This window comes from Paraniabella aurantiaca, assembly GCF_050309965.1.
Classification (GTDB): Bacteria; Bacteroidota; Bacteroidia; order Chitinophagales; family Chitinophagaceae; genus Niabella.
This window is the reverse complement of the sequence record NZ_JBLOSY010000001.1, coordinates 3,286,051-3,399,570: the sequence shown is the minus strand read 5'-3', so window position 1 is coordinate 3,399,570 and position 113,520 is coordinate 3,286,051. Positions and strand designations below refer to the sequence as shown.

122 protein-coding genes and 3 tRNA genes (1 of these 125 only partly in view) are annotated in these 113,520 nt (G+C 40.4%); 24 read left to right on the top strand and 101 right to left on the bottom strand.

The annotated features are described in order from the left end of the window. Positions 1-418 precede the first annotated feature (418 nt). From ACLOAU_RS14900 to ribD, 4 genes are all read right to left on the bottom strand, one after another. Complete coding sequence (locus ACLOAU_RS14900; RefSeq protein WP_427862668.1) at positions 419-1,030, bottom strand: DsbA family protein; 612 nt, start codon at positions 1,028-1,030, stop codon at positions 419-421. A 209-nt stretch (positions 1,031-1,239) separates the two neighbouring features. Beyond that, entirely contained in the window at positions 1,240-3,855 is a 2,616-nt protein-coding gene (gene clpB, locus ACLOAU_RS14895; protein WP_427862667.1) for an ATP-dependent chaperone ClpB, read from the bottom strand. Positions 3,856-4,059: 204 nt separating this feature from the next. Then, entirely contained in the window at positions 4,060-4,671 is a 612-nt protein-coding gene (locus ACLOAU_RS14890) for an IMPACT family protein (protein ID WP_427862666.1), read from the bottom strand. After that, the gene (gene ribD, locus ACLOAU_RS14885) at positions 4,649-5,758 is read right to left on the bottom strand and encodes a bifunctional diaminohydroxyphosphoribosylaminopyrimidine deaminase/5-amino-6-(5-phosphoribosylamino)uracil reductase RibD (RefSeq protein WP_427862665.1); all 1,110 of its coding nucleotides are present in this window, start codon (positions 5,756-5,758) and stop codon (positions 4,649-4,651) included. The genes ACLOAU_RS14890 and ribD overlap by 23 nt, the downstream gene beginning before the upstream one ends. Before the next feature lie 68 nt (positions 5,759-5,826). On the opposite strand from ribD, the gene prmC reads away from it, so the two are divergent. Continuing rightward, on the top strand, positions 5,827-6,675 hold the full coding sequence (gene prmC / locus ACLOAU_RS14880) for a peptide chain release factor N(5)-glutamine methyltransferase (protein ID WP_427862664.1): 849 nt from the start codon (positions 5,827-5,829) through the stop codon (positions 6,673-6,675). 16 nt (positions 6,676-6,691) lie between these two features. Here prmC and ACLOAU_RS14875 read toward each other — a convergent pair whose 3' ends face one another. Next, positions 6,692-8,275 (bottom strand): hypothetical protein, encoded by a 1,584-nt coding sequence (locus ACLOAU_RS14875; protein WP_427862663.1) that lies wholly within the window; start codon positions 8,273-8,275, stop codon positions 6,692-6,694. A 230-nt stretch (positions 8,276-8,505) separates the two neighbouring features. On the opposite strand from ACLOAU_RS14875, the gene ACLOAU_RS14870 reads away from it, so the two are divergent. After that, the gene (locus tag ACLOAU_RS14870; RefSeq protein WP_427862662.1) at positions 8,506-9,879 is read left to right on the top strand and encodes a hypothetical protein; all 1,374 of its coding nucleotides are present in this window, start codon (positions 8,506-8,508) and stop codon (positions 9,877-9,879) included. Positions 9,880-9,900: 21 nt separating this feature from the next. On the opposite strand, the gene ACLOAU_RS14865 is transcribed toward ACLOAU_RS14870, so the two are convergent. Beyond that, positions 9,901-10,773: a beta-1,6-N-acetylglucosaminyltransferase gene (locus tag ACLOAU_RS14865; protein WP_427862661.1), complete on the bottom strand. Its 873-nt coding sequence runs from the start codon at positions 10,771-10,773 to the stop codon at positions 9,901-9,903. A gap of 210 nt (positions 10,774-10,983) precedes the next feature. On the opposite strand from ACLOAU_RS14865, the gene ACLOAU_RS14860 reads away from it, so the two are divergent. Beyond that, positions 10,984-12,333, top strand: a complete 1,350-nt coding sequence (locus tag ACLOAU_RS14860) for a flippase (protein WP_427862660.1) — start codon at positions 10,984-10,986, stop codon at positions 12,331-12,333. On the opposite strand, the gene ACLOAU_RS14855 is transcribed toward ACLOAU_RS14860, so the two are convergent. The 16 genes from ACLOAU_RS14855 to ACLOAU_RS14780 all read right to left on the bottom strand — a co-directional run bounded on the left by ACLOAU_RS14855 (position 12,330) and on the right by ACLOAU_RS14780 (position 40,591). Next, positions 12,330-13,994 (bottom strand): GMC oxidoreductase, encoded by a 1,665-nt coding sequence (locus ACLOAU_RS14855; protein WP_427862659.1) that lies wholly within the window; start codon positions 13,992-13,994, stop codon positions 12,330-12,332. The genes ACLOAU_RS14860 and ACLOAU_RS14855 overlap by 4 nt on opposite strands. 8 nt (positions 13,995-14,002) lie before the next feature. Further along, entirely contained in the window at positions 14,003-14,581 is a 579-nt protein-coding gene (locus tag ACLOAU_RS14850) for a gluconate 2-dehydrogenase subunit 3 family protein (protein WP_427862658.1), read from the bottom strand. Positions 14,582-14,621: 40 nt separating this feature from the next. Beyond that, positions 14,622-15,827 carry a glycosyltransferase gene (locus tag ACLOAU_RS14845; RefSeq protein WP_427862657.1) on the bottom strand — a complete coding sequence of 402 codons (1,206 nt, stop codon included), beginning with the start codon at positions 15,825-15,827 and terminating at the stop codon, positions 14,622-14,624. Positions 15,828-15,829: 2 nt separating this feature from the next. Next, a complete protein-coding gene (locus ACLOAU_RS14840) occupies positions 15,830-16,960 on the bottom strand; it encodes a glycosyltransferase family 4 protein (protein ID WP_427862656.1) in 1,131 nt (376 codons plus the stop codon). 59 nt (positions 16,961-17,019) lie between these two features. After that, positions 17,020-18,162 (bottom strand): glycosyltransferase, encoded by a 1,143-nt coding sequence (locus tag ACLOAU_RS14835; RefSeq protein WP_427862655.1) that lies wholly within the window; start codon positions 18,160-18,162, stop codon positions 17,020-17,022. Between the two features lie 56 nt (positions 18,163-18,218). After that, a complete protein-coding gene (locus tag ACLOAU_RS14830) occupies positions 18,219-18,839 on the bottom strand; it encodes an acyltransferase (RefSeq protein ID WP_427862654.1) in 621 nt (206 codons plus the stop codon). A gap of 81 nt (positions 18,840-18,920) precedes the next feature. Next, complete coding sequence (locus ACLOAU_RS14825; RefSeq protein ID WP_427862653.1) at positions 18,921-20,375, bottom strand: O-antigen ligase family protein; 1,455 nt, start codon at positions 20,373-20,375, stop codon at positions 18,921-18,923. Positions 20,376-20,396: 21 nt separating this feature from the next. Further along, a complete protein-coding gene (locus ACLOAU_RS14820) occupies positions 20,397-22,580 on the bottom strand; it encodes an exopolysaccharide transport family protein (protein ID WP_427862652.1) in 2,184 nt (727 codons plus the stop codon). Positions 22,581-22,602: 22 nt separating this feature from the next. Further along, positions 22,603-23,301: a TolC family protein gene (locus tag ACLOAU_RS14815; RefSeq protein ID WP_427862651.1), complete on the bottom strand. Its 699-nt coding sequence runs from the start codon at positions 23,299-23,301 to the stop codon at positions 22,603-22,605. A 10-nt stretch (positions 23,302-23,311) separates the two neighbouring features. Beyond that, positions 23,312-24,418 carry a sugar transferase gene (locus tag ACLOAU_RS14810; protein ID WP_427862650.1) on the bottom strand — a complete coding sequence of 369 codons (1,107 nt, stop codon included), beginning with the start codon at positions 24,416-24,418 and terminating at the stop codon, positions 23,312-23,314. Continuing rightward, positions 24,381-24,776, bottom strand: a complete 396-nt coding sequence (locus ACLOAU_RS14805; RefSeq protein ID WP_427862649.1) for a response regulator — start codon at positions 24,774-24,776, stop codon at positions 24,381-24,383. Before ACLOAU_RS14805 ends, ACLOAU_RS14810 begins: the two co-directional genes overlap by 38 nt. A gap of 144 nt (positions 24,777-24,920) precedes the next feature. After that, entirely contained in the window at positions 24,921-28,940 is a 4,020-nt protein-coding gene (locus ACLOAU_RS14800; protein WP_427862648.1) for a non-ribosomal peptide synthetase, read from the bottom strand. Continuing rightward, complete coding sequence (locus ACLOAU_RS14795; RefSeq protein WP_427862647.1) at positions 28,941-35,621, bottom strand: amino acid adenylation domain-containing protein; 6,681 nt, start codon at positions 35,619-35,621, stop codon at positions 28,941-28,943. A 523-nt stretch (positions 35,622-36,144) separates the two neighbouring features. Beyond that, the gene (locus ACLOAU_RS14790; protein WP_427862646.1) at positions 36,145-37,308 is read right to left on the bottom strand and encodes a glycosyltransferase family 61 protein; all 1,164 of its coding nucleotides are present in this window, start codon (positions 37,306-37,308) and stop codon (positions 36,145-36,147) included. 365 nt (positions 37,309-37,673) lie between these two features. Then, positions 37,674-39,332 (bottom strand): alpha-glucan family phosphorylase, encoded by a 1,659-nt coding sequence (gene glgP, locus ACLOAU_RS14785; RefSeq protein WP_427862645.1) that lies wholly within the window; start codon positions 39,330-39,332, stop codon positions 37,674-37,676. A gap of 104 nt (positions 39,333-39,436) precedes the next feature. Beyond that, positions 39,437-40,591 carry a Gfo/Idh/MocA family protein gene (locus ACLOAU_RS14780; RefSeq protein WP_427862644.1) on the bottom strand — a complete coding sequence of 385 codons (1,155 nt, stop codon included), beginning with the start codon at positions 40,589-40,591 and terminating at the stop codon, positions 39,437-39,439. Between the two features lie 193 nt (positions 40,592-40,784). On the opposite strand from ACLOAU_RS14780, the gene ACLOAU_RS14775 reads away from it, so the two are divergent. Then, the gene (locus ACLOAU_RS14775; RefSeq protein WP_427862643.1) at positions 40,785-41,702 is read left to right on the top strand and encodes a L,D-transpeptidase; all 918 of its coding nucleotides are present in this window, start codon (positions 40,785-40,787) and stop codon (positions 41,700-41,702) included. Positions 41,703-41,724: 22 nt separating this feature from the next. After that, complete coding sequence (locus tag ACLOAU_RS14770; protein ID WP_427862642.1) at positions 41,725-42,537, top strand: toxin-antitoxin system YwqK family antitoxin; 813 nt, start codon at positions 41,725-41,727, stop codon at positions 42,535-42,537. Between the two features lie 9 nt (positions 42,538-42,546). Here the strand turns inward: ACLOAU_RS14770 and ACLOAU_RS14765 are convergent, their stop codons facing one another. The 3 genes from ACLOAU_RS14765 to ACLOAU_RS14755 all read right to left on the bottom strand — a co-directional run bounded on the left by ACLOAU_RS14765 (position 42,547) and on the right by ACLOAU_RS14755 (position 47,992). Further along, positions 42,547-45,795, bottom strand: a complete 3,249-nt coding sequence (locus ACLOAU_RS14765) for an amidohydrolase family protein (protein ID WP_427862641.1) — start codon at positions 45,793-45,795, stop codon at positions 42,547-42,549. Between the two features lie 79 nt (positions 45,796-45,874). Further along, the gene (locus tag ACLOAU_RS14760) at positions 45,875-46,144 is read right to left on the bottom strand and encodes a SemiSWEET family sugar transporter (protein ID WP_427862640.1); all 270 of its coding nucleotides are present in this window, start codon (positions 46,142-46,144) and stop codon (positions 45,875-45,877) included. 156 nt (positions 46,145-46,300) lie between these two features. Then, a complete protein-coding gene (locus ACLOAU_RS14755) occupies positions 46,301-47,992 on the bottom strand; it encodes a putative phage tail protein (protein WP_427862639.1) in 1,692 nt (563 codons plus the stop codon). Positions 47,993-48,520: 528 nt separating this feature from the next. On the opposite strand from ACLOAU_RS14755, the gene ACLOAU_RS14750 reads away from it, so the two are divergent. Continuing rightward, positions 48,521-49,300 (top strand): DUF3050 domain-containing protein, encoded by a 780-nt coding sequence (locus tag ACLOAU_RS14750; protein WP_427862638.1) that lies wholly within the window; start codon positions 48,521-48,523, stop codon positions 49,298-49,300. 399 nt (positions 49,301-49,699) lie between these two features. Then, a complete protein-coding gene (locus ACLOAU_RS14745; protein WP_427862637.1) occupies positions 49,700-49,957 on the top strand; it encodes a hypothetical protein in 258 nt (85 codons plus the stop codon). Between the two features lie 4 nt (positions 49,958-49,961). Here the strand turns inward: ACLOAU_RS14745 and ACLOAU_RS14740 are convergent, their stop codons facing one another. Beyond that, on the bottom strand, positions 49,962-50,177 hold the full coding sequence (locus ACLOAU_RS14740; RefSeq protein ID WP_427862636.1) for a hypothetical protein: 216 nt from the start codon (positions 50,175-50,177) through the stop codon (positions 49,962-49,964). A gap of 81 nt (positions 50,178-50,258) precedes the next feature. Between ACLOAU_RS14740 and ACLOAU_RS14735 the strand changes: the two genes are divergently transcribed. Next, entirely contained in the window at positions 50,259-50,792 is a 534-nt protein-coding gene (locus ACLOAU_RS14735) for a hypothetical protein (protein WP_427862635.1), read from the top strand. Here the strand turns inward: ACLOAU_RS14735 and ACLOAU_RS14730 are convergent. From ACLOAU_RS14730 to ACLOAU_RS14525, 42 genes are all read right to left on the bottom strand, one after another. Beyond that, the gene (locus tag ACLOAU_RS14730; RefSeq protein ID WP_427862634.1) at positions 50,776-50,985 is read right to left on the bottom strand and encodes a hypothetical protein; all 210 of its coding nucleotides are present in this window, start codon (positions 50,983-50,985) and stop codon (positions 50,776-50,778) included. The two genes, ACLOAU_RS14735 and ACLOAU_RS14730, sit on opposite strands and share 17 nt — an antisense overlap. Next, positions 50,982-51,536 carry an N-acetylmuramoyl-L-alanine amidase gene (locus ACLOAU_RS14725; protein WP_427862633.1) on the bottom strand — a complete coding sequence of 185 codons (555 nt, stop codon included), beginning with the start codon at positions 51,534-51,536 and terminating at the stop codon, positions 50,982-50,984. The genes ACLOAU_RS14730 and ACLOAU_RS14725 overlap by 4 nt, the downstream gene beginning before the upstream one ends. Positions 51,537-51,540: 4 nt before the next feature. After that, positions 51,541-52,242: a hypothetical protein gene (locus tag ACLOAU_RS14720; RefSeq protein ID WP_427862632.1), complete on the bottom strand. Its 702-nt coding sequence runs from the start codon at positions 52,240-52,242 to the stop codon at positions 51,541-51,543. Continuing rightward, entirely contained in the window at positions 52,239-52,604 is a 366-nt protein-coding gene (locus ACLOAU_RS14715; RefSeq protein ID WP_427862631.1) for a hypothetical protein, read from the bottom strand. The genes ACLOAU_RS14720 and ACLOAU_RS14715 overlap by 4 nt, the downstream gene beginning before the upstream one ends. Beyond that, positions 52,604-55,051, bottom strand: coding sequence for a hypothetical protein (locus ACLOAU_RS14710; RefSeq protein ID WP_427862630.1), 2,448 nt, complete (start codon positions 55,049-55,051; stop codon positions 52,604-52,606). Before ACLOAU_RS14710 ends, ACLOAU_RS14715 begins: the two co-directional genes overlap by 1 nt. A gap of 6 nt (positions 55,052-55,057) precedes the next feature. Further along, entirely contained in the window at positions 55,058-55,399 is a 342-nt protein-coding gene (locus tag ACLOAU_RS14705) for a hypothetical protein (protein ID WP_427862629.1), read from the bottom strand. 3 nt (positions 55,400-55,402) lie between these two features. Beyond that, a complete protein-coding gene (locus tag ACLOAU_RS14700; RefSeq protein ID WP_427862628.1) occupies positions 55,403-55,660 on the bottom strand; it encodes a hypothetical protein in 258 nt (85 codons plus the stop codon). After that, the gene (locus ACLOAU_RS14695; protein WP_427862627.1) at positions 55,635-56,324 is read right to left on the bottom strand and encodes a hypothetical protein; all 690 of its coding nucleotides are present in this window, start codon (positions 56,322-56,324) and stop codon (positions 55,635-55,637) included. Before ACLOAU_RS14695 ends, ACLOAU_RS14700 begins: the two co-directional genes overlap by 26 nt. Next, the gene (locus ACLOAU_RS14690) at positions 56,308-57,687 is read right to left on the bottom strand and encodes a hypothetical protein (RefSeq protein WP_427862626.1); all 1,380 of its coding nucleotides are present in this window, start codon (positions 57,685-57,687) and stop codon (positions 56,308-56,310) included. Before ACLOAU_RS14690 ends, ACLOAU_RS14695 begins: the two co-directional genes overlap by 17 nt. A 1-nt stretch (position 57,688) precedes the next feature. Further along, positions 57,689-57,955 carry a hypothetical protein gene (locus ACLOAU_RS14685; protein WP_427862625.1) on the bottom strand — a complete coding sequence of 89 codons (267 nt, stop codon included), beginning with the start codon at positions 57,953-57,955 and terminating at the stop codon, positions 57,689-57,691. A 3-nt stretch (positions 57,956-57,958) separates the two neighbouring features. Then, positions 57,959-58,540, bottom strand: coding sequence for a hypothetical protein (locus ACLOAU_RS14680; protein WP_427862624.1), 582 nt, complete (start codon positions 58,538-58,540; stop codon positions 57,959-57,961). 32 nt (positions 58,541-58,572) lie between these two features. Further along, positions 58,573-59,592 carry a hypothetical protein gene (locus ACLOAU_RS14675; RefSeq protein ID WP_427862623.1) on the bottom strand — a complete coding sequence of 340 codons (1,020 nt, stop codon included), beginning with the start codon at positions 59,590-59,592 and terminating at the stop codon, positions 58,573-58,575. Positions 59,593-59,623: 31 nt separating this feature from the next. Then, positions 59,624-59,983, bottom strand: coding sequence for a hypothetical protein (locus ACLOAU_RS14670; protein WP_427862622.1), 360 nt, complete (start codon positions 59,981-59,983; stop codon positions 59,624-59,626). Positions 59,984-60,010: 27 nt separating this feature from the next. Continuing rightward, a complete protein-coding gene (locus ACLOAU_RS14665; protein WP_427862621.1) occupies positions 60,011-61,120 on the bottom strand; it encodes a head maturation protease, ClpP-related in 1,110 nt (369 codons plus the stop codon). A 270-nt stretch (positions 61,121-61,390) separates the two neighbouring features. Further along, on the bottom strand, positions 61,391-66,082 hold the full coding sequence (locus tag ACLOAU_RS14660) for a tape measure protein (RefSeq protein ID WP_427862620.1): 4,692 nt from the start codon (positions 66,080-66,082) through the stop codon (positions 61,391-61,393). After that, positions 66,075-68,405 (bottom strand): hypothetical protein, encoded by a 2,331-nt coding sequence (locus ACLOAU_RS14655; protein ID WP_427862619.1) that lies wholly within the window; start codon positions 68,403-68,405, stop codon positions 66,075-66,077. The genes ACLOAU_RS14660 and ACLOAU_RS14655 overlap by 8 nt, the downstream gene beginning before the upstream one ends. After that, positions 68,402-68,956 carry a hypothetical protein gene (locus ACLOAU_RS14650; protein WP_427862618.1) on the bottom strand — a complete coding sequence of 185 codons (555 nt, stop codon included), beginning with the start codon at positions 68,954-68,956 and terminating at the stop codon, positions 68,402-68,404. Before ACLOAU_RS14650 ends, ACLOAU_RS14655 begins: the two co-directional genes overlap by 4 nt. A 1-nt stretch (position 68,957) precedes the next feature. After that, positions 68,958-70,514: a hypothetical protein gene (locus ACLOAU_RS14645; protein WP_427862617.1), complete on the bottom strand. Its 1,557-nt coding sequence runs from the start codon at positions 70,512-70,514 to the stop codon at positions 68,958-68,960. After that, positions 70,514-71,020 carry a hypothetical protein gene (locus ACLOAU_RS14640; RefSeq protein WP_427862616.1) on the bottom strand — a complete coding sequence of 169 codons (507 nt, stop codon included), beginning with the start codon at positions 71,018-71,020 and terminating at the stop codon, positions 70,514-70,516. The genes ACLOAU_RS14645 and ACLOAU_RS14640 overlap by 1 nt, the downstream gene beginning before the upstream one ends. Beyond that, a complete protein-coding gene (locus tag ACLOAU_RS14635) occupies positions 71,017-71,280 on the bottom strand; it encodes a hypothetical protein (protein ID WP_427862615.1) in 264 nt (87 codons plus the stop codon). Before ACLOAU_RS14635 ends, ACLOAU_RS14640 begins: the two co-directional genes overlap by 4 nt. 192 nt (positions 71,281-71,472) lie before the next feature. After that, on the bottom strand, positions 71,473-72,090 hold the full coding sequence (locus tag ACLOAU_RS14630; protein WP_427862614.1) for a hypothetical protein: 618 nt from the start codon (positions 72,088-72,090) through the stop codon (positions 71,473-71,475). 13 nt (positions 72,091-72,103) lie between these two features. Then, positions 72,104-72,176, bottom strand: a tRNA-Cys gene (locus ACLOAU_RS14625). Then, entirely contained in the window at positions 72,175-72,633 is a 459-nt protein-coding gene (locus ACLOAU_RS14620; protein WP_427862613.1) for a hypothetical protein, read from the bottom strand. Before ACLOAU_RS14620 ends, ACLOAU_RS14625 begins: the two co-directional genes overlap by 2 nt. Then, the gene (locus ACLOAU_RS14615; protein ID WP_427862612.1) at positions 72,634-72,816 is read right to left on the bottom strand and encodes a hypothetical protein; all 183 of its coding nucleotides are present in this window, start codon (positions 72,814-72,816) and stop codon (positions 72,634-72,636) included. A 56-nt stretch (positions 72,817-72,872) separates the two neighbouring features. Beyond that, complete coding sequence (locus tag ACLOAU_RS14610) at positions 72,873-73,535, bottom strand: hypothetical protein (protein ID WP_427862611.1); 663 nt, start codon at positions 73,533-73,535, stop codon at positions 72,873-72,875. Next, entirely contained in the window at positions 73,536-74,225 is a 690-nt protein-coding gene (locus ACLOAU_RS14605; RefSeq protein ID WP_427862610.1) for a hypothetical protein, read from the bottom strand. A 121-nt stretch (positions 74,226-74,346) separates the two neighbouring features. After that, positions 74,347-75,528 carry a phage terminase large subunit gene (locus ACLOAU_RS14600; RefSeq protein ID WP_427862609.1) on the bottom strand — a complete coding sequence of 394 codons (1,182 nt, stop codon included), beginning with the start codon at positions 75,526-75,528 and terminating at the stop codon, positions 74,347-74,349. Further along, complete coding sequence (locus ACLOAU_RS14595) at positions 75,525-75,998, bottom strand: terminase small subunit (protein WP_427862608.1); 474 nt, start codon at positions 75,996-75,998, stop codon at positions 75,525-75,527. The genes ACLOAU_RS14600 and ACLOAU_RS14595 overlap by 4 nt, the downstream gene beginning before the upstream one ends. A gap of 95 nt (positions 75,999-76,093) precedes the next feature. Then, positions 76,094-76,387, bottom strand: coding sequence for a hypothetical protein (locus ACLOAU_RS14590; protein ID WP_427862607.1), 294 nt, complete (start codon positions 76,385-76,387; stop codon positions 76,094-76,096). A 187-nt stretch (positions 76,388-76,574) separates the two neighbouring features. Beyond that, positions 76,575-76,790, bottom strand: a complete 216-nt coding sequence (locus ACLOAU_RS14585) for a hypothetical protein (RefSeq protein WP_427862606.1) — start codon at positions 76,788-76,790, stop codon at positions 76,575-76,577. Further along, positions 76,787-77,083, bottom strand: a complete 297-nt coding sequence (locus ACLOAU_RS14580; RefSeq protein ID WP_427862605.1) for a hypothetical protein — start codon at positions 77,081-77,083, stop codon at positions 76,787-76,789. The genes ACLOAU_RS14585 and ACLOAU_RS14580 overlap by 4 nt, the downstream gene beginning before the upstream one ends. A gap of 247 nt (positions 77,084-77,330) precedes the next feature. After that, positions 77,331-78,236 (bottom strand): hypothetical protein, encoded by a 906-nt coding sequence (locus tag ACLOAU_RS14575; RefSeq protein ID WP_427862604.1) that lies wholly within the window; start codon positions 78,234-78,236, stop codon positions 77,331-77,333. Between the two features lie 4 nt (positions 78,237-78,240). Beyond that, positions 78,241-78,489 carry a hypothetical protein gene (locus tag ACLOAU_RS14570; RefSeq protein WP_427862603.1) on the bottom strand — a complete coding sequence of 83 codons (249 nt, stop codon included), beginning with the start codon at positions 78,487-78,489 and terminating at the stop codon, positions 78,241-78,243. 2 nt (positions 78,490-78,491) lie between these two features. Continuing rightward, entirely contained in the window at positions 78,492-78,887 is a 396-nt protein-coding gene (locus ACLOAU_RS14565; RefSeq protein ID WP_427862602.1) for a hypothetical protein, read from the bottom strand. After that, complete coding sequence (locus tag ACLOAU_RS14560; protein ID WP_427862601.1) at positions 78,880-79,125, bottom strand: hypothetical protein; 246 nt, start codon at positions 79,123-79,125, stop codon at positions 78,880-78,882. Before ACLOAU_RS14560 ends, ACLOAU_RS14565 begins: the two co-directional genes overlap by 8 nt. Position 79,126: 1 nt before the next feature. Then, complete coding sequence (locus tag ACLOAU_RS14555) at positions 79,127-79,573, bottom strand: hypothetical protein (protein WP_427862600.1); 447 nt, start codon at positions 79,571-79,573, stop codon at positions 79,127-79,129. Continuing rightward, entirely contained in the window at positions 79,570-80,205 is a 636-nt protein-coding gene (locus ACLOAU_RS14550; RefSeq protein WP_427862599.1) for a DNA cytosine methyltransferase, read from the bottom strand. Before ACLOAU_RS14550 ends, ACLOAU_RS14555 begins: the two co-directional genes overlap by 4 nt. Before the next feature lie 35 nt (positions 80,206-80,240). Next, positions 80,241-80,486, bottom strand: coding sequence for a hypothetical protein (locus tag ACLOAU_RS14545; RefSeq protein ID WP_427862598.1), 246 nt, complete (start codon positions 80,484-80,486; stop codon positions 80,241-80,243). Between the two features lie 44 nt (positions 80,487-80,530). Beyond that, positions 80,531-81,040, bottom strand: coding sequence for a hypothetical protein (locus ACLOAU_RS14540; RefSeq protein WP_427862597.1), 510 nt, complete (start codon positions 81,038-81,040; stop codon positions 80,531-80,533). A gap of 143 nt (positions 81,041-81,183) precedes the next feature. Next, positions 81,184-81,651, bottom strand: a complete 468-nt coding sequence (locus ACLOAU_RS14535; protein WP_427862596.1) for a hypothetical protein — start codon at positions 81,649-81,651, stop codon at positions 81,184-81,186. 5 nt (positions 81,652-81,656) lie between these two features. Continuing rightward, positions 81,657-81,920, bottom strand: coding sequence for a hypothetical protein (locus ACLOAU_RS14530; RefSeq protein WP_427862595.1), 264 nt, complete (start codon positions 81,918-81,920; stop codon positions 81,657-81,659). Positions 81,921-81,981: 61 nt separating this feature from the next. Continuing rightward, entirely contained in the window at positions 81,982-82,452 is a 471-nt protein-coding gene (locus ACLOAU_RS14525) for a hypothetical protein (protein ID WP_427862594.1), read from the bottom strand. Positions 82,453-82,532: 80 nt separating this feature from the next. Between ACLOAU_RS14525 and ACLOAU_RS14520 the strand changes: the two genes are divergently transcribed. After that, entirely contained in the window at positions 82,533-82,775 is a 243-nt protein-coding gene (locus tag ACLOAU_RS14520) for a helix-turn-helix domain-containing protein (RefSeq protein WP_427862593.1), read from the top strand. A 9-nt stretch (positions 82,776-82,784) separates the two neighbouring features. Here ACLOAU_RS14520 and ACLOAU_RS14515 read toward each other — a convergent pair whose 3' ends face one another. The 23 genes from ACLOAU_RS14515 to ACLOAU_RS14405 form a co-directional block, all read right to left on the bottom strand. Next, a complete protein-coding gene (locus ACLOAU_RS14515) occupies positions 82,785-82,982 on the bottom strand; it encodes a hypothetical protein (RefSeq protein WP_427862592.1) in 198 nt (65 codons plus the stop codon). Continuing rightward, complete coding sequence (locus ACLOAU_RS14510; protein WP_427862591.1) at positions 82,975-83,178, bottom strand: hypothetical protein; 204 nt, start codon at positions 83,176-83,178, stop codon at positions 82,975-82,977. The genes ACLOAU_RS14515 and ACLOAU_RS14510 overlap by 8 nt, the downstream gene beginning before the upstream one ends. Beyond that, on the bottom strand, positions 83,175-83,846 hold the full coding sequence (locus tag ACLOAU_RS14505; RefSeq protein WP_427862590.1) for a hypothetical protein: 672 nt from the start codon (positions 83,844-83,846) through the stop codon (positions 83,175-83,177). Before ACLOAU_RS14505 ends, ACLOAU_RS14510 begins: the two co-directional genes overlap by 4 nt. Next, positions 83,746-84,546 (bottom strand): phage replication initiator YdaU family protein, encoded by an 801-nt coding sequence (locus tag ACLOAU_RS14500; RefSeq protein ID WP_427862589.1) that lies wholly within the window; start codon positions 84,544-84,546, stop codon positions 83,746-83,748. The genes ACLOAU_RS14505 and ACLOAU_RS14500 overlap by 101 nt, the downstream gene beginning before the upstream one ends. Beyond that, positions 84,546-84,938 carry a hypothetical protein gene (locus tag ACLOAU_RS14495; RefSeq protein ID WP_427862588.1) on the bottom strand — a complete coding sequence of 131 codons (393 nt, stop codon included), beginning with the start codon at positions 84,936-84,938 and terminating at the stop codon, positions 84,546-84,548. Before ACLOAU_RS14495 ends, ACLOAU_RS14500 begins: the two co-directional genes overlap by 1 nt. Before the next feature lie 79 nt (positions 84,939-85,017). Continuing rightward, entirely contained in the window at positions 85,018-85,578 is a 561-nt protein-coding gene (locus tag ACLOAU_RS14490; RefSeq protein ID WP_427862587.1) for a hypothetical protein, read from the bottom strand. Positions 85,579-85,589: 11 nt separating this feature from the next. Beyond that, positions 85,590-85,889, bottom strand: a complete 300-nt coding sequence (locus ACLOAU_RS14485; protein WP_427862586.1) for a DUF8468 domain-containing protein — start codon at positions 85,887-85,889, stop codon at positions 85,590-85,592. Further along, on the bottom strand, positions 85,876-86,838 hold the full coding sequence (locus ACLOAU_RS14480) for a reverse transcriptase domain-containing protein (RefSeq protein ID WP_427862585.1): 963 nt from the start codon (positions 86,836-86,838) through the stop codon (positions 85,876-85,878). Before ACLOAU_RS14480 ends, ACLOAU_RS14485 begins: the two co-directional genes overlap by 14 nt. Before the next feature lie 220 nt (positions 86,839-87,058). Further along, positions 87,059-87,427 (bottom strand): hypothetical protein, encoded by a 369-nt coding sequence (locus tag ACLOAU_RS14475; RefSeq protein WP_427862584.1) that lies wholly within the window; start codon positions 87,425-87,427, stop codon positions 87,059-87,061. A 4-nt stretch (positions 87,428-87,431) separates the two neighbouring features. Next, positions 87,432-87,839, bottom strand: a complete 408-nt coding sequence (locus ACLOAU_RS14470) for a hypothetical protein (RefSeq protein ID WP_427862583.1) — start codon at positions 87,837-87,839, stop codon at positions 87,432-87,434. A gap of 2 nt (positions 87,840-87,841) precedes the next feature. Continuing rightward, on the bottom strand, positions 87,842-88,309 hold the full coding sequence (locus tag ACLOAU_RS14465; RefSeq protein ID WP_427862582.1) for a hypothetical protein: 468 nt from the start codon (positions 88,307-88,309) through the stop codon (positions 87,842-87,844). Between the two features lie 2 nt (positions 88,310-88,311). Next, entirely contained in the window at positions 88,312-88,701 is a 390-nt protein-coding gene (locus ACLOAU_RS14460) for a hypothetical protein (protein ID WP_427862581.1), read from the bottom strand. 2 nt (positions 88,702-88,703) lie between these two features. Next, positions 88,704-89,165: a hypothetical protein gene (locus ACLOAU_RS14455; protein WP_427862580.1), complete on the bottom strand. Its 462-nt coding sequence runs from the start codon at positions 89,163-89,165 to the stop codon at positions 88,704-88,706. A 12-nt stretch (positions 89,166-89,177) separates the two neighbouring features. After that, positions 89,178-89,597: a single-stranded DNA-binding protein gene (locus ACLOAU_RS14450; RefSeq protein WP_427862579.1), complete on the bottom strand. Its 420-nt coding sequence runs from the start codon at positions 89,595-89,597 to the stop codon at positions 89,178-89,180. Between the two features lie 7 nt (positions 89,598-89,604). Beyond that, entirely contained in the window at positions 89,605-89,997 is a 393-nt protein-coding gene (locus ACLOAU_RS14445; RefSeq protein WP_427862578.1) for a hypothetical protein, read from the bottom strand. Continuing rightward, the gene (locus tag ACLOAU_RS14440; RefSeq protein WP_427862577.1) at positions 89,994-90,569 is read right to left on the bottom strand and encodes a hypothetical protein; all 576 of its coding nucleotides are present in this window, start codon (positions 90,567-90,569) and stop codon (positions 89,994-89,996) included. The genes ACLOAU_RS14445 and ACLOAU_RS14440 overlap by 4 nt, the downstream gene beginning before the upstream one ends. Positions 90,570-90,622: 53 nt before the next feature. After that, positions 90,623-91,819 (bottom strand): hypothetical protein, encoded by a 1,197-nt coding sequence (locus ACLOAU_RS14435; RefSeq protein ID WP_427862576.1) that lies wholly within the window; start codon positions 91,817-91,819, stop codon positions 90,623-90,625. 34 nt (positions 91,820-91,853) lie between these two features. After that, positions 91,854-92,288 carry a hypothetical protein gene (locus tag ACLOAU_RS14430; protein WP_427862575.1) on the bottom strand — a complete coding sequence of 145 codons (435 nt, stop codon included), beginning with the start codon at positions 92,286-92,288 and terminating at the stop codon, positions 91,854-91,856. A 254-nt stretch (positions 92,289-92,542) separates the two neighbouring features. Then, positions 92,543-92,821, bottom strand: coding sequence for a hypothetical protein (locus ACLOAU_RS14425; RefSeq protein ID WP_427862574.1), 279 nt, complete (start codon positions 92,819-92,821; stop codon positions 92,543-92,545). Between the two features lie 383 nt (positions 92,822-93,204). Further along, positions 93,205-93,522 carry a hypothetical protein gene (locus ACLOAU_RS14420; protein WP_427862573.1) on the bottom strand — a complete coding sequence of 106 codons (318 nt, stop codon included), beginning with the start codon at positions 93,520-93,522 and terminating at the stop codon, positions 93,205-93,207. Between the two features lie 26 nt (positions 93,523-93,548). Next, on the bottom strand, positions 93,549-93,743 hold the full coding sequence (locus ACLOAU_RS14415) for a hypothetical protein (protein WP_427862688.1): 195 nt from the start codon (positions 93,741-93,743) through the stop codon (positions 93,549-93,551). Further along, on the bottom strand, positions 93,697-93,990 hold the full coding sequence (locus ACLOAU_RS14410; RefSeq protein WP_427862572.1) for a response regulator transcription factor: 294 nt from the start codon (positions 93,988-93,990) through the stop codon (positions 93,697-93,699). The genes ACLOAU_RS14415 and ACLOAU_RS14410 overlap by 47 nt, the downstream gene beginning before the upstream one ends. 21 nt (positions 93,991-94,011) lie before the next feature. Next, positions 94,012-94,269 carry a hypothetical protein gene (locus ACLOAU_RS14405; protein ID WP_427862571.1) on the bottom strand — a complete coding sequence of 86 codons (258 nt, stop codon included), beginning with the start codon at positions 94,267-94,269 and terminating at the stop codon, positions 94,012-94,014. A gap of 161 nt (positions 94,270-94,430) precedes the next feature. Here ACLOAU_RS14405 and ACLOAU_RS14400 point away from each other — a divergent pair, with 161 nt between their 5' ends. From ACLOAU_RS14400 to ACLOAU_RS14375, 6 genes are all read left to right on the top strand, one after another. After that, on the top strand, positions 94,431-95,177 hold the full coding sequence (locus ACLOAU_RS14400) for a S24 family peptidase (protein ID WP_427862570.1): 747 nt from the start codon (positions 94,431-94,433) through the stop codon (positions 95,175-95,177). Between the two features lie 23 nt (positions 95,178-95,200). Continuing rightward, a complete protein-coding gene (locus ACLOAU_RS14395; protein WP_427862569.1) occupies positions 95,201-95,476 on the top strand; it encodes a hypothetical protein in 276 nt (91 codons plus the stop codon). Positions 95,477-95,487: 11 nt separating this feature from the next. Next, positions 95,488-95,991: a DUF4468 domain-containing protein gene (locus ACLOAU_RS14390; RefSeq protein WP_427862568.1), complete on the top strand. Its 504-nt coding sequence runs from the start codon at positions 95,488-95,490 to the stop codon at positions 95,989-95,991. Positions 95,992-96,456: 465 nt separating this feature from the next. Beyond that, complete coding sequence (locus tag ACLOAU_RS14385; protein ID WP_427862567.1) at positions 96,457-96,819, top strand: hypothetical protein; 363 nt, start codon at positions 96,457-96,459, stop codon at positions 96,817-96,819. A gap of 5 nt (positions 96,820-96,824) precedes the next feature. Next, positions 96,825-97,172, top strand: a complete 348-nt coding sequence (locus ACLOAU_RS14380; protein WP_427862566.1) for a hypothetical protein — start codon at positions 96,825-96,827, stop codon at positions 97,170-97,172. Continuing rightward, positions 97,172-98,695: a recombinase family protein gene (locus ACLOAU_RS14375; protein ID WP_427862565.1), complete on the top strand. Its 1,524-nt coding sequence runs from the start codon at positions 97,172-97,174 to the stop codon at positions 98,693-98,695. The genes ACLOAU_RS14380 and ACLOAU_RS14375 overlap by 1 nt, the downstream gene beginning before the upstream one ends. Here the strand turns inward: ACLOAU_RS14375 and ACLOAU_RS14370 are convergent. From ACLOAU_RS14370 to ACLOAU_RS14350, 5 genes are all read right to left on the bottom strand, one after another. After that, a tRNA-Leu gene (locus ACLOAU_RS14370) sits at positions 98,677-98,762 on the bottom strand. The two genes, ACLOAU_RS14375 and ACLOAU_RS14370, sit on opposite strands and share 19 nt — an antisense overlap. Before the next feature lie 48 nt (positions 98,763-98,810). Beyond that, a tRNA-Gly gene (locus ACLOAU_RS14365) sits at positions 98,811-98,883 on the bottom strand. 94 nt (positions 98,884-98,977) lie between these two features. Then, complete coding sequence (locus ACLOAU_RS14360) at positions 98,978-99,217, bottom strand: hypothetical protein (protein ID WP_427862564.1); 240 nt, start codon at positions 99,215-99,217, stop codon at positions 98,978-98,980. 68 nt (positions 99,218-99,285) lie between these two features. Then, positions 99,286-100,323 carry a glycosyltransferase family 2 protein gene (locus ACLOAU_RS14355; protein WP_427862563.1) on the bottom strand — a complete coding sequence of 346 codons (1,038 nt, stop codon included), beginning with the start codon at positions 100,321-100,323 and terminating at the stop codon, positions 99,286-99,288. A gap of 33 nt (positions 100,324-100,356) precedes the next feature. Further along, positions 100,357-100,596: a uroporphyrinogen decarboxylase gene (locus ACLOAU_RS14350; RefSeq protein ID WP_427862562.1), complete on the bottom strand. Its 240-nt coding sequence runs from the start codon at positions 100,594-100,596 to the stop codon at positions 100,357-100,359. 107 nt (positions 100,597-100,703) lie between these two features. On the opposite strand from ACLOAU_RS14350, the gene ACLOAU_RS14345 reads away from it, so the two are divergent. The 3 genes from ACLOAU_RS14345 (at position 100,704) to ACLOAU_RS14335 (ending at position 103,395) form a co-directional block, all read left to right on the top strand. Further along, the gene (locus ACLOAU_RS14345) at positions 100,704-101,135 is read left to right on the top strand and encodes an SPOR domain-containing protein (protein ID WP_427862561.1); all 432 of its coding nucleotides are present in this window, start codon (positions 100,704-100,706) and stop codon (positions 101,133-101,135) included. A 124-nt stretch (positions 101,136-101,259) separates the two neighbouring features. Beyond that, on the top strand, positions 101,260-102,123 hold the full coding sequence (locus ACLOAU_RS14340) for a mechanosensitive ion channel family protein (RefSeq protein ID WP_427862560.1): 864 nt from the start codon (positions 101,260-101,262) through the stop codon (positions 102,121-102,123). A gap of 93 nt (positions 102,124-102,216) precedes the next feature. Next, positions 102,217-103,395 (top strand): M20 metallopeptidase family protein, encoded by a 1,179-nt coding sequence (locus ACLOAU_RS14335; protein ID WP_427862559.1) that lies wholly within the window; start codon positions 102,217-102,219, stop codon positions 103,393-103,395. A gap of 315 nt (positions 103,396-103,710) precedes the next feature. Here ACLOAU_RS14335 and ACLOAU_RS14330 read toward each other — a convergent pair whose 3' ends face one another. Beyond that, the gene (locus tag ACLOAU_RS14330; RefSeq protein WP_427862558.1) at positions 103,711-105,204 is read right to left on the bottom strand and encodes a S41 family peptidase; all 1,494 of its coding nucleotides are present in this window, start codon (positions 105,202-105,204) and stop codon (positions 103,711-103,713) included. A gap of 117 nt (positions 105,205-105,321) precedes the next feature. Between ACLOAU_RS14330 and rfaE1 the strand changes: the two genes are divergently transcribed. The 3 genes from rfaE1 (at position 105,322) to ACLOAU_RS14315 (ending at position 107,837) form a co-directional block, all read left to right on the top strand. Next, the gene (gene rfaE1 / locus ACLOAU_RS14325) at positions 105,322-106,308 is read left to right on the top strand and encodes a D-glycero-beta-D-manno-heptose-7-phosphate kinase (RefSeq protein WP_427862557.1); all 987 of its coding nucleotides are present in this window, start codon (positions 105,322-105,324) and stop codon (positions 106,306-106,308) included. Then, a complete protein-coding gene (gene rfaE2 / locus ACLOAU_RS14320) occupies positions 106,295-106,798 on the top strand; it encodes a D-glycero-beta-D-manno-heptose 1-phosphate adenylyltransferase (protein WP_427862556.1) in 504 nt (167 codons plus the stop codon). Before rfaE1 ends, rfaE2 begins: the two co-directional genes overlap by 14 nt. A gap of 61 nt (positions 106,799-106,859) precedes the next feature. Further along, positions 106,860-107,837 carry a glycosyltransferase family 9 protein gene (locus ACLOAU_RS14315; protein ID WP_427862555.1) on the top strand — a complete coding sequence of 326 codons (978 nt, stop codon included), beginning with the start codon at positions 106,860-106,862 and terminating at the stop codon, positions 107,835-107,837. Positions 107,838-107,915: 78 nt separating this feature from the next. Here the strand turns inward: ACLOAU_RS14315 and ACLOAU_RS14310 are convergent, their stop codons facing one another. The 3 genes from ACLOAU_RS14310 to ACLOAU_RS14300 all read right to left on the bottom strand — a co-directional run bounded on the left by ACLOAU_RS14310 (position 107,916) and on the right by ACLOAU_RS14300 (position 110,723). Continuing rightward, positions 107,916-109,151, bottom strand: a complete 1,236-nt coding sequence (locus ACLOAU_RS14310) for an MFS transporter (RefSeq protein ID WP_427862554.1) — start codon at positions 109,149-109,151, stop codon at positions 107,916-107,918. Between the two features lie 141 nt (positions 109,152-109,292). Further along, entirely contained in the window at positions 109,293-109,715 is a 423-nt protein-coding gene (aroQ, locus tag ACLOAU_RS14305; protein ID WP_427862553.1) for a type II 3-dehydroquinate dehydratase, read from the bottom strand. A gap of 87 nt (positions 109,716-109,802) precedes the next feature. Beyond that, positions 109,803-110,723, bottom strand: a complete 921-nt coding sequence (locus ACLOAU_RS14300; protein ID WP_427862552.1) for an AraC family transcriptional regulator — start codon at positions 110,721-110,723, stop codon at positions 109,803-109,805. A 166-nt stretch (positions 110,724-110,889) separates the two neighbouring features. Between ACLOAU_RS14300 and ACLOAU_RS14295 the strand changes: the two genes are divergently transcribed. Both ACLOAU_RS14295 and ACLOAU_RS14290 read left to right on the top strand, forming a co-directional pair. Next, a complete protein-coding gene (locus tag ACLOAU_RS14295; RefSeq protein WP_427862551.1) occupies positions 110,890-112,425 on the top strand; it encodes an aldehyde dehydrogenase family protein in 1,536 nt (511 codons plus the stop codon). 70 nt (positions 112,426-112,495) lie between these two features. After that, on the top strand, positions 112,496-112,867 hold the full coding sequence (locus tag ACLOAU_RS14290) for a DUF779 domain-containing protein (RefSeq protein WP_427862550.1): 372 nt from the start codon (positions 112,496-112,498) through the stop codon (positions 112,865-112,867). On the opposite strand, the gene ACLOAU_RS14285 is transcribed toward ACLOAU_RS14290, so the two are convergent. Next, complete coding sequence (locus tag ACLOAU_RS14285) at positions 112,864-113,298, bottom strand: hypothetical protein (protein ID WP_427862549.1); 435 nt, start codon at positions 113,296-113,298, stop codon at positions 112,864-112,866. The genes ACLOAU_RS14290 and ACLOAU_RS14285 overlap by 4 nt on opposite strands. Before the next feature lie 38 nt (positions 113,299-113,336). Between ACLOAU_RS14285 and recN the strand changes: the two genes are divergently transcribed. After that, on the top strand, positions 113,337-113,520 hold the beginning of the coding sequence (recN, locus tag ACLOAU_RS14280; protein WP_427862548.1) for a DNA repair protein RecN. The gene runs 1,472 nt beyond the window's last position; the window shows 184 of its 1,656 coding nt (coding positions 1-184); it begins with the start codon at positions 113,337-113,339; its stop codon lies beyond the right edge, outside the window.

Below are 113,520 nucleotides of genomic sequence, written 5' to 3'. Positions count from 1 at the left end.
TGAAACAGCGAATTTATTGGGGTGCTACAATTTAAAAAAATCATCAAAAAACATCATCAGACTCACAGCTCTATACAACAAAAAAATTTTAAGACGGACGGCGAATATCCACATTTATTCAACATAAAAAAAATAATCACAAACATTTTTTTACCTGCTGTACAAATTAAAATCCATACGCTTGGTACATTCGAAATTATTCAACAATTAAACAAAATAATTACAAAAAAGATGTTAGATAAAAATTGTTTTGTTTAATAATTTTATCTTATGCAGCTCAGTCTACAGAATGGGCTAAAACGGCTGAAACCCTTTACAGTAAAGGGTTTCAGAAAAAATACAGTAAATATGATGGTATATAACAACTACTTAAACAAACACTTATGGAATATACTATATAAGTAACAGTAAGACATGCTTACTTTTTAGGTTTTGTTGCGGCGGCAGCTGTTTTTTTAGGTGCTGCTTTCGATTTGGAAGCAGTAGCTTTTTTACCATTTTTTAACGCAGCATCAATAGCTGTGCTTAAAGACGCATAGGTAGGTTTACCCTTTATCATTTCATTGTTTACAAAGAAAGTAGGCACTTCCTTAACCCCTCTATCCAACCCTTCTTTAAGATCGTCCTGAACCTGCCAGCCATAAGTTCCGTTAACCAGCTCTTCCAGAAAATTTTTATTCTTTACACCTGCATCTTTAGAGTGCAATTTTAAACTGGTAGTACCCAGGTTTCTACGGTTTTGAAAAAGTGTATTGTGCATTTCCCAAAACTTATCTTCCTGCGCTGCCGCAATAGCTGCTTCAGCCGCCTTTAAGCTGCGTTGATGAATTCGTGTTTGGGGGAAGTGACGAAAATTAAACTTTACCTGGCCCTCATAATCGATTAGAATTTGCTTAACTATCTCGTTAGCCTTGGCACAATCCTCACTTTCGTACTCGCCAAATTCCATTAAGATTACGGGAGCATCTTTTTTACCCACAAAAATATCTTTAGGCTCTATTATTGGTTCATCGTCTTTCTTTAAGCTCATAAAATTAAAAATTTATTTTGGCCAGGTATCTTTCTTTTTTACTAAAAATTTACGCTATTTTAAAAAGCGGTTGAAGATAATTTTTTTTTTGAACTAACAAATTTTTTCTTCGAAATATCGCAAAAAAAGCCTATAAAATAATAAAAAGTTACAGAGTGGCTATAGTTGATAAAAACAGGAAGCCCCCTGAGAGGAGGCTTCCATATCAATTATACTGTTTTGCTTTCATGCGTTTCATTCCTGAATACTACTGTATTATCAAATACATCTACCAAAATAGGCGTGTTTCTATCTACATCACCCGACAGGATGCGTTTACTTAACTGGTTTACTATTTCCTTTTGGATCAGCCTTTTTAAGGGCCGGGCGCCAAATTGAGGATCAAATCCCTGCTCGGCTAAAAAGTCGAGCGCATAATCACTAAAATGCAACTGTAAGCCGCTATTTTGCAATACCTGTCTTCTTAAACCTTCTAATTGTATCTTAATAATACCTACGATATCTTTTTTCAGCAAAGGCTGGAACATAATGATCTCATCCACGCGGTTCAAAAACTCCGGCCTTACGGTTTCTCTCAGCAAACTCATTACCTGAACTTTTGCTTTTTCGGTAGCATCATCCAGCGTTTTCTCCGAAACCCCTTCAAATGCCTCCTGTATCAGGTGACTGCCGATGTTGCTGGTCATTATGATAATAGTATTCTTAAAATTAACTACACGGCCTTTATTATCAGTTAGTCTCCCATCATCCAATACCTGCAACAATACATTCCATACATCAGGATGCGCTTTTTCAATCTCATCTAACAACACTACACTGTAAGGCTTACGGCGCACAGCCTCTGTTAACTGCCCGCCTTCATCGTAACCCACATAACCGGGAGGCGCTCCTACCAGCCTGCTTACAGTATGCTTTTCCTGGTATTCGCTCATATCAATACGGGTCATCATACCCTCATCGTCAAAAAGATATTCAGCGAGGGCCTTTGCCAATTCTGTTTTACCAACGCCCGTAGTACCGAGGAAGATAAAAGAACCGATCGGTTTCTTAGGATCACTCAGTCCTGCCCGGCTACGCCGGATGGCATCAGCAACAGCCGTAATGGCTTCCTCCTGTCCTACCACTCTTTCATGCAAGTGCTCCTCCAGGTGCAAAAGCTTTTCCTTATCACTCTGCATCATCTTGCTTACGGGAATACCGGTTGATTTGGCTACACTTTCTGCAATATCCTCTGCATCTACTTCTTCTTTCAATAAACGCTTCTCGCTGTCTTCCTGCAACTCCTTTGTAAGTTTTGTAATGCGTTCTTCTTCTTCCTTAATCTTGCCATACCGTATCTCAGCAACTTTACCATAGTCTCCATTACGCTCGGCCTGCTCTGCTTCTACCTTTAAGCTCTCAATACCGGCTTTGGCACTCTGGATCTGCTCTACCAGTTCCTTCTCCTCCGACCACTTGGCTTTTAAAGTATCCCGCTCTACCGAAAGATTTGCTATCTCGGTATTTAACTGCTTCAGCTTCTCTTCGTCATTCTCCCTTTTAATGGCTTCCCGCTCAATTTCCAGCTGGCGAATCTGCCTGTCCAAACGATCCAACTCTTCAGGCATAGAATTCATTTCAAGCCTTAGTTTAGCCGCGCTCTCATCAATAAGATCAATGGCTTTGTCCGGCAAAAAACGATCGGTAATATACCTGCTGGATAACTCTACTGCGGCTATAATAGCATCGTCTTTTATACGTACATGGTGGTGGGTTTCATATTTATCCTTTAAGCCTCTTAGAATAGATATAGCATCTTCTACCGAAGGTTCATCTACCATTACCTTTTGGAAACGACGCTCCAGCGCTTTATCTTTTTCAAAGAATTTCTGATATTCGTTCAAAGTAGTAGCGCCTACTGCACGTAACTCGCCACGAGCCAGGGCCGGCTTCAATATATTAGCCGCATCCATAGCTCCGTCACCACCGCCGGCACCCACCAGGGTATGAATTTCATCTATAAATAATATAATTTCACCATCACTTCCACTCACCTCTTTCACCACACCTTTTAAGCGTTCTTCAAACTCTCCTTTATATTTAGCACCGGCTATCAATAATCCCATATCCAATGCGTAAATGATCTTCGACTTCAGGTTTTCGGGTACATCTCCATTCACGATGCGATGGGCAATACCTTCAGCTATCGCCGTTTTACCTACACCAGGCTCACCTACCAGTATGGGATTGTTCTTGGTTCTTCTGCTCAAAATATGAAGGGTACGGCGAATTTCTTCGTCTCTTCCAATCACCGGATCTAATTTACCTTGTCGCGCCAGTTCATTTAAATTCTTGGCGTACTTGTTTAATGCATTAAACTCCTGCGACTGTGTTTGAGAAGATACGGTTGACCCCTGCCTTAGTTCTTTAATAGCAGTAACCAATCCTTTTGCAGTAAGGCCTGCATCTTTCAATAATTTTCCTGTAGCATCATTACCCTCCACAATTGCCAACAATAAATGCTCGGGAGTGATAAACTCGTCGTTAAACTGCTTTAGAGCAGCACCCGCACGCAATACCACGTTGTTGGCGTCCCGGCTAATTTGCTGCGCCGGCTCTCCCGACGATTTTGGCAACTTTGATAGTAACTCATTGAGTTTGTTATCTACCAGGTTGATTGTTACGTTATTCTTTTTTAAAAGATAATCTACCGGAGAGTCTTCCTGCTCCAATAAAGCTTTTAAAATATGCTCCGCTTCTATATTAGGGTTCTGAGCATTAAATGCCAGTTGCTGAGCTTGTTGAAAAGCCTCAGCTGCTTTTATTGTAAAATTTCCCAGATTCATAATTAAAGTTTCTTAGTTAAAAGTTCATGCCTTGCTACACCACAGCAACAATCACGCTGAAGTTGAATGTATCAGAACACACTCTCATTATCAAATCAAATTCCAAGCCCATATTTAATGTAATGATGTCATATTCAGCTCCTTAAATATGACTAAAGTGCAGAAAAACAATAGTTGGTATGCTATTTTAGCAGATAGCGGTGCTTATTTTTGAATGGGTTGAATGGCAATATCACGGATGTCCCCCAGCTTCATTAAGGTTTCTGCAAGGCGGTATTGAGGTATAGCTATATCCATCACGCAAAATAACTGTAGCTCCTGTTTTATTACTTCGCACTCAAATTGCTTAATGGTGGTCATAATATCATTCATTTGGGTGTAATCGAACTGCAGGTGGTAAGAAACCAATACCGGTTTCCTGATCAACGGTGTAACCTGAAGCGCCATAGCTGCTGCTGATTTATAGGCGTTAATCAGGCCAGGCACCCCTAATAAGGTGCCTCCAAAATACCGGACTACCACAATCAATATATCAGTAACGCCGCGACTATCGATCTGCCCTAAAATAGGTCTACCCGCAGAGCCCGAAGGCTCTCCGTCATCGCTTACCCGGTACTGATTATTATCAAGCCCCAAACGATAGGCAAAACAATAATGACTCGCTTTGGGATATTCCTTTTTAACATCCAGCAGCTTTTGCTTGCAGTCGGCGATGGTCTTAACCGGGTAAGCCACTGCAATAAAACGACTTCCCTTGTCTTTAAATTCAGCAGTACCTGTTGTGTTGATCGTATTAAAGTAATGCGGTACCGGCATGAACAAATGAGTTGTTTTGGTTTTTAAAATATATAATTTCGTCGTTTTGCAATGCGGTGGCTTTTAGCTTTGCCTGGCCTGACAGTACAGGTGCTGCCACACCTTTATTTACCAGCAATTCCTTATTAGTAATCATACGGGCCTCATCCCACATACCCGCTTCTATAAAAGACTGATGCAGAAAAGCCCCCCCTTCCACTAGTACACTTTGTATGTTTAATTGGTGCAGCTGGCGCATGGCATCTGGTATCATACTATTTTTATCCATTTTTAAATAAATGATATTTCCCGAAACCGCATCTTTAATGGTATTCAAAATGATAACAACATCTGCTGTATTAAAAAGACGAAGGCTTACCGGCACCTTTAAATGAGGATCAAATACTATTTTCCTGGGACCGGGCCCCATCCAGTTACGGTTGTCGAGCAGCGGATCATCTGCTATTGCAGTATTGGCTCCCACCATAATAGCAGCATGCCCGCTTCGCCAGCTGTGCACCAGGCGATTGGTATAATCATTACTGATCATTAGCCTGGCTTTACCGTCCCCGGATATAAAACCGTTGGCTGTTTGAGCCCATTTTAAGGTGATATAAGGGCGGGTTAGCTGATGAAACGTAAAAAAGGCCTTGTTCAGGGCAATAGCTTCCTTTTCCCGAACGCCTGTTATTACTTCGATACCAGCAGCTTTGAGTTTAGCGATCCCTTTTCCGTCTACTTTTTCAAAACTATCCCGGCAGCCGATAACTACTTTAGGTATTTTATGCTGGACGATCAGATCGGCGCAGGGCGGCGTTTTGCCGAAATGAGCACAGGGCTCGAGTGAGACATATAAAGTAGAGTCAGTAATTTTATCAGGATGGTTTTGCAAGACGTCCTGTATACAATACACTTCTGCATGCGGACCACCATATTGTTGATGATATCCTTCAGCAATCACTTGCCCGTTATGCACCAGCACTGCGCCTACCATCGGGTTAGGCGCCACTTTCCCCACAGCTAATTTTGCCAACTGCAGACAACGCTGCATATAAACCTCATGTGCCTGTTCGTACATTTTTGCAAATGTAAATGAATTAGCAGCCATCTCATTCTAATTTGCAGGCAGTTTACCATAAATGCAAAGGCCTTGGGTAAATTTTATAAGTTTGTAATATGTCGCTACAAAAATTAAAAGCAGGTTTTATCGAAAATTTAAAAGGTATTTACCCGGCAGATGAGGCAGGGAACATATTTAACCTGGCTATCGAAAATCTGACAGGAATAGATCTCCGCAACAACAGTGCCGCTACCTTTACTCCTGACGGATGTTTTGTGAAAATGTGGAATGAGATTGAACAGCGACTGCAAAAAAACGAACCTATACAATATATTTTAAATGAAGCCTGGTTTTATGATATTCCTTTCTATGTAAATCAATCGGTATTAATTCCACGTCCCGAAACAGAAGAACTGGTGGATTGGATTATAAAGGACCATAAAGGAAAACAGGATCTTTCCATTTTAGATATTGGTACTGGAAGCGGCTGTATTCCCGTTATATTAAAAAGGAAAATACCTGAATCGGAAGTAAGCTCCTGCGAGATCAGTAGTGAAGCCCTGCTGGTGGCTCAAAAAAATGCACGTAAACATAAAACTGAAATCAACTTCATACAAAGCGATTTTTTGAATAAGGAGCGCTGGCCGTCGCTCCCAAAGTCGGACATTATAGTAAGCAACCCTCCCTATATTCCTCAACAGGAAAAAAAGCTGATGCATGAGAATGTTTTAGCCCACGAGCCTCACCTGGCACTTTTTGTAGAGGATACAAATCCGCTTATTTTTTACGAGGCTATTGCAGAAGCAGGTACAACCTTACTGAAAGATCAGGGAACAATTTATGTCGAAATATTTGAAGGACTTGGCCAGGAAACGCAATCATTGTTCGACAGTAAGGGTTTTAGCACCATTCTGAAAAAAGATATGCATGGTAAAGACCGCTTTATTAAAGCACTCCAACAATAACAATGTATTTCACCAGCTACTCCATACGATCGACCGTTACAAAAACAGGACGCTCGGATACATTAACCGATACCTGACCATTAGTGATATTTAATTTCGATTGCTGACCCGATGCAGCTCCGGTTGACACTGTTACAAGGTTTGCATTTGATACCGATGCCGGAATTTTGAGCTGGTAATTGTCCACTTTATAGCCATTACTGGTTTTAGCCCAGATGGCATACACGCCTTTGCTTCCCTTAACTTCTTTAAATTTATAGATCAGTACGTTTGCGTCGCCCGATGCCGTTTCACCTGTATAGCGCATATTCGTTAAGGTGTTTTTTAGTGTGGCTACATAATACCAGGACTTTTTACGCGTAAAGTCACCTTTAGGACCAACCAGGCCACTACTCGAAAACTGGGTTTTATCATTGGGATTTACATCGCGCAACATAAACATCTGCGCGCGGTCTACGCCAGCCGCCGCTAATGCCATATAAGCTCTCACCAGCCAGATCCCCTGTACTTCCTGCCGGTCCATACTACCAATTACGGGCACGCTTAATCTCGAATCGGGGTTTGTATCCCAGCCGAATTCAGACAACCATACTTCTTTGCCGGGTAAATACTCGTTTCTATATTTAACAACAGCAGCCATCTGTTCCTTTAATTTTCCTGCTTCAGGCGATAAAGCCGGTCCGCTATCACCATACTGCGAACCGTCGGGAAAAGTATACAGATGAAAATTCAGCACATCTGCAGCAAATTTTTTATCGGCCCGGTTACCTTCGAACCAGCTTTTCATACGTTTGATATAGTCGAGATTAAAAATAGCAAGCCCTCCCATTACTAATTTTATGCTGCTATCGGCATTTTTTATTCCATATTTTTTGCCGTGCAGCTTCATTGTATTGCCATGCCCGTCATAGTCGGCACTGGCCATCGCCGCATACTCTTCGGGTGTAAACTGGGCATTCTTCCCTTCCCAATCCTTATCCTGCTCATTCCAGTCTTCCACATATTTAATATATCCCAATCCGGAAACCCGTCGCTGCCCCGAAGCCAGCTGGAGCAGGCTATCGGGAACGGACTTGCTTCCATAGCGCGCTGCAAACTGGAACATAAAGTTGGACTTGGCATAATAAGAGGCAGGATTAGCCGCATCAAGGCCCGGTGCGTCCAGGGGTTTATAGCTGGCCTGAAAAGCCGTTGCCTTTTGCAGCCAGGGAACTGATCCCTGAATACAAGGTGCAACCACTACGCCTATATTATGAAGGTTACGATAATAATCATCATAACTCCAGCCGGGGTAACTGGGTGCAAAACGTATTTGATTGGCAGGGAATCCGGGGTATGCAGGATCAAAGTTCCCCTCATCCCAGGCCCAGTTATGATATTCTCTTGCAAAGCCGCCCACGCTGATCAACTGTGGAAGATCGTCTACAAATGTATTCACACCAATAAACTGGTCCATCGTTATAGGAGCAGTGGTGTCTATCACCTCTCCGGGACCATTGATAACCGTATCAGGGGTCGATTCGGGAGCCTGTTTATCGCCGCAGCTGTTTAAGATAATAACGGCTAAACCGAAAAAATATGATAAAAATATTGAGGGCATAAGACGCTAAATTATAGTATTTATGAACAGGTGTTTAGGAAAAACAATATATTTAGTTTGGGAGTACAAAAATTATTAATAAGGCATGATAATTGATTAAGAAAAAAACATATTTTTATTGATATCTTTCAAATTGATAATACTGTTTAACTGTAAGCCCTCCATACTCAAAACATATATCTTTGCGCCTGGGCGCAAAATGCATCCCCAATTTGTATAAAAAATTCAACATGGCCCAACTATTTCGCAGCTCTTTAAAATGCTTCGGCATCACAATTTGTACAGCCCTACTTGTACAATTTTTTTCTTCCTGCACTAAGTCGTCTCCCATATATATTGGCGACGATACTACCACCAATCCCCCCAAGGATACAACTACTACACCACCGAAAGATACTACAACTACCCCACCCAAAGATACTACTGTTAAAGGGAGGTCCTTTGCAGTTGGAACCGGTTCGGGGAATTTAGTTATTGATGGGAACAACTTTGTGGTAAGTGGCAGTAAGATAGATTTAAAAAATGGTGATACGGTTAAAATTAAGGGAGGCTCTTACAATAGTATGGCCATCAAAAATGTTTCAGTGCCTGCTACAGGGGCAAGAGTTATTTTTATAAATAATGGCCAGGTTGTGTTTAGCGGGGGAAAACAACTAACCTTGTCTGACTTAAACAATGTAACCATTTCCGGCGCAGGAGAATCTGCTACCGCCCGCGGCTTCACGTTCATGAACAGCAGTTACCGCGCTGTAACTTTATCGGGGGCAATCAATAATTTTACGATACAAAACATGCTGTTCCAAAACGTTCAGGATTATGTGATCTGCTACCCAGATCTGAATTCGAAGTTATATAATGGCGCGGCTAACTCTCATAGTTCTAATCTGGCATTTCTCAATCTTGATGCCTATAATGTAGGTCCTTTTATTGTTTTAGGCGGCGATATTACCAATAACGGCTTTACCGGGCTTGTTAAAAAACTGGAAGTAGCCAATATTCTTTGTACCAATTCGCCTACTCCCGGGGCCATTGTTTCAATTGGTGATGTTGAAGATTTTTTGATACATGACAACCGAGTTGATAATGTAAACTCGGCTAACGACACCCACAACGGTATTTTCTTCGTGAGAGGAAACGGGAAATTTTACAACAATGTAATTACTAACCACCAGGGAAATGCGCTGAGATTATGGCAATACAGCCTGAACGACAATATAAAAACTATAGAAATATATAACAATATAGTTTATAATAGCCGTAAATACAGCGGCTTTGAAATACAGGTTCCTCCATATATAAAGGCGATTTCCCATTTCAGACCGGCGAAAGCTAAAGTGTACAACAATACCGTTGGAAAAATGAACACAGATAAAATGACCTTTCCCGGTCGGCTGCTTGACTTCTACAATACTTATAGCACATTAGAATTGTATAACAATCTTGTGTTTAATAATAACGATGCAGTTATTGTTAACGACATGTCCAGCTCTGGCTATCTGAGAAATGACAACAATATTTATGTAGCCAGGGAAACAGATGCGGTTGAGGATCTGACTTCCTTTAAATCTAAGATTTCAGGAACCGGGGCTACTAAAGTTCAATAATTATTTTAGCAGCTGAGATTCTTACTTACTAAGAATTGAGAAAGTTTGTTGCAGGCGGTCCAGTACCTGGGAGTCAACCGACTCATCAAACTTTCTTGCAAAAAAATGACCGGACCCGATTAACCTGTCGTAGTCTTCCATTTGAAGAATCTTAGGATGGGCATTTTGGTCTTCCCAGTCTATATAACGTAAGTTGTTATTTATTGTGATACTCTTAAACGGCGAGTTCATTACAAGTGTGGGAAAGATAATTTCGTCTATTCCCCAGGTGAGTTTTATAAAAGACTTAACCTGTTTATCTTCCAGTATTTTCTGAGCCATATAAACAGCGCAATCCAATTTTAATGTCCACCAGGTAGCGCAGTTACCACCTACTAAATCCCATTCAAACGGAACTTTCCGCTTGGGTAATAATTTGTTGATCCAGCCCTGGGCAAGGTACTTGTGGTTTACCTGCAATTCATTGAAATGATAGTTTTGAAACCTGGCGGCTGCGGAAGACCACCACACATCCGCCTCCTCTCCCTCTAAATAGGAAATAAACTGTTTATCGTTATTCTTAGTTAAGAAATCGACGAACTCATGAATGGGCTTTATCGGGAAATCCTGCGCGCTGATCAGATTAATATAGTCGTATTGCTGTCCGTATGCCTGTATCTCTAAAATTGCTTTTGCAATTGCATATACCATACTTGGGCCACCCCAATGCACAGATGTCCTTTTCCTGATAAACCGAACACGGCTCAGGTCCTTAATCACTTTCTTAAAGGGCTCCAGACTAAATTTTTTATCTACATGTAAATATATCGTGCAGTCCGGATGATATAAACTTTCTAATAATCTGGCTGTTTGTTGCGGATTTTTGTGAGCCAGGATTAAATTACACAGTTGCATTACAGCAAATTTAATAGAAGGTTTGTATTCTTATTCTGTACGAATATAAATATTAGTTCAGCAATTATTATCAGTCCTTTAGCATTTCATTTTAATATCATTAAATCAACCCATATCTTTACCATCTACTAAAAACATTCACGGTTCGTGTATTTTCCTTTTAGGCGCTATCTGGCAGGATTAATATGAATATTCATTATTGATTAAAACATGACTAACGTACTTAATAGTTCGCCCAAAAACTACTGGTTGAAAAATGCTATTATCACCATTTTTCAGAATAGTAGTAACCTGGTTCTGGGTTTTTTGAATTTTTACATGCTTATTCGTATACTTAGTCCTGACGATTACGGTACCTGGATCATTTTCACAAGCATCATAACAATTGTTGAACTTTCTAAAAACGGCCTTACCCAGGAAGCTACTATTAAATTCCTTGCAGGGGCCGACTTGCCTGACAAAAAGAAAATTATCACGGCTACTTTCGTTATCAATATATGTGTTTCGGTTTTGGTTACACTGCTTTTCTTATTATTATCTCCTGTAGCCGGGCAGTTATGGCGTTCAGAGGTTTTGCCTACAATGCTTAATCTTTATACTATTACATTTATTATATCTGGTATACTTTCGGAGCTCAATTGTATTGAACAGGCCAATCTTCAGTTTAAAGGCAGCTCGCTAGCTCCCAGTGTTAAGCAATTAGCACCTTTCGCATACATCTCTTATCATTATTTCACCAAACAATCTATAAGCCTCGTTTCCCTTACAACCGTAACTATACTGGGGGTAATTGCGGCAACATTCGTGGCACTGGCATTTTCCTACAAATTCATTCATATTACTAAAACGATAGATGTAGCCTGGGTTAAAAAGATATTTCATTTCGGGAAGTATAGTTTCGCCGTTTGGCTCAGTTCCATGCTGGCAGGATCTATTGATCAAATGATGTTAGGTTTTATGCTTTCCAAATCTGCCAGTGGTGTATTCAACGTAACCACCCGTATAACCAATCTAACGGACATACCTATCAATGCTATGTCTACCATTGTTTTTCCGCAAAGTTCGAGGCGCTTTGAGAGCGACGGCAACGAATCTATCAAATACATTTACGAGCGATCAGTAGGTGTTATACTGGCGGTGCTGGTACCCTGTGCTTTAATGTTGTTTATTCTGGCAGATTTTGTAATGCTTATTATTGCTGGCGAAGCATATCATGAATCAGTACCTCTTTTGAGAATCATTTTGATCAATTGTCTTTTTGCCCCCTACGTCAGGCAATGCGGAATTGTGCTGGTAGCCTCGGGAAGAGCCAAAATTAATTTTTACCTGGTTGCTATTTCAGCCAGCCTGGTTCTTCTTTCTAATTTATTCTTTATAAAGCAATTTGGTATTATGGGAGCTGCTTATGCCAGCGTATTTGTAAACTTAACAGCTTTCCTGATTGCCAGGTATGTATTGAAAAAATATTTTAATATCAACGTCTTAAATCCCTGGGTATATGCGGTTGCCTTCTACCCTGAGTTTTTGAAGAAAATATTTAAAGGCAAAAAGACCAGTTAAAGATTTCCCTTCTTCAATTCTTCCACTGCAAACGCACATGCTCTTGCCGTAAGGGCCATATAAGTTAAAGAGGGATTCTGACAGGCGGATGAGGTCATACAACTGCCATCTGTAATAAAGACATTTTTTACCGAGTGTATTTGATTATACTTGTTAAGTACAGAGGTTTTAGGGTCGTTGCCCATTCTTGCCGTTCCCATTTCGTGCACTGTTCCTCCCCCGGGGCGATCATAATTAAATGTCGAAATATTTTTGAAACCCGCCTTCTCCAGCATATCGGCACATGATGTTTTTATGTCTTCCATCATGTTGTTTTCATTGCTTTTAAATTCAAAATCTATCTCAACCAAAGGCATGCCCCATTTATTTTTTTTGGAGCTGAGAGTGACTTTATTTTCGTGATAAGGCAAACACTCGCCCCATCCTGCCATCCATACCGACCAGGGACCGGGCGCCAGTAATTTCTTCTTAAAACTTTCACCTATTTCATCAGGATAAGTGTTAGTAGCATCCTGCCATTCTCTTCGCTCTCCGTCTCCCTGTATATTATATCCTCTTTTGAAATTAAGGTCCTCACCCTCCCTCAGGTTTCTAAACCGCGGAATGAGAAACCCGCAGGGCCGGCGTCCCTTGTAATAAAACTCTTTATACCCTGGATGCTCTCCCCATGCTCCTGCAGAAGAATGATGATCCATCAGGTTATGTCCTAATTCACCACTATCATTCCCCATACCATTGGGAAACCTGCTTGAAACTGAGTTCAAAAGAATTGCCGCGGAGGCTATCGTTGATGCATTCAGGAAGATTATTTTAGCATAAAATTCGAAAGGCTGCATCGTTTCTGTATCTATTCCTCTTACCCCTTTTGCCTTTTGAGTTTTTTCATCATATATAATTTCCGTTACAGTCGAAAACGGGCGCAACGAAAGATTACCGGTTGCAAATGCCGTTGGAATGGTGGCACTGTTACTGCTGAAATAAGCACCAAAGGGACAGCCCCTACTGCAAAGATTCCGTTTTAAACATTGTCCCCGGTTACCTATTGCCTCGGTTAAATTAGCTACCCGCGCTATGGTTAATATTCGATGGTCATAATTTTTTGAAATGGAAGTTTTCAAATGCTCTTCTATACAGTTCAGCGGCATCGGTTGCTGAAAAATACCATCAGGAAGCTGCGAAAGGTTTTCTTTGTTCCCGCTAATGCCTACATATTGTTCAACATAATCGTACCATGGTGCAATATCTTTATACCTGATTGGCCAGTCAATAGCAGTACCATCTTTTACATTTGCCTCAAAATCCAGATCGCTCCAGCGATAACATTGCCGCCCCCAGGTTAACGATCTCCCACCTACCTGGTTACCCTGTGCCCAAAAAAATGGTTTTGTTTGAATATAAGGATAGTCGTTGTCCTTAATGAAAAACGACCTGGAAGATTCGTCATAAAAATGATGTTGAACCGGATTGGTTTCCCGGTCTTCCCTGGTTAGCTGCAGCCGGTCGGGAAACTCCCAGGGCTTTTTTAATGCGGTTGGGTAGTCTCCATGCTTTACTTCACGCCCCCGCTCCAGCAAAAGCGTTTTCAGCCCTTTCTCCGAAAGTTCTTTTGCGGCCCATCCTCCGCTTATGCCCGAACCAATTACAATTGCGTCGTAATTCATGATGTTTTTTATTTTGTTGCCCAACTGGTTTCCCCGGCTTTAAGAGGTGTACAAGGATCGTATTCTTTGGGGATAAAAGAATACCGAAGCGCACGGGTAGCGCCTGCTTCAGACGAGCAAAATCCGATTACTGTTAATTCTTTAAGTGTATCAAAAAAGCTGGCTCCGCGTATTTTCTTTTCTATTTTGTGAAGAAGCGGCTTCTCAGACACGACTTCTATTTGCTTTACACGTAATAAAATGTTTTCCTGCTCTGCTTTGCTGCAATCCCAGAAATCTTTTTTGTGTTTAGACATGCTGATGGCTTCTACTTCTTTTAGCCCCGCAATAAAGCTATTGGCTTCCCTTTTGGGAATTTGCACGGTTACGGCATGAATAATATAATCCGGCACATTGGCTTCCAATGCACCCGGCGTATCTGTTGCCGGTATGATCAGCTCCGATAATGCACCTATTAGTTTTTTTCTGGATCGGAGATATCCTGTATCAATTGATTTATTGAGATGAATAATTTCAAATACAGATCCTACTACTGTTGCAGCCAATCCATACAGGAAAAAGCTTTTAATTACATTTCTGCGATTCATACCCCGGATTATTATTATATGGTATCGAGCGCTTTTTAGTTTAGTTGCCTGCTCTTTTTCCGGCAACTTCTTCACAGGCTTTTGACATCAGCTCAACGCTGTTCTCCCAGCTATGCGACAACGCAAAGGCTTTTCGTTTATCCTGCAGCTCCCTGTTATCAGAATCAAGCAGCTGTTGAATACCCCTGATATATTCTTGCTCATTGGTCGCCAAAAATATGTAATCTTTGAAATCAAGTACTGCCTCCGTTTTGGTAACAATGGTAGGCTTGCCCAAAGCGAGGTATTCATCAACCTTCCTGGGATAGTTACCTATGGTTATTTCATTTACATACTGAGGGTTCATGCAAACATCAAAATACTGGATATAAGAAGCTAGTTCGTCAGGGCTCCTGGATCCCAACATAAAAACATTGGGTAACTGGTGAAGTTTGCTTTTCTTAAAATGCTCATCTTCCGGACCCACATATACAAAGTTCCAATGTTTCTGTTGCACTGCTAAATTCTCCAAAAGCGGTAAATCGAGTCTTGAGGTCCAGAGTGCACCAACATAACCGATAATGGGTCGGCTGATATGTTCCATGTCTGGTTTAGGCGACAAATTTTCGGCTGCAAAAGAAGTAAAGTCACAGCCCTGTCCCATATTGTAAGAAGCCGGATTGTATTTCTTACAATAGTTTTTCAAGTACTCTGAATTAGCAAGGCAAAGATCACTTTTAGCTATAAGTTCAGGCTCCAATGTAAGACCATGCTTTCTCCAATATGGTACGCCTACCATATTATCCCTGGAATAATAAATGGACAATTGAGGTTTCAACAATTCTTTCAGATAAAATGCCTTGAACATTTCGTTATCATTAAAGAGCAAGTAATTTTTAAAGCCCAGGTGATCGACTGCCTTTAATATTGATTTTGCAAGACGTTTATTATTAAACCAGTTAACTATTTTAAAAACAGCTGTAACAGGTATCCAGTTAATGGACTCTACCATGCAATCGGGATACAGGTTGAATAAATTACTGTTGATTTGAACAATGCCCGTTTCCCTGCCTTCTATAACGTTTATTCTTTTTTGTATTTTAGGATCATCTTTACCGCGCAATTTAGATATGCGGTCTAAAGGTGAGTTAACATACAGCACCCTGTTATGCTTACTCAGCTCAAGGGCAATATCTTTACAATTACTCCCAATTGGAGTATCCCAGGCCTGTTGTCCTACGATAATGATATCTTTACCTTGCAGCACTTTTATTTTTTATTTGAGTGATTCGTACTAACCTGCGTATACAGATCTTCGATCTTATGCACCATTGTTTGCGTATTGAACTCCTGAGATAAAGTCTCATACGCCTGTTGAGCTATTTGTGATCTTAATGAGGGATCATTGGCAAGCTGCACAAACGCATCAGCCAGGGCATCCACATCATTAACGGGTACCAGTATTCCGTTTTTCATATGAGTAATCACTTCTTTGGTACCATTAACGGGGGTTGCTACGATAGCTTTACGCATGCCCATAGCTTCCAAAAGTGCTATAGAGAGGCCTTCCCAAAGGGATGGCAGACAGTAAATATCAATAGCATTTAACAGGTCAGGAATATCCTGCCTGAACGGTTGAAATATAATTTTATCCTCTACTTTCAAAGCGGCCGCCAAATCAACCGCGTCTTTTTTCAGATCACCATCTCCAACAATCAATAGTTTAATGGGATGCGTTCCCGCTATTTTCGCAAAAGCCCTGATCAATAAAAGCGGGTTCTTTTGTAACGTAACCCTGGCTATAAAGCCTACTAAAACTTCTTCTTTGCCAACACCCAATTCTGCCCTTACATCTTTGAAAGATTTTTCGGGATTAAATCTAACCTGATTGATGCCATTTTTAATGACCGTTGATTTATTAAACTCAAAATAATTACTTCCTTCCTTAAGATTACTATCCGACACGCATACCGTAACCGCTGCTCTTTTTACTAATAAGCGCTCTCCCAAGATCCGGATACGCCTGATCCACTCTTTTTGATTATCATGAAAAGACCACCCATGTACCGTATAAATAAGGGGAATGTTTAATTGCTTAGCCGGATAGTAAGTGTTAGAACAAGCCCTGGTGCCATGAGCGTGCAACAGTTGAATACCTTCCTGCTTCATCAGCTTTTTCACCTGCCCGAATACCCTGAAATCAAAAGGTTTTAAGGTACTAATTACATGTGTTTTTATACCCATTTCCTGCAACCTGTCTACCATCGGACCTTCGGTAAACGACAGTACAACAGGATCAAAAAGCTCCTTATTCAGGCCGCCCACCAGGTCCAGCACATGGCTTTCCCCACCACCTACACTTCCCTGCCTAATAGTTTCTAATACTTTTATTTTCTCCATTACAATATTAGTTATGCGATTTAAGTCGCCCTGGTAGCGGCGGTTTAAATGTCGACTAATTATTTAATTTCTGTTTCAGCCGACAGATCATGTTCCGTGGCCACAGATAACTTGTTGGCCTTTTTCGCTTTGGTAAAGGCAATCAACTGGAAAAAGACAAATTTAGGGGCATGCCAAACACTATCATAAACCCGCTTATCTGCCTTAAAATGATTAAGTGCCCTGACAAATACAAATACAAAAAGCAATAATAAAACGCCCCAGTATATTAACATAAGGGGAACAGTAAATATATTGATGATACAAAAAATACCGATAGCAAGGAACATTAAAAAAAGAGGCGGTCTCAGTAACATGAGGCTAAAAACAAATCCATTCCAGTTGAACCTGACGATAGATTTTAATAACATGACGGCACCTAGTTTCCAGAACCTGAACCAGGTATTGATCCACCTTGCTCTTTGTTTGACAAGCTGATCCGTCTTCGCTGTTTTTTCGTCATACACCACAGCTTTTTCAGCAAATGCAATTCTTTCGTTTCTATTCACCAGCTCATATTGCAGGATCTTATCAAATCCGGCCCCCGTTGTAAGAGAAAAAGCCTCCAGGCAGGCCTTATAGATATCAGTAGTAAACGCCATGCCCGATCCGGCCAGGGAAGCAGACGAACCTGCATCAAATGGTAACTTACGATCTGTAAACCGGTAATATATATCCCCTGCTTCATCTAAACAGGCATAAACAGTATTTAAATTTTTGGCTTTTCGTGTGCCCTGTACTGCTTTATAACCTTGTTTAAAATAGATGTTTAACTGATTCAGGTAATCTTTTTCTACCAAATTATCACTGTCAATTATAGTAACAATATCATGGGCGCGTTCAAACCTGTTGATGGCGTAAAAATGAGATTTAATATTACTTGCCAAAACCGTTTCGGGGCTAAGAATTCTTACTTTCTCATGCTTGATATTAATGGTTGAAATATCGCAGTTATCGGCGACAACATATATCATATATTTTTCGTAACCGAGGTTCAAAATAGACTGAACTACCTTATCGATAAGACCTACCTGTTGGTAGGCTGTTACTATAATGGCATAATCCAATTCAGTATCTTCTGTTTGTGTGGCTTTGGCGCTGCTTTTTTTACGAAACGTACCAATCAACAAAAGGACCGGTGCAAGCCATAAGCTTATACTCATTATAACCTGAAGTAAAATCCAAAACAAATATTCGTTTTGCATAATTCTTTATTATTCTATTTTGTTACCTTTTTCCAGACATTATCGGCACTATCATACTGTTTTATTATCCGCGCAGGGTTTCCCACCACAACAGAATAAGCAGGAACATCCTTGGTCACCACCGATCCTGCTCCTACAATAGCGTGTTTGCCAATTGTTACACCAGCCGTTATAACAGCATTGGCGCCAATCCAAACATTATCCTCAATAGTGATCATTTTTCTATCAACATCCTGTTTGCTTGGCGGAAGGCTTACATCTTCATAACGATGATTTAAACCTGAAACCACTATATGTTGGGCCAGCATAACGTTGGCCCCTATAGTTACAGGCCCTATAATAACACAGCCAATTCCGATAATACTACCATCTCCAATAATAACATTTCCCACGCCATTATTAACTACGGAAAAAGCTTCTATTATAGATTGCTTTCCGAGGCTAAAAGTATTGTAAGGGAAGATATCGAGCCGGGCCTGCCTTCTTACAATAGCCCCCTGCCCTTTTTTGTGAATAAAAGGGTTTAAAAACAAACGCATCCAGTAACGCGGTTTGGGGTCACCTGCCGGCTGCATCATCCAGGAGCTGGTTTTCTTTAAAAACCTGTTAGATTTTATTTTATCTTTTAGTGTCATTATTTTTTACTTTTCAATCCCGATCTAATGCCGATCAAAAAGAAAATAATCCCGGGTATCACAAATAATATAAAAGGCATACTAAGAAAGCTTACTGTTTGAGAGGATGCTTTTTTCAATTTTATGTGCATTAAATATAGCTGCTAATGAAAGCCACACGATAAAAGATGACGGCACATCATTCATCACCTCGTTCCCGTAACTACAAACGAATAAGCCCACTACTCCTGATCCAAGGGCCGTAAGCTTGATCTTCAGTGATTTTGTTTTGATGGTCCATACAATACCAAAACTTTTGCCTATGAGATACATTAAACTACAAAACCAGATGATAAAGCCAACAATTCCGTACATGGCCCACAGTTTAACCCAATAGCTATCGGGTTCAATAGTCGATAAAAATTTATCGCTATTATACTTATGACCAAAAGTTCCGATAACACCTATGCCGCCGCCAAAAGGTCTTGTTGACATATAATCAGCCAAAACCTTTTGGCTTGCCAGTCTCACCTTAAATGAAGGATCTTCAGGATCAACTGCTGTTCGAAGCCGGTATATATTGTAATTGCCATTGCCAATTGTTGTATACTTTAAAATACCTACAAACACCCCCAACACCAATACACCTGCAATAATTACCTTATACTTACGCGCAAAAAATAAAGCCGAGCCTGCAGCGCCTATTAATGCAAAAAAAGCACCCCGCGTGCCGGAGATAAGCATTCCATAAAAAAACAAAACACTTAATACAGCCAATATAAATTTCTGTCCCCATTTTTGCAACCCTAAAACCAATACAGCACATAATACCGAAACCTGCGCCTGAGAAGGACCAAACTGACCAGCACTACTGTAAAACGAAAACACCCTTAATTTGCCAAACAAAATATGGGTTACATTTCCCCCTTCATCCAGGAAACGCTGCTCCCCTGCCGATGGTCCCAGATACATTTGTTTAATACCATTCAACACTCCCAAAAGTGAGCATATAATAATTACGTAAATAATAATATTCAATTTTTTATTATCAGTAATCAACACCATGCCCAGCGGAGCAAGCAGCAGTGGCAAAAGTGCCGTAGCCCTAACTTCCTGTAACCAACCCATTATACTTGCATCTGCCGGGTTTACCAATTGCAGAACACTAATGATAAACCAAATCAGGCAGAGAATAGTAAGCTCGTTTTTTAAAACGGAAAAGTCATACCGCTTCGCATTATACCATACACTCAGCCAGGTCAAAATAAGCAATGCCTCTGTACCCAAACCAAACTGTATTTCATTGTTTATTTCTCTTGAAAGAATAAAAAGGAAAAAACAATAACAAAAAACCGACACAAGCCCGAGGAATGGCTCTTTGAACAACAAAACAATAAAGATGACACCGCCCGCTATAATTACCGGTAAAATGGGTATAAAGAAAGAATTAGTGACATACGCCAGCCCCCCGGTTATCAACGACAATAAAAGAACTAAAAAAATTATAGTGTAACCGCGTCTTGTAACGCTTTTATCTGTGGAGGAGATCGGATTCATTTAAAACTTTCACGATTTGGATCAGGCAACTTTTACTTTATTTAAAACCCATCCCAAAAAGCCTTCCTGCGACGATAAATAGTTAACAAACGGCCTGTTTTTGTCTGAAAATTTTGAACCTGATTCATAAACGGCAATACTCCGGTCGCAAAACATCAACCATTCTTTTACATTATGTATATCTTCTCCACTATGTATGTCAACAATAACCACATCGAACGTATTTTTTAGAACCTCGAACCCTGCAATTAAACTTTTGGTATCTCTTAGTTCCAATAATGAATTACTGTTTGACGTATTTCTATTCAGTATTGTAATCCTGTCTTCTACCTGAATTTGTTTTTTAACAAGGAATGACTCAAATTTCTGTTGTTGGGGAGATTCTTTTTTACCATTTGTATTCAACACCAAATCCATGATATTGCCGTCTTTCTCACATATCAGCAGCACATTTTTTCCCATCATAGCAAATGCATAGCTTAAGCTTCCTGCCAGGAAGGTTTTTCCATCACCGTCTTTCATACTGGTAATGCCCAATACATTGTTCTGCTCCGATAAATGTTGATTTATTTCGAACCGAAGTGATCTTAAAAGCTCTTTATACGCTGAATAATTTTTAACGGTATCATTGTCCTTCCAGATATTGCGAAGGTCTTTGTCGCTTTCTGAAATATAGTTTAAACAACCTAGCACTTTTTGTTGCGTTACGCTCTCCAGGCGGGACGGATCTTCCACCTGTTTATTGAGGGCAAAAGTTAAAAACAACGCCATTAAACAAAGCATGAAGCTTGAGATACCAGAAAAGCCAACAAATAAAAGCGTTTTTGATTTTTCCGGCGGACCCGGTAGGCCCGGTTCTGCCAATGACAGATTAGTGCTCGTTTTGGTTAATAACTCAGTTTGGGTATATTGATTCTGAGCCTGCTCGAACTCGGTGGATGCATTCTCTGCATCACGCAGCACATCCTGTGGCGCCTGCGGAACCGCTACCGCAGTTCCACCTGATGGTTTAGGCAATGATCTTAGCTGGTCCTCAACAGTGGCTAAAGCACTTTGTGCAGAAGCCAGATCACCTTCCAGCTTGATCCGCTCGGCCATCAGGTCCCGCTTCACCGATGCGGAATTAGAGCCTGCGTTATTGGCAGATCTCTCAATAAGCCTGTCCTTAATTCTCTGGAGAGAATCTACTGAGTTTTTGTCCTGCGCACGAAAATTATTATTAATATACTTTTGATTCGCAATTTTCAGCTGAGCATCTATATTCACAATATCTACATTCTCTTTCGACTGCGTTTGATTTACATACCCGCCCTTACCACTCAATTTGGCATTAACCTCTTCCAGGTTGCCCTGAATGGAGCTGATCTGCCTGATGTACTGCAATCTTTGAGACTCCGCTTCCGCATATTTGGAATAAGCTATTTCAGCCTGCCTTTGGCTATTGGCCTGTCCCGCTGTTGTTGCGGCTTCGTTCTGAAGCGCCCTGCGCGCTTCATCACTTTTCTTCCTCATCTCCGATTGCTTTTTTTGCAGCACCGTGTCGAGCAAAGCCAGCGACTTTCTTTGACCTGCTATTGTAAGCCCATTGTAATAGGAAATAAAGTCAGATGAAAAAGTATTCACAACAAAGGCAGAAAGATTAGGATTTTGTGAAGCATATTCAACTTGTATAAAATCACTTTCCCCGCTTCTTGAAATATTTAAATGATCCGTTAACGACTTTTCATCATACTTGGCGGCGGTTAATATATCATACAACTTGATCCTGTTACCGTTATCCGCTACGGAAATCAGCTGCCCCGATTCAAGGCGGTTTCTATATTCGGTTATTGCCCGCTGTTTGTCTTCGGCAGATAATTCCTGAACAAGCTTTGGAAGCTCTTTAAAAGCTTCATTGGGATTTTCAAGGTCGTGCAAAATGAGTTTATAGGATAAAGTATTAATACTCCGTTTAGACTTCATTCTTTCGAGGATATTTCCAAATTGCTGACTCAATTGAAAATAATCCATCTGACCGCCTGTATTTAATGCATTCTGCTGAAAGCGCCCTGTAAGACCTGTTGATATAAGAGAGGTAGATGTGTACGTTTTGGGTAGCTTCTTGGCCATGAAATAGGTACCAACCGCTATTACTATAGGTATAATAATAAGCAGCCATTTAAACCTGGCTAAGTATTTCAAAAAATCTTTTAAATTAAGATTCATAACTTACAGAATATTCTTTTAGTTATTTAACGTTTTCGATGCTGGTACCAATAACGCTTTCTAAAATATTTTTCGATTTAAGGTAAGCTACCTCTGCCTCCAGTACTTCTACATCAGCTGCAACCGAGGAACTTTTAGCTGCGGTGTAAATATCAAGTGTTATAGTTCCATTCTGAAATTGTGACTGTGCATTTGTTAATATGCTTTTGAAATCCTTGGCGGCCAGCGATTTTATTTCCAGCTGCTTTTTTGCTGCAATAAAATCGTAATAATTGGATTTCACTAAATTCCTGAGTTCAATTTTATAATCATCGCTTTGTGCCTGGGCGATTTTGTAATCTGCCTTCGCAGCTTTTATGTTTGCAGGTTTGGCAAGAAAGTTTCCCAGGTTAACCGTTACACCGAACTGGAAACCACTTAATACCACATTGTTGGTGCCGCCGCTGCCGCCGGGTATATAAATAAGCCCCTGGTTTTTTTGCGGGCTGTAAAAATAACCCGCGTTGAGTATATCAAATAAAGACATGGTTGCAGCAGCGATCTGTGCTTTTGACTTTTCTACTGTAGCATCGCCCACTTTTCTTTTGGGATAATTAACCATCGCCAGATTGACACATTTATTCAAAAATGCATCATCAACATCACTCATCATAGACTCCTGAGAGAAGCCCTCCAGGGAGATGATGAAGAGCATTAGTAAAATGGTTATTCTGTTATTCATACAAATTTTTTTATACTTTTTCTTTCTGCAGCATCGCTGGCACTGTTTTCAGCATTATTTTAAGGTCCATTAAAAAAGAGCTATTCTTGGCATAGGTATTATCCAGTTCTTTACGCTCATCCTCCGACATCTCGGCCTGCCCCCTTTTTGATATTTGCCACAACCCTGTTATTCCTGCCGGACCCAGAAATCTCATAGCAAATTGATCAGAGGTCAACTGTTCTGCCTCATACAAGGGAAGAGGCCTGTTTCCCACAATCGACATGTCGCCTTTTAGCACATTAAAAAGCTGGGGCAATTCATCGATACTCGTCTTTCGCAATATATTACCCACTTTAGTAATACGGGGATCATTTAATATTTTGACAAATGCCTTTTGCCCGCCCCCTGTGTCCTCGCCGGCGGCGTACTGATTATTTGTTTTGCTCAATGCTGCCAGCTTTTTATCGGCATCAGTAATCATGGAGCGAAACTTATAAAAATCAAATATTTTGTACCCTGTTCCGGCTCTTTTGCTTTTATATACAACAGGGCCTTTGCTTTCCAATCGTATTAAAATAATTACCAGTATAAATAAAGGGCATAATAACAAAATAAGCAACGAAGAAACCACTATATCAAATAAGCGCTTATAAACCGGCATTTTGTATTCTATACCCTTGGTAGCAAATTTCGATGCATCATCGGGCTTAATCAGCTTAAACTTGATCAGGAAATTAATCCGTTCAAAAATCAATTCGCTATTAAACGGCTTAAAATAAATATCATTAGCTTTAGCTTCCAATGCCCGCTGATGTAATTCAGTTTTATTAACAGAAGTAAGTAGAATAATGATGATGCCCGCTGCGATGGCGTTTTGCCGTAATGTGCTTATCTCGTTAAAGATGGCGCTTTCATTAGTTACCTCGACCAAAAGTGCATAAGGCACATTAGTAATAGACGACCCTGAGAGGTGCTTTCTGAAACTCGCCAGGCTGGGATATACATCAATCTGGTATCCTGACGTGAATCTTTCATCTATCACTTCATCAAAAAAATCGTTCCCTATATACGCTATACCAACGGTCTGACTTAAAAAATTAGTTTTCAGATGCGAAGAGTTTTGTGTGTTCAGCAAGTAGGTATTTGACGGCATCTTTAAGCTTAGTGGGATTAAAAGGTTTTTGTATTATTTCGTTTACCGGAAACCTCAACTGAGCTTCCAGGTTTTTTGTATCAGTTGTTCCGGTCAATAATATTACCGGTATTTTAGAAAAAATACCGCTTATTTTGATGGAGTTCAAAAACTCAGTTCCATTAAAATAAGGCATATTGACATCAAGAATAATCAGATCAGGTTTATTACCATCCTCTAACCACTGAATTGCCTCGTATCCGTTGCTTTTTAATTCGGTTTGGTATTCTTTTGACAAAACAAACTCTAAAAGTTTTAGTATGGTTGGTTCATCATCAACTATAAGGATTGTCTTCTTCATCAAAAAAATTTTTCTATTAAGCAAATTTAAGCACTATCAGGTATTAAGAAGCCATATTAATGCTAATCTTATGCCAGTTGAGGTTTAGAAGGATTATGTCGGTGTAAAAAATGCATAAATATAGTTATTCTTTTAGAGGTGCAATTAAATTGTGCTTATTATCTTTTCTATCATTTTAATAAGGTGCTCGTTATGCGGGGGCAGAATAAATGTTTTATGATCTCCCCGCACATCATACACTGCTACGCCTTTCCTGGCATAGTTTAACCAGCCCAGGTAGGTACGGTCATCCACATAATAAGTACGTTCTTTTACCCGGAACAGATGTACTTTAACATCAAGCGGCTTCAAAATAAATTTACAGTATGCATTATCGTATGCTTCAATAACCGGCATTGGATAATCGTAAATCTGTTCATCCTCGGCTTCTTTAAAATTCTTATTCAACTTCTTATTAAGAACAGTCCATTGATACTTAAGCACTTCCCGGGGGGAGCTTAATAAGTTTCCTCCAAAAAAGACTGTTTTTTTAGCCTGCCTGTTCAGGAAACGTACCAATTTTCCAGGTTTTTGCTCCGACTCCACCCGCTCGCTTACATTGGTATCCATGATACCTACCATTTTAATCTCCTTACCCATGGCAATCAGTTGCCGGGCCATTTCAAATGCTATAATCCCTCCGTAGGAATAGCCTATCAGAATATACGGCCCCTCAGGGTTTTGCGCCAGTACTTCTTCGAGGTATTTATTTACAATACTTTCAATAGAGTCTAAATGCGATAAATCTCCATCCAGACCCAGGGCCTGGATACCATATAAAGGTTGGTCTTCGCTTAAGAAGGGTTCCAGGTTTTTGTAAAGAAAAATATTCAGCGCTCCACCATGAATCAGGTAAATCGGAGGCTTCGAGCCGCTGGTTTTAATAGCTACCAGAGATTTATGCTTTACATGAGTAGAATCATCCAGTAATTTTGACAGCGAAGCTATAGTAGGATATTCAAACAAAGAAGCTATCGGCAGCTTGGTATTCATTTGTTTGGAAACACGGTTCATTACCTTCACCGCAATCATGGAATGTCCTCCCAGTTCAAAAAAGTTATCGTCTGGTTCTATCCCCTTTATTCCAATCTCCTCCTCCCATATAGTTGTTATTTCACTTATTAAAGCTGTTAAAGCTTCGGTTCTCTTCTTTCCCGGTTCTGTTTTCGCAGGGGCGGCCTGGGCATAATGCAGGGCATTTCTGTCTATTTTTTTATTGGGTGTGAGCGGAAACTCTTTTAATTTTAACCATAGATTGGGCAGCATGTAGTCGGGCAGCATTTTGCTCAACGCCCCTCTCCATCTTAACACCTCGTCTTTGGTAACCTCGCCGTTGTTTAAATTAGTTAAATCTGAAGGAACTATATAGGCAACAAGCTTGGGACTATCCGTTTCCCCGTCTTCTACCTTCACAACAGCATCTTTGATACCCTCGATCTTCGAAATATAATGTTCTATTTCCCCCAGTTCTATCCTGTAACCCCGTATTTTGGCCTGGTTATCGCTGCGGCCTAAACATATTAAATCCCCGTTCGCGAGGTACCTGCCTAAATCGCCTGTTTTGTATAGCCGGGCTCCTTTTTCGCCGGAAAAAGTGTCGGGAATAAACCGCTCCCTAGTCAGGTCTGCACGGTTATGATAACCTAAGGCCACACCTTTACCTCCTATGAATATTTCGCCTTCCGAATCGGGAGGCAGCAACCGGTTGTCTTTATCCAGAATATAAACAGTGGTATTCTGAATGGGCTTCCCAATAGAAACAATAGCATCACCCGGTAACATCTCCTTCACCGTCGACCAGATAGTGGTTTCTGTTGGGCCGTACATATTAAATAACCTGCCACATTTATTGAGCAGGGCATCTGCCATATTCTTAGACAATGCCTCTCCCCCGCATAACAATACCAGGTTGTTATTTGCAGGCCATTGATCCTGAAGCATTATCTTGTAAGTGGCCGGGGTGGCCTGCATCATGTTGATGTCTTCCGTACTCAATAGTTCTATCAACGCTTTACTGCTCTTTGTAGTATTGGCATCAGCCAAAACTATCCGGCCTCCCGAAATTAAAGGAAGATATAACTCCAGACCTGCAATATCGAAGGAGATCGTTGTTACTGAGAGCAATTTAGTTTGGGTACCGGTATTAAAAATCCTCTTCATTCCTAACAGGAAATTCAAGAGGTTTTCATGCGATACCATTACACCTTTGGGCTTGCCGGTGGATCCTGAAGTGTATAATATGTAAGCCTGGTCATCGTTTTGAATGGATATTTCCGGGTTGAAAGGATCAGCAGCCCCTATCTCCGCCTGTAACTGATCTATATGGATGCGTCTAGATGAAAGATTGCTGAGTTTTTGAGAAACCGTTGTACTCGTTACTACAAATGGTGCTCCCGAATCCTCCAACATAAAACTGATCCTGTCTTCCGGAAACTCCGGATCAATGGGCAAATAGGAGGCACCGCATTTCAATACACCCAGCAGCACTACTACAACCTGCGCACTCCGCTCTAAAACAACACCTACAGTATCGCCTTTTTTGACACCCTGCGATATCAGGTAGTGAGCCAACCTATTGGCTGACTCATTCAATGATTTATATGTGTAAGTATCGGTTTGAAATTTTAACGCTACACCGTCAACATTCGAACGCACTATTGATTCAAACAGATTTACAAAAGTTCCTCCAGGAAGTGGCTGGCTTGTTTGGTTCCACTGCCCTAACTGGCTTAGTACCACATCCTCATTAACCAGTTTAATATCAGCAATCAATACCTCCGGTTGCATACTGATTTGCTGCAACATGTATTCATACTTCTGCATCAACCCTTCAATAGTGGAGGGCTTGAACAACTGCGTATTATAGGACCATTGAAATTCGTACCCTTCTTCACGATCTGTGATATTCAAAAAAATCTCAAAGGTTTCCGCTACTCTTTTATTTGAAACTACTTTATAACTGAGATTGTCGAATGTAACCTGCTTATTCATACCGATATCGATGTTGAAAGACATCGGAGTTAGAGGGATACGTGAAGGATCCCTGTCTATTTTAAGCTCTTTTAAAAGCGTACCAAACGTAAATTGCTGATGTTCGTAGTCTACAAGTGTTTTTGACTTACGCTGTTTAAGATATTCCGAAAAAGGTTGCTCAGGCCGTGGTTGACTTCTTAAAGGTAAAAAGTTAACGCAATGCCCGATCAGGTCATACATTTCTTTAGCAGCCTGCCCGGCAGTTGGCAACCCTATCACTACATCGGCACTTCCTGAATATTTAGATAGCAGTATTTCAAAAACAGACATCAGCGTATTAACGAAACTAGAGCCATACCGCGCACCTATCTTTTTTATTTTATCGGCTGTAACAGCGGGAAGAATAAAATCTTGCCTGGTACCAGTATAAGTTCTTCTTGCGGGTCTCGGAAAATCAGAGGGAATTTCAAAAGCGGGTACATTACCTTGGTATTCTTTTTTCCAGTAATTCAGCGCTTCACGATACTCTTCTGATTGCTCATATTGAACCGACCGTATTACATAATCACTAAATAATAACGGTTTAACGGCAGGTAACTGCCCGGAACATGCTGCGTTATAAAGCCTGGATAAGTCTTCCAGAAGAATTCCCAAAGACCACCCATCGCAAATAATATGATGTACCGTAATCGTCAGCAGGTATTCTTCTGAACTAAAACGAAAAAGTGCAAGCCTTGTTAACGGTCCGTTGAAAAGGTCAAAAGGAGTGCGTGCATTTTGACCATGATACTGCTCCAAAATATCCTGCTGAGCAGTTTTATCAAATGCTTCCAGGTTTTGATACAGCAGGTCTACAGACTTTGATTCATAGATGATCATCTGAGTACCGTCTTCAGTAAATGTTGCCCGCAACGATTCGTGACGCTGATGTAATTGAGCAACAGATTTTTGAAGGGCATTTTCGTTGAGCCTGCCTGTAAAGTGTAGCGATAAGGATAAATTATAGGCCAGACTTGCATTTTCTCCCCCAAGGACACAAGAGGCAAAGATCTCTTTTTGAGATTCAGTTGCCGGAACAATCTTTTCAATGATATCTCCGGCAAACGGGTCAAATTCTACCAGGGTGTTACTTCTTTTTTCTACGGTCATCATTTATTTATCGTTCAATGAAATTTGCAAATATTTGCCAGGACTATTTTCGTCGGGTAAAAACCAGGCTGGATTGCCGTCCCTGTCCTTTCCCAATCTCGCGCCGGGAACGGGAGGCATTGAATTATCGATAATTTTTACGGCGGTTTCGCTCTGTGCCGGCGGTAGCTCCTGTTTTACCTGCGGAATGAACCCTGCTTTGCAAAGCTCAGCAATACTTTCTTCAAAAGCTATACAAATTGCGTCTATATCCTCCTGCGTGTGGGCAATGGTCATATAACACGGAAACAGATCCCAGATATGAATATTACGCAAACGCATTAATGCGAACAGCAGTTCGTAATAAGGATACTCTTCTTTAAACTTGATTTTCCACAAAGAAGAGAAATGAACTATATAAATGGGAACCCTGTATTTTTCAATAACCTGCTCCAGCCTTTTTACCAACCGTGCCGTTTTTTCATTCATTTCCTCCTGAAGCCCAGGACCCTGAGCTTTCAAAAAGGTTAATGCGGCTTTGGTAGTAGCCAGCGCCAACGGATGGCGCACAAAAGTTCCCGCAAAGTAGGTAACCCCCACTTCAGGTATGGAGTCGTCGCCATACTCCCAATAGCCACCATCCAGGGCATCCATATATTTTTTGCTGCCTGCTATAATACCAATTGATATGCCGGCGCCAGCTACTTTACCATAAGTTGCCAAATCGGCTTTAATACCAAACAAAGCCTGGGCGCCGCCTAAATGACTTCTGAACCCGGTTATCACCTCATCAAAAATAAGCGCAACATCCAGCGAAGCGGTAAGTTTTCTTAGTTCTTTAAGGAAAGCCACAGGTACGAACTCAGGTCTCCTGCTTTGAACCGGCTCTACCAATACAGCAGCTATTTCAGAAGCCCTTTCTTTAATAATCTTTAAAGATTCTTCAGTACCATACTCAAGAATAAGCATGTTTTGCACATTACCCGCTAATATACCAGAAGCTGCCGGGTATGTTTTAAGTTTCTTGCTGCCACGTACCAGCACCTCATCTGTTATACCATGATAAGACCCGGCGAAAGCTACTATAATATCTTTACCGCTAACGGTACGGCTAATTCTCATGGCACCCAGTACAGCTTCGGAGCCCGTATTACATAAACCCGCCCGCTCCATGCCGGTTAATTCACAAATCAACTCCGAAACATCTCCGGCTAACACATGTTGAGGCCCGGTTTCATAACCATCTTCCACCTGTTGCAATAAGGCATTTTTCACAAAATCGGGTTGATAGCCCAGGAAGTTGGATCCAAAACCGTTTAATGCATCCACATATTTATTGCCATCGATATCCCACAGGTAACATCCTTTTGATTTGTTGGTAACGATGGAATACACCATTTCTTTTGTATAAGGCCTGAATCCGGATACTACTCTTGGATCGGCCATTCTTGCGCGGTGTTGCTGCGTATATTCTTTACTTTTTGCTGTTTTTTTATTATAAGCGGCTATAAAGCCGGTGATATACTTTTGCTGCTCAGCCGAAATTTCGGTTACCTTTTTTTCAATGCGGGCGGTAGCACCAAAAGGTTTCTTTAATTCTATTTTTTCCTCTGCAGTTAGATCTTCTGTTGTTGCTGTTGTGCCGGTTCCATTAACACCTACAATAGCATTGCCGGCATTTTGTACCACTGCCGGCTGGTAACTGCTTACTGCAGCAACATTGTTGCCTGCGGCCCTCTGTTGCATCATAGCTACCTGTTGTGTCAGTAGTTGCAATTGCAATGACATTAAGCTAAGCATATCAGTTCCTCCCTGTGGAACATGATTGGTATAAACCGGCGCCTGGATCGCTGCCGGAACAGCTGCGGCAGGTGCTGATGGAGCCCCGTTATTGCTAAACATCGCCGGCGGCAGGTTAGTGTCATAAAAATCTGCCAGTTTATTCAGGCTATCATAATTCTCACTCAGCTGCCTGAAAGTAACCGGCAGAGAGAATTCCTTCTTCAGGCTACTGGTTAACTGCGTTAACAAAAGTGAATCTAATCCCAGCTCAGTAAAATTACTGTTAGGGTTGGCATCGGCTACTGATAAGCCTGATGCTGACTCTATCACTTCTTTTAATTTATCGAGTAAAATATTTTTTCTGCTCATTATAATTGTAGATGTGGTATTCGTTGTATCATGGATAGTGGGGTGCGCCGCCAATAACGGCTGACTTAAAGATTGCTCAGGAGGATCTACCCAAAAACGCTTTTTGTGATACGCATAAGTTGGCAAGTTATGCATAATGCTGTAACTGCTGTCCTTGTAGAATTTTTCCCAGTTGATTGCTACTCCGCGTTGCCATAGCTTACCCAATACTCCCCTGGCTGCTATAGTTTCTCCTGTAAGCTGTGTGGCTGTACTCAACGCGGAGAAAGAGTTGGCTCCCAGGCCATTTTGATTAACAAAAATTGTTGCTGAAGTTCCCGGACCTGCTTCCAGGAAAAGCGGATTGAGATCCTGGTGTATATTTTTCAATGCCTGGCCAAAACGAACGGTTTCCCTTGCATGGTTAGCCCAGTAAGCTGCACTGGTAGCTTCACTGTCTTTCAACCACCCTGCAGTTACAGTTGACATTACCGGAATTTGCGGAACACGCATTGTTTTTGTTTCGACAACTGCTTTCAACAACGGAACTATCGGATCCATCATTGCAGAATGAAATGCATGGCTGGTTCTTAATGGCTTGTTGATGATTTCGTTGGCGTTCAGCTTTTCGGCAAAGGCATTCATTGCTGCTGTTTCACCCGAAACCACACATAACTCCGTTGCATTTTGTGCGGCTATAAAAACGCCCGGATCCAGCAGCTCTTTTACTTTCTCTTCTGAAGCTCTTACTGATAACATGCTGCCTGCAGGTAGTGCGCTGATCAATCGCCCCCGTTCTGCAACGATATGCAAAACATCTTCCAGCGAAAAGATGCCCGAAAGATGAGCTCCAACAAACTCACCTACGCTATGCCCGGCAAAAGCAACAGGGTTTAATCCCCAGCTCATATACAATTTTGCCAATGCATACGAAGTGGTAAATATAGCAGGTTGCGCATAACGGGTATCTTTCAACTTATCAGCAGCGAGCTCATCTGCATTATCCACAAATATGATATCCCTGATGTCTTCCTGCATGATCGGTTCCAGTATATCAGCACATTCATCTATTGCATTCCTGTAAACCTCTTCCTGATCGTATAAGTCACGGCCCATATTGGGATACTGGTTGCCCTGACCGGGAAAGAGAAATACAATATTATTGTTTTTGTCCTTTACCGTGTGTCCTGCTCCTGCTATGGTTTCAACCTGCTCCAACTGCTCTATAAGATCTTCTTTATTTTTTGCCACTATAAAATGGCGCAATGGAAGATCCTGTCTTGTTGTGTTGATTGTATAGGCTATATCACCTAAATCGGCACTGGTATCGGTCACTAAAAAATCGTGTAGTTTACGGGCATAGCCTGTAACACTTTCAGTACGGTGGGCCGACCAGCAAATCAGCTGGGGTACCGTACTGTTTTTAGGGGTGACAGGTATATGAGTGCCATCGTATTCCTCCAGTACCACGTGTGCATTCGTACCTCCCACTCCCAAAGAACTAACACCTGCAATCCGCTTCCCATCTGTTTTCCACTCCCTGAATGTATTGTTAACTACAAAGGGGCTGTTTTGAAAATCGATATGAGGATTGGGCCGGGTAAAGTTGATAGAAGGCACCAGTTTCTTATGATATAGTGACAACACCGCTTTCATAAATCCTGCTACCCCGGCAGCATGTGTTAAATGCCCGAAATTACTTTTAACCGACCCGATAGAACAGAATTGATTTTTATCCTGCTTTCCAAAAGCAAGCTTCAGTCCATCTATTTCAATAGGGTCTCCTAAAGGCGTTGCGGTTCCATGAGCTTCTACATAAGATATGTCCGCTGGGTTTACTTTTGCATCATCAAGGGCCATCAGTATCGCAGCGGCCTGCCCTTCGGCACTTGGCGCTGTAAAGCTGCCCTTATTGCCACCATCGTTATTAATGCCTACTCCTTTAACGACTGCATAAATGGTGTCGCCATCTTCAACCGCATCTTTTAAACGTTTTAATAATACAGCTCCCACGCCATCGCTGAATATAGTGCCTTTAGCATCGGCATCAAACGGGCGGCAATGGCCATCTGCGCTTAACATAGATCCCTCTTCGTATAAATGCCCGCTGTTAACCGGCACGGTGATGGCTACTCCGCCTGCTATGGCTGCGTCGGATTGACCAGCCCTGAGACTTTCTACCGCCTGTGCGATAGCCACCAGTGAAGTGGAGCAAGCTGTATTCACATTTACAGATGGACCGGACAGGTTTAATTGATAACTTACCCGGCTGCTGATATAATCCTTATCGGAAACAGACAAAACAGGTATACTGTGGATATCTATTTTATTTTTGAGGCCTATTACATTATTGTTGAAATAAGAGTTGGGACCGCAACCAGTAAATACCCCGATAACTGCTGATCGCCTATCAGAAAGATACCCGGTTTTTTCCAGCAGGTTCCTTGAGGTTTCCAGAAACAGGCGATGTTGCGGGTCCATCAATTCGGCCAGGCGCGGACTGATACCGAAAAACTCTGCATCGAAAAGCTCTACTCCTTCCAATACACCTCTTGCTTTTACATAAGCAGGGTCATTCTTCACATGGTCCGGCAGGGTTTTATCCAATTCATCAGCCGAGAAAAAACGCGTGGTTTCTTTGCCGTTTTTCAATAAATCCCAGAAACCTTCAACGGTATTCACTCCCGGGAAATTACACTCCATTCCAATCACCGCTATAGCCGTATCCGAAACCTGTTGGTCACTCTTTTTACCGGGCCGGCGGAGGGATTTCTCTTCGCCTTTTAAAAATTTCAGGAAAGCTTCAATAGTGGGATGCTGATATAGTTTTGTAATGGGTACCTCTATATCAAGGTCGGCCTTAAGAATATTTACAACTTTTTGAGCTAATAAAGAATTTCCTCCTAATTCAAAAAAGTTGTCACCCGGTTCTACCCCCTTCACTCCTAACTCATTTTCCCAGATGGTTTTTAGCCTGGCCGTAAGTGCCGTCTGCTCACGGGATGATTCCACCACGGTTTTTACTTGAGTATCAGCTTCTTTATACTTCAATGCCTTCCGGTCTACCTTTTTATTAGGAGTAAGCGGAAAGATTTCCAGCTTTACCCATCCGTTAGGGATCATGTAAGCAGGAAGGTTTTTGCTCAACTCCCTTCTCCAGCTAATCACTTCCTTCTTGGTAGCTTCACCGCCATTAAGCGTAGCCAGGTCGTCAGGTATCAGGTAAGCAATGAGCTTGGGGTCTAAACCATCTGCTCCCTCAACTTTTACAACGGCATCTTTTATTCCATCTATTTTAGAAATATAATGTTCTATCTCCTCCAGCTCTATACGGTAGCCTCTTATCTTAGCCTGGTTATCACTTCTGCCCAGGCAAATGAATTCTCCGTTAGCCAAAAGCTTGCCCAAATCCCCGGTTTTATAAATGCGTGCGCCCTCCTTACCGGAAAACGGATCGGCAATAAACCGCTCTGCTGTCAGTTCCGGGCGTTTATAATAACCCAGCGCCACACCATCTCCGCCAATAAAAATTTCTCCCTCAGTATCCGGCGGTAATAATGCATGGTTTTCATCAAGAATATAAACAGTTGTGTTTCTGATGGGGGATCCTATTGAGATCTGGCCATCGTCCTTCGTGATTTCCTTTACTGTCGACCAGATCGTTGTCTCTGTTGGTCCGTACATATTAAACAGGCGACCGCATTTCTGTAACAAGGCATCTGCTATAGTTTTGGTCAGTGCTTCTCCACCACACAGTAATGTTAGTGAGGCTGAAGAAGGCCAAGCCTCCTGTAACAGGAGCTTATAAGTAGCTGGTGTAGCCTGAAAAATATTAATTCCTTCCGAGTGTAATAACTCTATCAGGGCTTTACTGTTTTTAGTCACTTTTTTATCGGCCAGAACCAATTGTCCACCCGAAATCAGGGGTAGAAATATCTCCAGGCCTGCTATATCGAAGGATACGGTAGTAACTGCCAGCAACTTTGTATGGATATCTGTATTAAAGATATCTTTCATACCTAACAAAAAATTCAGCAGGTTTTTGTGGGAAACCATCACTCCTTTGGGCTTACCGGTTGAACCAGACGTGTATAGCAAGTAAGCCAGGTCATCTCCGGATACTTTGATTCCCGGGTTAGCTGCATCAACATCCCGTAATGCTGCTTCTACCTCCTCGATAATTAAATGCTTTGAATGCGATGTATGAAGGCTACCCGAAAGTGCATTGTGAATTAACACGAAACTTGCTTCCGAATCTTCTAACATCAGTTTTATACGATCTTCAGGAAATTCAGGGTCGATGGGCAAATAGGCTGCGCCACATTTCAATACAGCCAGCAACGCCATTATTACCTGTGGGCTACGATCCAGCACTACACCTACAATATCCCCCTTTTGAACACCACTTTTTAGTAAATAATTGGCATATTTATTGACCAACTCATTTAACGTCCTAAAAGAATACGAATCTGATCGAAATTTTAAAGCTGCACCATCAGCATTTTGGTGCGATGCCGTTTCAAAGAAATCCACAACGCTTCCCGACGGAAGCGGCTTGTACGTCTGGTTCTTCATTTTCATTTTTTTTCTTTCAACGTATAACGATATCGGCTGCAGCCTTAGCTATAAGTCTGACAGAGGGAATACCTTTTTATTCAAAAGATTGACTGCAGTTGCGGTTTCGTTAGATTCATATATTTACGTAATTCGATATGAGGCGATATTTTTGTTTAAAAACAATGGGTAATCGATAAATTTCCGCTACACTACATAGTCGCTCTTCAACTAACCTGTTTCGATCAATTAAAGCTGGTTCCAACAACTAAATCTCTAATAACCGGCACTCTATACAACGAGCGCATTTATCTATTGTGCTGAGTTCATTATATGAGAGCATTTAGTGTTAATTAGCCTTTTTACTTCGTGTATTAGTTTAAATAGAAGGCATTCCCTTTCAAATTAAAACATCTTATATCCCAAAGATATAAATTTCCGGCCTCATTTAGGTCGCCAATAGAAGGGATTACCTAATTTCCAGGTGAAAAAAGACAATTCAGACACACTTTGAACAGCCAATTCTGGGATATCTGCGTTGCCCCTATTCCGGCCGGCCTCCCGTTAATATAGCTGCTAAACTGGCCCGTAAATGAGGTATAGATACATAAATATCCTGGCACAACGATTTAAAAAGGTCGTTTTTGATTTCTTCGTGACTGTCATCCCGGTAAGCAGCATACTTCATGTTATTTATTTGAGCCATGTAAAGAAAATAATCCGGTGCCCAGCTGGTTGAAAAAAGCTCGTAAAGCTGAGTTCCGGGCCTGCACCAAATTACGTTCGCAAACGAAGCTCCATGAGGTCCGATTATAAACGAGGCATTCCTGTATATTTCAATCTGCTCCCTAACACTTCTGCCCTTATCCTCAATGATCGTAAAATCAAATTCCTTTAATAATTCAATAAGTTCTGCTTCATTCTCTATAACCCTTCTGCCCTTACGACTAATGTATACCCGGTTGCCCGAGTAAGGTGTTTGGTTTGAAATATTTAACCTGTTTTCTATATTCCGCTTTAATGAGAGAATTTCGTTTACATTAGGTTTCCAGGTTCCCAGGTTACCGAAAATCACTTGCTCACCGGAAAGTTTATAAGTACGGCTGTCTATATAATGGTCGGGATTGAAGCCTAGTAACTCCAGGTATTCTCTTTCATAGGCCCCGCCGAAAGAATGATAGGTGATAAAACATTTGGCCACATCTTCCTCCCCGAGCGCATCTTTAATCCTGCTGAGCTTTGCTGCAAGGAGCAATACAAAATCATAATACCCCGTAAGCGCAATAGCGCTTTGATGGTTCTGATGGTGACTTAATAAAGGAATAACAGTTGGGACAGATTTAGCAGGCCGCGTATCCTTCTCCCAAAACCTGTGCTTAATACCCCGGTGATCCCAGTCTGTACAAAAAACTTTACTATCTATTACTACCGATCCATGTTTTGAAATGAACCCTTTTTTAAACCCGCACTTCCAAACATATATTTCTTCAGACGGGAAAGTATACGCCTCATAAATTTTTTTATTGGGATCTTTCTCATCGAATACTTCCGGAAGATTTAAAGAAGAAGCCGGCACCGTATGTATAAGAAACGGCTTAAGAGCCAGCGTTGTTTCCTCTTTCGATAGCAGCGAGAGTCCCCTGAAGGCTAAACAAACATTGGATACTTTTCCCCATATCTTATATAAAATACTTCCAACCGTACTCATAAGTAATAGAAAAATTAGTTTAGTTGATCAGAATTCAAGCTACATCATGTTCGTTCCGATATAAAATGATTAGATAACAACCGGTGTCCATTGCTCGTTATAGAAGGATCGCGAGGACATGGTTGCTTTAGCTTTAACAGAACCGCAGCAAGGACTACACTACAGTTTCTGTCATTTCCACACATATCGGCTCCGGAACGAAGATACGGGTTAGCAGGGAGATATGGAACGGAGCCATATAACCATTTTGCGCGATAAGATCTTATAATATGGAAAACTCCAGGTATGATTTACATTAAAAAAGGGCGATAAAAGAGTGGATATATCCTACTCTCTTACAGCCCTATATACGATTCATTACTATTTTAAGCGTTATACAGCTTTTCGTAATATTCGTGCGCCATGCGGTTACTATCAAATTGGAAACGCACATCCTGCATTCCATTTTTCATAACCTGGCGCCAGGTTTTATAGTCACCGTAATAAAGCGGTAATATTTCATTGGTCAGAATCTCATACAATTTGTTCAGGTCGTACTGATCCTGATCGTATGTTGACATATTTGCATAATCGGCCTTAGGTATCACAAAGCCGTTATGCCCGTGGTTAATGAATTCGGGGATCCAGCCATCATCTGTCGAGAAATTAACAGCACCGTTCATCGCTGCAGTCATGCCGCTTGTTCCTGAAGCTTCTCTTGGTACGCGCGGATTGTTTAACCACACATCGGCCGCCTGTTTTAATCTTTTAGAAAGGCTTAATTCATACCCCACTAAAACCGATACGTTCTTGTAGTTCTTACTTAAATGCACCAGCTCATTAAACTCACTGATAGCCGGATGATCCATTGGATAAGGCTTTCCAGCCCAGATGATCTGTACCGGGTACTTTTGATTATTCATCAGTTCAAAGAAGCGCTGAGGATCTGAGGCGATCATTCCTGCTCTTTTATAACCGGCAAATCTCCTTGCCCATACAATAGTAAATACGTCGGGACTAAAAAGCTTTCCTGTCTGGTCAGCAACAATTTCAAACGCACGTTTTTTCATCCACTTTTTACGATCATCAAAACCGTAATCATCACCAACATCCTTAAACTTGTACATCTGCTTATCGGCCCAATACGTCCAGTTTTGTGCATTGGTGATGGAGATAATCGGGCAGATATTAGGATACTTACCCCACATTTCCCTTGAAACCTCGCCATGTAATTGAGATACTCCGTTCGCCAGGCGGGCAAAGCGTAACGCAACTAAAGAGTGATTGAACGAGTCGCTATAATCCTGCGTCAACTGTTTTACTTCGTCAATGCTTAAACCACAGAAGTAGGTCATTTTATGACAGAGATAAATATCATGTTTTTCATTCCCTGCTTCTTCGGGCGTATGAGTGGTAAATACTAATCTCTTTCTAACCTCCTCTATATTCCTGTTATACTTCTGATACAGGTAAAAAGCAGCCGACAAACCGTGTGCCTCATTTAAATGATACACATCAGGATTAAAGTTTAATATATCTACCAGCTTGGCACCGCCTACACCCAACAAGATAAACTGGGCAACTTTCGCAGCCACATTGCTGTCATACAGCTTATGCGTGATTGTTTGGGATACATAATCGTTCTCCGGCAAATCGGTACTCAATAAAAATAACGGAGCTGTTTTAAAAGTATCAGGATTCAGATACCATGCTTTTACCCATACCGGGTGATCGTGCACATCGATCTGGAATTTAATACCAGTGTCTTCCAGGAAGCTGTATATTTTTTCATTCCAGGCTACGTCCAATGTCTGATCCTGGTTACGTTCCTGGTCGTAATAGCCATACTTCCATAAAATACCAATACCAATCATATTCTGGCCCAACTCATAGGCACTTCTTAAATGAGAACCGGATAAAAACCCTAAACCACCACTGTATATTTTTAAGGGCTGATGGGTTGCAAATTCCATCGAAAAATAAGCCACTTTCTTTGCGTAATTATTGTCAACCTCGTAAGGAACATTATAGTTTTGAAAACTCATAATTTTAACTCGTTTTAAGCGGGGCAAGATAAACTAATTTGCCCTGAAGTTTGCATTAAGATTGCTGTTTGGGCATAATGTGTGGAAAATACATATTAAATCTACTAAACTACGTAATCCCACCACTTTTGGTCACTCTGGGCCGATGCCACTACATTATTTATAAAGGCCATACCCCGCACTCCATCTTCCACTGTCGGGTAATCGATAAGCGGATCGGGCGTTTCGTTATTTAGTCTGGCAGATAAAGCCAAAACAAAATTCCTGTAAATATTTCCAAATGCTTCAAGGTATCCCTCCGGATGACCGCCCGGAGTACGGGTATTGAACTGCGCAATGGGTGAAAGATAGCCATTACCGGTACGATACACCTGCGTTGGGGCATCCAGCCATTTAACCAATAAAGTGTTAGGCTCCTGCTGGCTCCATTCCAGGCCACCTTTTTCTCCGTAGATGCGTATTTTCAGATTATTTTCTTCTCCTGCTGCCACCTGCGTTGCCACCAACACACCACTGGCCCCCTTGTCAAACTTCAACAACATAGCCCCATCATCATCCAGCAACCTGCCGGGCACTACGATATTAAGGTCAGCACAGAGTTTGACAATTTTCTGACCGGAAATATATTCAGCCAGGTGAGCAGCGTGCGTACCTATATCGCCCATGCATCCTGCTTTTCCGCTTTTCGAAGGATCTGTTCTCCAGGCAGCCTGCTTATTGCCATCGGCTTCACTAAACTGGCTTAACCACCCCTGGGGGTATTCTACATAAATCTTCCTGATGGCACCAAATTTACCATCTGCCACCATTTTTTTTGCTTCTTTAACCAAGGGATAACCCGAATAGGTATGTGTTAACCCCAGTAAAAGCCCGGTCTCATCAACCTTTGCTTTAAGCGCCCTGGCCTGCTCAAGGGTAAGTGTCATTGGCTTATCGATCATTACATGAAAGCCGTGTTCCAGGGCCATCATTGCCGGCTCGAAATGAGCAAAATTGGGTGTAACAATAATCACAAAATGCATGCGTTGATCTTCAGGCAATTCGCTTTCCCTTTTAATCATTTCTTCATAGCTATCGTACACTCTGTCCTCAGGCAAAAACAGCTCTTTACCAGACTCCCTGGCTTTTTCAGGGTTCTGGCTCAGTGCGCCACAGCACAGTTCAATTAATCCATCCATATTTAAAGCAATGCGATGTACTGCGCCGATAAATGCGCCTTTACCGCCGCCGACCATACCGGCTCTTAACTTAAATTTCATCTGTTTCTATTTTTATTTTAGCTAGATATTCTTATTAAATAATTTTTGTGGTGCTTCATTCACCGGCCGCTCTCTTATTTGTTCATCACATAACAAGTGTTTGTATGCTACGAATATACGTTTTTCAAAATGATGACTGCTGCCGTTCGCAAAATTTCATTTCCTCAAAATATTTCAGCATCTTGCAAGTACGATGAACTTAAAAGCATTTTCTTTATCCACCCTGGCTTTACTCACAGCTGCTGTTTTCTCGTGCAAAAACAAAGAGCAAAAAAGTATTCCCGACCTCGTAGACAGCACCATGAAAAACGTGGTGGAAACAATAGCTCCTCCCCAAAAAGAGAATCTGAAGCAGGTGATCATGTATCATTGGATGAAGAAAAAAGAATGGCAGTCATTAAAAGATTCTTTTGAGGGCGCCAAACATCTTAATATACTGAACGCTATTAACCGGGTAGATACCACCCACCTTAAAAGATTGGACAGCATATTGGTGCCGAGCGATTTCTCCAAGCCTTTAAGCTTTTACCTTCCGTTTCCCGAAACCATTGACCAGTTAAAAGACGTCAATAAAATCATACTATTCTCTTACCCTACACAGGTTTTTGCAGCTTACGAAAATGGTAAACTGGTATTAACAGGACCAACCAATATGGGTAAGAAAAAAACAAAAACACCGGAGGGTTTATTTTTCACTAACTGGAAAGCAAAAAAAACGATCAGCACGGTAGATGATGAGTGGGTATTAAAATGGAACTTTAATGTGCACAACAAATGGGGTGTCGGATTTCACGAATATGCATTACCCGGTTATCCTGCTTCCCATAGCTGTATGCGTTTACTGGGAGCAGACGCGCAGTTCTTATACGGATGGGCAGATCAATGGATATTAAAGAATGACCATGAACAGCTGGCTTATGGTACACCGGTTATTATTTTCGGGCAATATCCTTTTGGAGAACCCCGTCCCTGGTTTAAGGTTATAGAAGATCCCAAAGCATTGGACATTCCACAGGATACGTTAACTCATTATATTCAACCACACCTGCAAACCATACTGGAAAAGCAACAACAGCGACAATCTGTAACAACGACTGCCGTAAAAAATTAGTTCCTATCCAAAGACAACCAATATGAAAAGGATTTTACCCCTTTTATCTTTTAGCCTTTCCACCCTTTGCATCAGTGCCCAGGAAGTGAAGGACATCAACTGGGACCAGGTAAGAAGAAAATACAACAGCGATAGCTCGCGTATGGAGCTTAGCCTGAACAACATCCCCTTGAACGGCGCTTACAAACAGCGTTTCGACGATGGCGGCTATGGACTTTATAATATTAAAAACGGCATGATCACGGGTGATGTGCTTTGGTATAATGCTGCAGGAAAAGTGTCGGCAAGAATGGGATATAAAAACGGGGTGCGGCATGGTAAAAAGGAGAATTACGACGGCCAGGGCAAAACCTGGTTGAAAGAAAATTATTTAAATGGAAAACAGGACGGGCTAACAGAAATGGTTACTTCCGGTACTAAAGCCACCACCTATTATAAACAGGGTAAAAGAGAAGGACTGGCCACCCGTTATGTGAACGGGAAAATATCCTCGGAAGAAAATTATAAAAATGGCCTGAAGGATGGCATATCCAGGACCTATGTAAATGGCGAGCTTAATTCAGAAACCAGCTATAAGCAGGGTTTAAAAGATGGCTTGTCGCGCACTTATACAATGGGAGTGCCCGCTATGGAAACCATGTATAAAAATGACAAAAAAAATGGCCTTTTTACCATGTATGCTAACGGTGTAAAAACGCAGGACGTTTATTATGTAGATGATAAACGCAAAGGACCATCACGTATGTATAGGCCAGACGGAACCGTTCTTTTCACCAACTACTTCTTCAATGACCAGAAAGTCACTAAAGAAGAGTTCGAGAAAAAAAGTAAATAGCAGGTTGTATTAATGCTGCCCACAGCCGCAGCCATGCCCGGTTGTTTCATCATGCCAGGGAAATGCGGTGGCATTTTTATACAGCTCCCAGGGGAATTTAGTTCGCTTCCTGGGGCTATTACCGATTTCATTCATTTCTTCAGCATCATACAGCCGTCCATTAGCCATGGTTAATTTTATCGCTTCGGTATTGTAGATATTTTCCAATGGGTTTTTATCCAATACAAGCAGGTCTGCTAATTTTCCTACTTCCAAAGATCCAACATTAGCATCCAGCCCTAAACTTTTCGCAGGGTTAATAGTAGCGGTCTTTAATGCTTCATGTGGAGTCATGCCACCCTGGGTCATCATCCAGATCTCCCAATGGGCGCCGATGCCCTGGATCTGGCCATGAGCTCCCATATTCACCAGAACACCTGCATCGCTCAAACGTTTCAAGTTTTTAGATGATAAAATATGACCATTAATATACTCTTCCTCCGGTAACATGGTACGATGACGGCTACGTGCATCAATTACCTCGCGGGGTGTAAACCGCATCAGCCGCTCCTTCTCCCATACATTCGTATGTTGATACCAGTAATACTCACCGCTTACCGAGCCATAATTTACAATCAAGGTAGGTGTATAGGCTGTTTGCGATCTTTTCCATAACTGTATCACATCATCCTGCAGCACGGCTATAGGCATATTATGCTCAATAGTGGTATGCCCGTCTAATATCATACTGGTATTATGAAAAAAGAAGGAACCGCCTTCAGGCACTACTTCCATATTCAACTCGCGGGCCGCCTGTATAATTTGCTGACGTTGCTCCCTTCTGGGTTGATTATAACTTTTTACGGAGAAGGCGCCAAAAGCTTTTGTGCGTCTGAGCGCGCTCCTGGCATCATCCAGTGAATTGATCACTGCTTTAAAATCGCCGTCAGCACCATATAAAATGGTACCGGTAGAATAAACACGAGGTCCTGTAAGTGCACCGGATTTAACCAGCTCTCCGTTGGCAAATACGAATTCGCTATTAGCTGAAGGATCGTGTATTGTTGTAACACCATAAGCCAGGGCGGCGTAGTAAGGCCAGTGTTTTTGTGGAGTAATACCGGTTCTGAAATGTCCTGCATGTGCGTGTGCATCAATAAAACCCGGAACAATTGTTTTACCTGCCGCATCAATTGTTTTTGCTGATGAAGGAATAGTAACCTCACCGGTTTTACCTATCGCTTTAATTTTGTTGCCCTCAACCACAATAGTTCCGTTCTCAATTATTTCGTCTCCTTTCATGGTAATGATACGCGCATTCGTAAAAGCAATGGATCCACCAGGCTTATCCACCGCAACCTGCAGCCCCACTTCTCTACCCTGCTCCGGCATTTTAAATAACGAATCGGGTTTATGAGCTATAAATTCAAAACGTTCATCGAGGTTGATCGTATAGTACTGGCTGCCTAAAGTATAATGCAGTTTTTTAGCATCGCTGCTCCAATGCAGGTTGTAGCCTGCATCTTTAGACACCAGCTTTACCGGAAAGTCGGAAGAACCGCCACTGATTTCAATGGTTTTTCCCGTTTTGGGAAACGCGGCTACATATACCTTGTGCAGATCTGTAAAAGCAATCCATTGCTCATCAGGCGATACCCGGAAATTATTACCGTAAGTGCTCTTCAACAGTACTTTTTCATCCTCACCATTTAATTTACAAGTCGATAAATTGTTACTGCCGGTTTCAAAATAGATCCTGTCGCCTGCAGCATTAAAATAAGGTGTGCCTCCCCGCTGAATTACAAATTGTTCACCGGTTCCATCGGCTGACATGATGTAAATACCAGGCTGACTAGTATGCGCGGGCCCCAAAGCATCACTACCTCCCTCTTTGATAAAAACGATCTTTTTACCGTCGCGGCAAAAAGACGGGGTACGGAAGATGCTTTTTGTTTTGGTAAGCTTTAACGGTTTGGCTGCCCCATCCATATTTACCTTACAGATGGCACCTGAATTTTCATCGTTCCAGGTGGTGTACAACAACTGTTTTCCGTCGGCAGAAAAGGAAGGTTCAAATTCAAAATCATTGCCCGTTGTTACACGCTCGGGTTTCCCGTCGGGTAATTTTTTCTTCCACAGGTAACCAACTGCATTAAATACCAGCCATTTTTCGTCGGGAGAAGTAATCGCCTGCCTGATCACATTTGCTTTAAAATGATCAACATCCAGGTCCTGTTTAAATCGTACTGCGTCGTAGATGCGCTGACTCACGTTACAAACAAAAGGAATCGCCGTTGCTTTGTTGACACTGTCAACTTCCACTTTCATAATATTTCCGTTGGCCCAGATATAGATGTAGCGGTCATCCGGTGACCAGGCATAACCTGTATAGATACCAAAAACCGTCCATGCTTCCTGCTGATCTTTACTTAGCTGGTCATACACCGGCCACTCCTCTCCTGTTTCCAGGTTACGCAGGTATAAAACTGTTTTTGTACGCACGCGTTTTACAAACGACAGGTACTTGCCGTTGTGTGACAGTTGTGGACGAACCGATCCGCCACCGCCGCCCGTTACGTTTTCAACCCTTCCTTTCTCGCGGTCAAAACGGCGGATCATAAAGATCTGGTTATTGGGATCTTTGTTATATTGAAAGTATCCGCCAGGGTACATATCTTCACTGAAATATACATAACGCCCATCCGGTGACACGCAGGGTTCGTTTACATCCTGCTGGTCATTTTTCCGGGCTGTTAACTGTAGCCCGTTGCCACCGGATAAATGATACATCCACATTTCACCGGCTCCCAGGGACCGGCCGGAAGTAAAGTGTTTGCGGGCAACTATATATTGACCGTCGGGCGTCCATACCGCATTGTTCAATAACCTGAAGTTTTCCTTTGTAATGGCCCTTGCATTTTTACCATCCCTGTCCATTATCCAGATATTATCGCCGCCCCCCGCATCGGAAGTAAAAGATATTTTTTGACCATCAGGACTAAAACGGGGCTGCACCTCAAAGGCATGACCGCCATGCAGGAGTTTTGCTGTTCCTCCTGTTGCGGGAATACTATATATATCACCCAGCAGATCAAAAACAATTTCTTTTCCATCGGGAGAAACATCGAGGTTCATCCAGGTACCTTCTTTAACGGTAAAAGAAACTTCCTTATAAGGTCCTTCGGGGTTGGAAACATCCCATTTCTTATTATCGGTTTTGGTTTGCGCCCCAACACAAAAGGGCAATGCCGAGCATAACAGCATCGAGATCAACTTCATACTTGCAACTGATTATTGAATAGGAAAGATAGTAAGGCAGCCTGGTACTACAAAATTTTTGGATAGGCTTTAATTTCTGTTAAGAACTGTGCTGCTTGCTGTAATAAACATTTAAGACCAACACACTGATATTGATAAGCAGGGAAACGGAGTTAGAGATGATAATGATATAATCCTCGCCCATAAAGCCGTACCATACCCATAGGGCTAATCCCGTTATCAGTATGGCCAGCATCCAGTAAGAAATATCCGACTCTTTTTTTTCGCGTATAATTTTTACCAATTGGGGAAATAAGGACACAGCAGTACAAATACTTGCGGCTACACCTATGATGGTTTGAGTATTCATGGGCAATAGGACTAATGATTGTTCATAAAAAAACAATTTATGTGCCACGCGATTGAGGGGATTAAAAAAGGTGCGCTTTCGCGAACCTTTTTTATCATAGGTAGCATTTAATTAAGACAGATAAAATCTCAATTAAAAATCTTGTTCCAGACACTATTAACCCTGAAGTGCGTCTGCGTTACATGCTAATATTTCAACTTTAGCATAAACCAATCCAGGTATATTAGCTGCCAGACAAAGCTTCACAACGTTTCCATCTAAAAAGAGAAGTGGTGTAACAGTTGAAGCCCCTACATGTCTTGATTCTAATATCGCTGTTTTTGTATCCATAAATGATACAATATACTCAGAAGTTCTGCCAGGGCCAGAATATGAATAGGTTACAAGAGAAATTTTAAAGGCCCTGTTCTGTTGAGCTTGCCAGGCATCTGAACTATTGTGTATAGAATCAAATAATAAAGGCTTTGCAAGCTCCTCTGAAGTCAACTCATAAAAGCTAAATCGTTCCCCTGAGGGCCCTACAAGAAAACGAAACATGTCTCTTTGGGTGCTAGTAAATATTTCTCCGGTAGGTCCGGTGTTTATAATTCTAATTGCAGGCGGCCAGTATCCTGTCGTTACTAAATCAGATATCATATCTTCATAAGTAACCGCTTGTGGTTGACTAGGATTAGGATCATTAGGTCTAACCGGAGGAAGCAAGGTTAATACCGGCCATAAACTGTTATAGTCGGAAACTTCAGCATCGCTTACATAATGTACCATGCTATAATTATGGGTAGCATCAACGGTTCCGGTTCCATTATTTATCAACACATTATTAGGCATGTTAAATAACATGACCCAAGGTGATCCCGAGCAAAATGCCTGCGTGTTGACAATATTTATATTTACTCCTCTGCCTTGACTCGATTTTGTAAAATTCCCTACCAATACGATCTGGCCTGCCTCGCCACCAAACTGGCAATTCAAAATATTGATTATGGATGCTCCAATATTCTTTATATAGAATAATTCTGTTGACGTAAATGACTGTGCCTGCGGCGTAAAGATGATATTTTCAAACGTTACTATAGACGAATAATCTGTTACAAACAGACCCGAATACTTTTTAGAGAATATGGCACAATTAACCCATCCATTTAAAAAATGAATTTTATCGCATTGCTTTATATAAATATTTTGAGAATCAACAATTCTGAAATTACTTATTGTACACTGCGATGATCGTAGATTTACTTCTATATTCTCACAATTCATTATCACCAGATCATCAATTTTGATAGTTCCTGTGTCTATATTATTATTGTATAGTCTCAAAGCATTTTTAAATCCTTTAATTCTCAATCTTTCAAACCCTCCAACCCATAAGTAATCAAAATCGAATGCCCAAAAATCTTCACTAGTTGGAATACCACCAACAGAATAATGAGGTATAATCATCGCCTTCCCAAAATCTATATTGCAATAAGGTATGCTTACTGTTATAGTATTAGAAATACAGTATGACTTAGCTGCGAAGGAAATCAAAGGATAAGTCACATTATCACTTACCCCAATCGAAGCATCAATGCAGGCCTGTATCGCAGCTGTGTCATCAGTTGATCCATCTCCCTTAGCGCCAAACCAATGTACATTTAGCTCGGAAGTGATGCCTCGCGTCCATCGACCCGGATGTCCCGGCGATTCAAATACAGTTCCACCATTGTCTGTTTCTGTGGATGAACTATCCCAATAAAAATCACCTCCTCCCTCATCTCCGGGAGTGTGATATCCCAACACCTTAGCATACCTGTTAGCCACAGTACCGGGTGTTAAACGCAAATCTGAAATTGTTTCTAAAATCATAGATTACATGTTTTTCATTAAAAATATTTGACAACCCGAAAATACTAAAATATTTAGCAAAGTACAATCCAGCCAGTATAAATAGTTATACACATTGCCGCCTGCGGTCAGAATCAATCTGACTATTGATGCTACAAACCAAGGTGATAACAGCTACCTGGATTATAGTTTATTTTGTAAGTGGCTTGGCTGCCGTGTTATGACGCCGGCCTGTACAACTGGTATAGCTGGTATTGTCCATTAGTCCGGGCGCAAGAGCTTTTTGAAAACCACCTTAGTTTATTATTGTCTCTGTTTGTGATTAATGCTATTTTATTCTATTATCGCCATCCCATCGGTCAGAAGGAGTAATCATCATCACCACAACTGCAACAATTGCCGACTCCCTTTTATTATTGATTGTTGTAACTATTCATGAGCATTCCCAATAAGAAAAAAGAAGTTTTTGAAGAGGATCCAGATCTGCATTTCAGCCCATCAACTTCAGCATTATTTGTACTTTCGCGCTCTTATTAATAAAAACAATACATGAATAAAAATATCGGGCAGCTTCAAAGTGCCATTGAACCTTTTAGAAACCAGGTTATTAATCACAGAGTTTATTCAGCAATAACTTCTCTCGAAGATCTTTCCATCTTCATGGAATATCACATTTTTGCAGTTTGGGATTTTATGTCGCTTTTGAAGCAATTACAAAGCAGCCTCACCTGTACTTCTGCGCCATGGTTTCCCATAGGATCCGGAAAGACGAGGTACCTGATCAATGAAATAGTGGCCGGAGAAGAATCGGATGTAGATATATCCGGAAACAGGAAAAGTCATTATGAACTTTACATTGATGCGATGCAACAATGCGGGGCAGATACCTCAAAAATCGAATCGTTTCTGGCTCATCTCAAAGCTGGTAAAAGTTTAGCCGACTCGCTTTATACAGCAAAAACTCCTGATGCCGCAGCTAATTTTGTTCAGTCAACTTTTGATGTAATAGAGAGTGGTAAAACACATGCGCAAGCGGCTGCTTTTACCTTTGGCAGGGAAGACCTTATTCCGGGTATGTTTATAACCCTGGTTGGAGATATTCATAAAAAATTCCCTCAGAGTATTTCCATTTTTAAATACTACCTGGAACGCCATATCGAAGTAGACGGAGATCATCACAGTCACCTGGCATTGGAAATGACATCCAGCCTTTGCGGTGATGATAACGTTTTGTGGCAGGAAGCTGAAAAATATACTATAGAAGCCCTGCAACAAAGACTTTTGCTTTGGGATGGTGCTTACGAAGCCATTATGGCAAAAAGGAACTGATAGATATCCATAATTAAATGTAGCATGCAGCCTTTAGCGTTGCCGGGCCAACCCTTCGAGGGAAAGGATCGTTATTGCCTTACATATTATGCTAACAGATCGTTGTTGAAACAGCAGTTACTACGTCCTTTTTGAAGCAACAAATGTTATAAGAACTTTTACGCTATAAGATAAAATTAGGCGCTCTATAAAACAATCGGATTCCTGGTGTTTAACAGAAGCTGGCCGAGCATTGAAGCGGAGTATCAGACCTCGCACACCTAAAATAAAAAAACCTCGCAAATCAATTGATTTACGAGGTTTTCTTTTGGTGCCCCAGGCGGGACTGAATTTGAACACTTTATGCAAATCGCATACCTTTTAAAGGTCGCCTAATCTCTGTTTTCTTAAATTTGTTTAATGGAAAAGTTTTCTACTCCTATACCGCCCGGCGCTGACCTATGGAAATTGAGAGATGAAATAGCAAACCTGGTGGCGGTAAAATGGTTGGGCCGGCCGCGCCTCAAAAAGGAGATTATTTGGGTTACCAAGCTTCGCGAAGGCAATCACTATATCACCTTAAAAGGTGTACAGCTGGGAAACCTTATTGAAGTTGATGATCAAATAATATTTGAACCTAACCAGCCAGGATATACGCATCACGGTATTAAGAAATAGAGCGCTACATTTGTTCCCCTTTATGCCAGTATCGGTAAACAATATCGTGCGGCTTCATTCGTAGATGTTGCTCTACTCCCAGGTAAACGCTACTTCTCTCCTGCCAGGCGAATGTCTGGATGCCGGCTTCTTCGATCTTTCCGGACACTTCAATTATATTTTCCCAGGCTGGGTTGCCTTCAAATATCTGCTGCGCAAATACAGTTGCTAAAGTGGTCATTTAGCGAAGGTAGAAAAACGAGATTCCCTTTATTTACGGGAAACAGTAATAAGAAACATTTAGATTTGTGAAAAACAGCTTATGACTTTTACTGAAGAAATTTACCATGCATACAATTCTAAGTATTATCAAATTGCCCTCAATTCTCTTTTTGTAATACCCGACAATTGTGCCGCCTTACAAGATCCTGATGGAAAAACATCAGGAAAGAAATATAAAGAATGGTGTAATAAATATTACCTATCTCGATACGAGTATGAAATCACTGCTGAAGATCTATATTCTATTAGATGCTCGTTACTACATCAATCTAGCATAAACGCCAATTCTAAAATGCGAATATTGTTTCAACCTCCAGGGCCAATTAAGTTTCACCATACATCCTTTACAACAACGTCAGGAGATAATTCTGTCCTACATTGGTACTGTATAAATATTCACGATTTTATGATGGAGATGCTTCAATCACATCACAATTGGGAAAAAGAAATGAAGGACGATTCTGTTTGTCAAACAAATATTAAAAATATAAAAATTGCCAAAAGCGATGCACCTTTACGTCAAGCTATACACGGTCCTACAGTCCCAGATGAAGTTTTTATGACTTTTTTATAAAGTCTTGAGCGATGTCACTAAAATCGTAATGGAATGATGACTGTATTTTCTCTACAAATTTTTGTAAGGAATCACCGGCAAATCTCCTTGCAACCTCCTTTGCGTAATCACTATATATACTATCCGACAAACCGCTGCAGTCCAAATCATTTTCAACTTGCTTGCAAATTTCTTCAAGAATTAAGTCATTCATGGAATAATATTTTCGTATTTAACAATGATCTCTGCATGCCGCCTTGCCAACAACTGCTTATTAGCAAAATATCTATCCAAGTCGCTTTTATTGGTAATAAAACCCAGTTCAACCAAACATATAATTCCGTCCTCCCGCATTAATCCAAGCCGGCCGCGATGGCTTTGCCCTTCGTCCAATACACCACGGTTGCGAATACCCAAGATTGCCGCCGTTGATTCTGTCAGCTCTTTGGCAAACGCCTTATCTAATCGATCAGCTTCTATTTCAATAAGGCCTGTGGTACCGGTTGCGGCCGGGTTACTTGCTGCATCGAAATGATACTCGATCACAACTGATCCCGGGCCGGTTTTAATACGCTGCAAATACATAGCTAAGGTCTCTTCATCGGCATCAGTAATATAAGGTGCCTTCAGAGCATCCAACTCTTTACATACCAGGTCCCGAAACTCAATCGTTAAGTCACCTTCTTTATAACCGTTGGCCACGGCACCAGGATCCGCTTTTACTTTTTTGGACTTTGAATTGTGTCCCGCTGAAATGAATATCATGGCACTATTTTTTAAATAATGATCTTATTTTACCCCATATACTTACCCTGCTGAAATAAATCCACAAGCCGGCAGCTAATACTATCACAGTGATAGCTATCCACCCGGCAAAAGGAATGGCAAATCCTTTCTTATCCTTCTGTACCTCCTTTTTAATTGTCTCTATCTTAATGGAGCTTTTTACCTGGCTGTCCAGGTCTACAACATGCAGGTTCAGTTGAGCCTTTGACGCTTTGCTATCCTTGTTTGTTTCGGAGCTGGCGTTTGTAATTGAGATACTTTCGAATGGTGTTTTTATAGTCCGGGTTTTATTCTGCACTTCTGCTACTGCCTGCCCACTTTTTCTGTCATAGTAAACAGAAACCTTTACCCGATCATCTTCCTGGGATAAGAAACGCAGCGTATCGCCTTTGGCGGTGGTATCAATGCTAAAACGGCTGGTAATTGTAAAACCAGGCACCGCCACTTCTTTTTCAGATTTTGTGTAGGTGACATTTTTATAATCAGATTTTGCTATCTCTTTAACAGATACATCGGTTTTAATGCTATCCATCTTTTTTTCTGTCTTAGTAAGATCAGCATTCAGCGACTGATCAACTTTGACCGTTTCCGTTTTCCTGGCTACTTTTTTACTGGTCCGGCATCCCACAGGTAGTACCATGATGAAAGCTGTCAGTATGAATGCTGTAATGATTAATTTATTCATGGTTTGGGTTTTATAGTAATTGTGTTATTGCCATCTTTTAGGTTTATAAAGTTGTTCAATTTCTGAGCTGCTCGAATTTCAGCCACACTATCTACTTTAAACCAAAAGTTGATACGCAGATCCCCATATTTCTCATTAAGTAAATCATTTGCAGATTTGTACTGATCGCGCTCTTTGGTAATAGCATCGTACTGCTTTTGAGTAAACCCGGTATTTTCTTTATATATAGAAAACCCACCTTGTACCAGATTGACTAATACAGAAATCAAAAGCAGTGCCCCCAGCACACTTTTGTCTGTAATCCTTTTTATTGCAGGATTCATATCCACATCCGTAACTTTTGGTATAGGTACTTCTGGCATTACGATACGATTAAAATTGAATGACTTGCCCAATCCGGGCGGTGAACTAAACCAGGAGCAAAACCCCAGTTTTGTAAACCAACCTCACTTACTGGTGTATTTGTGAATATCAGGTTAATATTATATGGTAATGATTGCGGATCACTTGCTTTAATGCCAGTAGCTGGATTAGTCCAAAAGGTTTTCCCGTCTGTATCAGTTGCGACGCCTAAGAATACCTGACGTTTTGCAGGATCAGTAGTTGTGCAGTTGTTAAATATCAATTGATCATCCCGATCAGACCCTAGCTCTTGAGTATATACAATTCCTGTGATGCCATCAATCAAACATCCGTCAAACATAGTCTTACTTCCAGCAGGCCTGTTATTGGTATTATGGAAGTATATGGGAAAACCAAGAACACCCGCATTTAACTCCCGAATAATGCAATTCCTGAACGTTATACTCTGCCCTTCCCACACGCCAATACCTACAGTATTGTTGCATAGGTCAGAAATCAGCTTACAGTTAAATAAATAAACGTTGTTATGCAGGCTATTGTCAATATGCGCTACATACTTGCCCGATTTTGTTTTCAAAGTCAAATTTTCAATCCAGGTGTTTTTCTTTACAAATAATAAATGCCTAACCTGATTACTGCTTGCCGCAGCTATTTGCTTACCAGCTTCGCCCGGCATTGAATAGTCGGAAGGTAGAATGTGAGTTGGATTAGTGTCAGTGCCGTCACAATTAATGATCGTATACTCTCGCGACTGACCTATTATGCGAATGTGATCGCCCCATCCTTGCCAATCAGTCTCATTCCATGTTCCATTAGGCACATAGACTATGTATTTTTTGTATTCACTCGCATCAACTAAACCGTTACAGATGTCCCTAATACTATTCCAGTTATTGGCATTTTGGACAGCCGTAACAGTTGTTATAGTTGGTGTTAGGACCGTATCAAGACCTAATATTTGATTAGCAAAAATCCTTAAGTCAGGCTTATTAATTCCTGTGCCCGGAGTATATGTTGTTGCTACTGTACCCTCTTCTATTTGAATGGTTTCACAATCTATCGGATCAACCACAAAAACTAAACGTTGGTACGCTACAGTAGACCCAGCAGGGCTTAACCAGGTGTTATCTGCGGGTACACCTCCCAGGAAAATAAATTCTTTATTTTTATTATAAAAAGCCCTTTGAAGGATAAATGACCACGCCCCGAACCCTGCACTTGCCTTATAATTTGTGTTTGGTTTGCATGGCAAAAATCCGGTCAATGTCCTGGAATCGGGAGACGTTACAGGTTGACCGCTTCCATTAAGAACTTTATGAGGCTCTAATTCTTCTAACAAAAGAAGATTCTTCGAGCGAACGAACCCTACAGTATCATCTATTTTTTGTTCAATTCTGTTGACGTTTTCGACATCTAATCGTTGATTCGGATTAACAAAACCAAACTTTGTATACTCCGTTGCTACGGAGCCTTCCTCTATCTGCGTGATATTAATAGCCCCTGAAACAGTCTTGCCGCATACTACACGGATATATTCGCAACTTACGGGCGTAGTAAACGTGTTCCCAGATGGGTTTTCTACAAAAGAAATTACACCCATGGAAGCGTCATAAAAAAGAACCAGAGTAACGAAAACGAACCCCACAGCCGGATCATCAACAGAGGCTACATAGTTTGTAGATGGTTTAGCAATTATTATTGCAGAAGAGTAGGTATTTACATTAGGGAATGCCACACCATTACCGTCATAAGTGGTATTGTCTTCTGCCTCTAAAAAATTATACAGGTTTTTGCCTGTATCAAAACCATTAATTGGCTTTCGGTGTATAGACCAATCAACACCATCAAAAAAGAAAACGATGAAATTATTTTCCCAATCAGCTTGAGTAATGATAAATGTCGAATCAATTAAAGAGTAATCTCCCGGAATAGACGGCGTTAATGCGTAAGGTCCTGGTATATCATCCGGTTCATAACCTGGATAGACGGCCTGCATCCCAGTCGCAGCTATAGCTTCTATTTGCGCTACTTTATTGTTAACGTATGTTTGACTAGCTAGATTCAGGTCATTGTTTAAACGCGATATATTTGCACCCGGTTGAATAGCCAAATCAGCCTTCGCGCCCTGTGAAGATGTTGCAAAGGCACTAGCAGGCTGAGAGGCTGCTGTGCCAATAACCGGTTTTCCGGGCAAAGTATCCCAGGTGACCGAACCACCACCGCCGCCACCGCTCTCATCTTGCCACGCTAAGGCGTAATCGGAGTTTGATGTTTTCTTTAATACTTGTCCAACAATACCACCCGGTGGTACTGCAACCTCCTGTATCTTATCAACGATATCAGTATTTACATCAGATACCTCTCCCTTTAAGATACTTCCGGCGACCGTCTTATTTCGAATCTTATTGTTAATATCAGTTTTTAACTGAGCGTATGACTTTGCCATAATAATTTATTCAAATTCAGTTGCAAATTCTATTGCGAAAAGGCCTATAGAAGGAACTCCAATACCACCTAAACAATATGGAATTATTTGGCCCGGATTAACCATTAAGAGAAAGCTAAATGGTCCCCAAAAATTAAATAACCTACCTACTGTTCTGTTAATTGAATTGCTGTTCCATATGTTTATATATTCAGCCTTATTAGTCGCATTTCCTATAACTATCCCGGCCACGTTGTATACATCTACCGGCCACGAATCAACCTCATTACAGTATTGATCTCCCAACCCCAATATCACCGGCCGTGGTGGGCATATACATATATTTTTATAGTAATCATAGTATCCCATTTCTTACCATTTACCAACTGGACAATACTCTTCAACAACTAAACTTTTTTGAACAGCCGGGCATTTACATTTCGTGCAATAAATAGTATCAACATATTCAGCGCCTCCATTCATAAACTCCAGAATCTTTGACTTTTTTGCCAGACTGCACTTTTGGCATTGCTTTAGTCGTAATTCTGATAGTTTTATTTCCACCGATGTTGTAGAAATAATTCCAAGCTTTTTACACCACCCTTTAAGTATTCCAATGAGTTTCTTCATTGCATCCACATTTATTAGGTTCATCATCATAAATTCCCAGAGCCACATCTGTTCTTCGCTTATACGGTGTACCATTCTGATCACAATCACATGGATTCTCATATAATGGATAGTCCGATTTAAATCTGCAAACGAAATTGTGCACCGCTGCTTTGAGTGGATCAATGCGGTCGAACATCTTCTTATCCATGGCCCATTTCATTGATCTCAATTCGGGTGTTACCACCCCGCCTCCCCCCATTGGTGAGGAAGTTGCCTGTTGGTGAAATACACCCTCGGTGCCAAATTGAACAAACCCTTCAGGAGCGGCTGTAAGCATTACACATTCCGCAATGAACTTCCAAAGTATATGATCCCAAAGAGCTTTATTCTTTACTGAAAGAAATTCAGAAGCATTTACCAGATCTCCATCATTTAAAGTGTATGCACCACCAACTTTAGCTTGCAGATCGATTTTATTTGCCGCATCTACAGTTCTATTTTTCTCCGATGCCAAAGCCAGGTAAAACGGATAACCAAGCACCTGGACCGCGAAGCGTTCCTCTGCAATTATGATCGATTGCTCAATAGATCGAGGGTCTATCGTATGCTTTGTTGGAGCATGATAAATAACCTCTTCAGTTGAGATTAATGTGATTCTTTTTAGATTATTCGGTCGGTACATTATTATTACCTCCTTTTGATGGCATATATTCATTTTCCCTGGCCGGATCCGCAGGTAGCCCTTTTGCCTCACGCACCTCATTGACTTTAACTGCAGGTGTAATATCTACATCCGTAAGCCCGGAAATGTCTATGCTATTTTTAAATTCTATTGAATATTTATCAAATGGCAATTGCATCCATTCTTGAGCGATTTTGAAAATATGTTTCCATACTTTTTCTATCAAATTGCGCTGAGCCGGTTTGATAACTGTATTTAATTTGTTCTCCAAAATCTTTGTAATGAATCCGGATCCTTTTCCAAGTGTTGATGAGCTAATTAAACCTGCCAATACCGAATCCCACTGATTAGCCAGGATAATTTTCTGCATCCAATTATTATCAGCTTCATTGAAACTCCCATCTTTTTTAGTATCAATTTTATGAAAAGCTGAACTATCGATACCCTCTTCTGAACCGATCACAACAGTACGGCCACGTTTCCCATCACCGGTATGTGTTTTAATAATCTGCCGGGCAATGCGTGTTACTTCTGAATCGCTCAAACTGCCTTTAAGTGCAAGTATTGAAGCCACAACCATATTATTTTCGAAATCATCCAAATTATACCTGGCCGCTTTGTATTCTAATATCTGGTAGATCATGCTTGAAATAGAAGATGGTAAGCCGTAATGATCTATTCCAGTTACTTTATTTTTAAACCATATTAAAGTCCTTTCGGTGCCATTATCATCCTTAGTCCAATTATCCTTATCAGGACGCATAGGATTGTATATAGGGAGCTTTTTTGCACTTTCAAAGTCTTTAGAATTTACTATAGACTGCGTTATGAATAGTTTACTATGGATCGCCCAATCGCAGATATCGTCATCATTTGGAGCGCATAGGCGCCATTCCATAAAGTTGTGAGGATATACATATAAAAAACGCTTCTTGCCAATTTTAACACGCACTAATTCAATCGGAACATTCCCCCAAGTGAAGAAATCCTCAAAGATTTGTTGATTGATATCTATCGCTGATTCACCTCGACGGTTTATAGTACTGAACCAATCGATTATTGATTGGTCAAATTCGATATTGTCTTTATCTTGAAATCCTTCTCCCGCACAATAATCTTTTTTTGTATTAATGCAGGCATTATGAGTATCACTCAATAATCTTGCTTCGAGGATTTTTTGAGCATACTTATTGTCAGTCCCAATGAATGGAAGATATTCGGTACGATTTATAAAAGTTAATGCACGGCCTGAATAATCAAAGGGGATAGGATTATTAGGATCGAGGGTAACGGCGTTACTAACAGCAGCTTTATATTGCCGTTTTTGTGATTGTTTAGTAATTGCTTTATTGGCCGTCCGCATTTCATTTTACCTTTTTCTTTTTGTCAGGTTGTATTTCTTCGATAGGTTTAGAACTCGGAATAGATATTCTTCCAAGATCTCGATCTGTTTTTGCCTTTTTAAGCTCTTCCAATGTTGGTAATTCTTCAAAAAGATGAAGCAGGCTTTTATCGCCACTCTCTAATGCCAGTATAGCCAACTCATGGAGATCATCACGAAGATGCAAAGGAGCGGCACTCTTACCGAATGCCACTCTTTGATCTTTAAATTCTTCTTTATACTTAACCATAGCTTACGCTTCAGTTGTTAAAGCAATTACTGATGCCCAGGTACCAGAATACTCATATAAAGCACGAGAGTAAGAACCTTTAAACACCAGGTTAACGCCATTGAAATCTTCAAATAGCTTTCCAGTTGTTCCGGTACTTCCATCCTGAACAATCTTGAACTTAGAAATTTCATCAGCGTTCACGTATTTTTCGCCCATAACGAAAATTTTTCCGCTATTCAATCGAACGAAAAAGCCTAACCCGCAGCAGCAGGCAGCAGCATCTACAGCTTGTAGGAACTGTGTTGCACTTTGGTCCAGATCTTCGATCGATAAATCGAGCTCATGTTCGTATTTAACCGAACAACCGTTACGAGATTGGGTGAATTTTAGTTCCGCCTCATTTTCTTTGAACGTAACAGGGAAAACAACCGGTGCTACAGCTGTCGCTCGAAGTGCTACTGCTGTATATGGAGCTTTAGCACCTGATACATCAGCTCCTTGGGTGAAGTTTAAATCGTTGGGATCAAACGCGGCCACGTCACTAACGCCACCGGTAGTAGGTCCACACGCCCGATTTCTTGGTCTTAATGTTGCACAAAGCATTTTATAAAAATTTAAACGGGTTTAAAAATTGATTAGTTCCAGTCAGATAATGCTACAATGACGTATTCAGGCAAAGCGATTTCGGTACCGGCTTTAAGGAACATCCTGTAATACCATTGGCTTTCCTTGCGCTCATACCACACTTCCAATGCCGTTTTACCATCTTCACCTTCTCCGTAATCTTTGTCAGTAGCAAAAACAAAGTTTCCACGTACTGTAAGTACGGCTGCATATCCCTTCGAGCCTTTTAATTCGGTAATTACCGGTGTCCAGATCGGTTCCACCAAAAGGGCAATACCCTTAAATGTTAGGGCCGATTTGCCGTTCTCAAGAATGGTAGTATTACCCGCTGTCTGTTGAATGCTGGATAGGTAGTCAGCATATCCATCGTATATCTCTTTGGAAACATAAAATGCTAATTGACTAGCCACAAATGAACCCATTAAAACAGGTTGAGCATTATACATGTTATTCAACAACGTATATGCTGCTGTTGGAGTAGCAGAATAATCTGTTCCATCAGCAATAGCAAATGTTTGGCCTGCTGGAATAATACCGGCCGTAATATATTTTTCTATGTGCTTAAAAACACCGTCAAAAACATTAGTACTCCATTGTGCAGTAGGCGATGCTACACGTTCAATGTCACCAAAGTAGCTGTTAGAAGCAACATCAATATTAACTGCACCTTGAAAGAATGGAAGGATCCTGTCTCCAAAAAGGGGATCGCTTGATCTCCAATCTTTCAGATCACCCTGATAAAACTCATTGCGGCAAAATTTGGTTGCTCCATAAAGCTCATCAGTGGTAATTTTACGGGTATCAGCGCCGAATACTTTCTTATAGATGTAGTCACAAGAAGCATCGCGTCTTTGTAAAATATTTTGAACCCGGCGAATATTGATGATGTTCTTTTTAGAACCCACATTATCCATTATAGTGAACTCATTGAGAGTTCCGTTATAAGGAAAACCTTCGGGAATGATATCCTGAAAAGCTGGTTTAATGACAGCCAGGTAAAAATCATTGGCAGAAACTGTATAAAAATTCATTTCGATTTTTCTTTAAATAGTTAGTAAAAGATTATCTGTATTGGCGATCCCATTTACTGGCTTCACCTGCAGCCTGAATATCATATGCGCCCCCGTCAGTTACCAGGTCTTTAGTAGTAATTAATGTGATTGTCACATCAAAAGGCTTAGATGCATTTAGAGCGGCGGTGCTGACAGCTGCTGCATCGGTACCTTCGACTTTCTTGCCGAATTTATCATGCACCCGAACGATTAGCTTCTTTTTGCTATCACCACTCTGATAGGTGGTAGTATCAGTCACAGTTACTGTTTTAGCTGTAGCATCATATGCATAAGCCACCTTAGGAGCAAAGCCAGGCAATCCATTGCCACGCCCTAAGTCAATTATATTTGTATTATCAATTGCTAACATTGTTAATAATTAAAAGGGGTTAGTGAATTATTTTTGCTCAAAACCACCAAAAGAAACCCTACCAGGCGTATTTTGATTTGAAACCTGTTTGCCACCTTTCAGGTTTTTAATTTCCTCTTCAAGCCCGGAAACTGTTTCTTCAAGTTTTTCAACTTTTTCGGAATCTTCCTTTGCCTTTTTATCAGCTTCATCTTTTGCTTTCTTATCATCTTCCGTTAATTCAGCCGGCTTAGTAGCTTCCTCAACTGCTTCATTTACAATTTTTGTTATGGAATCTTCCAGACCGGTTGCACCTTCCTTGAATGAATTGGAAACCGCTTCACCGATTGATTGCATCAGAGCTGCGTGATCATTGTTTTCAGGCGCTTTCACACCTTTGATGGCGTTCATGATTTTTTCGCCTAATTCTTCGAAATACTTTTTCATGTCTTCTAAATTTTGTTGAGGAATGATTTCTTTAGGAGGCTGAACAGCAGAATTGTAGGCATTCAGTACCGCCATGTTTGAGAATTGCCAGTGTTCTTTAGGTATTTTGTTGGTGAACGCAACCTCACCTTCAATCTGCTTTACAAAGCCCTTTTCTTTGGCTTCATCAGCAGTCATCCAAGTTTCAGCATTCATCATCTTTGTGATATCTTCTTTGCGCAACCCGGTAGCGCTTGCATAGAAGTCTCTTGATGAATCGTTGAACTTGCGAAGAGTAGTAGCGTAAGATTCAACTTCGTTAACATCGCCCCACACAGCACCAGATACATTATGTATCATTAACCAGCTGTTTTTGCTCATTGTAGCATTATTGCCGGCCATCAAAATGTAAGTAGCTGCAGATGCTATAATCCCCCGTCCGATAGTGTTTACTGTTTTTCCTTTTGATTGAAGGTTTTTCAAAAGGTCATGTATAGCCATCGCATCAGTAACGAGGCCACCGCCGGAGTTAATGTAAACGTTATAGGTCTGAACATCTGTTTTATTGACCTGGTCACGGAAGGACTTAAAAGAGGTGGTGGTATCATCACCAAGCCAATCTTTGTAAAATTGTTGAGTTGAAGCGTCTACAATATCACCATCAATATAGATGTTGACTTCATTCTCATCGGAATTAACTACATAGTTGAATATTTGAACCTGACATTTCATTGAATGCCAAAGTTCAAATCTATTTGGTGTATTTTAAATCATATTGATATATTCTTGTTTGAAAAAATCAAACCTCTTTTTCACAGGAATTGCAAGCGTAGTTTACTTGGTTCTTCGAAACTTCCAATACTTTGCAGATATAGTCATACTTATTTCCTTGTTGCCGCAATAGGCAAATTTTGGCCCTTTTGATAGCATCTGGCCCCAATATTGAGGCGAACTGCTTCCAATTCATCAGGGCCATCTTTTGGAGTTGCTTATCTAAATCTGTCATAGGGTGCCTATTGATTTTTGTTTTGCCTCTTTAGTTTGAGCTTCTGTAACAGTCGATGTTTTTTGAACTACTTCCAGTCTGTCGATTCTGCCGTTTATCGCGTCTGTCTTCTTATCCAGGGAATCAATAACCTCATTGTACTTATCTAAGTTATTTTGAGCATTCACATAAGTAATAGATTGTGATGGCATAACCGGTGCTTGCAATTCAGCTCCTAAGGATCCTCCATATTCAAATTTCTTCAACGAAGCTCCGGGACGGAAATCAATACCACCTCCTAACTTATTGAGCATAGAGGCAATTTGAGAATGGTTTCCGGAAATGGTATACCTTCTATTTTTATCAGCATTTTTAGTACGTACGATCGCCAATTCATCAACTTCTGCTTCATATTCCCGACCCTTGTATTTAAAAGGTGTGCCTCCACTGGAATGTGGCTTACCACCAAAAGGACCACCTTTTTTTGGTACATCATCCGGAGAACCACCGTATTCAAATTTTTGGGAATTAATTTCAGAGATCCGCATGCCATAGCGAACAACGGCAAGCCCGGTCATTACAGCTCCCAAAATAGCTGCTGCTATCGGATTACCAATCGACCATACAGATGCCCATATTCCCGCCAATTCAGTAGCCAGGCTAATTTTGGCTTCCTTCTTTTTAAGCTCTTTTGTTTTTTCAAATGCAGCCTGTTCAGCAGCCTTACGTCTAGCGTCATACCTTTTTTCAATTGCTTCGCGTTCAGCGGTGGTCTTAGCTTTTGCCTTAACCTGATCTTCTTCCATTTTTATCCGCTCCAGCTGCAATCGCAGATTATACTCAATAGCGTTTGCCTCCTTATTGAAATAGGAAGACATAACAGCTTCAGCAGTAGAATATGAATCACTAACGACTTTAGAAAATGCTTTTGAGTACTGTTGAGCTTGTTCAGCGTTAACCTTGAGACCAAGTATTGTTTTATCTTGGGTACCGGCTCCAAATCTGCTTGCAGCAGTCGATACGGTCCCCATAAGATCTTGGCCTACATCAGTGCGGAAAGCATCTTTAAAATTTAATTTATTATTTTTAGGATCATTGGCTATTTGATTTTGTAACTCCTGAAGTTTTTTAACTATTTCTTCGTAGTCTTTAAGAGTTACTAACCCAAGTTTGTAGGCTCTTTTAAATTCTGTTTCAAGAACTTTATAATTTGCAGCTTGCCTAACTAATATTCCATATTCCCGTTCACGCTCTAATGCTTGGAGCTTTCTATTTTTTTGCGATTGTGAAAGCCTGTTGTCTGCTTGAATCAATGCGGCTGCTCGGTCTATCACCAAGTTAAAGTCGGCCAAAACGGCCTCCCCTGCCTTTTTTGTATCTTCTATATTCGCTTTAACAAGTTCGGCTTCATCCTTACTAACTTCCTGGTTAATGTTTGATATAGCATCTTTTCTATCTGCCGCATTTTTAATGGAATTGATGTTCCTTGTTTTTTCTAAGGCAGTCATCTCTTCATCATATTTATTGTACAATTCGAGTTGCTTTTTATCAGCATCTAACTGAGCCTGGACACGTTGCGTATCAGTAATATTTACAGATGGATTATTTTTCACCTTATCAGCCTCATCTTGAGCAGCTTTTTCGTCGGCATCCAACTTATCCTTTAGCGCTTTTGATTTGATATCGAAAATTTTATCATTAGTCTCTTTTTCAATCTTCTGCTTTTCAAGGCTTGCCTGTGCGATCTGTTTTCGCTCTTCAGCGTTATTACCCTTCAAAAGCTTGATTTTGCTATCTAATGCATCTTTATTGATCTTAAGAGCATCTTGAAGGTATTGTTCTTCTGTTTTATTTTTTTGAATAAACGCGGATTCGTTTACGGCCAGCTCCTTATCCCGATCAGCCTCAATATCTTTAACGTTATCACGCTGAGCACCGGTCAACCTGGCACCGCCATAAGGCTTTTCTTTCTTGACTACCCCATTGATGGCATCCAAGCGATCCTGGTAGCCTTTACGTAGTGCCTGAAGCTCTTTAAGCTTAGGATCCCCTTCTCGTAATGTTTTCAGATCTGCATTAACTCCATCGATCAGAGCCTGCAATTCTGGTGAGGTGAGTTTATCAGAAGCTGATAGTTCCCTTTTCTTTTGTTCATCTTTTACCCGAATTGCATCTGCTGCATTCTGAAACTGTACATTCTTTTGATAATATTTATCGAATATAGCCTGGCGTTTATTTTCTTCAGCCGCCAATATTTTATCAATGTTTGCAACATCAAATAACCCAAATGTCGCTTCACCCCGATTATTTCCTCTTAAAGTTGTAGAACCAATAATTTGATTACTCAATGCTGTACCGGAGAACGAGCCTACACCCAAAGCAGCCTGCTGATCTTTGGATAAATCCTTGATGCTGACAATCCCCTTTCCCTTCTGTTGTTCAGCCTCGATTGCAATTTTAGCACGCAGACTTCTAATTTCTTCCACATTCTTCAACTCTCTTTCCGTAGCATCTTGTGAAGCTCGGGCCTTAGCAGTTACTAATAGTTCATTACGCACCTGACGTAATGTTGCCATAAATTTCTGCTCATTTACAATGTTATCTTTAATAGATTCAGAGAAAGCATAGTTTATTTTTATTGCTTCATTGGCCGCTTTTGCTCTTAAATCCAGATTGTCTTTATTGTTCTTTATCACATTGCCTAAAGCCGTTAGGCGGTTGATTTGATCTCCTGCTATTTTAATTGCAGCTTGGGAAATTTCATTGTCAATCTTTTTTGACCCAGTTAAATCGAGTATAGATTTTGCATATTCTTTTGTTCTGGAATTGGCTATGCCGTACATCGTCAGTACAATAGCTAAAGTAGTAACCAGAAATCCCAAAGGCGCTGATATGAAAGCCAAAGATGCAGCTAAAACACGAGTTGCAACAGAAAGTACGGCTGAAGAAGTTGCAGTACGCAGAAGTATTCCATTGTAAACAGTAGTATATGTGATCGCACTGGCTAAAATTGCATTTCTAATAGCCATTTGAGCTATTTCAATACCTAATGCAGTCCTTTCAAGCGCCCAAGCTACAAGCAGCCTCAATTTTGCGGCAGCCCAATTATCAGTGAACAAAGCCGCTGTAACTAACCCAGTCAACAAAAGCGGAAACGGAAGGCTAAGAATTACACTTGCTATTGTGATTAGAACCCCAGTTAATTTAGTAAAATTTACAATTGCCTTCCCGATCAACTCCTGGTTATCCTGGACAAACTTTGTAAACCGATTTTGTCCTCTGTTTATAATAGCTGATAGAGATTCTACTTCACGACCTCCGGTTGTAAATGTTTTTCTTAATTCTTCTGCGAATTTTGGAAGAAAGTCTGATGAAGCTAGGTTGCCTGTTTCCATCATTTTATTCAGCTCCTTTTCAGTCACTCCCATCGCTTTGGCAGCTATTGAAAAAGCACCGGGTAAACGTTCACCTATCTGACCTCGCAACTCTTCAGCCTGTACTTTTCCTTTGGATGCTATCTGACCAAAAGCAATTAAAACTCCATTGATATCATCCTGTGATTTTTTTAGTACAGTGGCGGCGTCTATTACACTTTCGAAGATGTTTCGGGTAGTTTCGGCGCTGATTCCGGCTTTTGTCGATGCTGTATAAAAGTTAGTAAAACCTTTACTGGTATCTATCACCAAAGTTCCATATTGCCCCGTTACGCGGTTAAGAAAGGCTTGATTCATAGCATATTCCTGCGTGCTACCAGATACTGCTTTCATAGAAGACTCTAAGCTATCTAATGCCACCGCTTGATCTTTAGCTTGCGTCACTCCAGATGTTATACTATTAAAAATAGCTGTATATCCTAAGTATTGAAGCATGAATGATCCCATTTGCCCTCTTAACTCCTTAAATCCTTTGTTGATCCCCGAAGTGATCTGATCGCCTATACTACCAACACCTCTATAATCATTTTTAAGCTGTTCAAGTTGTTTTGAAAGATTAGCCGCTTCTTTACGGTTCTCCACCATCTTTTTCTCTATAGATTCAAAAGAACCATCCCCTTTGGACTTAACTTCACCCAGCTCTTTTTTTAGCTCCTCGAAACTTCCATCCAAAGACTTTAATGATTGTTGGGCTTTGGTAATTTGACCTTTAATCAAATCATCGAGCCCCATTTTTTTAAAAGCATTTACGATGCCGGAAGTATATTCAGAAACCAATAACCCATCTTTGGAAAACTGTCTTCTAAAATTCTGTTCAGCAGCGGCTAATTTTGTTAGCTGATCAATAGCCTCTTCATATCCTAAAGATTTGCCCCTAAAATTTATAATACTCGAGCTCGTCGCATTTTTGGTCAAATTGTACAACTCCCGATACTGTTTATATATATCATTATAAGAGCCGGCAACAATTTTATTTTGCTTAGCCTGCTCTCTTTGAGCATTCAATTCTTTTTGCCGCTCGAGATTGATGGCCTTCATTTCGTTCATCATCTGTTGACGCTCAACCTTCAATTCCTGCTCTTTTTGCTTTAGCTTTCCTACTTCATCGGCATATTTCTTAATATCATTCACATCAGTAGATGTGTACAAGCCCTTTTCAGCTGCCTGCTTCGCTTTCTTAATTACGTCATAGCTTTTGGCCACATTAGCCAATTGCTTTTGAATATCAGAATAACCCAGGGTGCGGAGTTCGTATATTTTTGTAACATTAGACATCGTCAATATTATTATCAGTGTAATTTGGAATATCAGATTTTAAAGCCATGGCAGGAACATATTTTGCATCATTCTTGATCGCACCGGCGTTTCCCTTAATGCTCTTTGCTGATGGGAAGATGTTATCACTATCTACCTTAATTATCGGGCTAAATTTTTTCATATACACTTCAGTTGTTTCATCAGTGTACGGCTTGTATTCCTTGATTTGGTTCAGCTCCCATTTTTGCCCCTGTAGGGAAATCATCTCCCGATGAAACCAATTCGTAACATCCCGGTTATTAAGTCTAAAGAAAGTCTTGTAGTACTGGCCATTTCGCATGATGGCAAGGCGCTGAAGGAAAAACCTACGTAACAAACCATATCCTATTTCTTCTCCTATAAGCTCATCTGTATATGACAAAATCGGATCACTAATTCCACCCGGTTGATAATTCACGGCAAACATGTAAGGGTAGTTCTGTTGAGGTTCACCGTTGAAACTCCAACCAACAGCATCAGTGAAACCCTTGTAGTAGCATATTTTAGGCTCGAAAACTGTTTCCCCATCACTGGCAGAAGTAGATGCTGTATTTTCAGCCACCAGGCAAACCATTTGAGGAGATAAATCAGGATTACTTCCAATTCCTTTCCAGATATCCATATTTACATGCATCACTGGCGAAAAAAAGCGATTCTCCATCTTCTTTTTACCAGCCTTAAACCTATTCGGAAACAGATATGATGCGCGAGATATCTCACCTGCATTTCGTTTTTGGGCCAACTTTAAAAGCCCATCATTAGAATCATCCTTGAATTTAAAGTTCAACTCACGTTCACAGTCGCTAAAGTTCTCCAACACAGAAGTTTTTTTTAAATCTTGTTTATCATTCCAGTCTTGTAAGTTATTATTGTAGTAACCGCCTCCACCAGAACTCAATGAACTTCGTAGAGAATAATCATGTTGCGGCTCAAAAAGAACTACTTTGTTCTGGGAATCCGTTTGCGGCGAAATATTAAAAAGATCAAGAACCCCCGCAAGAAAGTCCAAAAACTTGTATTCTTTAAATTTGGAATACCCGGCAAAATCAATACGGCCATCTATAGGGATAGAATAGCTGGTTAATTCGAAATTGTATACTTCACAATAAGTGTTTGCCACTCCAATTCCACTGCTATCCTGATTCAGGTATGTGACCGCAGATATCACATCTCCAGATTCAACCCGGAATATTTTAGTGTCACTGACCAGCCCTGAAAACTGCTTTTTACCTATAGCAGGCGCAACGAGCCTATGTAATGTTGTTGGTGGTCCTATCTGGACCCCATTTTTGTACCAGATTAATTTTAAATCTGAAAGGCTATCCGCAGATACAAAAACATCCACTAAAGCATTAAAATAAAATTCTGCATCTATTTTGCCATAATTAAATGCAGGCAAATATGTCCACTTCATTTCAGCTTTAACTGGATCATAGCTGAATACTCCATTATTATCAAAAGCACCATTGACAGTCGTACTCAATTTACAGTCCCATGGACCATTGAAGTCCGTATCTCGTTTAGATACCTGTTCAGAACCTTTGGCCAAAAATCTTAGGTTATCTAATCGTGATTCATCAGCTAACCGGAAACTACCCCATGTCCAGGGCATAACCAAGCGCCTGAAATAATTCTTTCCAAAAAAATTTGACTGAATTTTGTACCCAATGGATCTAAAGGCCCAATGGATAATCCAATATACCGATAACGATGGTTTTAAATAATCAGGGAGAACCGTATTATTTACGTTTACTAACTCATTTTCCTCATTAGTCATAGTTCCGCCCATAGGATCCGTATATCGTACCGGAGCGAATACGTAAGGTAATGATTCGCTAAAGCCGTCATAATTCCAGCTTTCAGTTATTTTGTCGATTGTAAAATCAAAGGATATAGATCTTAAAAAATCATACAACGTTGAATCCTTCAAAGAAATGATCCAATCCGCATTGTTACCATAAAAATCCCAATCATATGATATAGGTTTGTCAGTATGAGAAACACTATTACACAAAGCTTTGCCTACTAATATTTCAATGTCATCACTTATAATCACGCCAGTACGAATGTTCTTCAATCGCTCTCCTTTTGTCAAATCTTCTATTGAAGGATCAAAAACACCGTTGGCAATCTTATTATTATTTTTAGTGGCCGGTACCGACAAGCTAAGAAGTTCTGAACTTTGCTTTTGTTGAAAGTTTTGGGGATCCTCAAACTTATAGCTTATAGCTAAAGCCGCTTGAGATGATTCGTCCAGGTCCATAACTTCACCATCAATCTTTATAACAATATTTGTACTCAATTTTTTATAATTATTTTATCGTGAGACAAAGTGTATTCAAGGGTAACTTCGTAGTTATAAGCGTCAAGTTCTTTAACTTTCTCCCTATCACTATCAATTATGATAATGGGAATTAGCTCATTGGGGCTACCATTTTCTACCCAGGCTAATGGTGAATCAAATAATTCATCAAGCCATCTCATCTCATTTTCACCGTAGAACATTGTTTTTACGGTAAATACATCCTGAGCAACCACATTAAAACGGTTATTATTGTGCCTGGATTTAACAACTGGTGTAGAAATGGGAGTTTTAAAACTTTCTGACTTAGATATGTGCTTCACAACTGATAGATGCATAGTAATCCCATCAACACATCCAAAAGAATTAATGAAATGAATGCGAACACTATCGTCGCAACTCATCATTTTATTGATGGTAGTTGTCGCCAAAGGCATATTATCGCCATCTAGCACCTGTATATAATATTCATCTACGTCATTGATGTTGATAGCCGGGAATATCTGCGACACATTTGCCGGTCCATTTGGTATGTTTAATATTGCTCCCATATTAATCTGGTATTGTAATTGACATTGGAGTTCCTTTAGCTTCAGCGCCGCCAACAACGCAAACCGGCCAAATAGTTACCACTTCATCCTTTTTTAACCCTAAGAAATAACCCTTTGTAGTTACAGTTAAATCCTCAACCCAAATAGTACCGTCTGGCAAAACATGTTTTAAAAAGTACTTAGTTGGAGAACCTGTTGCTGTCCATGTCAACCTATCTGCGATACTTTTTTCATATACAATATCTGTAATAGCAGATGTGCATGCTCCCGTATCTATAATATCTATCAATTGGTTGAATTCAAGATCTGATTCATGACAATTACTTGCGGTAAAGGATACTTCTACATCATCAGCAGTAGCTGTTGGAGTTCCGGTCAATCTAACGACAGCTGATCCCCAGAATGCGTATGTCGCCTCCATATTCATCCAAGTTGGCTTAATTATGTTTGACAATGTGAATGGGATGAGGCCAGTGTAATTTGATTCCAAACGTATATCGCGGTAATATTCATGCCCAACGGCGCCATTTGGAATAGGCGTACCTGAAGCAATAAACAAAGGCATACACTCACTGCCACCAGGTCCACCACCAGAAGTATCACCCGGATCATTTAAATATGCTGGTAAAACTTCTATTTCAGAACCCACCGAAATACCGTCTATTCCACCTTCACAAACAGGAGTGACGGAAACAGAATGTATGCCAGTTGGAAGGTCTCCAAGGTTATGGCTGTTAATCGAAACTGAAATAGCTACACCACCATTTACCGAAATCTTAAATGACGCTGCAGTTCCCAATAGAACATCCCAGGTAACCGAGTATCCGCTGGATGTTTTAATGAATTTGGGAATACTGATAGCTACAGCACATCCAGCATTTACTTCTACCTCACGCGAATGAAATGTGTTCTGACCTATATACTTAAAAAAAAGCTTTATTTTTCTCACTATGGAATTGAGAAAAGCCGGAAAGTGATCACTACAATTTCTATCCATATAGTAATATTTTGGACGCATCGTTAGTGGTACGGCGTTTTCGTTCCAGCTACCGTGCTTTAATAAATCAAGTCTGGGTTTGAGTTGTTGTAGATCTTCGTTTTGAAGTATTGCGTTCAGAATTGTAAATGTGTTTGATTGAGTACCGGTGCCGTTGGCGGGATATGATGTACTTGTTCCCTGAACTGGTGCCGTATTTTCTGTTGTTACAAATCCACTAATATCATAACCACTTGATCTAAAGCGACAAAAACACTTTGTAAAAGCTGAATGCGAAACTTCGATTACTGTACCATTAAATGCTGGCAATTTCGACTTTAAATACTCTTGACATGCGTTCTGGATGTCAAACTGCCACAATGAAACATCTACATATACCTTTTCCCATGAAGTTTTTGATATTGTCTTATAGTAAACACCGTTAAAATATATATCGCAATACACAACGGGTGGTACCGGTTGGTTGTCGGTTCTTGACGCATACACAGATAGGATTATGGGCCTGTAGGCCGCATAGATACCGTTCGTGTCAGGATTTATATTTATTCCATTAATTGGCATTATATGACCTCGCTTTTTTCTTTTTTGTATTCCTCGTTTATAACAAAGTCAAATGAATTACCCATATACTCATCTATTTTAGATTCATTTCCTATAAAAGCATTTTCGACAAAGTTTTGCCTGGATCCTGTTGAACTGAATCTCTTAGATGCTTGAGTACTCATTCCCTCTTTCATCCACTTCTTAATAGTCATAGCGGCTAAGGCTCGTGAGGTAAGAGTGGATGAACTTGAGCTATATTCCGGGTACCCCTTTTGATTGAAAAACTCTACCAGAAACGGAAACTGTTTCATACTAGCTGCTTCCGGCCTTACACCATCATTAATGTATTTAGCATATTCTACCGCAAAACCTTGCATAGCATCCGATTTGCCGATCCTTTTTATTTCAGCCTCCAAACTGCTTTCCAAAGCACCAGTTAAGTGGTGGCCTTGCGCTACTATCTCCTTGCGAAGTATTTCATTGATGAATCGCTCAGCACCATTGTATATGTCTGCGATGGTCATTCTACTTCGTCGATTAATTTTGATTGCTTTTCCAACTCAATCAAATCAGGAAACAACTGTTTATAGCTATTAAGAACCCGGGCGTAACACAAATTGCAATCGCCTTGAAATGTTGGTTCGATATAGTTTTTCCAAATTGTTGCCAGGTAATACATAGTATTATCTGATGCTGTAGCTTGCGCATTGGCTATCATATCCATTTCCAGAATCTCTTTACGATATTCTGATGGTATCATCTTTGCTATTTCGATTATCTTCATACTAAATTGACTTTAAATTTCTCAGCTACCTTCCTCATGATTCGCGCCTCCTTCATTTTTGGCGAATTCTTACGCAGTTTCTTTGCATATGCTATCATTTCAGCTTCTTTATTAGGAGGAAAAGGCCGCGCTACGGCATCAGGCTGTTCAATTATTGTTTCTAGTATTTGGCAGGATGGAGCTCGCATTGTTTTATATTTTATGTTGTGGGTGAGTGTCTACTACTTCAATATTTAGTGATAGAAGTTCTTCTGACAGATAATCTTCGAGTTCACAACCTGTGAAAACCGATGCTTCAAAATCCAATCGAACCCCACTTGCACGGTCGATGCCAATGTTGGTAATTGGTGTTACAATCGCTTTCTTTTGAGTTGTTAACCTGAATGATGTGCCTTGCAATCCTTTGGCTTTCTGAACCATTTTTAAAGCACGTAGGAAGTTTTCCGAACACCTAGCCATATCATGCCAATCAAACATTAAACTGTGTTGTGAAGTACCTGTATATTGGTTGGGATTGGCCACCTGATTGTCTGATGTATAGAATGATGGCTTTAAAAAGAACATTCGAAACATGAAACTCTTCCAACTATCATCGATGGCACTATCAACCACATAAACCGGAGGCATACACATTGCTAAAGGATATTTCTGTGTAGTGATCAGCGGTTTATTTTCATCCAATACTCTCCCCAACTCATCAGAGTTGATTTCATGGCCATACTTAGGTGCAAAGAAAAAACGCCCTTGTATAGCTTCTGATTTGCTAAGAATAGACTTAAAAAAAGTTTCTATAAATGGGAAACCTATCATTGTTGTGTTTTAGAGATAATGGCCGGATTCGAACCGGCGCATGTTTGATCTGCAATCAAATGCCTTTCCAACTTGGCTACATTATCACGCTTCAGCTCTTACCGACTTCATAGTAGACTTATTATCTTCCAACTTTTGTTTTGTTGACATTTCATTAATCAGATCGGTTTCTATCTTTTTCCTTAAAGAACTTGTTTCCTCGTTCCATAACTTAGATAGTCTATCTGTTTCCAAAAGAAATTCTGAATAACTGGAAAAAACCATGTTCAAATCTTTCATTGAACGGCTTTCAGCATTGTTAGACAACATAGCAAATTGCAGCATCGAAAGATTATTCTTGTCTGTTCTTAATAACAATTCCATCTCAGATATGGAACAACCCAAGCTAACGGGAGATGCGTGATTGAGGGCACTTACAGCCCTCTCAAACCAACCATCAGATATTTTTTCACCCGGAAACATAATTTTACTCAATGCTTCCTGAAATCTCTTACTCAGTTCTTGTGCCACATTAAAAGGCGGTTTTTGTGCTACTTGTTGCATTTATTTTTTGTTTTTAATTTTTTCAAATTCAGCTTCTTGGTCCAGGTATTGTGATTCGCCAAAGCTTTTCTCTTCACTGGCATAGATCATTACATCAAATGCTGATGCTTCCCGGGCGCAATCAATACTATTCATTCCAGATCCTGGGATATCGAAAACTTTCTTTTCAGCTATACTCTTCAAAAAGTTGACCCATCCATACACGGAGAAATGTTCTTTTATGAACTTACCCTTCTGTTTTACTCTTGATTTTGCAAAGACATCAAAGTGTTCAGATAAAAATTCATTGAACTGTTCAAAAAAAAACCTACCTGTAAGGCTATGTCCATTGGAAGTTCGCGCATCAACTGCAGGCGTTCGCTATCTTCATACACAAACTCCTTCTTGTACGGTTCATCTTGCTTACGAAAGAAGATAGCAGCCAGCTTTTGCATCATTTCCCATCGTCCGTTCCCCAATTCAATCATATCTTGAACGATCTGTTTGGAATCTATGATTTCGCCAAACTTCACTTTAGAAGATTGGTTAAGATTCGGCGGCGCTAATTCCCAAACCTCATTGTTCCAGTTAAATAATCGTTGAGGTTCAAGTTTATTTTCCTCTTCAAATAATACGGAAAGAGATGAGTAGTAAATGTTTGCTATTTCATCAATAAATTTACTTTCCTTCAAAGATTCCGGGTCTACATCAGCAAAGAAGGCAAACGTTCTAAACATTCGCTCAAAGTGCATTTGTACTGTTTCCATTTCCTTTTCAGGACCATCTTCCATATCAATGATGGAGGTAAGCATTTCGTCCAACTCTTTGCCATATTTATTATGGAAATCGATACGTTGCCCCAATGTAATTTCACTTAATGAGGTCGGAAGAATTATTTCCTTATCGTTGATTATTACTCTCACTTAGTTAATAACTGGTAATTCAGAAATTCTTTTCTCAGCGGCTTCTTTAACAGTTGCACGGTCCTCATCAACCATAAGTCGGTCAATTTCACCGGCTGTAGCTGTATTTCCAATTCTTTCTATTCTTTGCTTTGCTGTTTCCTCTTTGGAGGGTGGCGGGATGATTGGATTACCACCGGTGTGAATCGCTTCTGCCCTGGCTTTTTTATCAGCTTCTTTCTTTGCTTTACCGGCTTTGATGGATTCGATAAATGCAACATTTAATTCAGCATCTTCAAAATCGATAACACCAGCTTTTTTAGCTACACCACGCAATGCCAACACATCTTCAGGCAAAGTATTATTCTGTAAAACCAATGTTGATTCTTGGCTATCAATTACAGCATATAGGTCATTTACTTTTTTAATGAAATCTTTTTTAGTTTCTTCTGCTGGATTAATAGCCGAAGATGAAACAGAGGTGTCATTAGCATGTATTTCTTTCCCCATAAAACTCTTTATTGGTCCTAATGTTGGAGCTTGGGTTGTAGGTTGACTAACACCTGCTGCATGAGAAAGTGCATTAATGCTTTGTTTGAAATTGGAATCAACCTTTAATGCTACACCAGGTAATTGTTTAATTAGTTTAGCGATTTGTGATTGAGCAGCCAACGCTATGTCTATAGCCTGCTTTAAGTTTTCTGTTTGCATAAATTTTTTTCGTAAAATTAAACCAATAAGATGTAAAATAAATCAAAAAGAGATAAATTTGTTTGTAGGAGTCTTGTAGCCACTTTTGAGTTTTTCCCGCTATTGAAAAGTAGCGGGTTTTTTATGCGGCCTCTTCGATGTCATCCAAAAGGGAACTACTGGAAGGTGTGCCAACAGCAAAACGATTTGATTTTCGGCCTGTATAACTACCATATCTGGCAGCATCCATTCCATCATCCATAAATTTAACTGGCTCGTCAAGACTTTCGCCTGTTTTTTTATCCTCTTTCCATTTGTAATGTTGTAATTCTTTAATAACGCCTTTTGAATTCTTGGTAACATTTAGCTGATGCTTCTTAACGAAAAGAATACCATCAAATACTGATTTATCGGCCGGAAGCGCATTAAAACCTGCCCTTTTTAATTCTTCTATAGCATCCGGCCTGGCATGATCGCAATATATCGGAGCTCTACCAATGGAAAGGTCTTTCATTTGATATATCAAGTCTCCTATTGTCATTTCTGACTGATAAATCATCTCATTCCAGAATAGTTTATTTTCAATGCTGGCAGTTTCGATAAGGGCCATTTTGTGATTAAAACCAAAATCAAGTCCATAACGAGGTTTTAGAATAGCAGGTATCTGTTCAATTAATTGGTAATTCGGATAAATGAGGCCATGAATTTTGCCGGTAAGTCCACGGGCATATACTTTATGCAGTTCTGGATCATCAATGCTTTCTATCTCAGCATGCTGCTCTTCTGACAGGAAAATGTTTGATCGGTGATCAGAAATGATCAACCTCGTTTTATCTTGACCGATCAGATTTTCATGAACCCAGAATTTCGCTGTAGGGTTATAGTCGATGAAGATTTTCCACCGGGTCCGGATGGCGAGTTGCCAGTAAACCATGTAATCAATACCATTCGCCTCATTGAGAAATAGAATATCCCTTTTACCCGACTTTGCATCCTGTTCATCGGAATAAGAGTTAAATTCTATTATTGTTCCATTATTGAATTCGTAAATCCGATCTGACTTATTGTACCCTTTGATGTATGGTTTTAACCAGGTTTCGCTTCGTTCAATAGTTTGCGCATCACGAATGGCACCTTTCTTAAGGTTTGGGATATCCTGACCTACTACAGTAATAACCAGGTTAGGATGAGTACAGGCAATGACAAAAAGCAGCTGTAATATGGTGTATGTTTTCCCAGAAGAGGTTCCACCCTGGTTTATTATGACTTTTAGTGATTTGTCATCAAAGGCGGCTTTGTTCGGATGGTATAGTTTACCGATCATGAAACATCCTCTTCCCGGGTTGCAAAGGTGAAATCGTTGGGGGCTACCTGGATGATGGGTACCGGCAGATCCTTTCCATTGGTGGTAATATCCAGTTTACCTTTCTGGCCTAACTCGTAAGAAATGATGTTTTCCTTCAAAAATCCAGCGGCTGCACCTTCAAACTGTTGATTCTCTATAATTTGGCGAATCATGGCAGTGACCGTCAAAAAGTCTTTTCTTTCTTCGTAGCCTTTGAATGTGTTTACAACTATACCCGCAAAGATGCAGAACCCTTTTAGCGTGAAAGGTCGCATTTTGGGTAGCTTTACTCTTTTCCCGTTCTTATAATCTACTTCCTGAAAAGGGTTACTGTTGACCCATATTGCATATTCATTGAACTTCAAACGAAGTTCTTCCGGCGTATACTCCAGGGGCCGACCTGTTGATTCCGCTATAAGATAGTACTGATTTCCTTTTGGCGCTGCCATAGGAACAAAGTTATATCAAAATGATGTTTTTTGAATCAAATTGATATAAAACAAAAAACCCGGCCAAAGACCGGGCATAGCTTAAATGATCTCATTTATGATTTACTAAGGAAATAATTATCTATGTCATTAACAAACTCCTTAAAAACATCAAAAGATTCCTTGTTTTTAAAAACTAAGCACACATTATTAAATGATTGGGTGTCTACTGGTATAGCATCTCCGATATTTCTTGACTCATTTGATATTCCAATATTTAACCCAATGTGCTCAGTTGAATCATTCTGATCAGGCTGAATTCTGACATTCCCGAGATTTAGTGAGCCATCACCGAAAGTTACCATTATTAAATTATTGCCATTTTGCTCTTTTACAACTTCTAAGCTCATATTTTTTTTCGTTGAAATTAAGTAATTAATCTATAAATTAAGGGCGCACAAATGAAGAAGGTTTATATCCTCGCACTTGGTAGGCACTATTTCATTTTCCATTTTGCTTATTTATTAGCCCGGACTCCCTGATAGGGAGATGCTGGCCAGCGTACCATATCGGTATCCGCATCAACGGGGGATTTCTTTAAACCTCCGCTATCATGCTTTCGGGTATATCAAATAGATCTCTTACAATTAAATATTCGTAAAAAGACAATTTGTAGTAAGTGTTTTTACTCGCGTACCGGAAGTAATGCTCATTAATCTTCCTATAGACCACATACCAATTAAACCATAAAAAGCTTTTTTGAACCACTATCTCTTCATGGTCATTTCTCTTTTTAATACTAATTATTTTCATTTTATATCTATTGTGTTGTTAAGAAATGTTGATTTATCTAACTCACGACTTTCCGGTTTTTTCAAACCTGATTCAAAGCCGTCTTCCCACGCCACTTCCAGCACCGGCTTTAGGGGTTGGGAGTTTTCGAGAACTTTTAATATTACCTCATGTTTAGCCTTGTATTTTCCCAGTCGCTTCATATCTAATAGTTTCCGGTTTAATGTTGCCTCTGTATCGTAACCTATAAGAAGCGCTTCCAGCCACTTTCGACTAATTACGATCCCGTCTGATGGGTGTAGGGGGTTACTCATAATGTTTTTCTTTTCCATGTAATTCCAGATTTAAAGAATGATTGTTCGCTTGTTAATAATAGCCTTTTCACCAGTTTTGCAGCGGTTGACGGACTTATCATAATTTTTATTTGATCGGGCCCACCGCACAACCTAAAATCAGCCGGTAGTCATTGGGTTATAAACCATGTATCATCCCAATCCTTTACCACCCTTTCTATATAAATAGTGCAATTTCCAGTAAGAGGCATTTTCTTTACGTATTTACTCATACTTCAAGGTTTTTTGGGTCTGTGATTTCTTCCACTGATATTTCATCTGCAATACTGTGACCATATCCGTCAATTGCACCAACCACCTCAACACCAGATTCATTTATCCTTATGCGCATCATCAATGAACCGCCAACAGTTAATTCATACTCCTTTGAAAATGTTTCCAGCGCCTTCTTCGCCCTCATATCACCGTACTCCCTTATCTTTTCCAGTAAATTCTCATGGATGCTATGACCGATCGGCACCCCCAGCAGCTTACCGATCTCCTGGTCATCGACAGCGCTGAGGATCTTCATTGCAGATTCTTTCCAGGCTATGAGTTTCCGGTTCTGGGAGGCGGCGTAGGCAGCGGCCATATAATTCATTCGATCAACAATGCTCCACACATCCTCATCTAATCTTTGGTAGCTTCCAACAAAATCATGCATATCGTCATTCGTAAAACACTGCTCCCCGGTGTTGGGTTCTGACTTCGTTGACCACCCCCTATACATCATAAATAAAGCATAAATGGCGACATCGCGCGGATCACCCTTTTGAATATGCTCCATCATGTTATCGCGACATTCCTGTTCCCATTCCTCCGTTAACCACTCATTGCCATATCCATACTTTTCCTGATTCTTAATCATTTTTAGCCGCAACTCTTCAAAGCAATGTTTTAGAAGATTACTACTATCAGGGTGCAATTGGTCTTCCTTCCCCTCATCAATTTTAATCAACTCCCCCAGGTGATCCTTCTGCGACTGTTTTGCGTTGTAGGCTTCGGCTGCCTCCCACCCAGCTTTAAAATCAGATTCTATATTATCAACACCCTCGCTTGAAACTTGAGTTTTAAACTGAATAGCGTATGACTTAGCATACTCGTCCTTTACTTTTTGCAACAATTCTTTATCCATAATTTTAATTTTCAGTTGATCCTTTCTTAACCCCCATAAACGAAATCCACCCACTATCCTCTGACCCGAAAACAGGAACATACCCGTAGGTGTCACAGGCGCTCTTTATTACCTGTTTATTTTCTATTCTGACAGGGAAGCCGTTATTCTGGATACAGTCTTCACCTCGCTCTATTTTAGCCAGTATACGTCCAAATTCAACGCCATAGGTGAAGCTTTCGGATTGATCGGTAAATGAGATAAGGAGGTTCATATTTATAGTTTTATTTCAAGCTCGCGGCCTGTGAGTGAGTAAAAAAGATTTTGAAGCTCGTGTAGGAATTTTATTCCAGGCGGCATTAGCGAGTGTCTATTAACACTTAATTCGACAAATTGAGGATATTTTGAATACACTCTAATAAAAGACCACTCATTCGTAACCGGTAAACTAAACCAGCCATCACGACCAAACGGATCAAACCCCGCCCTCACCAATATTTCTTCAGTTAAAGGGATTGACGAACAATATGAAGATGGCAGTGGGGAATACACCTTATCTTCGATACTCAAATCTTTTACCTGCTCATACTGAATGAAAGTATCGCGATAATATGAATATCTAGCTACCCAGTTTCCCAAGCGCAGATCCTGCGGCTTTATTGTGTTACTCATTGTTGATGGTTTTAAGTCTTTCGATTTCCTCTTCTAACCGTTCTACCTTAAACATTAAGTACTCTACCTTCTGGTATAGTTCGTGTTCTTGTTGAACACCATTTTCGTGTAATTGCTTTTCCAGGTCTTTAATTCTGCGATTAGCTATATCAGCGTCAATGGCGGCACATTGGGCCATTTCTGCATTTTCCGCATCTCTTGCGGATGTGTAGTGATTTCCGTATAAATCGTAAGGCATCTTACTTAATTTTAAAAATTAAAAAAGCATTTTTCCAAACCTGCGATTCGGCAATTCTCCATTCCGATACAGCGTCTATGTCATATCCGAACAAGTGATGCTCTTTAGGTTTAGGAACAGTATTTACTAATTTTATCTGCGCCTCCAAAAGAGACTGTAGGGATTCGAGGGCGGTATCCACAGAGGGTGACAATGAATCATCGTAGTTTATATACCCAACAACTTCAGGTATATAATCCACCACCTCCTTAGCCTTTTCATCACTTACGCTACCCCATAGTCCTATTTCTTTCCAGTCGCCGGGTGGGAGTGTAAGCGATTCATATCCTAATCCGTAATCAATATCTACATGTAGGTTATGGCTCGTTAAAGCGGTTCCGGTCGCCCCATCCGGCAGATCCACAACGAGAAGCGTGCCCTTGCTGGTTTCAAATGTTTGTGTTGTCATAATCCTTCGAATAACATTTTTTGAACCGGTTGATAATTTTTATTTTTCATGCAGTTGAATATATGTAGGCCGGTCTCCGGGTTGACACAGTTCCGATACACCTGATCTTTTCTTACGTCTAACTTGAATTGCGATAAATCAAACCCGGAAAAATATGACCAATCCTCGCACTTGCCCATGGGGATGTTTGCATCTTCTACTTTTATGGGATCTATTTTAAAGTTTGACCAAAATAAGTGCCTTCCCAGCTTCACATCAGGTTGAATAAGGGGGGGGTAGTATGGTACTACATTCTCGGCCACCCAATCGCCTTCAAACCAATTGTCCAGGAATATTATCTCCTGATATAACGTCATATCCGGGTAGTATTTCTTTCTGTTATCTGCTGTTTTACTGGCCCAGAAATTAGCGCGAGAATGAGTTATGCAGGGTCGGGAGGTCCATATAAAATCAAACTCTTTATAATGCGCTAAAAGATACTCATGGGCATCACCTACTACTACATTGTCATTCGGGAAATAGTGCCGGTAAACATTAGCTACCGATTCATTGTATTCAACAGCCGTTACTTCGCAATTTGCCCATAGCTTGCGGTTGCCGCCTATCCCTGCGTATAAGTTCAGTACTCTCATTATTACTTTTTTTACCCATTAAGGGTGTTGGTTAATTAAAGTGGTTCCTGATTCAGTGGCGCTAAGTGCTTCACTAACATCTTGTGAAGCTTTTTGTATGCCGCTATACGTTGCTTATGGCTCATAAAATCTTGGAAACCTAAGATTGTGATACTCTCCCTTATTTTCTCCATTCTCTTTATTTCTAGCGGGTCACACTTAAATCCCTGTTTCTTTATTTGGCTTAGCAAGGTGTCACCAATTGCACCATATTGAATTCCTACATCTATTTCTGGTTTCATATTTGTGTACATTTATAATTTATAATCCGCCATAACTATCTTTTTTATTGAGCTTTGGCGGGGTTGTCTTTTAGCTTAAATACGCCAGCTTGTACGAGGTCATCAACACTGAAGCCAAAGGCCGGTAGGGCGTAGCCACGGGATCGCAGAAAGTCAATAATACTTGATTGCCCCTCCACTCTTTTATCTATCAAAGGCACTTCGTCTATATCAGAATATACAAGAACATCGGAGTCAAAGTTTAAATTGACTACTCTATTGAAATTGTCTAAAAATCTAACATCAATGGAAAATTCATGCTTCCAAATTGAAAAATCGTCTACAGAGTAATGTGGTAGTTTTCTATTTTCGGCAATCTTCGCTACTTCAATCGCATCTTCGTCGGTTATTTGGGATAATGGGGTTAATTCCAGATAATAGTTTGGTGTCAACCCCAACGCTATAGTACCTGAACTGATTAAAAGGGGTCTTTTATTTCCATCATGCATCATGATTTGCTGATCATAATACAACGCAAATATTCTTAGTTTAATTTCCGGTGTTATCTCTTTCATTTTACTTTCTAATTTTAAAGAACAATAAATCATAAACCTTACCTCCAACTATCCACAATAAAGACCTGTCATTAAAACCGTTGTGTATGTAACAGATGCGCTGAACATATCGGGATAGAATTAATGGGTATATTTTAAACATCTTACTTTTCCTCCAAAGGGTTGGTTAGGGAATATTCGGGCCATGTTGCGGTACATCCAGATTTTTTCTGCTCTTTAAAACATGCGGGTCGATCCGCATCCCAATGACTGAAATATGCCATATGCCAAAGACTCGATCCTTCAGGGAACCTCACATAAATCAACTGACCCTCTTTTATATCCGGCTTCGGCCTTTCCTGGCTGAATCCTTGTAGGGTGTATTCGGTGAAGGAGAGGGTTGGCGGTACGTCAAAATAGAATTGACCACCTTTTGTGAATTCTTCAAGCTGACCGTCAAAATCAACCAACACAGGAAAGTCCTTGTTATCTTCTTCGCTTATGCTTTGAACAACGCCCCATCCGTAGTATATGTGGTATACTTTGTCACCTTTTTCAAATGGGCAATGCACGACTGTCTTGTTTGGGTCGTTTGGTACTCCATTAGTGGAGCCGAAGTTTAATTGTTTCATGGTTGTTATTTTTTTTCAAGCAGTATTGTTGTTTCAAAATAATTAGGTTGGCAAATACCAATGAGCGACCCAAAGGTTTCCATAAGTTCCCAAATTTGAAAACGAGTATATCCCTTGTCTGCCTTAGCCTTGTAGTCTTCAGGTGTTTTAATTCCTAAAGTGGGGGCCATTATAGCTAACTCATTATGCCTTTCGGTAAGTTTTTTGTAACCTAAATCGGTTAGTTTAACTAACACGGTATCGTTTATGTTTATTGGTAACAGTTCCATTTTGCTTTTTATTTTTCGTTACTAATTTTTAACCCGCTGGGAGGTAATTAAGGATGATCCGTTATTTAATAAGCTTAGCCGCATCGGCTCCAATTATTTCTGAAGCAGACCAAGAGCAATTATCCGTTACGATACTTTTTCTGTTCTTTTTAGTTATAGTGACTTCGTTACCTGTCCACAGATAAACCGTATCGCCTACAGTTAAGCTGGCCCAGTATTTAACTAACATTTCATTTCGAGCTTTAGCCAATTCCGCACGCTTTTGAGGCCCGTTATTTTCAATGTCTGCTATCTGGGCTTTCAACCTGTTACTTTCATTGTATAACTCACACCATATTTTAGCGTTTTGAATTGTTTTATCTAACTCAGATTCCCTGCGCCTGTTGAGACGCGTCGTATTGCGTCCACTTCCACCCACCATACCCAGATAAAAAGAATTAGCAACCTTATCGGTGTAATACTTGGTGCCTTCTATTTTTTCTAGGCGTTGAGTGACTACTAACAACCTATCTTTAAGTTTTTGCAAATCCATAATGTCTAATATATTGGACAAATATACACACTTTTAAACACAATGTCTAATTTATTGGACATTTTTTTTATCTTTGTTTTATGGAAATATATTTGTCTCCTATGGGGGAATTGAAAGATTTGTTGCCTGGAAGATTAAGAGCTGCTCGAAAGGCCGCTAAACTCACTCAAAAAGAACTGGCTGATAAAATAGGCGCTGGTAGGTCTTCTATTGCCTTATGGGAAAGTAACAGTGAAGAAAGTAACATCGGCGTAGTGAACATAGAAAAAATAGCCGAAGCCTGCGGCGTGTCCGTCTTTGACCTGGTTAAGCCGAAGGGTTAAGTTCATATTTTACTTTTTGTTGTAATGATTGTAAGCCTTATCGTTCAGCTCTTGCGCTAATTCAGTGTACTGCTTTCGCCCGAACGAAACGTCCATTAATCCTTCGCGTATCATATCAACAGTGAAAGGTTGGCTTTTAGTCGGCGGAATAACTGCAGGTGTAGTTGCCCTATTCTTTTCTTCCTGTATAAAATTTTGATTATCCATTTTTATTCATTTTACTTTCAAATTGTATATGTATTTCGTAATCGTATTTTTCGGTTTTACTCCTGCAGATGCATTTAAAGTCTGAGACAAATTTTTCTATCGCCTTTTTTCGGTCATACTTATCTGTGTCCGTTACCCAGGTTTCGTGTGATTTAACCACATGACCATCTATTAGAAGTATGGCCTTAACATTCATTCACTAACTTTTTGATAAATATTCGTTACTCCCGAATTCAACTTATAGCTGAAAAACTGGTATACATCGTCTGAATTTTTAACAATTCCATCCTTAATCAATATATCCTTTGCATAGTCTGGAACCTTTTCTACATAACCACTTCTAATTCTCTGATAGAATTCTTCGGTCCATTGGCGCTGCATGTTTTCCAGTTCACTTTCAGAATAGTTCTTTTGTATAAAATCTTCCTTCACTTCCTGATAATACTGTTGACTTGCCCACCTCCGATAGGAGTTCATTATCTTGCCGAAATATGCAGGAGAAAAATTCTCATAGCAATTGACATCATCAATATCCAGCTTCCCGGAAACGGCCTTATCAAATGCTAGGCGTATTTCCGAAATGGTATGACCGCCATAATTATCTTTTATAAACTGAATCAATACTCCTTTTTCAATTTCACCGGGCACATTGTGTGCTCGCAAGCCAACCAACAACATGCAGTATTTCAAAACACCACGCAATTCATCATTTTTCGGATCCTGGATAAAACAAATACGACTTTCCTGCAATACCGGCAATAAATCACCAGTTTCGGAGGGCTTCGATACGGTCAGTGCTTGTTCCTCCCTTTTCTGTATTTCTATTTTGATTTCCGATAACTGGTTGCTGATATGATGTTCCATTGATTGATTGTTTTAATTCAAACAGACCGCGCCATGTTTTGGCTATTGACTGATTAATAATTGCTATTGCAGTTTGCTCATTATTCCCAGAAAGGCCAACCAGCTCATTTAAAGCAGCCTGTTCGCTCTGCAAGCTTTTATATTTGAATTTGAATTGATCCTTTTTGTACTGAAGCCAGTTTGCCCAGGCATTTAAAAATTCCGGCCCGAATGGCATTTGAATTTCCGCGCCGGGCGTCCTTTCTTCTTTCATTTTTTTAGGAGATAAATTACCTGATCCCGAATCACCGGGCGCGTCAGCGCTTATTTCTTCTTCTTTTTCTACTTCGTTTTCTACTTCGTTTTCAGGCGGTAAGTCGTTAACGATTTCCCGCGATTCGTCAGGTAATGGAAATTTTGCTTTTGCTCGGTCGAGTCTTTGTTTAAAATCAAGGATTTGTAAATACTTTTTGTTTTTAGATTCGTAGAGAACAATCAAACCGGCCTTTTGGCACTCTGCCATCCAACGGGTAATGTCGGCCTCTCTAATACTATCCAACTTCAAGGGAAACAAATCTGCTTTAAGCATACCAGTATGAGCGTAGTAGCATCCATAATCATCAACCTTCATGATCAGACGTGTAAAAAACCTTTCTGCCTTATCAGACACTTTATCAATTTTGTCTGATCTTGTCCAATCTCTTAACATCCGATTTCCCATCAGCTCGCTTTTTTAATATTATGCCTCATGTTTTCTTCTATAGCATTGGCGCTATTTATTACATTCTGCATTTTGTTGATTCGGCTTTGATAGCCATCTTTCCATTTCTGAAGCTGCTCAACTGTTTGCGCCAAGTAGTAACCTTTTTGCGAGCCGCAAACAGGTTTAAGAAGAACGTCCCTACAGTATGCTACCATCTTCAGGATGCGCACATCATCTGTATGAATTTCCTTTCCTTCTATATGGATGGATTTAAAATAGGTAACCAGGTGCTTTGCAGTAACTGGCCGGTGATCAGTAGCTGAAGAAAGAGACTCCAACAGCATGGGCACCAAATGTTCCTGCTCAAAATCAGTTATATCTTTTGTTATATCCTCAAATAATGTAATCATGACATGGAGTTTTATTTTTTCATACGTTATTTCTATTTCAGAAACAATAGCACAAATGCACTATTTAAAGGAAAAAAAATTAAGTAAGTGAAAAGTCTATAGTGGCTTCAGCCTCTGAAAGTTTCATTGGCATTATTCCCAAATAACCTTTTGCTTGCCCAGAAGGGAAGAAAATCATCATATCGTTATTCTCGTAAAAACGACATATTAGGTTTTCAGAAGGAAAAAGCTTGGAGGCAATTTGAATGTATTTCGGATTGAAACATACAAATGACTTTTTATCAAATATGGAGTTGGCAACAGAGTTTACTATTGCATTATATTCAGGGAATTTCAGATCGCAATAAATGTTCACATCAGCTTTTATTCCACCCTTTTCATAGTGAAGAACATCATCCTCGACTTCTATCAAATCTGCGTCTATAATTTCGGCCCATACATCACGATGAATCAATTTACCATTGAGTGCCCTGATACATTCTTCAGGAAGAAGACTGTATTCTTTTAAGTTAAGTTGAACCAGAATATGAGCATTGGTTGCAGTAGCAATTCCGTCTATAATCTCGATGTGTTGTAAAGCCGGCCGCAGCTCATCATCAGAGCAAGCCAGGTGCATTGGGGGTAATACTTTTTTACTCATTCTTTTTATTTTTATGAAAATTGAAATCTTTCGTTTTCCTTAATGATTGTAGTTTGAAATGGCATTCCTTCTTTTGGTACCCGTTCAATCATTTCCATGAGCGTAGAGGATCCAGTGAAAAGAACACGCTTTGAATTATCCACTATTATCTGCAGGTGAAGACATTTCCCGCTTCCTTTATCAAACTTTGATGTTTCAATTCGATAATCCTCAACTACAATACACTTATTTAATACCCGATCTATCTTGATCTTATCACCTTCAAATGACTTAACAGTGGGTTTAATATTGAAGCTTTTAAAATCTTTCATTAGGCAATAATTTATTTAGAAGGTTAACTGAATTGCAGTGCTTAGCCCATCCCCAATATGATGCGATGGAAAGCGGATTCGGGTTTCTTTTAAGCATCCTGGCAAAGCGTTGCTTAATGCTTTTGCGAAGCAATACATGTGTATGGAAGAATTTGTAACCGACAAAATCAATACCCCTTGATGCAACTGGGAAGATCTGCCAGTTGTCTTTTACCTTTAATTTTAAATTATCGTCCAGATACGATTTGATCTCATGGAAAACATTATGCAAATGCGATTTGCTATTTGATAGGATCACCAAGTCATCAGCATATCGGAAATAATATTTTATCCGGTGATGTTCTTTGATCCAATGATCAAAGTATGTGAGATAGAAATTTGCGAAATATTGACTTAAATAATTCCCAATCGGAATACCTTCCGCACTATCTATTATTTCATCGAGTAGCCATAAAAGATCAGGATCCTTAAACTTTCTCCTTATCAATCCTTTTAGGATTGAATGATCAATGCTCGGATAGAATTTGGTAATATCAAGTTTCAAACAATATTCGGTACCAGGTACATCCCGCAAAGCCCGTCTAACATCATTCGCTGCTGCATGAATCCCCTTCTTTTTTATACAGCTGTAAGTATTAGATGTAAAGCAAGAAACGAAAATCGGTTCAAGAACATTCATTATAGCATGATGAGTTATTCTGTCCGGGAAATATGGAAGCCTGAAAACATCGCGCTCCTTTGGCTCATACACTTTGAATGTAGTATAAGGGGATGTCCGATAGGTTTTGTTGAGCAGCATTTCATGAAGCTTTACCAGGTTATCTTCTTTGCTTCTGTTGTGAAGCAATACCCCATATTGACCCGACTTACCTTTTTGCGCTTTGGCATCAGCAAGGCTCAGATTGTCGAGGCTGCAAATTCTATTATATAAATTTCCTTTCCTTTTCATTGCTTTGCTTTCAAAAACTCCTTTTCATTACCACTACTAAGGAGCTCTATCAGTAGTTTATTTTTTACCAAGAGGTACGGTTTATGCCACAAATAATTTACTCAGCATAGGTGCGAGCTGACATTCGTATTCGTATTCCAGTTATCGTAATCGTTGTACGAAAGGCCGAAGCCCGAAACAAGACCAACCCTTGCAGCATACAACCAGCTTTATTAACCGATTAACAAATAGTCTTCCCACAATTGAAGGAAAGTATCAAAACAGAATCTAGCTGCTTCGCGGCTCCCAAAGCAAAGGCGCGAGCCGACAGTCGTAGACGAACACCAGCCAACGTAAGCGCGGACGAAAGGCCGAAGCCCGAAGGCTTACTTTCATCTTCAATTATATCCGGCCATAGTTCATATTTGTATTCATCCGTATCCGCCCAATTTGGTTGCCAACCGCTATTAATAGCTTCAACAATGATCACCAACTGGTAGTGAGCCAATAATGCTTTTCTGTGTTTTTCAGGTGCATTGGAAACGTCAGGTAAATTATTGGAGTACCCCAATACCTGGCATGCTTCATCGAATGATTTTATCTGTCTCATTTTTTTATTTTATTGATAAGTAATTATTGTAGATATCTCCGAACTGCTTACCAGCATATTCTGCCAGCTCACTGGATTTGAAGCAAAGGCGCGAGCCGACAGACGTAGACGCATGCCAGTAATCGCAACCGTCGTACGAAAGGCCGAAGCCCGACTTGTGTTCAAACCAAGGGAAATATTTATACTGGTTGCTATCGCTCCAATCCGGCATCCACCCTTCATTTAAAGCTTTGGCAATTATGATAAGCTTGATATAAGATTCCACAGATTCAGAATCACCAGAATCTAAGCCGATCAATTCCATTTGTATTTTATCAATCCCCAATTCTTTGCAGGCATCTTCAAAGGTTTTTATACGGTCTGTTACCTTACCTTTCTTTTGGCCCTGTCCTTTTTCGTATAGTGTTTTCATATTTATTGGATTTTTAAAGCTGCATATATTTCAATGAATTTCTTTCCCGCATCTATTGCCAAGCTGGAACTTTTAAAGCAAAGGCGCGAGCCGACACGCGTACGCGTAAGCCAGCCATCGTAATCGGCGTACGAAAGGCCGAAGCCCGAAGATTTGTCGATCTTATGCCAGGGATAATATTTGTATTGGGTAGTATCCATAGGATCTAATACTGTTCCCTCATTATAGACTTCAGCAATAAGCTTTGCCTGCTTATATGCAACCTCATCAGGAGTATCTCCAGGGCGTGAGATATCCGCCATGCTTTTTCCGGATATATCCAGTATGTCATTGAAATCCTTTACACGATCAGTAATGCTTTGATTGAAAAAATCAGCGCCAAAAGAATCGGTAAGTAGATTTTTAATTTCGGGTGAAGCAGCTACCCACATTTTGCGAGCATTGGCTTCAGGCAGTTGAAGTGTCTTCATTATTAATTTTGTTTTTTATGTTTGGAAATGGATAAACCTAAATTTATAGCCTCAAGCGGGTGAGTTTCTATCCAGGAATTACAGGCATTGCATGAGCGCAGAATATTTGAACGATCACACATATTTTTCCGGGTTCTCTTTTGAATATGATGACCACCTTCCATTGTCCCTGTACAAACGCATTTTATTTTTATATCGCACTTGTCCGATTCCTTACGCATTTCATAGATCAAAGCGTGGTATTCGTCATCCAGCTCTTTCTGTGTTTTACTTTTTTTAGGTATAGTTGTGATATTCCTAACTGGTGGATTGCTGCCATAAATGCGATGGTGATTGATACACAATCCGTTTTTATATTCATGCTGTTTGCAAAGAGGAAATTGACACTGCATTACTATTGATTTATTATTCTTTCATTATTCCATTTTCGAAGCTGCGCCTTGCACTGCTTGTCGCACCAATCATTTACATAACTCCTTTTATCTGGGGTGCCGTTATGAGCTTTTACATGTCTGAAGTCGACCTTTACGAGTGGGTGACACTGATCTTTGATCTTTCTCAGAATAGAAGAAAGCTTCTTCTGCGGTTGCGTTCCGTTTTTACCGGAACGGGCATTGATGTTGTCTCTATTGAAAACTATCAGGCGCACTTTAGAAAAATCAAAACCTTGACAAACTGATAATATATGAGCTGCATTACACATCGCCTTCAGCTCTGCATCTAATGGATTTTTACATTTATCACTAAAGACCCCGCTACCTTTTAATAATAATCCATCAGAAACAACCCAATATGCATAGCTGCCAACTTTGTCGCGATGATAGAATCCGGCGTCTGTATTTATGGTAATTGTCACCTGATAAATAATTTAGAATGGCAAATCGTCAACAGATTCAGAATCCTGTTTTCCCCAAAATTGATTTGTGCTGGCCTGCTGCGGCTGTGAAGGCGGTGGAGTGGATTGCTGATTAGGATTGCCCCCTAAGAGTTGAATCTGAGACACTCTCAAACGGAATGTTGCACCAAATGATCCATCCTGCTTCTGATATGTTCTGATTTCTGGCTGACCTTCAACGTACACCTGTTGCCCTTTCTTCAGGTACGGAGCAATAGAAACACTATCCCGCCATAATGAACATTCCACCCAGGTTGTTTTTTCGTGTTGAGTGCCTTGAGCGTCCTTGTACTTTTCAGAATGAGCAATAGAAAAATTTATAACCCCTTTTCCGTTGACATCGTTTACTACGCAGTCTTTTCCAAGATGACCGATTGCTGTTGTTTTTAACATGGTATATTTAACTTAAAACTTGAGATAATTTCATTTCTTCCTTCAGAGCACTAATACAGGTAATGACCAGGTTAATTGAATGAGAGCAAGCTTTATTACAGCGATCAGCCAATTCGTAAACACCATGCTCAATATGGCAGCAATCATTAACATATTCCTTTTGTAAAAGCGGTGATAATCTTATTTTTTGAGCATCAAGACTTGCGACAAGGTTAATCATTGCCTGTCTCTTTTTACGGTGAAGCTCTTCCTTGGCTATGGACATTTGTTCGCCGGAAAATGCCATCCACTGCTTTAACTGGAATCCGTATTCCATTAAAAGATCGATGCTGCTTTTGCTGGCATAATCGGTGCCCTCAATAGTATTCAGGATTGCTTTTAATTGATCTGGCTGTATCATATTTCGTTGATTAATTCTTGTAATTGTTCAGGATCCGTTATCTGATCAGCTATAGAACCTTTCAGAAGTCCGTCACAAATAGCTTGTATGTATTTCTTGCGGCCGGATTGATAATACTGGTCACCTTTTTCGATCATGAAGCGAAATAATTTATCTGTCTTTTTCTTGCTCACTCCAACGATCAATTCGCGATCAATGCCGGTAGTATCGATGTAATAAGCGGCTCCCATATCATAGTCAAAATGGGTAATGCTGTCACGGAATGATTTTTCGTTAGTAACTGACAGTCCCTTGAATTCCAAAATGAGACCGCAATCCTTTACCACTCCATCAGCTTTGCACCTCCTTTTTAAACCAGAAACCTTTCTGTAAAACTCATGCTCTATCTTAATATTAGGATAAGACATGATCGATTGACAAAGCCAGTCAGAATAGAATGTATCACGCATGCGTAAGGCCAACCCATAATCCTGATCATCCTTATTAGCCTTTTCGGGTTCCAGGATAGTTTCATGAACCAGCCTACCAAATTCAAAGATTCTATCTATGTTGGGCGGGAACTCGCTTCCCATTATTGTTTTAAGAAACGAGTTCGAAACCCAACTATAATTACTGTAGTAATCCATTATACGTTATAGGTTACACCGTTAATTTGAGGCCGTCCGTTCTTTGCCGCGAAATCTGCAAGGAATTCCAACTTCGAAACATCTCCACCGCTTTTGATATAAAAGACAATCAGATCTTTGTAAGCATCATAGATGGTAACTGTAGCCTTCATAAGTGACTTCTTAACGCTTACCGGTCCAACGGACTGCATCTTGCTTTGAGTTGAAAGCTGCGATTGCAGTTGATGTTGACTGGTTTGCTGTTCAGCCTCCCTTCTTTTCCGACCCTCTTCATCCTTAGCAGCCTGGGCGCGCTTTTCACGGTCTTCATTGGCTTTGCGTTCGTTTTCTTCCCGGATACGCTTTGCCTCTTCAGCATTCTTTTCTTCTAATTCAGCCAGGTCATTCAGTTCCTTTTTTCGCGCCGGCGCTTTTGCTTTCAGCTCGCTGACAACCGTATTGATTTTTGTTGCATATTGCTCCTGCAATACCAGCAATGGAACATCTACCTTTACATGTGCCTGAAGATTGAGGTATTCTTCTCCAGATACCAAAGAAGTATTGTAATCAACAACAAAAAAGGAATTATAAACCTCATCTTTCAAAGTGGGCTTGTACCCATTAAGCATGGCAACACTTTGATCAAAATCATTTAAAGTAAGCTTCTCGAATCGGCTTTTAAATTCTTCAGAAACTGTATTTACATTTCGATCAAAACGAATCTGAGCTTCTGATTTTAAGGCTACCTCAATACGGGCAATCTCTTTATTCTTATCGATTTCACGCTGCAGCTTTTCCTGCTCTTCCTTGCGGCGTTTTGCTTCTGCTACTTCATAAGTATCTGCTATTTTCTTTACCCGGTCTGATTCAGATTGCAGCTTGTCGCAAATTTCTTTTTCAACAGCAATAAGATCTTTTTTGAATGCATCAATAGGTCGAGTGCTGTTGAGCCTCATTTCCGCTACCTCTTTAATCGACTTACCTGCATCGGTTAAAGTTCTGCGAGCGATTTTAAGTTCATCATCAGTTTTTATTTCCACCAATGGAACCAACTCATCTAAAGCCTTTTTATCCAGCTCAGCTTTTTTAAGCTTCAAGTTTTCCTTAACCAATTCAAAGGAATCTTCCATTGTAGCCAGGGCACTTATCACAGCCCTTTCTGCAACTTCTTCAGTTGTTTCAGCGGTTTCTAAAGCATCTAATAATTGTTCGTTCATAAAATATTATTGTGGGATCAACCCAGATGAATGATTATTTAGCGGCGATGTTGATAACAAGCGGCTTGATCGACCAGTTATCGGACATAAGAGAATTGGTTTTGTTTTTCTTTTTGCCCAGGTAAATTATTTCTAAAGGAGTGCCCTTCTGAATATTATAGGCACTGATTGACGCAACCAGTCTTTTCGATCCGTTGCTGATATTTTTTATTGCGCCGTTTTCCTTTGTGAAGAAAAAGCAACATTCCAAATCGATTAATTCCCCTGTCTTTTCATCAGCTACCTGCCTGATATCGATACGATCAAATAATAAGCGCTTCTTTTCGCCAGGCGTTTCAGGTGTCCAATAGTCTGACATCAGATCGATAGGAGCCGCTTCTCCCTGGTCCAACAGATCAATATCATTAACTGATACTGTTGCTACATTCAGGCTTTCGCCTCTTTTTAATTCAAGTGATTGATTTTCCATTTTTATTTATTTAAGAGTTGACAAATTGATTAGCAGCTTTAAAATTCCCAGCCCGTGGAAACGGGCCGGGTCAACCAAAACTAACTGCTTATGAGAAAGGCACTGGTGGCGGATTCGAACCGCATATACCCAAATGATATACCAGCGCTGCGGGGTTTTGCCTGCTTTAGACCTAATGTTGTGGTACCCGCCCAGGACGCATAAAAATTGAAAGAACTTTTAAAGTGCTGATCATTACCAGCGCCGTATCTTCATTAATCAACAGTGACACCTCCATGGGTAAAACATTTACTCCAACCCCATGGAACAGTATTTGTACAATAAAAGACGAACTGGAAATATTGCCCCGTGTGGATATTTGGACCGATAAGCTCATCCCTTGACATGATATAACTACATCTACCATCCGGAGGGGTATTTATAAAAGGGTCACTTGGCGTTCCGGTCCCTGAAATGTCTTCCTTTGCAAAGGCGGTCAAAGCGATGCTAACAAGTAAAACAACGGAGAGGCAGATAGATATTGCTTTTTTCATAACTAAACTGGTCTGTTTAAGGCCGACCTTACCTTTTGGTTTGATAAAAATTTTAATTAACAATGAGTTGCCTGCGCTTAATACTCAAATCGTCCAGCATAGCAGATATATATTTGCTTTGGGGAAAATTATTTCTGAAGAACTCTATTTGCCTGGACATCACGAATAGCTGCCATATATTCTTGCATTCATGGACTGATCTGTTAATGATTGCTACAGCCTCGAGCTCAACCATCCTATTACTTTTATGATTGTGATCCACATCATTATTGATATTATAACTGCTCCGATACATGACTTAAGTTTATTTTCCATGAGTGAATAATAAAAAGATGATTGCTATTACAAGGATTACCTCCATGATGGTTTCCAGGATTGTACCTCTATGCCTCATGGTAATGTCTTTCAGTTATGTCCAATTCAGCATCGGCAGCACATTCTTCCTGCCTCTGAAGATCAATATCCAATTGCCTGTCAGATACCTTTTGATTAATTGGGATCTGAAGCATGCGAGCCATACCGGCTAATAAATCGGCCTCAGTATCATAAGCTTCCGATTTGCAAAGCCAGCCGTATTTCAGCGTTCCGTTTTCGCCAACTTCAGAAGCATATTGGAAAGCATTATTACTTCTTTCCAGCATTCCGTCATACTGAATCTGAAGAAGATCTCGCAAGTGTTGGGGATTGATTGAATTTGACATACTTTTGTGTTTTATTATTTAAGAATTCAAGCCGTTGTGGTGCCAGCCGCAGCGGCTTTTTTTATTTTAATTTGTTCTGAAAGTTTCCTTTTAGCCAGGTCAAATAACCATCCGGCTATCAGTTCCGCGGCTTCATCTTCGTTTAGGAAAGCAAGCCGGCTCTTAACTTGTTTTTTATCTGAAGATTGGTTCATATTGTCTCGCTCTTCTTTTTCTTTCAAACCTTTTAGGTGCCATCATTGGAGTAAATAATTTTGGAGTGTTGCCATGATTATCAACCGACCTCCACAACCAGCATAACTCACCGATGGACGTAACCGTCAACTTTTCATAAATACTGGTGGTGTGGTTTCTTACAGTGTTCACAGATATTTTTAATTTATCAGCTACCTGCTTTTTAAGCAGGCCCCGGACCAGTAGAGAGGCTACTTCGAATTCACGATTAGAAAGAACTGTTTGAATTTTCATTTTATTTAAGAATTGAATTGATTACAAGTCCCAGATACAGTCAGGGGGCACATGAGCTTCAATGAAGCTTTCATGCACAAATACCACTTCAATAGGAGTTAGTGATGTTTCTCCATTCACCCGTTTGTAAAAAGCAGCAATACTGTTTTCCCCTAAACCAAGGCCATGTTTAAGCTTTACCAATAAAGCGGTTTTGAAATCAGAACCCACACGGCCAAGCCCCTTACGAAAGCCGCAGCTCCTTTTTGCTTCTATATCTAAAACTTCAGTGGTGGTCATAATGCACTATTTTTTATATTATACCTTTAGGTATCTTTGTTCCTGTTTGTGAAAGCAAATATACATTGTCATTTGTCAATGTTCCAAATATTATTTTGACAAATGACAATATTTAGAAATCATCTACAACAGTTGACAATTGTCAATATTATTTCTAATTTATGAGTGAAATGTTTGATTTAATTGAATCAATTAAGAATAAGACAGGGATGACTTATACTGAGATATCAGTAGCAGTTGGTGCAAGTCCTGGCTACATAGCACAACTGAAAGCCAGGGGGCGTACTTCTGAAAAATTTACTCTCAAATTAAGAGAATATGACAGCAGGTTGACAAATGGCAATATAAAAAAGGTTCATCATTTGAAGTTCAACGCTACAGCTACTGGAACACCTGTAGGTGAATATTCGAACAAGAACAACTCCTTTGTCGAACTATCGGAAGGACTTTTCCTCATGAAAACGAAGCTTGTGACACAAAAAGCAAAAGCCGGATACCTAACTGGTTGGGGTGATGATGAGTTTATAGAATCGCTGCCAGACTATGCTATAACTACAGACAAGCCAGCGCACGGTATTTATCGGTCATTTGAAATTTCTGGTGACAGTATGGATAATGGCTTAGACGATGCCATTAAAAATGGCGACATCGCAACGGGGCGCTTCATCCAAAGATCTCTATGGAGCAGTAAGCTTCACCTTCATACTTATGAAGATTATATTATAGTCTGCTACAACGGCATACTATGCAAGCGGATAACAGAACACAATCCAGAGACGGGAGATATAACAATTCATTCGTTAAATCCGGATAAGATTAATTACCCTGACGAAATTATCAATTTAAATAGACAGGTTATGCAAATATTTAACATAGTGGATATTAGTAGAAAAAGGAAAAAAAAGTGATGCCCTTTACCTTGAATTAAACAATGATCGACAAAAGAGCGTACAATATGACACACGAGCAAATACTGAAAGAGAATAATGCGATGCTTAAGGTGCTTTTACAATATCAGTCTATGACTAATGTAATATTGGAGGAACTGACCGATTGGCTCAACACTGATCAAGGAGATTTTCCCAAACACATTACAGAAAGAAAACTGAAAATAAGAAACCAATTAGCAGACATTGAATTTCAGAAATTAAGGCTGACAGTTACAGCACTGACGAAAGATCCAAACTATAATTTATCATTTGAATAATTACAGGTAGCATGAAAAGCTTTGTTGTAGTAATATTATTTCTATTATGTTTTCCAATAGTGGGTATTTCACAATTTGATAAAAGTGATTTTACATTTCAACGAATAGATAGTGTAAAGGCATCCAAACAAGAGCTATATTTTAAAGCCAAATCGTGGCTTATTAAGAAGTTTATAGATTCAAAAGAAGTAATTCAAGTAGATGATAAGGAATCTGGCAAATTAATAGCTAAATCCACTATCAAAACACCTCATAAGGCGATGGCTGGATTCAGCGGCTATGACAATACTGAAGTAGTTATTTCTGTTGATGTAAAGGATAACAAATATAGAATTAGATTTTATGATCTAATCCACCCATATGGAGGTGAATACAAAAACGATAAGCCTAAAAACACCATGATGCTTAATAAATCCGGATGGGATAAGGTAAAAGAAAGGACAATAGAAATTGTAGAACCGCTAATATCAGAATTTAACACATACATGAAAACAATAAAAAATGATAATTTTTAAGATACTTCCTGTCATAATGATTTCAATTTTCATTTATTCTTGCTCGAAAGACAGGTCTGACAAACTGCCTGATGATAGTACCACACCATACACTATGAAGCGATTCATGGATAGTGTCGGGTTAAGCTATTCAGCTATCTATCCTTATAGCGACATACATGGCAACATAGTGGGCACAATAAAAATAACTAGCGATACCACTGTAACAGAAACCAAAGTTGGGGAAACGAGAAGTTGGTCTACTGGATGCTCATTTACGAGCAACAATTCAAGCGACCCTAATAATCCTTTGAGAGGTACATTTACGAGCAAAGGATTGCCCTGTAGTGGATGCGACTATCCTCCAATTCATAAAATGCTTTCAAATCAAGGATTCCAAATTCATAAATCAAATGGGCAAATAATCATTAGCGGTAGAGAATGTATCAGTTCCGGATGTGAAGTATTATACTACAAAATAAAAAAATGATGCCAGTAGCAACTACAGACTACCGGGAAGAAATACGCTCTCGTTTTTTAATGGCAGTACGTATGATTCTTGCAGCCAGGGTAAATGGTGTCAAAACTATAAGCCAGCTTGCCCCTATGATTGGCTCGTTACAGCAAAATATTTCCCAGATGGAAAATTCAGCGCCAGGAGAAGGCCGGTTTCCAACTTTAGAGCAAGTGGCGCGGATTTGTAAGACATTTAATTTTTCAGCAGAATGGATGATGCTGGGAAAAGGCAACATGGAAAATACAGCTGAACTCAACGATAAGGTTGCTGTACATGAAGATCGATTGGATCGCATTGAGTTGGCTATCGAAAAATTGGTAAAGAAAAAATAGGTTATATGAAAATAAAAGAATTTGTAAAGGAGGTTCTAATCGAAATAGCTCATGGAGTGAATGATGCGTCTGAAGATTTAAAAGATATGGACGTTCTGATTAATCCGCGAACTCATCAATCGCATGACATCATTTACAAAAGTTCTGATGATTTCCATAAGGCCCGGAGAATTCAGAACATAGAATTCGACATTTCCGTTTCAATTGATGATAAATCGGAAGACAGGAAAGGGGTTAGTGTTGTAGCCGGTGTTTTTGGAATAGGTGCCGCTAATAAAGATTCATTACAGAACATATCTTACCATAAAGTAAAATTCACAGTTCCTATTTCATTACCAGTTTTTGAAAAATAATGGAAGATTCAGCAGCCTACATACGAATCAGTGACGAGGGACAAAGCCGCTTTTCCCTTACCTCCCAGGAAAAAGACGTGAAGGCGTATTGCACCCTGCATGGCCTCAATCTGATGCGCATTTTTACCGATGATGGGCAAAGTGCCTTTACTTTCAACAGGAAAGAATGGAAAGAGCTGGAAAAATACCTGAAGGAAAACAAGAATATTAAATACCTCATCATTCCGCATTTGGACCGCTTCAGCCGTGGTGAATTAGTCAATAGTTTGACTAAGCTGGAAGACATCGAAAAGCGGCTTAAAATAAATGTACGTACCATCAGCGATCCCATAGATCTGGACACTGAAGATATTGGCGTGCAGATGAAGCGCGTCATGGAACTTCTAATGAGTAATTATGAGTGGAAGCGGATAAAAAAAAGAACCACTGACGGCATTTACACAGCACTTTCGCAGGGTCGTTATATCAGCAAAGCGCCGGTAGGATACCTCAACAGCAAAGGATCTGATGACAAACCATTGCTAAGAATAGATGAGGCCCGGGCACCAGTGATCAGGCAAATATTTGATCTGTATAATAACGGCCTGGAATTGGAAGAGGTGCGCCAATTAGTAAAGACAGATGGCTTCAGCCAAAAGGGCCGTAGTGCTGTTCGCAGGATCCTTGAAAACCCGGTTTATGCCGGCCTGATCCGGGTGCCTAAAAACGGCAAAACGCCCGAAAAGCTGGTTAAGGGTATTCATGAAGGGATAGTGTCGGAACTTGAATTCTGGAACGCTCATAGCCGCCTGAACGCGCGTACAACGGTTGCACAAAAACACGATGATGTTTACCTCCGTGGCATATTGCATTGCCATTGTGGTAAGGTAATGACAGCCGGTAAGTCGAAAGGAAAACTGAAGCATTACTGGTATTACTTCTGCAACGAACACCGTGTAAATTTCAACGCTGATAAAATTCACAAAATCTTTGATGAGACATTAACGGAGCTTTCCTTCTCTAAATCATTTTCTCAAAAACTATCAGCCAAACTACAACAACAGTTTGACAATGCCACAAAAAGTAAGGATAGTGATTTAACCAAGTACAAAAAAGATCTGCAGGTTATGCAGCAAAAGATTGCAACCGTTGAAGAACGCTACCTGATGCAGTCAGATATGAATCCGGAAACCTTCAAAAAGGTAATAGGTGAATTAAAACAGCAGGAAGGAAACCTTTTAGAAAATATATCGGAGCTGGAAGTATCAAATGATCAACTGCAGACTATCTTAAATGAGGTTATTCCGCAACTATCCGACCTTAAAAAGCTATTCCACGATTTGCCACTGGAAACGAAGCATTTGTTTTTGGATATGGTGTTCAATAAGTCTCTTCTGCTTGAAAAATCAGGTTTTCGAACACTTTACCTCAATCCTTTATTTTCTCACAATTCATTCAGCCTCAACAAAAAAGGGTTGCTCAAAATTGAACAACCCTCATCGAGTTTGGGACTTAGTCCCGTTAGTGCCCCAGGCGGGACTTGAACCCGCACGGACATTGCTGCCCACAGGATTTTAAGTCCTGCGTGTCTACCAATTCCACCACCAGGGCTGACGGAATTCGTCAAAAAAAGTCCTCCCTTTCGAGAGGACTTTTCAGAGCGGAAGACCGGGCTCGAACCGGCCACCCCGACCTTGGCAAGGTCGTGCTCTACCAAATGAGCTACTTCCGCTTATAAAGAACTTTTGTTTTTGTGTTACTGTATTTCGTAACGGGATGCAAAAATAAGAGGTTTGTTTTAAATAACAAAATAATTTTCAAAAAAATTATTTGTATTTCGGAGTATACAAAGTACTCTCCTGGATTTGCACTTTTGGCTTCTCAAACTTCTTAGTATACAGCCTGTAGCAACCACCCCAGGTCATCAAAAAAAAGCAGGCAATACTTAAGTAAAAGATATATGCAGAAGCTCTAACCCAGCTTTGGCCAAAGTCCTTTTTTTCATAGTTCTGTAAACTCTCCTGGTATTCCTGTTCTTTTATTTTTTCTACATCAAGTGGTTCCATGTAATAATAATGTTGTGCTGCAAAAATAAAGGAAACAACCTAAAATAAGCAAGCATTTAATTCATTTTTTAACGGCTGCCGTAATTGTCTTTTACTATCTCCGAAAACTTGTTCTTACCTTTTGCAAAGTGAGACCAGATCAGGCATTGGCGAAGATAACCGCTAAGCGCTGCCGTTCTGTTTTTAGGAAACACACTTTTCTTTCGATCTGCAATGATCCATTTCGCAAAAGAAAGATGTGCGCTGAATACCGCTACAAAGTAGCCCCCATCCCCCTTTAGCAAACTTTTAAACGCAGACACAGCATCCAGAAAGAACCGGGCGAACAAAACATACCCCTTTCGTAATCCATGCATATTTTTATAGATCATGATATTGTTATTACGAAAGTTCAAATAAGTCTTTAAAGAATTGCCTTTGGGCAACGTACCGCCGCCTACATGATAAACAACAGCCGAGGGGCAACTGTAAATACTATACCCTAATAACTGTATCCGCCAGCAGAGATCAATTTCCTCCTGGTGTGCAAAAAAGTAATTATCAAACCCCCCGGCCTCATGAAAAACCTGCACCCTGATGAAGAGCGCAGCCCCGCTAGCCCAAAATATAGGAACACTTGTATCATATTGCCCCTGATCTTCTTCCGAAACATCAAATATCCGCCCCATCGCAAACGGGTAGCCATAATGGTCCAGCCAGCCACCGGCTGCACCTGCATATTCAAAAAAAGACGGATGATGATACGATAATAGTTTAGGCTGACAGGCCGCCCGTTGTTGGTCCTGCTCCAAAAGGTCCACCATTGGTTCTATCCACCCAGGCGTAACTTTTACATCAGAGTTCAATAGCAGGTAATAATCTGCTTCCACCTGCTGAAGTGCAAGGTTATATCCTTTAGCGAATCCATAATTCTCAGGAAGCCGGATGATTTCTATGAAGGAGTAGTGTTGTTGTAAAAAACTCAGGGAATCATCTGTTGAGTTATTATCGGCTACAATGATCCTGTAATTGTTATAAGTAGACAAGAGTAGATGGGGTAGAAATTCTTCGAGGTATTTCTTACCGTTCCAATTTAAAATAACTATTGCTACTGATGGATGCTGCATGCTGTTGGGCGACAAAAATAGGAACTTGTCAACTTACAGTTTATGTTGCGGCTCGTTTTTCTTGTTAAAAAACAAATGATACAGTTGAATAAGGGCTATCAAACCATTGCTTATAATAATCGGCCATTTCAGCCCAAGCAATACACCATACACAACAAATACCAGACAGGCAAAAAAGTTAATTATCCGTATATATCGCACATTTCGAGGTAAAAAAGAAATAACCAGAAATACGGTAGCCAGGTATCCTACTATTTCGGTACTATCGTTCATAAACTAAGAGTTTTAGCTTTATAGCCCAACTTAAAACAAGTTATGCTAATTTTGCGGGCAACGTTTTATCTAAAAAACTAATCTAAGAAAAATAAATAGATTTAGTCATGAAAACTCTTTTATTCGTATCTCTTCTTTTTTGGGCAACCGGTTTGTTTGGACAAACAACGGGCGGTGTGAATGTTTATAAAGATCCCCGTATTGATGTGCTGCTGAAAAAACAGGCAGAAACCAATGATCTTTCAACCCGTAATACATCCAAACGCCGTACAGCAAGAGGTTACCGGTTATTGGTTGTTAGCAGCAACAACCGTGGAGAAGCGTTAGCGGCGCGTACCAAAATCCTGACCAACTTCCCCGAGTTAAAAGCCTATATGTGGTATCAATCGCCTTACTATAAAGTAAAGGCCGGCAATTTTACTTCCAGGAATGAAGCTGAAGCATACCAGAAAAGGATGTCTTCTATGTTTCCGGGCAATATCTTTATTATGAATGATACGGTTGAAGTAAAACCAGAAGAAGCCGACGCGCAGGATTAGACTGTGCTGTGGAGTTGAAAACCCGCATGCTGACGCAAAAGTTATGTGTACAGCGATCGTACCAACAGTTTATTTGCTCAAAAACCAATTGCGACCTCTGAAGTTGTAATGATAGTATATTGCAATGAACCAACAAGAATCTAAGACCGCAAGACCTGCTCCTTATTTTATTATTAAAATCGTTATCTCTCTAATACTATTTGCGGTTAATGTTTACCTCCCCTACTTACAGCAACACAAATGGATCACCCAGCTGATCAATGGTGCCTGGACCTTTCTTCTACCCAGCACTGTTGTGTCTGTCATCCGGTTTATTTTGATTTCATTTTACAATACAAGGCATGCTAAAAAAACAGTAAGAGGAAATTTTGTACTGGGGATCAGCCAGCTTACCGCTATATTGAATGTTGCCTTTTTCCTGCTGGCCTTTATGGTGGGCCTCGGTATTAATCCGGTAGAATTTCTAACCAGCATGACTATTGTGGCCATGGCGATAGCAGTTACCTTCCGGGATTATATCACTAACATGATCAGTGGTTTACTCATTATGTTTTCAGAACAACTCTCTATCGGCGACAGGATCAGAATAGGAAACGAAAAAGGCAGGATAGAAGATATTACCTTGTCCAACATTGTATTAAAAAACGAGGAAGATGATATTGTGATGGTGCCCAATAATTTCTTTTATACGCAACCTATTACCAACCTGTCGGTTCACCGGTCTAAATTTTTCTATGTCAAATTTGAGCTGCCCCTAAATATCGCTCATCACTCAGACGAACTGGAAGCAGATCTGCAGGATTTGCTTAGAACACATCCCGAACTGGAAAAGGAGAATGAAGTAAAGCTATCGGTAGAGCAAATCGGAAAAGACTTTGTGAAATTTAAAATGGAACTGGTAGCTATTAGCAGCAGCGACAGGTTGCACCGGCAAATAGAAAACGATGCACTTAAAAGAATCCTCCTGTTCAAGCATAAATACGATTAGGGCTTTTATATTCAACCATTGTCATTTTTTATTTTAAGAGATCAGGCAACAGCTATATTAAACAAACATTAAATTTTTCTGTACGTTTGTGACATGGTTGAAAAAATACAATCGCTGGCAAAACAGTATGCGCCTGAATTTATACAGGTAAGACGCCACCTGCATGCGAATCCCGAACTAAGTTACCAGGAATTTAAAACTGCCGAATTCGTAAAGAGTCAGTTAGCCGCTTTAGCCATTCCCTTTGAAACCAAAGCACAAACCGGGGTAATAGGATTGATCAAAGGCAAGAATCCCGATAAAAAAATAATTGCACTAAGGGCTGATATGGATGCACTTCCTATTCTGGAAGCTAATGATGTTTCTTACAAATCGCTGCATGAAGGGGTAATGCATGCCTGTGGTCATGATGTGCATACTACCTGTCTTTTGGGAGCAGCTAAAATTTTAAGTGAACTCAAAGATGAGTGGGAAGGTACAGTTAAACTCATTTTTCAACCCGGAGAAGAAAAGAACCCCGGAGGCGCCAGCCTGCTTATCAAAGAAGGTGTGTTAGAAAACCCCAGGCCCGATGCTATATTGGGATTACATGTGCACCCGGGGCTGGCTACAGGTAAAGTGAGCTTTAGAGCAGGTAAAGTAATGGCCAGTGCAGATGAGCTATACTTTACGGTTAAAGGAAAAGGCGGACATGCCGCTGCCCCACAATCTGCTGTAGACCCGATACTCATTGCATCGCATTTGGTAATTGCCTTGCAACAGGTAATCAGCCGCAGAAAAAACCCGCTGAACCCTTCAGTATTATCAATAACCGCTTTCAACGCCGGTACAACCACTAACGTTATTCCGGGTGAAGTGAAGCTGATGGGCACTTTTAGGGCTATGGATGAAGAATGGCGTTTTGAAGCGCACGAAATAATAAGAACTATTTCACACAACCTCGTTGCTGCAATGGGTGGTGAGCTGGATCTGCATATCGACGTGGGTTATCCTAATGTATTTAATAACGAGGCTTTAACAACGGAAGCAAAACAAAAGGCCATTGACTTTTTAGGAACTCATTATGTAGAGGAGACTGAAATAAGAATGGGTGCAGAAGATTTCGGCTACTACACACAAAAAATTCCAGGCTGCTTTTATCGCCTGGGTGTGATGAGTGATCCTGCTAACATCAGGAATGTACACACTCCTACTTTCGATATCAATGAAAACGCCATTGAAACAGGCATGGGCATGATGGCCTGGCTGGCTGTGTCAGTTGATACACATTAGCCAACCTTTTGAAAAATTCAAGCATCTGGTATAAAAGGACAAAAATGAAAAATTTATTATTGGCTGTACTATTTTCGACTGCGGGTTTGGTTATGCATGCACAAACGGGTAAGGATTCCGTTAAAAGTGCCAGGGATTTTATTATAGAGAATGAAAATAGAAGAACCACTCGTCCGAATATAGTAAACCCTGAAGTAAAAAAATTAATGCCCCAGAATGATTCCGTTGTATTAGCTAATCAAAAAACAGAGAAAGCTAAAAATTGCTGCAATGGTTCCTGTTGCAAAAAAAAGAAGCCCAGAAAAAAAATATACGTTAATTACCTCTGCCTGGGAATAGCATATTATCCTTTAAATTTTGCTTGCGTAAGCGCTCTATAGGCATCAAGCTTTGAACAGAACGAGCAGTAGTTTGCGACTCGGATTTAGCAGCAACCATTCCGCCATCTATCAACGTAATAGCGGCAGCAGTGCAATCTTCAGTAATATCTCCCCAGTTTTTGTCAACGCCATCATATACTTTATAATCAGGGGTAAAGCCATTGTAAGAAACCGAATCATTTAAACTGTTGCGTGTCATAAAAGACACTGTCCAAAACGTAACTTTTTTAAATAAATCTATCGGGAAAAAACCAACAGGTTTTCCGCGTGTATTTTTATCACCGATAATAACAAGGTTACTTCCTAATACCGGTTTCAAACTGTTAATAAATAATTCACTTGATGAGGCAGTCATACTGCTCACAATAACATAAACTTTGGGTATATTCAGTGAGGTAGATGTATTAAAATTAACAGTGAGGTACTGATTTCCCGTAAGTGAGAATTGCGATACAGAAGGATATCTGGTTTTTAACACATTAAAATTACCCGCCTGCAAATTAGTATTATAATAATACTTATACATAACACTACCATTCGCCGAATTTGGTGCAATATGATTGGTTAAATAATCCTGTGTTTGAGTATAGCCGCCATTATTACAGCGCATGTCCATAATAATAGAAGATACCGACTGATTTTTAAATGATTGAAATACTCCATCCAGCTCAGACTGGCTGTCTGATAGTTTGTCAAAGTTTTTGTATACCAAATAACCCGCTTTTCTACCGCCGGGAGTTGATAAAACTGTTGAGTATAAAACTGATTTGATTGTATGGGAATTATCGCTAATAGTAATTTTTAAAGTATCTCCGTTAGCTTTTACAAATTGTGCCTCAACAGATTTTAATGTTTCGTATGCAAACATATTATTTAGGATATCTATGGAGGCCTGCGTGTACCCCAAAGTTGTACCATTTACCTTTGCTAATTTCATACCACGTAGCACGCCTTTCTGCCCTGCGTCAGAATTAGGGTAAACATAATTCACATACCACCCTGAAAAATCGGCGGGACGATAAGACGGCGTAACCGATCTGTTATTCCATGCGTCTTTTACGTCAAATCCGTAACCGGTTTCTGTGGCAGCCGAACTTATGTCGCCCCCACTATAGGCTTCAGCATAGCTGTACTTTTTTTGCTGATCGTATGTATTATAAGTACGGATGGTTGCCATAACCGACTCAGCCGTTTTCAACGGGTCGCCCGTTGTAACATATTGCCTAGGATTGAAAGCATCATAAGTTACTGACCCTATTTTATCTTGCCAGTAATACATCTCCTTGGAAAATAAAAAAATGGAATCTGCAATCAATTGCTCTGTTGTAGCAACAGGTCCTGTTGGTGTAGGATCAGGATCAGGTTTAACCGGATCTTTCTTACAGGAAAAGATGCTAATCGCAATAAAACACACCATCAATATTCTCATATATGAATTTATAAGTATAAAATTAACTTTTCCTTTGAACCCAAAAATATTTTTATCTTTTATTTATGAGTTGAGGCTTTTAGCAAAAACGCTATTTTAGCGATCTATTTTCAATACATGATCAATAAAGAAGAAGTATTCACGCTCCGGGGAGCTAAAAGTCAGCCCAATATCCTCGTTATTGGAGACATCATGGCAGATCGCTATATATGGGGGGCGGCCAGTCGTATCTCGCCGGAAGCGCCTGTGCCCGTAGTGAATGTGAAAAATGAAACGGTTACATTAGGAGGGGCCGCTAACGTGGCCCAAAACCTTTTCAAACTCAATGCGAAAGTGTCCATCTGCGGTGTAACGGGTAACGATCCCATTGCTTTAACTGTATTAAATCTTTTAAAACACGGGAAAATTGATGCATCGGGTATTGTTGCAGATAAATCGAGACCCACTACATTAAAAACGCGTATCATGGCTGGCAATCACCAATTGCTACGTGTAGACAGGGAAACGACTGCCGATATCCAGGAGCACATTGAAACACGATTGCTAAATAAAATAGAGGCAAAACTCAGGCATACTGATATAATATTACTTTCTGACTATAATAAAGGCCTGCTCACTTATAATTTCACGCAAAAGCTATTGCAGCTATGCCAGGCTAACGGTAAAAAAGTAATGGTTGACCCTAAAGGCCTGCATTATGAGAAATATACAGGTGCCTGGCTGATCAAACCTAACAAAAGAGAACTGGCGGAGGCCACGGTTACAGAAAAAATAGAAACGAATGAGCAATTGATTAAAGCTGCACGTAAGCTTATTTCAAAAACCAAATCACAATACCTGGTAGTAACCCGCTCAGAAGAAGGCCTGTCGCTGATATCAAAAAAATCGCACCACGACTTCCCGGTGAAAGCCAGGGAAGTATTTGATGTAACCGGCGCTGGAGATACTGTGTTTGCTTCATTGGGGTATTTTGTGGCATGTGGCCTGGACCTGGCTACGGCCTGTGAACTGGCGAATTATGCTGCAGCTATTGCCGTAAGTAAAGTAGGAAGCGTAGCAGTAACTATTGATGAAATACTATCTTTAATCAATGAGCACGAATAACCCGGTTGAAGCCGTTGTTGAAAGCAAAATTCTTTCCCTGGAAGATGCTGTAACCTTACGTAACAAGTGGAAAGGCGAGAAACAAAAAGTTGTTTTTACAAACGGCGTTTTTGACATCCTGCACGCAGGTCATGTAAAGTCGCTCACCAATGCAAGAGCTAATGGCGACAAACTGATTATTGGCTTAAATGCCGATGCTTCGGTAAAAAGACTAAAAGGCGACGCACGCCCTGTTATCGGTGAACGGGACAGGGCCATTCTTTTAGCCGCATTACAGTTTGTAGACCTGGTGGTTTTATTTCATGACAACACCCCTATTAAGCTGATCGAAGCGTTATTACCCGATGTACTGGTGAAATCTGCAGACTACAATATTGAAACCATTGTAGGCGCTAAAGAAGTAGTAGCTAATGGTGGCGAAGTAAAGATCATGCCTTTTGTGCAGGGGCTATCCACCACTGCTATCATTAATAAAATAAAGAATGAATAAATGCAATAATCCGGTATCCAACATCAAGTATCTAACATCAACATACTAATTTCTATATCCTTTGTCACCCTCCTTAAAAATATTGGTCATCCGCTTTAGCTCGCTCGGCGATGTTATTTATACAACTCCCGTTGTTCGCTGCCTGAAACAGCAACTACCTGGAGTTGAGGTTCATTTCATAACGAAGCCTCAGTTCAAATATATTTATGAGGGCAACCCTTATCTGGACAAACTACTGTTATTAAAAGAAAAGCTGAACGACACTATTGCTGAAATCAAAGCTGAAAGATATGACTGTATTATCGACCTGCACAGCAATCTGAGAACACGTATCATCAAGCTAAGAACAGGGATCAAATCTTATACCTATAATAAGCAAACCATACGTAAATGGCTAAGTCTTAAATTAAGAAAGCAGTTAGTTCCACCAGTACACCTGGTAGACCGGTATTTGAAAGCTGCAGCTCCTTTAGGTATTGTCAACGATAATAAGCCGATCGATTATTTTGTAAAAACTAATCACGACATTGCTACCCTTTTGCCTGCTACGCATCGCAACGGCTATATAGGGTTTATTATCGGGGCCGCCCATTTTACCAAGCGTATGCCGAATGAGAAGATCATCTCTATATGCAGGCAGTTGAATCGCCCTGTAGTATTACTGGGAGGAAATGATGTAAAGGAAAACGGAGCAGTAGTTGCAGCTGCTGTTGGTAAAAACGTCTATAATGCCTGTGGTGCAACCAGTCTCGACGAATCAGTTTTCCTGGTATCAGAAGCCGAATCGATCATTGGTTTTGATACGGGGCTTACACATATAGCAGAAGCATTTAATAAACCCATTGCCTCTATCTGGGGTAGCACCGTTCCGGAACTGCTGGGTGTTCAGCCTTATAAAATTGACAAAGTACTTATTTCGGGTGTTAGCCTCAGCTGCCGTCCCTGCTCCAAATATGGGTTAGCCAAATGCCCGCTGAACCATTTTAAATGCATGAACGATATCAACGAAAAAGAAATAGTTGATTTTTGTAACGAATAGCTGCGTGATGCTGGATACTGGATAATGGCCTCTGGATGCTGGCATCGTGTGCCAGGCATCGCCTATCCAGCATCTAATTTACGCTTCCTCATAATTCAGATCTTTATGAAAGGTTTCTTTAGAGGTAAGAACTGCGATAGTGCATATTGCAAAAACAATTGCACAGGTGTAAATTCCTCCATTTATATAACCTACACCCGGCAAGCTTCTCAAAAACTGGAAGAGCATTAGCATTAGCGGCACCGTTCCTCTTACCATGTTGGGGATAGTGGTAGCAGCCGTTGCGCGTAGATTGGTGCCAAATTGTTCTGCTCCTATCGTCACAAAAATGGCCCAGAATCCCGATCCGAAACCTAAGGCAGCACATAAGAAATACATCAAAGAGGCGCTGCCATTCCACTGTAGCGTAAAATACAACACCATAAATAAAGCAGTAATAGCATAAAAAACATATAACGCTTTTTTCCGGCTTTTCAGCCCCTGGCTCACCAGTCCTATAGTTACATCACCAACGGCTAAACCCGCGTAAGCGAACATAATAGACTTACCCGGGTCTATCTCTTCCATGATTCCAAACTCTTTTGCAAACTCTTTACTGAAAGTAATAAGAATACCAATCACCAGCCAGGTAGGAACACCTATCAAAATACTTTGTACATAGCGCGTTAACCTTTCGCGACTATTTAACAACATAAAAATCCTTCCGCGCTTTACATCCTTTGTTTTCATTTTCTGGAACATACCGGACTCCAATACGGAAACACGGAGCAATAATAAACCAAGACCTAAACCTCCCCCTATAAAATAACAGGTGCGCCAATGAAAATTTTCTTTTATAAAGAATGCGACTACTGCCCCTGTTATACCAAAACCTGCAACAAGTGAAGTGGCTATTCCACGTTTTTCTTTGGGCAATAACTCTGCAACTAATGTTATGCCTGCACCCAATTCCCCCGCCAGGCCAATACCTGCCACAAACCGGATCCATTTATATTGTTCTACAGTTTGTACAAAACCATTGGCAATATTTCCCAACGAATACAATAATATCGAACCAAACAACACGCTCGATCTTCCTTTTTTATCACCGATAATTCCCCACACGATACCCCCCAGCATCAATCCAAACATTTGCCAGGAAAGAATGCTCTCACCATCGGTAGTGATCTGATCAGCCGTTAATCCCATCTCTTTTAGGCTGGGGATACGGATTATGCCGAAAAGCAACAGGTCGTATATATCTACAAAATAACCTAATGCGGCTACTACAACCGTCAGGTTAAAAATGGAAACAGGTTTATGATCAGGCTGCATCGTTAGTTTTTTTATAATTATTTAGTCGCTTAGAAAGCACCCACTTTTTCAATACAATTGCTATACATACTTTTTCAACTGATTTTGCAAACAGGGATACTCAACGCTTGGTTTTTACTGTATGCTATCAACCGTATACCGTCAACTCTTATTAATAAAATACTCTATAGCCAGCCTGTACCCATCCAGGCCCAGGCCACAAATAGTACCTGCTGCCTTGGCACTCACGTGAGATAATTTTCTAAATTCCTCTCTCGCATGCACATTACTGATATGTACTTCCACCACCGGTGCTTTAATCGCCGCTACACAATCGCCTATGGCAACCGAAGTGTGTGTATAAGCGGCCGGATTTAATACGATACCATCGGCCTCATTCCCGAATTGTTGAAGCGCGTTTACCAACTCACCTTCCACATTGCTTTGAAAATATTCTAGTATTATATTGGGAAAGCGGGTTTTCAATATTTCTAAAAATGAATCAAATCCCTGTGAACCGTAGATACCAGGCTCCCTCTGTCCCAACAGGTTTAAATTAGGGCCATTTATTATTGCGATCTTCATCTAAAAGTTGTTTGTTTATTTATGAAACGTACAGGCTAATATATACTAATTGTTCGAAGTATATAAAAATGAAAAAAACAAAATGGGTTATAGCCGCACAGACTGGTAGGCACCAGGTGTAATGCCTTCGGTTTTCTTAAAAAGGCGCACAAAATAATTGACATCGTTAAAACCACATTGTAAACTCACTTCGCCAATACTGCTGTTTTTGTCAGTCAGCAATTGTTTCGCCAGACGAATACGTTCCTGATTGATGTACTCTAACGGTGTTATCCCTAATTGTTCTTTAAACCATTTAAAAAAATGGTTTCTCCCGAGATAAGCTTTCCGGCTTAATAGGTCCACCGATATCCTTGAACTCAAATGTTGTTGAATATAGTTAAGCACATAGTTCAACCGACTGCTATTTGAATGAGACAGGCTTTCAGCTGAAGCCATTTTTAGGTTCTGACTCTGCATCAGGCGTATCAATAATTCTTTGAGGTTCAGGTCTGCATATACATTTTTAGCTAAATCATCACCGCAACAAATACGTATCAGCTTATTCAATGATGATGCGATTTCATTATTATTTTGAAAATGATAATGGTCAAATGTAAGCTTCCACGAGCTGGCCTCAGTACTGCTATTGTAATGATGATTTAAGTACTGAACGGTTTCGGCAACATAGTTTCCATCCAATGTCAGGGCAATGCACTGGCTGGGATTCAGCTCCGAGGCTTCGGGGAAATCGATCAGCATTTTCTCTCTTGCATTGGCAATGACGGTTTCTCCGGGTAAATAATCAAATGAAGGTTTATTGGGTAAATGCATTACTTTTTTGCCGGCGATCATACTGGTGATCACCACGTCGTTAAAAGCAAGCGGCACCTGGTAAGCGGTTTCATATGACTCAAAAATATTGAGTTCACAGCCATTCAGATTATAGATACGCCTGTTCTCAACAAGTGTTTGCAACTTATTTTGTTGTGTAAAAGCGATTTTATTTAATGATGTACCGTTGGGCATAAAGCAATCCTTGGTGTTAAGTTAAGACATTTTATCGCTTTCAAACCATAAAAAAAATCTAAATTCTGTAGGTACGATTGTGCTATAAATAAATACGATTATTATCCTCAGTTGATCATAATAATTGAAACTTAGAGCATTGTTTAACGATAAAAATTCTTGAAATATGAGCACTTCAACCGCCGCAGCGCCTGCGGCATCCAACCTGGCCTCCCGGCCCCAATTTAAAGATCGCTATGAACACTATATCGGTGGCGAATGGGTAGCACCGAGCAGTGGTGAATATTTCGACAATATCTCTCCTATTGATGGCAAAGTGTTTACACAGGCAGCGCGCGGCAATGCAGAAGACATTAACAAAGCAATTGAAGCAGCACAGGAAGCTTTTAAAACCTGGAGCAAAACCGGTGCCGGTACCCGGAGTAATATTTTATTAAAAATCGCGCAGACTATTGAGGATAACCTTGAATACCTGGCAACCGTAGAAACCATAGACAATGGTAAGGCCATCCGTGAAACACGCGCAGCCGATTTGCCGCTGGTGGTAGATCACTTCCGCTATTTTGCGGGCGTCATCCGAAGTGAGGAGGGAACGATCAGCGAACACGACGAAACTACCGTGAGCATCAACCTGCATGAGCCTATTGGCGTGGTCGGACAAATTATTCCCTGGAATTTTCCTTTACTGATGGGCGCCTGGAAAATAGCCCCGGCATTGGCGGCTGGCTGTTGCGTGGTGGTGAAACCTGCGGAGCAAACCCCTACCAGTATCATGTGTTTGATGGAATTGATTGGCGACTTATTACCCAAGGGCGTGCTTAATATTGTTACGGGCTTTGGCGTAGAGGCCGGAAAACCTTTAGCTCAATCACCCCGTGTGCAAAAAGTGGCCTTTACCGGTGAAACCACTACAGGCCGGCTGATCATGCAGTATGCATCTGAAAACTTAATTCCTATTACGATGGAACTAGGGGGCAAAAGCCCTAACATCTTCTTCGAATCGGTAGCAGACGCCGATGATGAGTTTTTCGACAAGGCGATCGAAGGAGCCGTTATGTTCGCGCTCAACCAGGGCGAAGTATGTACCTGTCCCAGCCGTATCCTCGTTCATGAAAATATTTATGAGAAATTCATGAATCGCGTGGTACAGAGAACCAAAGCCATTAAACTGGGAAATCCCCTGGACGGCTCAACCATGATGGGCGCCCAGGCTTCCGAAGATCAATACAATAAAATTCTCAGTTACCTTGATATCGGTAAACAGGAAGGCGCCATTGCTTTAACCGGCGGGGAAGCATTCCATCAAAACAGCGGACTGGAACATGGGTATTATATTCAGCCGACCATCTTTAAGGGTCATAATAAAATGCGTATTTTCCAGGAAGAAATTTTTGGACCGGTTACCTGCGTTACCACTTTTAAAACCACAGAAGAAGCGATAGCCATTGCTAATGATACGTTGTACGGATTAGGCGCCGGTGTCTGGACCAGGGATGCGCATGAATTATACCAGGTACCACGTGCAATACAGGCAGGGCGGGTTTGGGTAAACTGTTATCATGCTTATCCTGCTCATGCTCCTTTCGGAGGTTACAAAAAATCAGGCTTTGGCAGAGAAACACATAAAATGATGCTCAATCACTATCGCCAAACCAAGAACATGTTGATATCTTACTCTAAACAGAAGTTAGGTTTCTTTTAAAATACAATTAGAGGTTCGGAGGCCGTGCTGCCCGGGGCGGTACGGCCATTTTTTCTTTAAAATATTACTCATGACTCCAAGGGTTTTAATTACTCCGGAAGCAGAAGCTATAGTTGAAAAACTGAGGGCACAACACGGCCCTTTGATCTTTCATCAGAGCGGTGGCTGCTGCGATGGCAGCCAGCCGATGTGTTTTGCTGCAGATGATTTCAAAATAGGCAATATTGATATTTGTATGGGCGAAGTAGCCGGTTGTAAATTTTACATGGCTGCCGATCAGTTCGAATACTGGAAACACACCCAGCTAACATTAGATATAACCAAAGGTCGGGGCAGCAGCTTTTCACTCGAAATACCCCTGGGTTTACGTTTTATGATACGCTCCAGAATTTTCACGGAAGCCGAGCTACAGGAACTGGCCCAACAGGAAACCACTTTCTAACGCCTCCGCACCCCTAAAAATAGCGCCGGTTTTAAAAAACCTATCATATCCCAAAACCAACGATTACTATCGTGCGCACTATCGCCACAATCTATATGACAGGCGTTTAAAGAGAATTTCCTAAAGATCTTCAGATCGGCAACCTTTCTTAACTGCAACAGCATTTTGTAGGCATACGCATGCCCGAGCACTTCCATAATCAAGGAATTTAGCGGTACTTTTAGTTGCACCCCAAAATGCTGCTCATGCAAATCAAGCACCTGTTGACAAAGCTTTTCTACGTTACCAAAGCTGGCTTTCATGGCCTCCATCAACTCGTAATTGCAGACCAGGTGAACCGAATATTCCTTCAGATTTACTTTAATATAATGTCCATTAATATCAACCCGGGTATCCAATAACAAATAATTAAGACGACTAAAATACAGCATCCTGTTTGGGAAATGTGCTTATCCATTAAATTTGCCCTGTGCTGCAACATTTATCTATACAGAATTACGCGATTATCGATGCGCTGGAAATTGATTTTTCCCGCGGCATGAATATTATTACCGGGGAAACAGGTGCGGGAAAGTCGATCATTATCGGAGCTTTAAACCTTATACTTGGTGAACGCGCCGACATTTCCTCTTTAGTAAATAAAGAAAAAAAAT

Coding starts and splice junctions, on each gene's coding strand:
- ACLOAU_RS14545 (WP_427862598.1), bottom strand. CDS start 80,486: ATGAAACCAGAAATAGATGTAGGAATTCAATATGGTGCAATTGGTGAC.
- ACLOAU_RS14430 (WP_427862575.1), bottom strand. CDS start 92,288: ATGGAAAATCAATCACTTGAATTAAAAAGAGGCGAAAGCCTGAATGTA.
- ACLOAU_RS14375 (WP_427862565.1), top strand. CDS start 97,172: ATGGAAGATTCAGCAGCCTACATACGAATCAGTGACGAGGGACAAAGC.
- ACLOAU_RS14850 (WP_427862658.1), bottom strand. CDS start 14,581: ATGAATCGCAGAAATGTAATTAAAAGCTTTTTCCTGTATGGATTGGCT.
- ACLOAU_RS14855 (WP_427862659.1), bottom strand. CDS start 13,994: ATGAATTACGACGCAATTGTAATTGGTTCGGGCATAAGCGGAGGATGG.
- ACLOAU_RS14410 (WP_427862572.1), bottom strand. CDS start 93,990: ATGAAAATTCAAACAGTTCTTTCTAATCGTGAATTCGAAGTAGCCTCT.
- ACLOAU_RS14475 (WP_427862584.1), bottom strand. CDS start 87,427: ATGAGACAGATAAAATCATTCGATGAAGCATGCCAGGTATTGGGGTAC.
- ACLOAU_RS14735 (WP_427862635.1), top strand. CDS start 50,259: ATGACTTTTACTGAAGAAATTTACCATGCATACAATTCTAAGTATTAT.
- ACLOAU_RS14730 (WP_427862634.1), bottom strand. CDS start 50,985: ATGAATGACTTAATTCTTGAAGAAATTTGCAAGCAAGTTGAAAATGAT.
- ACLOAU_RS14620 (WP_427862613.1), bottom strand. CDS start 72,633: ATGCAACAAGTAGCACAAAAACCGCCTTTTAATGTGGCACAAGAACTG.
- ACLOAU_RS14660 (WP_427862620.1), bottom strand. CDS start 66,082: ATGTCTAATGTTACAAAAATATACGAACTCCGCACCCTGGGTTATTCT.
- ACLOAU_RS14710 (WP_427862630.1), bottom strand. CDS start 55,051: ATGGCAAAGTCATACGCTCAGTTAAAAACTGATATTAACAATAAGATT.
- ACLOAU_RS14825 (WP_427862653.1), bottom strand. CDS start 20,375: ATGAATCCGATCTCCTCCACAGATAAAAGCGTTACAAGACGCGGTTAC.
- ACLOAU_RS14345 (WP_427862561.1), top strand. CDS start 100,704: ATGAAAACTCTTTTATTCGTATCTCTTCTTTTTTGGGCAACCGGTTTG.
- ACLOAU_RS14765 (WP_427862641.1), bottom strand. CDS start 45,795: ATGAAGTTGATCTCGATGCTGTTATGCTCGGCATTGCCCTTTTGTGTT.
- ACLOAU_RS14540 (WP_427862597.1), bottom strand. CDS start 81,040: ATGAAAGAGATAACACCGGAAATTAAACTAAGAATATTTGCGTTGTAT.
- ACLOAU_RS14310 (WP_427862554.1), bottom strand. CDS start 109,151: ATGCAGCCTGATCATAAACCTGTTTCCATTTTTAACCTGACGGTTGTA.
- ACLOAU_RS14460 (WP_427862581.1), bottom strand. CDS start 88,701: ATGCAGTGTCAATTTCCTCTTTGCAAACAGCATGAATATAAAAACGGA.
- ACLOAU_RS14490 (WP_427862587.1), bottom strand. CDS start 85,578: ATGAGTAAAAAAGTATTACCCCCAATGCACCTGGCTTGCTCTGATGAT.
- ACLOAU_RS14670 (WP_427862622.1), bottom strand. CDS start 59,983: ATGTTAGCAATTGATAATACAAATATAATTGACTTAGGGCGTGGCAAT.
- ACLOAU_RS14340 (WP_427862560.1), top strand. CDS start 101,260: ATGAACCAACAAGAATCTAAGACCGCAAGACCTGCTCCTTATTTTATT.
- ACLOAU_RS14510 (WP_427862591.1), bottom strand. CDS start 83,178: ATGAATGTTAAGGCCATACTTCTAATAGATGGTCATGTGGTTAAATCA.
- ACLOAU_RS14740 (WP_427862636.1), bottom strand. CDS start 50,177: ATGACCACTTTAGCAACTGTATTTGCGCAGCAGATATTTGAAGGCAAC.
- ACLOAU_RS14605 (WP_427862610.1), bottom strand. CDS start 74,225: ATGCAAACAGAAAACTTAAAGCAGGCTATAGACATAGCGTTGGCTGCT.
- ACLOAU_RS14760 (WP_427862640.1), bottom strand. CDS start 46,144: ATGAATACTCAAACCATCATAGGTGTAGCCGCAAGTATTTGTACTGCT.
- ACLOAU_RS14330 (WP_427862558.1), bottom strand. CDS start 105,204: ATGAGAATATTGATGGTGTGTTTTATTGCGATTAGCATCTTTTCCTGT.
- ACLOAU_RS14835 (WP_427862655.1), bottom strand. CDS start 18,162: ATGAGTATAAGCTTATGGCTTGCACCGGTCCTTTTGTTGATTGGTACG.
- ACLOAU_RS14390 (WP_427862568.1), top strand. CDS start 95,488: ATGAAAAGCTTTGTTGTAGTAATATTATTTCTATTATGTTTTCCAATA.
- ACLOAU_RS14750 (WP_427862638.1), top strand. CDS start 48,521: ATGAATAAAAATATCGGGCAGCTTCAAAGTGCCATTGAACCTTTTAGA.
- ACLOAU_RS14635 (WP_427862615.1), bottom strand. CDS start 71,280: ATGAAGATAATCGAAATAGCAAAGATGATACCATCAGAATATCGTAAA.
- ACLOAU_RS14800 (WP_427862648.1), bottom strand. CDS start 28,940: ATGATGACCGTAGAAAAAAGAAGTAACACCCTGGTAGAATTTGACCCG.
- ACLOAU_RS14485 (WP_427862586.1), bottom strand. CDS start 85,889: ATGAAAGATTTTAAAAGCTTCAATATTAAACCCACTGTTAAGTCATTT.
- ACLOAU_RS14535 (WP_427862596.1), bottom strand. CDS start 81,651: ATGAAACAATTAAACTTCGGCTCCACTAATGGAGTACCAAACGACCCA.
- ACLOAU_RS14700 (WP_427862628.1), bottom strand. CDS start 55,660: ATGAAGAAACTCATTGGAATACTTAAAGGGTGGTGTAAAAAGCTTGGA.
- ACLOAU_RS14665 (WP_427862621.1), bottom strand. CDS start 61,120: ATGAAATGTCAGGTTCAAATATTCAACTATGTAGTTAATTCCGATGAG.
- ACLOAU_RS14420 (WP_427862573.1), bottom strand. CDS start 93,522: ATGTCAAATTCAATCAATCCCCAACACTTGCGAGATCTTCTTCAGATT.
- ACLOAU_RS14630 (WP_427862614.1), bottom strand. CDS start 72,090: ATGATAGGTTTCCCATTTATAGAAACTTTTTTTAAGTCTATTCTTAGC.
- ACLOAU_RS14290 (WP_427862550.1), top strand. CDS start 112,496: ATGACTCCAAGGGTTTTAATTACTCCGGAAGCAGAAGCTATAGTTGAA.
- glgP (WP_427862645.1), bottom strand. CDS start 39,332: ATGAGTTTTCAAAACTATAATGTTCCTTACGAGGTTGACAATAATTAC.
- ACLOAU_RS14640 (WP_427862616.1), bottom strand. CDS start 71,020: ATGACCATCGCAGACATATACAATGGTGCTGAGCGATTCATCAATGAA.
- ACLOAU_RS14820 (WP_427862652.1), bottom strand. CDS start 22,580: ATGAATCTTAATTTAAAAGATTTTTTGAAATACTTAGCCAGGTTTAAA.
- ACLOAU_RS14565 (WP_427862602.1), bottom strand. CDS start 78,887: ATGAGTAACACAATAAAGCCGCAGGATCTGCGCTTGGGAAACTGGGTA.
- ACLOAU_RS14530 (WP_427862595.1), bottom strand. CDS start 81,920: ATGGAACTGTTACCAATAAACATAAACGATACCGTGTTAGTTAAACTA.
- ACLOAU_RS14465 (WP_427862582.1), bottom strand. CDS start 88,309: ATGAAGACACTTCAACTGCCTGAAGCCAATGCTCGCAAAATGTGGGTA.
- rfaE2 (WP_427862556.1), top strand. CDS start 106,295: ATGAGCACGAATAACCCGGTTGAAGCCGTTGTTGAAAGCAAAATTCTT.
- ACLOAU_RS14575 (WP_427862604.1), bottom strand. CDS start 78,236: ATGGATAAAGAATTGTTGCAAAAAGTAAAGGACGAGTATGCTAAGTCA.
- ACLOAU_RS14405 (WP_427862571.1), bottom strand. CDS start 94,269: ATGACCACCACTGAAGTTTTAGATATAGAAGCAAAAAGGAGCTGCGGC.
- ACLOAU_RS14445 (WP_427862578.1), bottom strand. CDS start 89,997: ATGATACAGCCAGATCAATTAAAAGCAATCCTGAATACTATTGAGGGC.
- ACLOAU_RS14650 (WP_427862618.1), bottom strand. CDS start 68,956: ATGGGAGCAATATTAAACATACCAAATGGACCGGCAAATGTGTCGCAG.
- ACLOAU_RS14755 (WP_427862639.1), bottom strand. CDS start 47,992: ATGATTTTAGAAACAATTTCAGATTTGCGTTTAACACCCGGTACTGTG.
- ACLOAU_RS14770 (WP_427862642.1), top strand. CDS start 41,725: ATGAAAAGGATTTTACCCCTTTTATCTTTTAGCCTTTCCACCCTTTGC.
- ACLOAU_RS14560 (WP_427862601.1), bottom strand. CDS start 79,125: ATGCCTTACGATTTATACGGAAATCACTACACATCCGCAAGAGATGCG.
- ACLOAU_RS14645 (WP_427862617.1), bottom strand. CDS start 70,514: ATGCCAATTAATGGAATAAATATAAATCCTGACACGAACGGTATCTAT.
- ACLOAU_RS14680 (WP_427862624.1), bottom strand. CDS start 58,540: ATGCTTTGTGCAACATTAAGACCAAGAAATCGGGCGTGTGGACCTACT.
- ACLOAU_RS14830 (WP_427862654.1), bottom strand. CDS start 18,839: ATGACACTAAAAGATAAAATAAAATCTAACAGGTTTTTAAAGAAAACC.
- ACLOAU_RS14860 (WP_427862660.1), top strand. CDS start 10,984: ATGACTAACGTACTTAATAGTTCGCCCAAAAACTACTGGTTGAAAAAT.
- ACLOAU_RS14395 (WP_427862569.1), top strand. CDS start 95,201: ATGATCGACAAAAGAGCGTACAATATGACACACGAGCAAATACTGAAA.
- clpB (WP_427862667.1), bottom strand. CDS start 3,855: ATGAATCTGGGAAATTTTACAATAAAAGCAGCTGAGGCTTTTCAACAA.
- ACLOAU_RS14360 (WP_427862564.1), bottom strand. CDS start 99,217: ATGGAACCACTTGATGTAGAAAAAATAAAAGAACAGGAATACCAGGAG.
- ACLOAU_RS14815 (WP_427862651.1), bottom strand. CDS start 23,301: ATGAATAACAGAATAACCATTTTACTAATGCTCTTCATCATCTCCCTG.
- ACLOAU_RS14690 (WP_427862626.1), bottom strand. CDS start 57,687: ATGCGGACGGCCAATAAAGCAATTACTAAACAATCACAAAAACGGCAA.
- ACLOAU_RS14875 (WP_427862663.1), bottom strand. CDS start 8,275: ATGCCCTCAATATTTTTATCATATTTTTTCGGTTTAGCCGTTATTATC.
- ACLOAU_RS14450 (WP_427862579.1), bottom strand. CDS start 89,597: ATGTTAAAAACAACAGCAATCGGTCATCTTGGAAAAGACTGCGTAGTA.
- ACLOAU_RS14865 (WP_427862661.1), bottom strand. CDS start 10,773: ATGCAACTGTGTAATTTAATCCTGGCTCACAAAAATCCGCAACAAACA.
- ACLOAU_RS14795 (WP_427862647.1), bottom strand. CDS start 35,621: ATGAAGAACCAGACGTACAAGCCGCTTCCGTCGGGAAGCGTTGTGGAT.
- ACLOAU_RS14780 (WP_427862644.1), bottom strand. CDS start 40,591: ATGAAATTTAAGTTAAGAGCCGGTATGGTCGGCGGCGGTAAAGGCGCA.
- ACLOAU_RS14900 (WP_427862668.1), bottom strand. CDS start 1,030: ATGAGCTTAAAGAAAGACGATGAACCAATAATAGAGCCTAAAGATATT.
- ACLOAU_RS14585 (WP_427862606.1), bottom strand. CDS start 76,790: ATGAAAATAATTAGTATTAAAAAGAGAAATGACCATGAAGAGATAGTG.
- ACLOAU_RS14675 (WP_427862623.1), bottom strand. CDS start 59,592: ATGAATTTTTATACAGTTTCTGCCAATGATTTTTACCTGGCTGTCATT.
- ACLOAU_RS14890 (WP_427862666.1), bottom strand. CDS start 4,671: ATGCCGGTACCGCATTACTTTAATACGATCAACACAACAGGTACTGCT.
- ACLOAU_RS14425 (WP_427862574.1), bottom strand. CDS start 92,821: ATGAAAAAAGCAATATCTATCTGCCTCTCCGTTGTTTTACTTGTTAGC.
- ACLOAU_RS14520 (WP_427862593.1), top strand. CDS start 82,533: ATGGAAATATATTTGTCTCCTATGGGGGAATTGAAAGATTTGTTGCCT.
- ACLOAU_RS14300 (WP_427862552.1), bottom strand. CDS start 110,723: ATGCCCAACGGTACATCATTAAATAAAATCGCTTTTACACAACAAAAT.
- ACLOAU_RS14295 (WP_427862551.1), top strand. CDS start 110,890: ATGAGCACTTCAACCGCCGCAGCGCCTGCGGCATCCAACCTGGCCTCC.
- ribD (WP_427862665.1), bottom strand. CDS start 5,758: ATGGCTGCTAATTCATTTACATTTGCAAAAATGTACGAACAGGCACAT.
- ACLOAU_RS14840 (WP_427862656.1), bottom strand. CDS start 16,960: ATGGAGAAAATAAAAGTATTAGAAACTATTAGGCAGGGAAGTGTAGGT.
- ACLOAU_RS14705 (WP_427862629.1), bottom strand. CDS start 55,399: ATGGGATACTATGATTACTATAAAAATATATGTATATGCCCACCACGG.
- ACLOAU_RS14775 (WP_427862643.1), top strand. CDS start 40,785: ATGAACTTAAAAGCATTTTCTTTATCCACCCTGGCTTTACTCACAGCT.
- ACLOAU_RS14500 (WP_427862589.1), bottom strand. CDS start 84,546: ATGGGAAATCGGATGTTAAGAGATTGGACAAGATCAGACAAAATTGAT.
- ACLOAU_RS14555 (WP_427862600.1), bottom strand. CDS start 79,573: ATGACAACACAAACATTTGAAACCAGCAAGGGCACGCTTCTCGTTGTG.
- ACLOAU_RS14790 (WP_427862646.1), bottom strand. CDS start 37,308: ATGAGTACGGTTGGAAGTATTTTATATAAGATATGGGGAAAAGTATCC.
- ACLOAU_RS14685 (WP_427862625.1), bottom strand. CDS start 57,955: ATGGTTAAGTATAAAGAAGAATTTAAAGATCAAAGAGTGGCATTCGGT.
- ACLOAU_RS14440 (WP_427862577.1), bottom strand. CDS start 90,569: ATGGGAAGCGAGTTCCCGCCCAACATAGATAGAATCTTTGAATTTGGT.
- ACLOAU_RS14720 (WP_427862632.1), bottom strand. CDS start 52,242: ATGAATAAATTAATCATTACAGCATTCATACTGACAGCTTTCATCATG.
- ACLOAU_RS14590 (WP_427862607.1), bottom strand. CDS start 76,387: ATGAGCTTAGAAGTTGTAAAAGAGCAAAATGGCAATAATTTAATAATG.
- ACLOAU_RS14570 (WP_427862603.1), bottom strand. CDS start 78,489: ATGAACCTCCTTATCTCATTTACCGATCAATCCGAAAGCTTCACCTAT.
- ACLOAU_RS14470 (WP_427862583.1), bottom strand. CDS start 87,839: ATGAAAACACTATACGAAAAAGGACAGGGCCAAAAGAAAGGTAAGGTA.
- ACLOAU_RS14495 (WP_427862588.1), bottom strand. CDS start 84,938: ATGATTACATTATTTGAGGATATAACAAAAGATATAACTGATTTTGAG.
- ACLOAU_RS14600 (WP_427862609.1), bottom strand. CDS start 75,528: ATGATCGGTAAACTATACCATCCGAACAAAGCCGCCTTTGATGACAAA.
- ACLOAU_RS14725 (WP_427862633.1), bottom strand. CDS start 51,536: ATGATATTCATTTCAGCGGGACACAATTCAAAGTCCAAAAAAGTAAAA.
- ACLOAU_RS14695 (WP_427862627.1), bottom strand. CDS start 56,324: ATGTACCGACCGAATAATCTAAAAAGAATCACATTAATCTCAACTGAA.
- ACLOAU_RS14805 (WP_427862649.1), bottom strand. CDS start 24,776: ATGAAGAAGACAATCCTTATAGTTGATGATGAACCAACCATACTAAAA.
- rfaE1 (WP_427862557.1), top strand. CDS start 105,322: ATGATCAATAAAGAAGAAGTATTCACGCTCCGGGGAGCTAAAAGTCAG.
- ACLOAU_RS14380 (WP_427862566.1), top strand. CDS start 96,825: ATGAAAATAAAAGAATTTGTAAAGGAGGTTCTAATCGAAATAGCTCAT.
- prmC (WP_427862664.1), top strand. CDS start 5,827: ATGTCGCTACAAAAATTAAAAGCAGGTTTTATCGAAAATTTAAAAGGT.
- ACLOAU_RS14515 (WP_427862592.1), bottom strand. CDS start 82,982: ATGGATAATCAAAATTTTATACAGGAAGAAAAGAATAGGGCAACTACA.
- ACLOAU_RS14350 (WP_427862562.1), bottom strand. CDS start 100,596: ATGAACGATAGTACCGAAATAGTAGGATACCTGGCTACCGTATTTCTG.
- ACLOAU_RS14435 (WP_427862576.1), bottom strand. CDS start 91,819: ATGAACGAACAATTATTAGATGCTTTAGAAACCGCTGAAACAACTGAA.
- ACLOAU_RS14480 (WP_427862585.1), bottom strand. CDS start 86,838: ATGAAAAGGAAAGGAAATTTATATAATAGAATTTGCAGCCTCGACAAT.
- ACLOAU_RS14285 (WP_427862549.1), bottom strand. CDS start 113,298: ATGCTGTATTTTAGTCGTCTTAATTATTTGTTATTGGATACCCGGGTT.
- ACLOAU_RS14505 (WP_427862590.1), bottom strand. CDS start 83,846: ATGGAACATCATATCAGCAACCAGTTATCGGAAATCAAAATAGAAATA.
- ACLOAU_RS14595 (WP_427862608.1), bottom strand. CDS start 75,998: ATGGCAGCGCCAAAAGGAAATCAGTACTATCTTATAGCGGAATCAACA.
- ACLOAU_RS14355 (WP_427862563.1), bottom strand. CDS start 100,323: ATGCAGCATCCATCAGTAGCAATAGTTATTTTAAATTGGAACGGTAAG.
- ACLOAU_RS14400 (WP_427862570.1), top strand. CDS start 94,431: ATGAGTGAAATGTTTGATTTAATTGAATCAATTAAGAATAAGACAGGG.
- ACLOAU_RS14580 (WP_427862605.1), bottom strand. CDS start 77,083: ATGAGTAACCCCCTACACCCATCAGACGGGATCGTAATTAGTCGAAAG.
- ACLOAU_RS14715 (WP_427862631.1), bottom strand. CDS start 52,604: ATGCCAGAAGTACCTATACCAAAAGTTACGGATGTGGATATGAATCCT.
- ACLOAU_RS14745 (WP_427862637.1), top strand. CDS start 49,700: ATGGAAAAGTTTTCTACTCCTATACCGCCCGGCGCTGACCTATGGAAA.
- ACLOAU_RS14870 (WP_427862662.1), top strand. CDS start 8,506: ATGGCCCAACTATTTCGCAGCTCTTTAAAATGCTTCGGCATCACAATT.
- ACLOAU_RS14385 (WP_427862567.1), top strand. CDS start 96,457: ATGATGCCAGTAGCAACTACAGACTACCGGGAAGAAATACGCTCTCGT.
- ACLOAU_RS14335 (WP_427862559.1), top strand. CDS start 102,217: ATGGTTGAAAAAATACAATCGCTGGCAAAACAGTATGCGCCTGAATTT.
- ACLOAU_RS14550 (WP_427862599.1), bottom strand. CDS start 80,205: ATGAGAGTACTGAACTTATACGCAGGGATAGGCGGCAACCGCAAGCTA.
- aroQ (WP_427862553.1), bottom strand. CDS start 109,715: ATGAAGATCGCAATAATAAATGGCCCTAATTTAAACCTGTTGGGACAG.
- ACLOAU_RS14525 (WP_427862594.1), bottom strand. CDS start 82,452: ATGGATTTGCAAAAACTTAAAGATAGGTTGTTAGTAGTCACTCAACGC.